105 protein-coding genes, 2 pseudogenes and 1 other annotated feature (1 of these 108 running past the window's edge) are annotated in these 115343 nt (G+C 50.0%); of the genes and pseudogenes, 73 read left to right on the top strand and 34 right to left on the bottom strand.

Annotated elements, in window-relative coordinates; genetic code table 11:
• From EKM97_RS00545 to EKM97_RS00520, 6 genes are all read left to right on the top strand, one after another.
• Window positions 1–751: the final stretch of a GH25 family lysozyme gene (locus tag EKM97_RS00545; protein WP_125570318.1), read on the top strand. The gene continues 926 nt to the left of window position 1, outside the view; only the last 751 of its 1677 coding nucleotides appear in the window; its start codon lies off the left edge, out of view; it ends in the stop codon at window positions 749–751.
• Window positions 752–1045: 294 nt separating this feature from the next.
• Entirely contained in the window at window positions 1046–2077 is a 1032-nt protein-coding gene (locus tag EKM97_RS00540) for an AI-2E family transporter (protein WP_125570317.1), read from the top strand.
• Window positions 2067–4691, top strand: coding sequence for a YfhO family protein (locus EKM97_RS00535; RefSeq protein WP_125570316.1), 2625 nt, complete (start codon window positions 2067–2069; stop codon window positions 4689–4691). The genes EKM97_RS00540 and EKM97_RS00535 overlap by 11 nt, the downstream gene beginning before the upstream one ends.
• A 145-nt stretch (window positions 4692–4836) precedes the next feature.
• On the top strand, window positions 4837–5643 hold the full coding sequence (gene msrA / locus EKM97_RS00530) for a peptide-methionine (S)-S-oxide reductase MsrA (protein ID WP_125570315.1): 807 nt from the start codon (window positions 4837–4839) through the stop codon (window positions 5641–5643).
• 40 nt (window positions 5644–5683) lie between these two features.
• Window positions 5684–6211: a GNAT family N-acetyltransferase gene (locus EKM97_RS00525; protein ID WP_125570314.1), complete on the top strand. Its 528-nt coding sequence runs from the start codon at window positions 5684–5686 to the stop codon at window positions 6209–6211.
• A gap of 97 nt (window positions 6212–6308) precedes the next feature.
• On the top strand, window positions 6309–7001 hold the full coding sequence (locus tag EKM97_RS00520) for a 2,3-diphosphoglycerate-dependent phosphoglycerate mutase (protein WP_125570313.1): 693 nt from the start codon (window positions 6309–6311) through the stop codon (window positions 6999–7001).
• A gap of 99 nt (window positions 7002–7100) precedes the next feature.
• Here EKM97_RS00520 and EKM97_RS00515 read toward each other — a convergent pair whose 3' ends face one another.
• Both EKM97_RS00515 and ndk read right to left on the bottom strand, forming a co-directional pair.
• Window positions 7101–7532 (bottom strand): nucleoside-diphosphate kinase, encoded by a 432-nt coding sequence (locus EKM97_RS00515; protein ID WP_125570312.1) that lies wholly within the window; start codon window positions 7530–7532, stop codon window positions 7101–7103.
• 133 nt (window positions 7533–7665) lie between these two features.
• Window positions 7666–8091, bottom strand: coding sequence for a nucleoside-diphosphate kinase (gene ndk / locus EKM97_RS00510; protein WP_125570311.1), 426 nt, complete (start codon window positions 8089–8091; stop codon window positions 7666–7668).
• Between the two features lie 176 nt (window positions 8092–8267).
• Here ndk and EKM97_RS00505 point away from each other — a divergent pair, with 176 nt between their 5' ends.
• The gene (locus EKM97_RS00505; RefSeq protein ID WP_125570310.1) at window positions 8268–8609 is read left to right on the top strand and encodes a thioredoxin family protein; all 342 of its coding nucleotides are present in this window, start codon (window positions 8268–8270) and stop codon (window positions 8607–8609) included.
• Between the two features lie 72 nt (window positions 8610–8681).
• On the opposite strand, the gene EKM97_RS00500 is transcribed toward EKM97_RS00505, so the two are convergent.
• Entirely contained in the window at window positions 8682–9179 is a 498-nt protein-coding gene (locus tag EKM97_RS00500) for a thiol peroxidase (protein WP_125570309.1), read from the bottom strand.
• Between the two features lie 166 nt (window positions 9180–9345).
• Window positions 9346–9981 carry a copper homeostasis protein CutC gene (locus EKM97_RS00495; protein ID WP_125570308.1) on the bottom strand — a complete coding sequence of 212 codons (636 nt, stop codon included), beginning with the start codon at window positions 9979–9981 and terminating at the stop codon, window positions 9346–9348.
• Window positions 9982–10229: 248 nt separating this feature from the next.
• Between EKM97_RS00495 and EKM97_RS00490 the strand changes: the two genes are divergently transcribed.
• The 4 genes from EKM97_RS00490 to EKM97_RS00475 all read left to right on the top strand — a co-directional run bounded on the left by EKM97_RS00490 (window position 10230) and on the right by EKM97_RS00475 (window position 17004).
• Complete coding sequence (locus EKM97_RS00490; RefSeq protein ID WP_125570307.1) at window positions 10230–12977, top strand: YhgE/Pip domain-containing protein; 2748 nt, start codon at window positions 10230–10232, stop codon at window positions 12975–12977.
• Between the two features lie 79 nt (window positions 12978–13056).
• Window positions 13057–14871 (top strand): GGDEF domain-containing protein, encoded by a 1815-nt coding sequence (locus EKM97_RS00485; RefSeq protein ID WP_125570306.1) that lies wholly within the window; start codon window positions 13057–13059, stop codon window positions 14869–14871.
• Between the two features lie 12 nt (window positions 14872–14883).
• On the top strand, window positions 14884–16686 hold the full coding sequence (locus tag EKM97_RS00480; protein ID WP_125570305.1) for a sensor domain-containing diguanylate cyclase: 1803 nt from the start codon (window positions 14884–14886) through the stop codon (window positions 16684–16686).
• A 60-nt stretch (window positions 16687–16746) separates the two neighbouring features.
• A complete protein-coding gene (locus EKM97_RS00475) occupies window positions 16747–17004 on the top strand; it encodes a Txe/YoeB family addiction module toxin (RefSeq protein WP_164507374.1) in 258 nt (85 codons plus the stop codon).
• Window positions 17005–17290: 286 nt separating this feature from the next.
• Here the strand turns inward: EKM97_RS00475 and EKM97_RS00470 are convergent, their stop codons facing one another.
• Complete coding sequence (locus tag EKM97_RS00470; protein ID WP_125570303.1) at window positions 17291–18001, bottom strand: MgtC/SapB family protein; 711 nt, start codon at window positions 17999–18001, stop codon at window positions 17291–17293.
• A gap of 133 nt (window positions 18002–18134) precedes the next feature.
• On the opposite strand from EKM97_RS00470, the gene EKM97_RS00465 reads away from it, so the two are divergent.
• The 3 genes from EKM97_RS00465 (at window position 18135) to EKM97_RS00455 (ending at window position 22017) form a co-directional block, all read left to right on the top strand.
• Window positions 18135–18380, top strand: a complete 246-nt coding sequence (locus tag EKM97_RS00465) for a hypothetical protein (protein WP_125570302.1) — start codon at window positions 18135–18137, stop codon at window positions 18378–18380.
• A 293-nt stretch (window positions 18381–18673) separates the two neighbouring features.
• A complete protein-coding gene (gene tyrS / locus EKM97_RS00460; RefSeq protein ID WP_125570301.1) occupies window positions 18674–19939 on the top strand; it encodes a tyrosine--tRNA ligase in 1266 nt (421 codons plus the stop codon).
• Window positions 19940–20793: 854 nt separating this feature from the next.
• Window positions 20794–22017, top strand: a complete 1224-nt coding sequence (locus tag EKM97_RS00455; protein WP_125570300.1) for a CHAP domain-containing protein — start codon at window positions 20794–20796, stop codon at window positions 22015–22017.
• Window positions 22018–22115: 98 nt separating this feature from the next.
• Here the strand turns inward: EKM97_RS00455 and EKM97_RS00450 are convergent, their stop codons facing one another.
• Window positions 22116–23138 carry an NAD-dependent epimerase/dehydratase family protein gene (locus EKM97_RS00450; protein ID WP_125570299.1) on the bottom strand — a complete coding sequence of 341 codons (1023 nt, stop codon included), beginning with the start codon at window positions 23136–23138 and terminating at the stop codon, window positions 22116–22118.
• Window positions 23139–23222: 84 nt separating this feature from the next.
• On the opposite strand from EKM97_RS00450, the gene EKM97_RS00445 reads away from it, so the two are divergent.
• The 24 genes from EKM97_RS00445 to EKM97_RS00330 all read left to right on the top strand — a co-directional run bounded on the left by EKM97_RS00445 (window position 23223) and on the right by EKM97_RS00330 (window position 46943).
• Window positions 23223–23666 carry a MerR family transcriptional regulator gene (locus tag EKM97_RS00445; RefSeq protein ID WP_125570298.1) on the top strand — a complete coding sequence of 148 codons (444 nt, stop codon included), beginning with the start codon at window positions 23223–23225 and terminating at the stop codon, window positions 23664–23666.
• Between the two features lie 92 nt (window positions 23667–23758).
• Window positions 23759–24346, top strand: a complete 588-nt coding sequence (locus EKM97_RS00440) for a nucleoside/nucleotide kinase family protein (protein ID WP_125570297.1) — start codon at window positions 23759–23761, stop codon at window positions 24344–24346.
• A 252-nt stretch (window positions 24347–24598) separates the two neighbouring features.
• Entirely contained in the window at window positions 24599–25303 is a 705-nt protein-coding gene (locus EKM97_RS12180) for a C40 family peptidase (RefSeq protein WP_404820192.1), read from the top strand.
• Window positions 25304–25897: 594 nt separating this feature from the next.
• Window positions 25898–27301, top strand: a complete 1404-nt coding sequence (cysS, locus tag EKM97_RS00430; protein WP_125570295.1) for a cysteine--tRNA ligase — start codon at window positions 25898–25900, stop codon at window positions 27299–27301.
• The gene (locus EKM97_RS00425) at window positions 27298–27714 is read left to right on the top strand and encodes a Mini-ribonuclease 3 (protein ID WP_125570294.1); all 417 of its coding nucleotides are present in this window, start codon (window positions 27298–27300) and stop codon (window positions 27712–27714) included. Before cysS ends, EKM97_RS00425 begins: the two co-directional genes overlap by 4 nt.
• Window positions 27695–28603, top strand: a complete 909-nt coding sequence (rlmB, locus tag EKM97_RS00420) for a 23S rRNA (guanosine(2251)-2'-O)-methyltransferase RlmB (RefSeq protein WP_125570293.1) — start codon at window positions 27695–27697, stop codon at window positions 28601–28603. Before EKM97_RS00425 ends, rlmB begins: the two co-directional genes overlap by 20 nt.
• Before the next feature lie 43 nt (window positions 28604–28646).
• A complete protein-coding gene (locus EKM97_RS00415) occupies window positions 28647–29189 on the top strand; it encodes a biotin transporter BioY (RefSeq protein ID WP_125570292.1) in 543 nt (180 codons plus the stop codon).
• Between the two features lie 245 nt (window positions 29190–29434).
• Window positions 29435–29986, top strand: a complete 552-nt coding sequence (locus EKM97_RS00410) for a sigma factor (RefSeq protein ID WP_125570291.1) — start codon at window positions 29435–29437, stop codon at window positions 29984–29986.
• Between the two features lie 138 nt (window positions 29987–30124).
• Window positions 30125–30274: a 50S ribosomal protein L33 gene (rpmG, locus tag EKM97_RS00405; RefSeq protein WP_125570290.1), complete on the top strand. Its 150-nt coding sequence runs from the start codon at window positions 30125–30127 to the stop codon at window positions 30272–30274.
• Window positions 30275–30290: 16 nt separating this feature from the next.
• Complete coding sequence (secE, locus tag EKM97_RS00400; RefSeq protein WP_125570289.1) at window positions 30291–30461, top strand: preprotein translocase subunit SecE; 171 nt, start codon at window positions 30291–30293, stop codon at window positions 30459–30461.
• 138 nt (window positions 30462–30599) lie between these two features.
• Window positions 30600–31142, top strand: a complete 543-nt coding sequence (gene nusG, locus EKM97_RS00395; protein WP_125570288.1) for a transcription termination/antitermination protein NusG — start codon at window positions 30600–30602, stop codon at window positions 31140–31142.
• Window positions 31143–31507: 365 nt separating this feature from the next.
• Complete coding sequence (gene rplK / locus EKM97_RS00390) at window positions 31508–31933, top strand: 50S ribosomal protein L11 (protein WP_125570287.1); 426 nt, start codon at window positions 31508–31510, stop codon at window positions 31931–31933.
• 93 nt (window positions 31934–32026) lie between these two features.
• Entirely contained in the window at window positions 32027–32716 is a 690-nt protein-coding gene (gene rplA / locus EKM97_RS00385) for a 50S ribosomal protein L1 (protein WP_125570286.1), read from the top strand.
• 144 nt (window positions 32717–32860) lie between these two features.
• A complete protein-coding gene (locus EKM97_RS00380) occupies window positions 32861–33349 on the top strand; it encodes a GNAT family N-acetyltransferase (RefSeq protein WP_225419176.1) in 489 nt (162 codons plus the stop codon).
• A gap of 59 nt (window positions 33350–33408) precedes the next feature.
• Window positions 33409–33532 (top strand) — a sequence feature (ribosomal protein L10 leader region).
• A gap of 38 nt (window positions 33533–33570) precedes the next feature.
• Window positions 33571–34074, top strand: coding sequence for a 50S ribosomal protein L10 (gene rplJ / locus EKM97_RS00375; protein WP_125570285.1), 504 nt, complete (start codon window positions 33571–33573; stop codon window positions 34072–34074).
• A gap of 59 nt (window positions 34075–34133) precedes the next feature.
• Window positions 34134–34502, top strand: coding sequence for a 50S ribosomal protein L7/L12 (gene rplL / locus EKM97_RS00370; protein WP_125570284.1), 369 nt, complete (start codon window positions 34134–34136; stop codon window positions 34500–34502).
• 615 nt (window positions 34503–35117) lie between these two features.
• Entirely contained in the window at window positions 35118–40982 is a 5865-nt protein-coding gene (locus EKM97_RS00365; protein ID WP_125570283.1) for a SpaA isopeptide-forming pilin-related protein, read from the top strand.
• A gap of 459 nt (window positions 40983–41441) precedes the next feature.
• Window positions 41442–41951: a hypothetical protein gene (locus tag EKM97_RS00360; protein WP_125570282.1), complete on the top strand. Its 510-nt coding sequence runs from the start codon at window positions 41442–41444 to the stop codon at window positions 41949–41951.
• A 12-nt stretch (window positions 41952–41963) separates the two neighbouring features.
• Entirely contained in the window at window positions 41964–42782 is an 819-nt protein-coding gene (locus EKM97_RS00355; protein WP_125570281.1) for a DUF6681 family protein, read from the top strand.
• 85 nt (window positions 42783–42867) lie between these two features.
• A complete protein-coding gene (locus tag EKM97_RS00350; RefSeq protein WP_125570280.1) occupies window positions 42868–43608 on the top strand; it encodes an amino acid ABC transporter ATP-binding protein in 741 nt (246 codons plus the stop codon).
• An 11-nt stretch (window positions 43609–43619) separates the two neighbouring features.
• Entirely contained in the window at window positions 43620–44444 is an 825-nt protein-coding gene (locus EKM97_RS00345; RefSeq protein ID WP_125570279.1) for a transporter substrate-binding domain-containing protein, read from the top strand.
• Window positions 44445–45089: an amino acid ABC transporter permease gene (locus EKM97_RS00340; RefSeq protein ID WP_125570278.1), complete on the top strand. Its 645-nt coding sequence runs from the start codon at window positions 44445–44447 to the stop codon at window positions 45087–45089.
• 13 nt (window positions 45090–45102) lie between these two features.
• Window positions 45103–45759, top strand: a complete 657-nt coding sequence (locus EKM97_RS00335) for an amino acid ABC transporter permease (RefSeq protein WP_125570277.1) — start codon at window positions 45103–45105, stop codon at window positions 45757–45759.
• Between the two features lie 521 nt (window positions 45760–46280).
• Window positions 46281–46943, top strand: coding sequence for an EAL domain-containing protein (locus tag EKM97_RS00330; RefSeq protein WP_164507373.1), 663 nt, complete (start codon window positions 46281–46283; stop codon window positions 46941–46943).
• A 70-nt stretch (window positions 46944–47013) separates the two neighbouring features.
• On the opposite strand, the gene hflX is transcribed toward EKM97_RS00330, so the two are convergent.
• Window positions 47014–48306 (bottom strand): GTPase HflX, encoded by a 1293-nt coding sequence (gene hflX / locus EKM97_RS00325; RefSeq protein ID WP_125570275.1) that lies wholly within the window; start codon window positions 48304–48306, stop codon window positions 47014–47016.
• Between the two features lie 586 nt (window positions 48307–48892).
• Entirely contained in the window at window positions 48893–49561 is a 669-nt protein-coding gene (locus EKM97_RS00320; protein ID WP_125570376.1) for a histidine phosphatase family protein, read from the bottom strand.
• A 175-nt stretch (window positions 49562–49736) separates the two neighbouring features.
• On the opposite strand from EKM97_RS00320, the gene EKM97_RS00315 reads away from it, so the two are divergent.
• A complete protein-coding gene (locus EKM97_RS00315; protein ID WP_125570274.1) occupies window positions 49737–50561 on the top strand; it encodes a Cof-type HAD-IIB family hydrolase in 825 nt (274 codons plus the stop codon).
• 379 nt (window positions 50562–50940) lie between these two features.
• On the opposite strand, the gene EKM97_RS00310 is transcribed toward EKM97_RS00315, so the two are convergent.
• Entirely contained in the window at window positions 50941–51846 is a 906-nt protein-coding gene (locus EKM97_RS00310) for a proline-specific peptidase family protein (protein WP_125570273.1), read from the bottom strand.
• 273 nt (window positions 51847–52119) lie between these two features.
• Here EKM97_RS00310 and EKM97_RS00305 point away from each other — a divergent pair, with 273 nt between their 5' ends.
• The 10 genes from EKM97_RS00305 (at window position 52120) to guaA (ending at window position 67532) form a co-directional block, all read left to right on the top strand.
• On the top strand, window positions 52120–52833 hold the full coding sequence (locus EKM97_RS00305) for a TVP38/TMEM64 family protein (protein WP_125570272.1): 714 nt from the start codon (window positions 52120–52122) through the stop codon (window positions 52831–52833).
• 331 nt (window positions 52834–53164) lie between these two features.
• Window positions 53165–54367 (top strand): cation:proton antiporter, encoded by a 1203-nt coding sequence (locus tag EKM97_RS00300; protein WP_125570271.1) that lies wholly within the window; start codon window positions 53165–53167, stop codon window positions 54365–54367.
• A gap of 187 nt (window positions 54368–54554) precedes the next feature.
• The gene (helD, locus tag EKM97_RS00295; RefSeq protein WP_125570270.1) at window positions 54555–56846 is read left to right on the top strand and encodes an RNA polymerase recycling motor HelD; all 2292 of its coding nucleotides are present in this window, start codon (window positions 54555–54557) and stop codon (window positions 56844–56846) included.
• Window positions 56847–56848: 2 nt separating this feature from the next.
• Window positions 56849–57769, top strand: a complete 921-nt coding sequence (gene coaA / locus EKM97_RS00290) for a type I pantothenate kinase (RefSeq protein WP_125570269.1) — start codon at window positions 56849–56851, stop codon at window positions 57767–57769.
• 543 nt (window positions 57770–58312) lie between these two features.
• Complete coding sequence (locus tag EKM97_RS00285) at window positions 58313–61753, top strand: sigma factor-like helix-turn-helix DNA-binding protein (RefSeq protein WP_125570268.1); 3441 nt, start codon at window positions 58313–58315, stop codon at window positions 61751–61753.
• The gene (locus EKM97_RS00280) at window positions 61750–63117 is read left to right on the top strand and encodes a DEAD/DEAH box helicase family protein (protein WP_125570267.1); all 1368 of its coding nucleotides are present in this window, start codon (window positions 61750–61752) and stop codon (window positions 63115–63117) included. The genes EKM97_RS00285 and EKM97_RS00280 overlap by 4 nt, the downstream gene beginning before the upstream one ends.
• A complete protein-coding gene (locus EKM97_RS00275) occupies window positions 63095–63286 on the top strand; it encodes a hypothetical protein (protein ID WP_125570266.1) in 192 nt (63 codons plus the stop codon). The genes EKM97_RS00280 and EKM97_RS00275 overlap by 23 nt, the downstream gene beginning before the upstream one ends.
• Window positions 63276–65318, top strand: coding sequence for an AAA family ATPase (locus EKM97_RS00270; RefSeq protein ID WP_125570265.1), 2043 nt, complete (start codon window positions 63276–63278; stop codon window positions 65316–65318). Before EKM97_RS00275 ends, EKM97_RS00270 begins: the two co-directional genes overlap by 11 nt.
• Entirely contained in the window at window positions 65311–65775 is a 465-nt protein-coding gene (locus tag EKM97_RS00265; protein ID WP_125570264.1) for a hypothetical protein, read from the top strand. Before EKM97_RS00270 ends, EKM97_RS00265 begins: the two co-directional genes overlap by 8 nt.
• Window positions 65776–65975: 200 nt before the next feature.
• Window positions 65976–67532: a glutamine-hydrolyzing GMP synthase gene (gene guaA, locus EKM97_RS00260; RefSeq protein WP_225419175.1), complete on the top strand. Its 1557-nt coding sequence runs from the start codon at window positions 65976–65978 to the stop codon at window positions 67530–67532.
• Window positions 67533–67596: 64 nt separating this feature from the next.
• Here guaA and EKM97_RS00255 read toward each other — a convergent pair whose 3' ends face one another.
• The 4 genes from EKM97_RS00255 to EKM97_RS00240 all read right to left on the bottom strand — a co-directional run bounded on the left by EKM97_RS00255 (window position 67597) and on the right by EKM97_RS00240 (window position 70070).
• Complete coding sequence (locus EKM97_RS00255; RefSeq protein WP_125570262.1) at window positions 67597–68790, bottom strand: site-specific integrase; 1194 nt, start codon at window positions 68788–68790, stop codon at window positions 67597–67599.
• 2 nt (window positions 68791–68792) lie between these two features.
• Window positions 68793–69041 carry a DUF3173 family protein gene (locus EKM97_RS00250; protein WP_125570261.1) on the bottom strand — a complete coding sequence of 83 codons (249 nt, stop codon included), beginning with the start codon at window positions 69039–69041 and terminating at the stop codon, window positions 68793–68795.
• Between the two features lie 358 nt (window positions 69042–69399).
• A complete protein-coding gene (locus EKM97_RS00245) occupies window positions 69400–69651 on the bottom strand; it encodes a helix-turn-helix domain-containing protein (protein ID WP_125570260.1) in 252 nt (83 codons plus the stop codon).
• Between the two features lie 20 nt (window positions 69652–69671).
• A complete protein-coding gene (locus tag EKM97_RS00240; protein ID WP_125570259.1) occupies window positions 69672–70070 on the bottom strand; it encodes a sigma factor-like helix-turn-helix DNA-binding protein in 399 nt (132 codons plus the stop codon).
• Window positions 70071–70338: 268 nt separating this feature from the next.
• Here EKM97_RS00240 and EKM97_RS12120 point away from each other — a divergent pair, with 268 nt between their 5' ends.
• The 11 genes and pseudogenes from EKM97_RS12120 to EKM97_RS00180 all read left to right on the top strand — a co-directional run bounded on the left by EKM97_RS12120 (window position 70339) and on the right by EKM97_RS00180 (window position 82467).
• The gene (locus EKM97_RS12120) at window positions 70339–70593 is read left to right on the top strand and encodes a transposase (protein WP_125570258.1); all 255 of its coding nucleotides are present in this window, start codon (window positions 70339–70341) and stop codon (window positions 70591–70593) included.
• A gap of 131 nt (window positions 70594–70724) precedes the next feature.
• A pseudogene (locus EKM97_RS12115) lies at window positions 70725–71402 on the top strand (IS3 family transposase); the annotation flags it as partial.
• A gap of 143 nt (window positions 71403–71545) precedes the next feature.
• Window positions 71546–71617, top strand: a complete 72-nt coding sequence (locus EKM97_RS12175; RefSeq protein ID WP_235809417.1) for a hypothetical protein — start codon at window positions 71546–71548, stop codon at window positions 71615–71617.
• Window positions 71618–71627: 10 nt separating this feature from the next.
• Window positions 71628–73532: a site-specific DNA-methyltransferase gene (locus EKM97_RS00220; protein WP_125570257.1), complete on the top strand. Its 1905-nt coding sequence runs from the start codon at window positions 71628–71630 to the stop codon at window positions 73530–73532.
• Between the two features lie 3 nt (window positions 73533–73535).
• The gene (locus EKM97_RS00215; protein ID WP_125570256.1) at window positions 73536–76511 is read left to right on the top strand and encodes a type III restriction-modification system endonuclease; all 2976 of its coding nucleotides are present in this window, start codon (window positions 73536–73538) and stop codon (window positions 76509–76511) included.
• Between the two features lies 1 nt (window position 76512).
• A complete protein-coding gene (locus EKM97_RS00210; RefSeq protein ID WP_125570255.1) occupies window positions 76513–77805 on the top strand; it encodes a ParB N-terminal domain-containing protein in 1293 nt (430 codons plus the stop codon).
• Window positions 77786–79678 carry an SNF2-related protein gene (locus EKM97_RS00205; protein WP_125570254.1) on the top strand — a complete coding sequence of 631 codons (1893 nt, stop codon included), beginning with the start codon at window positions 77786–77788 and terminating at the stop codon, window positions 79676–79678. Before EKM97_RS00210 ends, EKM97_RS00205 begins: the two co-directional genes overlap by 20 nt.
• Before the next feature lie 189 nt (window positions 79679–79867).
• Window positions 79868–81288 (top strand): annotated as a pseudogene (locus EKM97_RS00195) (IS5 family transposase).
• A gap of 56 nt (window positions 81289–81344) precedes the next feature.
• Window positions 81345–81533 carry a hypothetical protein gene (locus EKM97_RS00190; RefSeq protein ID WP_125570252.1) on the top strand — a complete coding sequence of 63 codons (189 nt, stop codon included), beginning with the start codon at window positions 81345–81347 and terminating at the stop codon, window positions 81531–81533.
• Between the two features lie 239 nt (window positions 81534–81772).
• A complete protein-coding gene (locus EKM97_RS00185; protein ID WP_125570251.1) occupies window positions 81773–82123 on the top strand; it encodes a hypothetical protein in 351 nt (116 codons plus the stop codon).
• A complete protein-coding gene (locus EKM97_RS00180) occupies window positions 82120–82467 on the top strand; it encodes a hypothetical protein (protein WP_125570250.1) in 348 nt (115 codons plus the stop codon). The genes EKM97_RS00185 and EKM97_RS00180 overlap by 4 nt, the downstream gene beginning before the upstream one ends.
• A gap of 260 nt (window positions 82468–82727) precedes the next feature.
• Here EKM97_RS00180 and EKM97_RS00170 read toward each other — a convergent pair whose 3' ends face one another.
• The 11 genes from EKM97_RS00170 to EKM97_RS00120 form a co-directional block, all read right to left on the bottom strand.
• Window positions 82728–83651, bottom strand: a complete 924-nt coding sequence (locus EKM97_RS00170; protein ID WP_125570249.1) for a conjugal transfer protein — start codon at window positions 83649–83651, stop codon at window positions 82728–82730.
• Window positions 83648–84181 carry a hypothetical protein gene (locus EKM97_RS00165; RefSeq protein ID WP_125570248.1) on the bottom strand — a complete coding sequence of 178 codons (534 nt, stop codon included), beginning with the start codon at window positions 84179–84181 and terminating at the stop codon, window positions 83648–83650. Before EKM97_RS00165 ends, EKM97_RS00170 begins: the two co-directional genes overlap by 4 nt.
• Before the next feature lie 9 nt (window positions 84182–84190).
• A complete protein-coding gene (locus tag EKM97_RS00160) occupies window positions 84191–85186 on the bottom strand; it encodes a bifunctional lytic transglycosylase/C40 family peptidase (RefSeq protein WP_125570247.1) in 996 nt (331 codons plus the stop codon).
• Window positions 85183–87276, bottom strand: coding sequence for a CD3337/EF1877 family mobilome membrane protein (locus tag EKM97_RS00155; protein WP_125570246.1), 2094 nt, complete (start codon window positions 87274–87276; stop codon window positions 85183–85185). Before EKM97_RS00155 ends, EKM97_RS00160 begins: the two co-directional genes overlap by 4 nt.
• Window positions 87263–89728 carry a conjugal transfer ATPase TcpF gene (tcpF, locus tag EKM97_RS00150; protein ID WP_125570245.1) on the bottom strand — a complete coding sequence of 822 codons (2466 nt, stop codon included), beginning with the start codon at window positions 89726–89728 and terminating at the stop codon, window positions 87263–87265. Before tcpF ends, EKM97_RS00155 begins: the two co-directional genes overlap by 14 nt.
• A complete protein-coding gene (locus EKM97_RS00145; protein ID WP_125570244.1) occupies window positions 89712–90104 on the bottom strand; it encodes a conjugal transfer protein in 393 nt (130 codons plus the stop codon). Before EKM97_RS00145 ends, tcpF begins: the two co-directional genes overlap by 17 nt.
• A gap of 61 nt (window positions 90105–90165) precedes the next feature.
• Window positions 90166–90663, bottom strand: coding sequence for an antirestriction protein ArdA (locus tag EKM97_RS00140; protein ID WP_057821181.1), 498 nt, complete (start codon window positions 90661–90663; stop codon window positions 90166–90168).
• A gap of 3 nt (window positions 90664–90666) precedes the next feature.
• Window positions 90667–90888, bottom strand: a complete 222-nt coding sequence (locus EKM97_RS00135; RefSeq protein ID WP_003606383.1) for a hypothetical protein — start codon at window positions 90886–90888, stop codon at window positions 90667–90669.
• Between the two features lie 99 nt (window positions 90889–90987).
• A complete protein-coding gene (locus tag EKM97_RS00130) occupies window positions 90988–91722 on the bottom strand; it encodes a DNA-methyltransferase (protein ID WP_125570243.1) in 735 nt (244 codons plus the stop codon).
• Window positions 91723–91852: 130 nt separating this feature from the next.
• Window positions 91853–92188, bottom strand: a complete 336-nt coding sequence (locus tag EKM97_RS00125; RefSeq protein ID WP_225419174.1) for a hypothetical protein — start codon at window positions 92186–92188, stop codon at window positions 91853–91855.
• Window positions 92169–93359 carry an XRE family transcriptional regulator gene (locus EKM97_RS00120; RefSeq protein WP_125570241.1) on the bottom strand — a complete coding sequence of 397 codons (1191 nt, stop codon included), beginning with the start codon at window positions 93357–93359 and terminating at the stop codon, window positions 92169–92171. The genes EKM97_RS00125 and EKM97_RS00120 overlap by 20 nt, the downstream gene beginning before the upstream one ends.
• A gap of 626 nt (window positions 93360–93985) precedes the next feature.
• Between EKM97_RS00120 and EKM97_RS00115 the strand changes: the two genes are divergently transcribed.
• From EKM97_RS00115 to EKM97_RS00085, 7 genes are all read left to right on the top strand, one after another.
• Window positions 93986–94576, top strand: a complete 591-nt coding sequence (locus EKM97_RS00115; RefSeq protein ID WP_125570240.1) for a type IV toxin-antitoxin system AbiEi family antitoxin domain-containing protein — start codon at window positions 93986–93988, stop codon at window positions 94574–94576.
• Window positions 94573–95082 carry a nucleotidyl transferase AbiEii/AbiGii toxin family protein gene (locus tag EKM97_RS00110; protein ID WP_125570239.1) on the top strand — a complete coding sequence of 170 codons (510 nt, stop codon included), beginning with the start codon at window positions 94573–94575 and terminating at the stop codon, window positions 95080–95082. The genes EKM97_RS00115 and EKM97_RS00110 overlap by 4 nt, the downstream gene beginning before the upstream one ends.
• Window positions 95083–95241: 159 nt before the next feature.
• On the top strand, window positions 95242–95748 hold the full coding sequence (locus EKM97_RS00105) for a hypothetical protein (RefSeq protein ID WP_125570238.1): 507 nt from the start codon (window positions 95242–95244) through the stop codon (window positions 95746–95748).
• Between the two features lie 185 nt (window positions 95749–95933).
• The gene (locus tag EKM97_RS00100; RefSeq protein ID WP_125570237.1) at window positions 95934–97226 is read left to right on the top strand and encodes an ammonium transporter; all 1293 of its coding nucleotides are present in this window, start codon (window positions 95934–95936) and stop codon (window positions 97224–97226) included.
• An 83-nt stretch (window positions 97227–97309) separates the two neighbouring features.
• The gene (locus EKM97_RS00095; RefSeq protein ID WP_125570236.1) at window positions 97310–98212 is read left to right on the top strand and encodes a zinc-binding dehydrogenase; all 903 of its coding nucleotides are present in this window, start codon (window positions 97310–97312) and stop codon (window positions 98210–98212) included.
• A 37-nt stretch (window positions 98213–98249) separates the two neighbouring features.
• Window positions 98250–98465, top strand: a complete 216-nt coding sequence (locus EKM97_RS00090; protein ID WP_125570235.1) for a hypothetical protein — start codon at window positions 98250–98252, stop codon at window positions 98463–98465.
• A gap of 112 nt (window positions 98466–98577) precedes the next feature.
• Window positions 98578–98937 carry a nucleotidyl transferase AbiEii/AbiGii toxin family protein gene (locus EKM97_RS00085; RefSeq protein ID WP_125570234.1) on the top strand — a complete coding sequence of 120 codons (360 nt, stop codon included), beginning with the start codon at window positions 98578–98580 and terminating at the stop codon, window positions 98935–98937.
• A gap of 2 nt (window positions 98938–98939) precedes the next feature.
• Here EKM97_RS00085 and EKM97_RS00080 read toward each other — a convergent pair whose 3' ends face one another.
• From EKM97_RS00080 to EKM97_RS00035, 10 genes are all read right to left on the bottom strand, one after another.
• Window positions 98940–99215 (bottom strand): hypothetical protein, encoded by a 276-nt coding sequence (locus EKM97_RS00080; protein WP_125570233.1) that lies wholly within the window; start codon window positions 99213–99215, stop codon window positions 98940–98942.
• Entirely contained in the window at window positions 99205–100593 is a 1389-nt protein-coding gene (locus tag EKM97_RS00075) for an FtsK/SpoIIIE domain-containing protein (protein ID WP_125570232.1), read from the bottom strand. The genes EKM97_RS00080 and EKM97_RS00075 overlap by 11 nt, the downstream gene beginning before the upstream one ends.
• A complete protein-coding gene (locus EKM97_RS00070) occupies window positions 100590–100877 on the bottom strand; it encodes a hypothetical protein (RefSeq protein ID WP_003606399.1) in 288 nt (95 codons plus the stop codon). Before EKM97_RS00070 ends, EKM97_RS00075 begins: the two co-directional genes overlap by 4 nt.
• An 18-nt stretch (window positions 100878–100895) precedes the next feature.
• The gene (locus EKM97_RS00065; RefSeq protein WP_125570231.1) at window positions 100896–101144 is read right to left on the bottom strand and encodes a hypothetical protein; all 249 of its coding nucleotides are present in this window, start codon (window positions 101142–101144) and stop codon (window positions 100896–100898) included.
• Window positions 101145–101176: 32 nt separating this feature from the next.
• Window positions 101177–101422, bottom strand: a complete 246-nt coding sequence (locus EKM97_RS00060) for a hypothetical protein (RefSeq protein WP_225419173.1) — start codon at window positions 101420–101422, stop codon at window positions 101177–101179.
• Window positions 101423–101426: 4 nt separating this feature from the next.
• Window positions 101427–101690, bottom strand: coding sequence for a hypothetical protein (locus tag EKM97_RS00055; RefSeq protein WP_125570229.1), 264 nt, complete (start codon window positions 101688–101690; stop codon window positions 101427–101429).
• Window positions 101691–101767: 77 nt separating this feature from the next.
• On the bottom strand, window positions 101768–102139 hold the full coding sequence (locus tag EKM97_RS00050; protein ID WP_010491213.1) for a YdcP family protein: 372 nt from the start codon (window positions 102137–102139) through the stop codon (window positions 101768–101770).
• A gap of 18 nt (window positions 102140–102157) precedes the next feature.
• The gene (locus EKM97_RS00045) at window positions 102158–102481 is read right to left on the bottom strand and encodes a DUF961 family protein (protein WP_003606404.1); all 324 of its coding nucleotides are present in this window, start codon (window positions 102479–102481) and stop codon (window positions 102158–102160) included.
• Between the two features lie 42 nt (window positions 102482–102523).
• Window positions 102524–102766: a hypothetical protein gene (locus EKM97_RS00040; RefSeq protein WP_003606405.1), complete on the bottom strand. Its 243-nt coding sequence runs from the start codon at window positions 102764–102766 to the stop codon at window positions 102524–102526.
• A 1-nt stretch (window position 102767) separates the two neighbouring features.
• Entirely contained in the window at window positions 102768–106577 is a 3810-nt protein-coding gene (locus EKM97_RS00035) for a SpaA isopeptide-forming pilin-related protein (RefSeq protein ID WP_191985973.1), read from the bottom strand.
• A gap of 501 nt (window positions 106578–107078) precedes the next feature.
• Here EKM97_RS00035 and EKM97_RS00030 point away from each other — a divergent pair.
• From EKM97_RS00030 to EKM97_RS00005, 6 genes are read left to right on the top strand one after another with little or no spacing between them, the layout of a single operon-like run.
• On the top strand, window positions 107079–108014 hold the full coding sequence (locus tag EKM97_RS00030; protein WP_125570227.1) for a ParA family protein: 936 nt from the start codon (window positions 107079–107081) through the stop codon (window positions 108012–108014).
• Between the two features lie 4 nt (window positions 108015–108018).
• Window positions 108019–108366 (top strand): hypothetical protein, encoded by a 348-nt coding sequence (locus tag EKM97_RS00025; RefSeq protein ID WP_125570226.1) that lies wholly within the window; start codon window positions 108019–108021, stop codon window positions 108364–108366.
• Window positions 108353–109003, top strand: a complete 651-nt coding sequence (locus tag EKM97_RS00020) for a hypothetical protein (protein WP_125570225.1) — start codon at window positions 108353–108355, stop codon at window positions 109001–109003. The genes EKM97_RS00025 and EKM97_RS00020 overlap by 14 nt, the downstream gene beginning before the upstream one ends.
• Window positions 109003–113400, top strand: a complete 4398-nt coding sequence (locus EKM97_RS00015) for an Eco57I restriction-modification methylase domain-containing protein (protein ID WP_125570224.1) — start codon at window positions 109003–109005, stop codon at window positions 113398–113400. The genes EKM97_RS00020 and EKM97_RS00015 overlap by 1 nt, the downstream gene beginning before the upstream one ends.
• Entirely contained in the window at window positions 113400–114116 is a 717-nt protein-coding gene (locus EKM97_RS00010; protein WP_125570223.1) for a DNA methyltransferase, read from the top strand. The genes EKM97_RS00015 and EKM97_RS00010 overlap by 1 nt, the downstream gene beginning before the upstream one ends.
• Window positions 114117–114151: 35 nt before the next feature.
• Complete coding sequence (locus tag EKM97_RS00005) at window positions 114152–115297, top strand: hypothetical protein (RefSeq protein ID WP_125570222.1); 1146 nt, start codon at window positions 114152–114154, stop codon at window positions 115295–115297.
• Window positions 115298–115343: the final 46 nt, after the last annotated feature.

The raw sequence follows: 115343 nt of genomic DNA, 5'->3' as shown, positions 1-115343 counted from the left end.
GACATACGCTTGGGTGCCAGCTGCGAACATTAAGTTTGGCGTGAAAGCGACACCAGCCAAGATGACGCAGAGCAGCTACAAGGCAGTGGGAACGGTCAGCTCGACCGCCAAAACCTACTACTACACGAGCAGCGGCATGACGACTGGTCCTAAGGTGGCAGCCGGCAACTGGAAGACACTTACCAAGGGTGTCTACAACGGCAACACCTACTACTTGGTTTCCAAGGACGGCAAGAACGGTTACGCTTGGGTTCTGGCCAGCGGCATCAAGTTTGGTGTGAAAGCAACACCAGCCAAAATGACGCAGACTAGCTACAAGGCAGTAGGGACGGTTAGCTCGACCGCCAAAACCTACTACTACACCACTAAGGGCATGATCACAGGTCCTAAGGTAGCAGCTGGCAACTGGAAGACACTCACTAAGGGTGTCTACAACGGCAACACTTACTACCTGGTTTCCAAGGATGGCAAGAACGGCTACGCCTGGGTCTTGGCTAGCGGCATCAAGTTCGGTGTTAAAGCGAGTATGAGCCAGAGCGCATATCCCGCAAAAGGCATCGTGAATGCTAACACTAAGTTCTACTACTACACGTCCAGCGGCATGATTGCTGGACCAAAGGTGACATCTGGGATCTGGAAGACGATGACTAAGGGTGTCTATAACGGTAACACTTACTACCTCCTGACCAAGGATGGCAAGAAGGGTTACGCTTGGGTACCTGCTAGTGGGATTACTTTCGGCTTGAAGTAAAACAGTAACGAATAAAGAGGACGCAGACGTGCGGCCTCTTTTTTGTACGGTGGATTTGTTCTATGCAGTGAATAATGGATTGGTTGCTGGCCTTGAATTGCATGACGAATCAACCGTGAATGATGAGATTAAGCTGTGGTGGTGTTTGGGCGGAGCGCGGGCTGAAGCGGTCCCCGCCGCGTAGTTCACCCGCGCGTAGCCCCAAGTACTGCCACCAGCCGGCGTCGCAATTAGCGAAAATTTTGGCCAACCGCTAGTTTGTAATACAATGAAAAGCATACGGAGGAGCAGTCTATGAATACATACCAAAAATTCCTGCACAACACCTGGCTTCGGCGCATGACCGTCCTGGTTGCGCTGTGTCTCGTTCTGTGGTTGGCGCGCAGTCTCATGAGCACTATCTTGCTGACGTTCATTTTCACTTTCCTCATTGTGCGCTTAGTACGCTGGGTTCAGCGTTGGGCGCACGTGCGGCCGGCACTGGTGGTGGCGCCGCTGTACATTATCATCATCGCGGCCTTGTATTACACCGTGACGCGCTACGTGCCCGAAGTTGCCAAGCAGAGCATTAAGCTGTTTACGCAGGTGCAGTCTTTCTACAATAGCGACAACTATGCGAACAACAAGCTGATTCAGTGGGCGATTGAACAGACCAACCAGTTGAACCTGGATGAACAGCTCAAGGTGGGGGTCACGACCATTGTGTCCTACGTTAGCAGCATTGGTGGCGCGCTCTTCACCACCTTTACCGCGCTGATTCTCAGCTTCTTCTACACGATTGAACTCGACAGCATGAACCGCTTCGGCCGCAACTTTCTCGACTCTGATTTCGGGTGGGTGTTCCGTGACATCAAGTACTTCGCCGACAAGTTCATTAATACCTTCGGGGTGGTCATGGAGGCGCAGATCTTCATCGCCCTGGTGAACACTGTCATCACGACTATCACGCTGATTGTGCTGCGGATGCCGAACGTACCAAGTTTAGCCATCATGGTGTTCCTGCTGTCGCTGGTACCCGTGGCGGGGGCCATTGTGTCGGTGGTGCCGCTGAGCATCATTGCCTACACCGTGGGCGGCTGGCAGGATGTGGTCACCATCATCATCATGATCATCGTGATTCACATTTTGGAGGCTTACGTGCTGAACCCGAAGTTCATGAGCAGTCGCACCAAGCTGCCGATTTTCTTCACCTTCGTGGTCCTGCTACTGGCGGAGCACCTGTGGGGCACATGGGGGCTGATTGTGGGCCTGCCGGTCTTCACCTTCCTGCTCGACGTATTCGGCGTTAAAAAAATTCAGCCCAAGGAGAAGCAAAATGCTAAGTAACACGCGCACGCAGCGCAATGGCTTCGAGCCGCTCGTTGCCGCTCTGATTGTGTTCGTCCTTTACCAACTCAGTAGTGCGGTAGCTGGGACCAACCCCTTCACCGGCGGTTCGCTGCTGGCGGGGGACTATAGTGATCAGTATCTCGGTATGTTCAATTACCTGCACCTAGTGGTCACTGGCCAGGCGCATGCCGGCTACAGCCTCGCTAATGGCCTTGGCGGTGGCATGATGGGCAACTGGGCATACTACTTGCTCAGTCCGTTTAACTTGCTGGCACTGCCATTTTCCAAAGCGCTGATGCCTTACGCCTTATTTGCCATTGGTAGCCTGAAGCTCGGCGCAATGGGGGCAACGTTCAACTTGCTGGCCCGCCGGCGTTGGGCGGATCTCAACCTCAACTTGCGCTTGGCACTCAGCGTGGCATACGGCCTAATGGGTTACGCGCTGACCTACCAGCGCGAATTCATGTGGCTGGACGCACTCGTCTTCTTGCCGCTGATTGTGCTGGGACTGGGCAAAATTTTGCGACGCGGCAGCATTGTGCCTTACACTTGCTGGCTGGCGATTACTCTGATTGCTAACTACTACACTGGTTTCATGGTCTGCATTTTCATCGCCCTGTTTACCATCTTCCTGATGGCAGGCGAGGGGCAGTGGCGTGATGCGCGCGAGTTCATCATGGCATTGCTGCGGGTAATCGGCGCCTCGCTACTGGCGATTGCCATGGCGGCCGTGGTGCTTGTGCCCACCTTCATGAACCTGCTGGGCGCCAAGCTCGGCGTGGATACCGGCACACCCATTCTGGCGCGCCAGCCACTCGTATTGGCCAGCCGCCTGCTCATTGGTGCGGTCGATGATCACATTGATTTGCACCCTGGGGTGCTCTCCGTCCCGACTTTGTATGTCGGCGGCATGGCCTTAATGTTTGCGGTCTTGTATTTTGCCGCGCGGGGCATCAGCCGCCGGGCACGTGTGAGTGCGCTGGTTTATTCGCTCGTCTGGGTGGTGCTTTCCTTCAGCACGCAGGGCTACCTGCTCCTGCATGGCGGCTCGAATCCGGTTGGGTATCCTTACCGCTACGCCTTTCTCTTGTCGTTCTGGTTGCTTTACCTCGCTGGCAGTGCGTTGCTAGCGCTCCAGCAAGATGAGCTCAATCCGCGTTTTGTTTGGGGGTTGGGCGCCCTGGCACTACTTGCCACCGCAGTTCTCATCTGGAAACGGGGGGCGCTGGACGCGACGCTTTGGCGCGTTGCCCTCAGTGGTTTGTTCTGGGTGCTGCCGCTGGCACTGCTCGCATTCGGCAAGCGGTATTGGCAAACGGCGACGGGCGTGGTGCTGGCGCTTGTGATTGTGGAGATGGGAGTGAACGCCGGCCTGACGAGCGCGCAAACTAAGGGTGCGCGGCCGGTTGCTTATTATCAGCGTTACAACCAGGAAATGACCGAATTTGCCAACGCGATGGCGCGTGACAGCGGCACGCAACCAGTGCGTGCGGACAAGAACTTCATGCGCCACATCGATCGCAGTGACGGCATGGTTTACGGCTACAACAGCGCCAGCATTTTCTCCTCCAACCTGACGCCGGGTACGCCGGAACTGATGCAGCTGCTCGGCCAGCGTACGGCCGGTTACTATGTGCAGTACAGTAACGGGACGGCGCTGACTGACGCACTGCTAGGCATGCGCTACCAGCTGACGTCGACGCGGTCGGCCCGCAGCAAGCATGACGCCATGCGCGTATACGGTTCGCGAGCGGATCTGCGCGGCACGGTCATTGCGCGGCAGGGTCAAGAGCGACTCTACCGACTGAATAACGCGGTAGCGCTGGCCTTCACGACCGCGAAGGCCGCAGAGCCGCAACTGCTCGGCGGTGCTAGTCTAGCGAACCAAGAACGGGTTTTGCAGAGCTGGTCCGGTAGTAAACGTGCATTGCTGGCAACGCAGCCTCTGACCATTACGGCGGGGCAAAATGCTCAGGCAGAGCCAGATGGTAAAATCAAGGTGCAAGGCAAGGCGGCGACCGTTACCTGGACGCTGCCCCAGACGAGCAAGCAGGTTTACTTGAGCGTGCCGCCGGCCTACTACACCAAGCCGAACAAAATTTACCTGAACGGCAAGAAGATTGCCATCTTCCCTGGGTACCCGGTAACCGTGCCTCTGGGCGTTGATGCCAGCAAGCACGCCGTCAAGCTGACGGTGAAACTGAAGCACACCAGTGGTACGTTGCCGGCCGTTACGGCCAGCAGTGTCCGGCATGGGAATCTGCGTAAGACCGTCCAGATTATCAATCGCGGCGCCTTGCACTTTACACGCAGCGATGCGGGCAACATGCGGGTGACTGTCACAACCACTGCTTCACGACAGGTGATGACCACGATTCCGGCCGAACGCGGTTGGCGCGTGCAGGTCGATGGTAAGACCGTGCAGACTGGTACGGCGCTCAAGGGCGTGTTCATGACTTTTGCCGTGCAGGGGAAGGGCAAGCATACAATCACGATGCGTTACCGGACACCCGGATTGTGGCTGGGCGCCTTGATAAGTGTTGTCGGGCTACTCATCTTGCTTCTTGTGGCGCGGCTGCAAGCGCGGCGGCGCCGAAACAGCTGGCTGTAATTGAATCGTCAACGAAAAGCTTCCCACTAGCGGGGAGCTTTTTTATTTTGCCAGGGCGGCATGTTGGTCAGCACACGCTTGTGTTTTGTAAAAGCATTTGCGATAATAAATAAAACGGTTACAAAAAGTAAGCGGAGGTGACAACATGTTAACGACTGAGCAAGCCTTACAACGACTGTACGATGTCGCACTCAACCCGGCGACACGCGACTTTGAGCGTCAGCAAGTGTTGACGGCTAAGCGCGGCTTGGAAAGTGCTGAGCGACCAGCGCCGGTGTTAGCGCGGCTGGAAGCAGCGTTGCGGCCACTGGCCACGCGCAATAATCTCACGCCCGCGGTGGCGGATTTATACGCCGAACTTGCCGGCGACCAGCAAGCTGCAGCGACCTTTGACCTCAGTTTGCACACCGCGCCGGATCCGCCAGGGCAAGCACGGGCCGTGTTTGCTGGCGGCTGTTTCTGGTGTATGGTTGAACCTTTTGAATTGCGCCCCGGCATCCGGGCAGTCATCAGTGGCTACATCGGTGGGGAGCTGGCCGCACCAACTTATGAACAGGTTAGTAGTGGCACCACCGGCCACGTTGAGGCGGTGGAAATCATCTATGACACAACGCTCGTCAGTTATCAGGATCTGCTCGACGTATACTGGCAGTTGGTGGACCCGCTCGATGGCGGTGGCCAGATTAACGACCGGGGCACGCAGTACCGACCGGTGATTTACACGGCAACGCCGGCAGAAACAGCGGCTGCTGAAGCGAGTAAGGTAGCCGTTGCGCAGCAGTACAAGCAGGACGTGGCGGTCGCGATTGAAGCGCGGACGCAATTTTGGCCGGCGGAAAATTATCACCAGGACTACTACCGCAAGCATCCCCGCGAGTTTAAGCAGTACGAGGCGGGCCGCAAACACTGGCTGGCGTGGCGGCATTTGCGCCGCCGCTTGACCTGGCATTAGCGTGGCGGTAGGATGAGGCCATTCAGAAAAGAGGTCGCCTATGTCGATTACAATTCGTCCCGTTACCACCGCCAACCAGGAGGCATTGCTGCTCCCCAATGAGCCCTTTGCTCGTTTTGGGCATTTTCACGTCACGCGCGATGCCCAAGGCTGGCACCACAACGAAACCTTGGATGACCAGCCGACAACGCAAACTTTCCCCGAGGAAGGCTACAAGCTTGCGGATATTGACGCCGCCGGTTTTGCCTTGGCCGCTTATGATGGCGACACTTGTGTTGGCCTGGCGACTTTTGAATGGCAGTACAACCGCTTCGTTTACCTTGATGATTTGAAGGTCAACAGCGACTACCGGCGCAATGGCATTGGCAGTCAATTGCTGGATGCGGTGCGGCCAATTGCGCGCGCCCATGGCTGCAAGGGGCTGTGCACCATCGCGCAGGGTAGCAATCTTGCGGCCAACCGTTTCTACTTGAAGTACGGTTTTCAGATCGGGGGTCTGGAGACCTTCCGTTATGAATTCACGAGTGCCAAGGGTGAAAGTGACATTCATTATTGGCTCGCCCTCTAACAAAAATCGGGGTGTCAAACGCCACTTCTTAGTGTAGAATATAAGGATGATGGCGCTGGGAAACCGGTGCACAAAATAAAGTGAGGTAATTAACACAATGGCTAAATTGGTTTTGATCCGTCATGGTCAGTCCGAATGGAACCTTTCCAACCAGTTCACTGGTTGGCACGACGTTAACCTGTCCGAACAGGGTGTCGAAGAAGCAAAGAACGCTGGTAAGAAGCTCAAGGAAGCAGGCATTCTCTTTGACCAGGCTTACACTTCCGTTCTGACTCGCGCTATCAAGACGCTCCACTACGCTCTTGAAGAAGCTGACCAGCTTTGGATTCCTGAAGAAAAGACCTGGCGTCTTAACGAACGTCACTACGGTGCACTTCAGGGTCTCAACAAGAAGGAAACCGCTGAAAAGTACGGTGACGAACAGGTTCACATCTGGCGTCGTTCTTACGACACTCTGCCACCACTTCTGGATGCTGATGACCCAGAATCTGCAGCACAGGACCGTCGTTACGCAAACCTTGACCCACGGATCATCCCTGGTGGTGAAAACCTCAAGGTTACGCTCGAACGCGTACTTCCTTTCTGGGAAGACAAGATTGCCCCAGACCTGCTTGCAGGCAAGAACGTCATCATCGCTGCGCACGGTAACTCCCTGCGTGCCCTGACCAAGTACATCGAAAACATCTCTGATGCTGACATCATGGATGTTGAAATGGCTACCGGTGAACCAGTTGTTTACACCTTCGACGACAAGCTGAAGGTTACCAACAAGGAAAAGCTTGGTAAGTAATTACCTGCTGACACCGGAAAACACGTCGCGATTGCGGCGTGTTTTTTTGTGCTCGTGGGTAAGAAAAAAGCCCGCGCAGTTTGCGCGAGCTCTGTTAATCTATTTTGTTAGTTCAGGGAACCAAATTGTGATTTCATTTTCAGCGCTTGCGGGACTGTCGGAGCTGTGGACGACGTTGCGGATGATGCCGTCGTCCCAATCGCGGCCGTAATCACCGCGGATGGTGCCGCAATCGGCTTCACCAGGATCGGTTTGACCCGCCATTTTGTGGAAGACATCGACAATCCCCGTGCCGCTGGCGATAATGGCGACAATTGGCCCTTCCAGCATGTAGTCTTCAATCTCATGGTAGAAAGGTTTGTCTAGTAGGTGAGCGTAGTGCCGACCAAGCTGCTGCTTGGTCGCGTTGACCACCTTGAGCGCATCGATGCTAAAACGCCGTCGCTCCAGACGCGTGATTATCTCCCCGATGTGACCGTTTGCCACACCGTCCGGCTTGACCAAAATTAGTGTCCGTTCCTCATGATCCATGTCGCAACCTCCGTTAAAGTCTGACATTTCCGAATTGATGCCCACATTATACTATGCGGGCATGGACTTGAACACAGACAAAGTCAAGGTTTCATCGCACAAAAAAAGCCACTACGCAGCGGCTTTTATCAATTTATTTCGCTTCTGGGAACCAGATTGGAATTTCCCGTTGTGCGCTCTCGATACTGTCGGAGCTGTGCACGACGTTCTGGATTGGGCCAGGGCCCCAGCTGCGACCGAAGTCACCGCGAATGGTGCCAATAGCGGCCTCAGAAGGCACGGTTGCACCGACCATTTTGTGGAAAACATTCACGATGTCGGTACCACTGGCAATCATTGCCACGATGGGACCGGACTGCATGAACTTCTGAATGCCGGGGAAGTAAGGCTTGTCCACCAGTGCGGAATAGTGGGCGCGGAGCTGCTCATCGGATGCGTTCAGCACCTTCAGCGCTTCAATCTTGTAACGCCGGCGTTCAAGACGCGTAATGACCTCACCAATGTGTCCACATGCGACCCCATCGGGTTTTACTAGAATTAGTGTTCGTTCTTCTGCCATGCTGCGCCTCCGTATTCTCTGTCTAAAACTACATGTTTCATTATATGGATAGTCGCAGGGGCTCGCAAGGACACATTTTGCTTACTTTTAGTTTGCAAAATTTGAAAAACGTGCGATAATAAATCTATTAAATCGGTGCGCCCAACGGGCCTACCCTAACTAGGAGGATTCTTACGATGCAACTTTACAAACCAGAAGTCGTTTCTGACGAAGCAGTAAACCAAGTAATTAACAAGCCGGGTAAGCAGATTATGTTCTTGACCGCAGACTGGTGTGGTGACTGCAAGGCCATCAAGCCTTTTGTACAGGGCATTAAGGATCTTGCCACCAGCAAGGGTGCCGGCTGGGTCGATGCTGACCGCGACGCCAACATCGATGTTGCCACGGCGCAGGGCCTGCGCGGAATTCCTGCCTTCGTGCTTTTCGAAGACGGCAAGCAGCTGGACCACATTGGTAACGGCGAACGCCTCAACCCTAAGGATGTTACCGCTTGGGTTGAAGACAAGGTATTGGCATAAACTGTCACTCGAAAAAGAGCCCGACCGGAATTCGTTTAACGAATTCCGGTCGGGCTCTTTTTTTGCTGTCGTTTAGTGCTGGTGAGCTTCAAGGTAAGCCAGTGCGGAGCTGTAGTCAGGTTCGTCGCTTTGTTCCTTGATAATTTCGCGGTAAACAATTTTGCCGTCTTGGTCGAGAATCCAGACACTACGGGCGTCGGTGTTGTTACCATCAACGTAAAGGCCCATGCTGCGGCCGAACTCGCCGTCTGCGTCGGAAACCAGCTCGATGGACTTAACACCCTCAGCAGCGCACCAATGTTGCTGCTGCTCCGTTGTGTTGGTCGAAACGGTTAAGAAACGAACATCCTTGAACTGATCGACGGACTTGTTGAATTCCTTGGTTGAAATGCTGCAGACTCGCGTCGTGATGTCGGGGACAACACTAATGAGCGTGTGCGCTGCGCTTAGGTCAGCATTCGTCAGCTTACTGCCGTCCGCCCGCTGCAGGCTAAAGGCGGGGATAACGTGCCCAATCTGTGGTGCCTGGCCGTTTGTCTGCTGCGCTTCGCCGTGTCGTGTAATTTCCATAACTTAATTCCTCCGTTTCTATACTTGCAATGCTAACTCTAGTTTAACACCTTGCTGCAATTATTGCCTGATGGTGGGTAGTCGCGTTGGTAACACAAAAAATGCCCGTACGCGGCAGATTCATTGAAGAACGGCCAGCGTCCAGGCAGCATGTTGCAAAATTATTTTAATATTTAACGATGCGGGTGCCATGAACCTCGTGCACACCCAGCGCCGCGGTCACCATGAGCGCGTTGTTGGGGTTAATTCCGCCACCAGGCAGAATTTCAATGCGCCCGTTTGCCCAGCGGCAAATCTCTTGCAACCGCAGGAGGGTGGCGTCAATCGGCTGACTGAGCATGCCCCCGTGGGTCAAGATGCGCTTGACGCCATGTTCGGCAAGCCAATCGACGGCCCCGCGCTGGTATTCATCGGCGATGGCGTCAAAAGCCATGTGGCAGACAGCATCCATTCCGGCACTGGCTTCCAGTAGCATTGACATTGCGCGCGTGTCCAGCTTGCCATCGGCGGTGGTTGCGCCGAACGCAACGGCAGGCACACGCAGTTCATTGGCGCTGCGAATGTCGCCAATCATCATGGCCAGTTCCATGTCGTCGTATACGAAATTTCCGCCCCGAGGACGAATCATTGCCACGAGCGGGATCCCATTTTCACGGGTATACTGCGCGCTGCAGGCCATGACGCCGCGGGAGACGGTTGTTCCCCCCACAGCTAAGTTGTCGTTCAGCTCAATGCGGTTCGCACCGGCGGCAATCGCCTTCGGAATGTTTGTAAAGTTCTCAACTGCAAGTTCTTTGAACACGTTTTCAACCCCTTTAGCGTTTAGTTTACCATGTTTTCCCCATTTGTGGCGTCATTTCCCGGGAAATACGATTTTAGGAGCTGAACAAGCAATCGACAAGCGGCTGAAGGTTGCTACCACTTGGTGGCTCAAAATTGGTGGTATGAAAGCCTTTGAAAATCCGCTAACGACCGGCTTCAACTAAGAAAAACGTGCAAATTATGCTAAAATATTTTTGAGTATATAAAAAGAAAAATGGAGTAGTTATTATGCGCAATGCTTGGACGCTCTTCCTGCTCGACTGGAAACGAATCTTTAAGAGCAAGGCCGCAACATTATTGATGCTGGCCTTATTAATCATCCCTTCCCTGTACTGCTGGTTCAACGTCTGGGCCTTGTGGGATCCCTATACGAATACTTCTGACCTCAAAGTGGCGGTGTATTCGGACGACAAGTCGACGAGTTTTGAAGGCAAGAAGATTGCCATTGGCGAGCAGCTAGTGAAACAGCTGAAAAAGAACGATAAGCTCGGCTGGACTTTTGTCTCCTCCAAGGCGCAGGTCGAAGACGGTGTGCGCAGTGGGGATTACTACGCAGGGATTTACGTTTCCAAGAAGTTCTCGAAGCAGCTGCTTAGTTTTGTCGACGGCAAAATGCAAAAGCCGCACTTGCAGTATTACGTGAACGAAAAAATCAACGCCATTGCCCCAAAGCTGACCACCACTGGGGCTAGCACTTTGCAAGCTACGATTTCGGGTCAGTTCCAGCAGACGGTTGCCAATACAATGATGACCGCCTTCAACGAAGCCGGTGTTGATCTGAACGACAACCTGCCGATGCTGCGTCGTTTTGCCAGCCTCATTCTCGATAGCAATCAGAAATTGCCCGAGATGGAGAAGTACATCAAGGCGGCGCAGGAATTGCAGACACAGATGCCAAGCATTAAGGCGAAGATTGCCAAGGCCAACGCGTTCATGCAGTACCTGCCGGAGGCCAACCAGCTGGCGCAGAAAGTGTTGAAGGTGAATGATTACCTGCCCGAAGTCGAAACGGCTGGCCAACTTGCGACAACCTTGCAAGGCAAAATTCCCGAAATCAAGCAGGCGGGGAGCCAAGTGAAAACGGTGGATGAAGACTTCGCTACCCTGGCTGCACAGCTGACGAAAGCAACGGCGGCTGCGCAGCAAGGTCTGACGCTCGTGAATAAGCTGGATCAGGCATTGCCTGCCGTTACCGCGACAGCCAAGAGTGCCCAGTCCGCGGTGGCAACGGCCAAGGATGACGTGATTCCGCGCATCGATAAGGCGCTGCCGGCTGTGCAGACGGCAGTCAGTGGCGGCCTAGCGACCATCACCAGCCTCAACACGAGTTTTGCGGCGGACATGACGAAGCTGAACAATTACCTCAATGAGCTGGAACAAGACCCGAACAACACTGCTGCCAAAGAAGCGGCGGTAACGCTGTTGGGGCAGCTGGCAAGTGACCTGAGCGAAGGACAGCAGACGGCGACGAGTCTCGCGCAGTCACTAAGCAGCATTGAAGCGGCGTACAACAAGGGAGCTGCTGCAATTGGTTGGCCAGAGCGTAGCCAGCTGACAGCCGCAGCGGCCCGCCTCACCAACTTGGCGACGATTTTGCAGGCAGCCGCGCCGCAAGCAACGGCCGCGCAGACTAGCCTGAAGAACGGCAACTTAACGGCGGCTAAACAGACAATTAGTCAGCTCGGTAGTACTGCCGGTAAGGTGGCGACTGCTAGCACGGCAATTACGAATGCCCACATTGACACGGCGGTCGGTAAGTTCAACACGCAGTTCAAGAAGCTGTTGAGTAACTCTGCACTCACACTTTCGCAATTGAACAGCCAGGTGCTGCCAATGTTGCCAAGTTTGCTTGGCAATACCAAGTCGCTGCTCAAAACGACAATTGGCTACATGCAAAAGTATGAAAAGCAGTTGCCGGCAGTGGGTCAAGAAATCCACGACGCCAACGTGCTCCTCAACGGCAACATGACCAAGATCACCAAAGGTCTGAACCTCGCGTCCAGCCTGTACCAGAACGATTACCCAACACTGAAAACCAAGTTGGGGCAAGCAAGTACCTTTATCCGTGATGACTTGCCCAACCTGGAAACCGAGCTGACGACAACTATGGCGACAATTAACGCTAAGTTGCCGGAGGCCGAAAGTGCCCTGACCGAAGCCAATCAGCTCATTGCTAAGGACTGGCCACTGCTGCGCACCGGCATTAAGAAGGGCGCGACGGCCATCAAAAAGGGTGAGAAGTCGGTTGATTTTGACAAGCTGATTGCGCTGCTCAAACGCGACGCCGGTAAGGAAGCCAATTTCTTAGCCGCACCAGTGACGCTCAAGACCAAGTCCTTCTACCCAATTCCAACGTACGGCTCCGCCTCCGCACCGTTCTACACGGCGCTGTGCATGTGGGTCGGCGGCCTGCTGCTGTCCAGCATTTTGGTGACGGACTACGCGCTGAGCGATGAACAGAAGAAGCGGTTTGGCACCAAGGCGCGCTTTGGCGGGCGTTTCATGACTTTTGCCGTGATGGGGCTGATTCAGGCGCTTATTGTCGCGCTCGGGAACATGTTCTTGCTCCACGCGTACGTGGCTAATCCGGTCAGCTTCGTGGCGGCCAGCTTGTTCCTGGACCTCATCTTCATGGCGATTCTCTACAGCCTGGTGGCGCTTTTCGGTAACGTCGGCAAAGGGCTGGGCATCATCATTCTGGTGCTGTCTATCTCCGGGGCCGGCGGGAATTTCCCGATTCAGTTATCCGGCGCGTTCTTCCAGATGATTAATCCGTGGCTGCCGTTCACCTACGCGGTTAACCTGCTGCGCGAAACGGTCGGCGGAATCTACTGGTCGAACATGCGCATCGATATTCTGGTGCTGACGGCGTTTGGTCTTGTGTTCTTCCTGCTGGGCTTGCTGCTGAAGAAGCCGATTGAACCGCTGATGAACAAGGTGCACGAGAACGCCAAGATTAGTAAGATTATTCACTAACAGCTTTGCAAAATGCTGAAGGCTGGGCTCACGGCGCTGCGCATCAGCACGGCTGCATTTCACCACGGGGGGTGAGTGGATGCAATATTTTAACTGGCAAGTGTGGCTCGTCCACTTGCTCTTAGAACTGTGTATGACCTTGGGCTACATGGCCATGCACAACACGTTGTGGGAACTGGGCTTTTCCAGTGAAAGCAGTTTGTCGCACTTCCAAAAGCGCTGGATGCGCGTCGGCATTACTTTGATTGACCTTGGCATCCTCATCTCGCTGGCTTACGGGAACTACATGGATCCCATGAACGACTTCATGTATCAAAACATGCAACTGGTCGTCATCAGCATCCAGATGCTGGACGACCGCCTCACGAACTGGGAATTCGTTGTTCGCGCCAGCCTGTATGCGGCCTTTGACGTCTGGAGCTACCTAGTGTATTACCACTCGCGTGCGCAACTGCTGATGAGCTTGGTTTTGCTCTGCGGCTTCGGCTTGGTGCTGCGGCGCATGCATGGCAAGTGGCACTACAACGCTTCGGTGGTGTTCACCCTAGTTACAATCAACGGCCTGCTGTACTGGCTGCTGCATCCGCAGATGCAGCTGAGCAACCGGGTGATGTCGGTCGTGATTTATGTGGTGGTGATGATGTTCGCCTTTATGCTCTGGACGAGCAGCCATAACGAACGGCTACATCGGGCTGAACTCAAAAAGCTGGCTGACTTTGACAGCCTGACGAACGCCAAAACCTACGCCCGCTTCCACCGCGATATTACGCAGTTGGTTGCCAGTGCGCAGGCTGATGGGCGGCCGCTGACGATGGTGATGCTCGACATTGACCACTTCAAGGTGATTAACGACCGCTACGGCCACCTCAGCGGTAACGACGTGCTTGTCGGTGTGTCCACGCTGCTGGACAAGGTGCTGACTGAAAGTCGCTTGCCTTACCAGATTTACCGAACCGGCGGCGAGGAATTTAACATTATCTTCCCCAGCAGCAACACAACTGCGGCAATCGCCGTCGTCCGTGATTGCTGGGCACGCGTGCGCACGACGCCTTTTGCCACGGACATGAGCACGGTCCACGTGTCCATCTCAGTGGGGATGACGGCGCTGCGTCCAGACGATGCGGCACAAGACCTGTTCCGGCGTGCGTATAACAGTTTGTACCTGTCCAAGCGGCACGGCCGCGACACGATTACAATTGAAGACAAAACGTTGCAGCTCAATGACCAACCAGTGGCGCTCTTCACCTACACGTATTTTGCCCAGCCGATTGTGGATATTCGCGATGGGCGAACTGTGCGGAGCGAACTGCTGCTGCGGATGTACGATGACATGGTGGACTGTTGGCGCTTGCCGCAGGACTTTAACATTCCGCCGGCAACGACGGTGCACTTGCTGCACAAGGTGCTGCGCCAACTGCAGCGCCGCGCGGTGAACCTGAACCTCCTGCCAGAGCAGTTTCTGGATCCGGAGGTAGCGACCGTGTTGGGGCAATTTGTTGCCGTCGCGTCCTTAGACGGGCCGCTGCAGGTCGAACTGGTGGACTTACCGGAGCTCGAGCGCTTTAAGCAGGTGGCGAAAACTTACCATGAAGCGGGCATCAAGATCATCATCGATGATGTTGGCTCGGATAACTCTTTTGCCGCGACGCGTGACTTTCTGCCCTATGTTGACGGGGTGAAGTTTGCGATGCAGAACCTGCGGGATGATCACGACGATGATGCTTTGCAGGCCAAAATTGAGTTTTGGCTGCGGCTGGCAGCGCAGTACCACCTGAGTTTCGTACTGGAGGGCATTGAAACTACCAATGACGTGGCACTGGGGCGCGGTCTAGGTGTGATTGAAGGTCAAGGCTATTACTATGCCAAGCCAGTGCTGCCGAACTTAGGTGCTTAGTGGGGAAATAACTTGATAGTTTGGGGATTATGGTTCGTTCATTTATTCATCTCAACTTTATTTGTCGCCGGCATGGTGGTCGCCTACAACCGCATCTGGCAGGTCGCCTTTCGGGGAACGCAGACTGACAGCCCGCGCCGCAAGCACATTGCGCGCGGCTTGCTGATGCTACTGCCGATATTCCTGGCCGCTTTGCTTGAATTTGCGGCCTATACTGACCCTATTAACTGGGCGATGTATGCCAATATTGAGTGGTTCATTTTGCTTTACCCCTTGCTGGATGAAGAAATCAACGGCTGGGAATACCTCTTTCGGGCGGTGGTCGCCGGTGCCTTCTGGTTGTGGCAACATGACCTAAGCAATCCCAATATTCGCTCACTGGGGCTGGCCACTATTTTGGTGTTTGCCCTAGTTTGGCCGTTTCGCGAAAAGGTGCACTACAGCTGGTGGCTGGATACGCCGGCTGCCTTGTTCATGGCCTTCTTCTTTTGGCATGCGCAGGCGCGGGTGAACGGGGTACTGGAGTTTGGCCCCATCATGACTTTCATGCTCGTGAACCAGTTCGCGTTTTCGTACTGGACGCGGGTCCACCGGCTGGATTTGCACAAGCGTGAACTGGAGCGCCGGGCGAATTTTGACGCACTGACGAATGCGCGCAGCTACTCGCTTTTTCAACGCGACGTGACGGCGGGGTTTGCAAAAGCACAAACGACTGATGTGCCGCTGACCATCGTGATGCTGGATATAGACCACTTCAAAGAGGTGAATGACCAATACGGGCACCTCGCGGGTAACAAGGTGCTGGTCGGTGTGGCGACGCTACTTGATGACATTTTGCAGGAGGCATTTGGGGATGCTCACCAGTTGTACCGCACCGGTGGTGAAGAATTTAACCTGATTTTTGTTGGTAAATCCGTTGCCACCATCATGCCCGTCATCAAGCGGGCCTGGCGGCAGGTGCGCGACCAGAGCTTCAACTATGATGGTCGGGAGATTCGGGTCACCATCTCGGTCGGAGTGACCGCGATGCGCGCCGATGATCAGAAGGTGGACGATGTTTACAAGCGCGCGGACGATAATTTATACCGTTCCAAGCGTGCTGGCCGGGACACGATTACCGTTGAAGGTGAAACGCTGAGTTTTTGCGAGGAACGGTTGGGTGGTGTGAGTTATACCTACTTTACCCAGCCAGTCGTGAGTGCTAGCAGTGGGGAGATCATCAGCCAGGAGTTGTTGTTGCGGGTGTTTGATCAGCAGCAAGGCCGCTGGCGTCTGCCGGACCATTTTGACATTAGCAGCAGCACACAGGTGAACCTGATGCGGCGAGTGTTAAGCCAACTGGACACGGACGCGCTGACGATTAACCTGACCGCTGCGCAATTTGCCAATGAGGAAGTGGCCTACGCACTACTGGAGTTCGCCATGCGTGAACCGCGCTTGCGCCAATTGACGGTCGACGTGACGCGGCTGCCAGCATCTGAAGTCACGCGCAACGTGTGCGCAATTTATCGCTCCGGCGGCATCGCGGTAGCCATTGATGACGTGGGGGATGCGAACAGTCTCAGTGAGGTCATGGCCGTCATTACAGAAGTCGACGAATTGAAATTGACCTTCCGTTTGGTTATGTCGACCTACTCCGTTGAGCAGCAACAAGCCAACGTGGAGTCGTGGCGCGACCTGGCTAATGAGTATGGCAAAATGTTCACCCTCGAAGGTATTGAATGCGATTGGCAAGAAAAGATGGCGCGCACCGTTGGCGTGCGCCGCTTGCATGGTTACCTGTTTGGTAAACCGGAACTGCCGGAAATTAATTAGTTAATGCGGGTAGAAGCGCCCCCTTTTTGCGGAATTAATCAGCAAAAGGGGGCGCTTTTCATGTATAGTCTGAGCATTACGAAATCCGCGAAACGGGACATGGCTAAGGAAAGTCAGCTGAGCGTGCGCAAAAAAATAGAACGAATTCTCAGCTTATTGCGCGAGAATCCGTTCCAATCACCGCCACGTTACGAGAAACTGGCTGAAGATGCCGATTTGTATTCCCGCAGAGTCAATGTCCAGCACCGCATCGTGTACAAGGTGGACAAACAGAAGCAGGTCGTCGCGGTGCTGGCGGTGCGGACCCATTATGAATAGGCCGTTTGTGTGGTTTGGTGGAGTGGCTCCGGATTTACACTGCAGTCGCGCATCAAAGGGCAGGCTCCTCAAGCACAAGGGGGTCAGACCTAAAATCCTAAGTGCGGGATTTCAGGCCTGACCCCCTTGTGCACCGGAGCCTAACCGCCCTTTGATGCAGCCTCACATAGTCGCGCGCCAAGCGGCAGGTTCCTAACATACAAAACCACTCTGGCAGAAATCCTAAGTACGGGATTTTTGCCAGAGTGGTCTTGTATATCGGAGCCTAAGGGCCGCTTGGCGTAGCCTACAACGTAATCATCCGCGCCGTCCGAATATTATCGTTCTGCGACAGATCATCAATCAACTGTGCGTAGTCCAACTTGCGCGGCAATTCAATGCGGTAGATGTGCTTGTAAAGATGCTCGTGGGAACCGACAACGACGTGTTCGGTGGAGAAGGCCGCGCCGTGCACGATGATATGTTGCTTGGCAAAATAGGCCTTGATGAACTTTTGTGCATCTTCACGGTCGACGTACTTCACTTCCAGACGGCGAATCGGCTTAATCTTGATGGCACGCTTGAGCACCGTGAGGACGATGAAGACGGAAATTGCACCGCCGACCGCAATGCTGTAGTAGCCCATCCCGACGGCCAGACCGATACCGGCGGTTGCCCAGAGGGAAGCCGCGGTGGTCAGACCGGAGATGTTGTGGCGGGTCGTGATAATCGTCCCGGCACCCAGGAACCCAATCCCGCTGACAACTTGGGCAATTAAACGTGCAGGGTCAGCACGAATGACTGAGTAAATATCTTTGTGCGTCATGGCAAAAGCGATGGTTTGTGCACCAATTTGCTGCTGAATCATCGCGATGACACAGGCACCCAGGCAAACCAGAATGTGGGTACGCATGCCGGCAGGGTGGCTATTTTGTTCACGGTTAAACCCAATGACGCCGGCGAGTACGGTGGCGAGCAGGAGCCGGGTTACCAGCTCAACTAAACTAACTGAAAACATCAAATCATCCTTTCGTTCGTAATAAATGGTAACGTCTTTGCAGTCAAGATGAAACCTAATCTGGCACTTTAGTCTGATTCTTTTGCCAGTCGGCCGGCCTACAATTGGTCTAACAAATGCGGGAGGTTGACTAATGAACGACGTAAATTATGAGTATCTAGATATTACCCTCAGTGGTAACGACGCGACCAGCCGATTGAACGCGTACAAACAGTTCGGCTGGGAAGTCGTCGACATTCGCGAGAGCGCGCAGGCCAGTGTGCGCTTGCGGCGCGCCCTCGATAGTGAGCGCTATGATGAGTGGGTGCGGGCGGAGGAGCAATTTGACCGCCGCAAAGAACCGCAGAATTGGGTAGCGCGACTTTTGGCCAGGGTCTAAGCAAAAGCTTTTGACCGGCGCAAAGGGGCGTGCTACACTTAGCTCAAGATTAATGGCCAACGGATAGTAGGGAGCCTGCTTCAGTGCAGAAAGTCGGTGGGTGCTGTGAACCGATCGCGGCAGGCTCGTGAATTACAACGTGTACAACTGGTCCTGGGCACAGTCCCTTATCCTGCTTAAGAGACGGCTTCGGCCGTAATTGTGGGTGGTACCGCGGATTACACGTTCGTCCCCAATCGCTAGTATAGCGGTTGGGGGCGTTTTTTGTTGGCTAAAATATGGAGGATTTATTAATGGCAGACGCAACAAACATTATTGATGAGCTGGACTGGCGCGGCGCGCTCAACCAGATGACCGATGAAGAAGGCCTGCGCAAGCTGACTTCCGAAAAGAAGATTAGCCTCTACGCCGGGACCGACCCAACGGGCGATTCTCTGCACGTTGGCCACCTGATTCCGTTCATGATTCTCAAGCGGTTCCAGCTGATGGGCCACCATCCCGTGATTGTTATCGGAGGCGGTACCGGTGCCATCGGGGACCCATCCGGCCGCAACAGCGAACGGGTGCTGCAGACGATGGACGTGATTCACGAAAACGAAAAGAAGCTCACCGCCCAGATGGTGAAGCTGTTCGGCACCGAGAACTTCACGATTGTGAACAACTACGACTGGCTCAGCAAGATCAGCCTGCTCGACTTCCTGCGCGATTACGGCAAAATTTTCTCCGTTAACTCGATGCTAGCGAAGGAAGTTGTGGCCAGCCGTCTGGAAAGCGGGATTTCTTACACCGAATTCACCTACCAGATTCTGCAGTCCGTTGACTTCTTGCAGCTCTACCGCCAGAACCACGTCCAGCTGCAAATCGGTGGTGCCGACCAGTGGGGGAACATCACGGCCGGAATTGACCTGATCCACCGCATTGAAGGCAGCGACGCTGAAGCGTACGGTCTGACTAACCCACTGATGCTCAAGAGCGACGGCACCAAGTTTGGCAAGTCCGCTGGTGGTGCGGTTTGGCTTGACCCTGAGAAGACAACGCCGTACGAATTCTACCAGTTCTGGTTCAACCAGGATGACGCCGACGTTGAGAAGTTCCTCAAGTTCTTCACCTTCCTGTCCAAGGATGAAATCGCCGACCTCGTGCAGCAGACTAAGGACGACCCGAAGAAGCGCGCCGCCCAGCGTCGCCTGGCCGAAGAAGTCACCGAATTTGTGCACGGCAAGAAGGCGGTTGAAGAAGCCGAAGCCATCTCCGCTGCGCTGTTCTCTGGTGATGTGAGTGAACTGTCTGCCAGCGAAATCGAGCAGGGCTTTGCCTCCGTGCCAACGGTTGAAGCAACGAGTGAAGCACATGACTTGGTTGAGTTCCTGGTTGATGTAACCGGCATTGAAAAGTCCCGGCGTCAGGCGCGCGAAGATGTCACGAACGGGGCAATCTCTGTCAACGGCGAGCGTGTCCGCGAGGTCGACTTCGTGGTTGATCCCACCAAGCATTTTGACGGCAAGTTCGTCATTGTGCGTCGCGGGAAGAAGAAGTACTTCTTGGTCAAAATTAAGTAACGGTTGATGCCGGCGTGGCGGCTAGTTGGTCGTGCTGCGTGCGAACTGCGCGGCGGGGACCGTTCGAACCCCTACGGGTTTCTCACTGGCGATTTTGCCGCAAAACCCGCGTCAAAATACGCGCTCCCGAGAAAATGAGCGGTGCACACCTGGAAAATCGCCAGGCATGCACTGCTCATTTTCTTTGCGCCGCTCCGTTCTCACTCCGCACCACCAACTAGCCGCCACGCCTAAGATGCGGTTAGTTTCCGCGTAGTACTTCTAATGACTTCAGCGCGAAAACGTTGGGGGTATGCAAATTCAAGATGACACTAATGCAATGTTGCATTGCTGACCACTAGCCAGGAGAAGTGATAACGCCCTATGTAGGAACCAGACCGGATTGATGTAGTGGACGGAAATCAAGCCGGGCTGGTTCCGGCCTCTAAACCGTCACATTAAGTCGCACTTTCGCACCTTCGAGATAGATTGTTCGCATTTTACCATCAGTAATTGACAACGCCCGCCGAAATTAATCGGCGGGCGTTTTATTCAATATTCGCTTTTGAGGTTGCCGGTTCGCGACGGCGACTGCGATGATCTTCAACCCACCGCAATGCTCTAATGACTTGCCGGATGACTATGGTTACTAGATTAGCGGGCAGTTGTGAAGATTCGGTGGTCAAGATTTAAAGCTAAGATGCACAATCTACTAAGCTTAATTAAACAGTTTTACCAATCCTGAAATAAGGCATTTGTGATGAAACGTTGCCAAGCTGGTAAGAGAAGGTAACTTGGCCGTAATTTGACTGTAACGTTCGGGTGCTATTCTAAGTCACAGTGATTAAGACAGTAAACAGGAGTGAACCGTGAAGATGAAGACAAGTAAGTTACTTATGAGTGCTATCGCCGCAATGACGGTGGCAAGTAATATGGCGTTTACCGTCAGCACCGTGTCCGCTGATTCCGTCAGCGACGCCAAGTCGGCGATTTCCGCAAACAAGAGCAAGTCCGCCAAAATTTTGGCTGAAATCGAAGCTGCCAATGCTAAGACCATCGCCATTGACGCGAAGGTTACGGCTAAGTCCAACGAAATCAAGGCAGCAGATGCCAAGATTGCTGCTGGTAAGAAGACGGTGGCTAAGCTCACTGATCAGATTAGTACCCAGAAGAAGGAAATCATTGCCCGTAAGGACGTGATGGCCAAGCAGCTCGTTTCGCTGCAGAAGCAGACAGGCGATTCCGTTACTGGTAACGTCTACGCTGATTTCGTTCTGAACTCCAAGAACCTCTCCGACTTGATTTCCCGCGGTGTGACCGTCAACAAGTTGAACCAGGCCAACAAGGATGCCATGGATTCCGTTAAGGATGCCAAGGCTAAGCTTGTGACCCTGAAGAGTAGCCAGGAAGACGAACTCAAGACCATCGAAAGCACCAAGGCACAGCTTGTCAGCGACAAGGCCAAGCTTGTTAGCTTGAAGTCCGATGCTAAGGCCCAGGAAAAGGCACTGAACAAGACGCTCAGTGACAACAAGTCCACGCTGGCTAGCCTGCAGACCCAGTTCGACGACGCAACTGCCGCCGCCGCAGCTGCTAAGAAGGCTGCCGCTAAGGAAGCAGCAGCTAAGGCAAGCGCCGCTAAGAAGACGGCCGTTAACCTGAGTGCCAAGAGCTCTTCAAGCTCTAGCAGCAGTGTTAACCTGTCCACTGGCTCAACTACCTCTGCTGCCAGTGGTAGCTACAGTTCTAGCGGTAACACTTACCCATGGGGTCAGTGCACATGGTACGCTAAGCAGCGTTCCGGCTGGGCTGGTAACGGCTGGGGTAACGGTGGCCAATGGGGCGCCAGCGCCGCAGCGCAGGGCTTCACTGTGAACCACACACCAGCAGCTGGTGCACTCGTCAGCTTCGCACCTGGCCAGATGGTCGGCAACTGGCAGGCAGACGGCACGTACGGTCACGTAGCTTACGTTGAATCTGTCTCCGGTAACACCATCACCATCTCCCAAGGTGGGATGGGCTTCAGCAACCCTGCAGGTCCTAACACACAGACCGTCAGCGGTGCCAGTGCCTTCACGTACATCCACCCAAAGGGCTAAATCAATAATGCCGCCGCGCGCCTAACTCCTGGACGCGGACGGATGCAAAAAGGAAGCTCTACCAATCGTCGGTAGAGCTTCCTTTTTGCGTTGCGTGCTTAAATTTGCTTGCTGGTAATCAGACTCGCGATGGCCCCCTGCACTGCCTGGGTGGCACTGCTTTGCGGTTGCCAGTTCAGCAAGTCCTTGGCGTGCTGGTTGCTGACGCGGTGCGACATCCGCAGCATCAAATCAGCTTCCCGTGCGCGGGCATTGAAGTGGCCAGCGAGGTGCACGAGCCAGCTCGGCAAAATTTTGGTGGACAATTGCCGCTGTGGCAGTGCGGCCTGCAGCAAGCGGCGAATGTCTGGATAGCTAATGGCGTCGTCGGCTACCGCCAAGAAGCGCTGACCGGCAGCTGCGGGCGTGTTCAGCGCCGCCACGTGCATGCTGGCGACGTCGCGCACGTCGACCACGTTGAAGTTGAGGCGGGGCACGCGTTCTAGTGAGCCATCGACGAGGCTGCACAGAATACCGAAACTGCCGGAAACGTGGTCACCAAGGGCCGAACCGAGCATTGCCCCGGCGTTAATGGTGGTGAGCCGCACGCTAACGTCCGGCTGCTGGACGTACTCCCAGGCCGCACGCTCCGCCAGCAGTTTGGAGCGCTCGTACAAAGAGAGCCCCCGTTGGTCCGGATTGGTCCAATCGGCTTCGGTCGTAACCCGTTGTGGATCCAGGTTGCTGAAGCCGACCGCACCGAAATTACCAGTCATGATGACGCGCTGCACGCCGGCCGCCTCTGCCGCGTGCAGAATGCGCAGGGTGCCGTCTGTAGCAATCTTGGCAAGCGCGTTCGTGTTGCTTTCGCTGTTTACGAAAACGGGCGCGGCTACACTCATGACGACATCAATGCCGGCCATTGCGTCTTGCCAGCCGGCGTCTTGAGTGAGATCCAAGTTGACGAAAGTCAGATTCGCCATGTTCAGGGTATGCGCGGCAGTCAATGTGGCTTGGGTTTCCGCGGCACGCGCGTCATTGCGCACTGTTGCCCGGACGTGGTCGCCCTGAGCGAGTAGCTGCTGGATAATGTGCAGGGCCAGAAAACCATTGCCCCCAGTAATGAGAATATTGTTTGTCATAATGACTCCTTTACTTGATCCATGTTTTTGTCTATGCTGATGAGGTTAAACCCTAGACAACACTCTAGGGCAAGGAGAAAATATATGACCTACACAATTAAAGAAGTGGCCGGCATGGTCGACCTGTCAATTTACACCCTGCGTTTCTACGATAAAGCGGGATTATTACCTTTTGTGGCACGGGATGCGTCCGGTTACCGGGCATTTACCGATGCTGACGTGGCCATTCTCAAGACAATCTGTTGCTTAAAACGTACTGGCATGAAACTTGAAGACATTCGGCTGTATATTGCGGACGTTATGGCGGGACCGGATTCGATTGCGGACCGCCAGCGACTACTCGCGGCGCATCGCCAAGAAGTTCTTGCTGAGCAAGAGCGTATTATGCAGAATCTGGCAGAGATTGACCGCAAACTGGCCATTTATGACTCGCCAATGGCGAAAACCGTGGTTGCTGCGGAACTGCAGATTGCCCAGCAACAGAAGGCGGCTAATCACCTGCCGGACCCGTTTGTCGCGGCGCAGTAGTGTCTTTTGAATGTTGTCAGATTGTCATCACTATGGTCAATCACGTGGCAATCTCTTATCATAGAATCATAACGAAGGAGACTATGGCCAAAATGACGAACAAAAAAATCATCGTAATCACGGGTGCCACTGGGACGGGGAAGACCACCGTTCAGAACTACTTGCAGGAACATTTTCACATTCCGCGGGTGATTACCCACACGACCCGTCCGCCGCGTAAAGGCGAACGTAACGGGGTCGACTATTATTTTGAAAGTGACAAGAGCTTTCCTAACAACCACTACCTGGAGCACGTGCAATACTCTGGTTACCAGTATGGCTCGTCCCACGAGGGGATTGAGCGGGCGTGGACGACGGCGAACATCGTCTCCATCGTGCTCGATACTGCTGGTGCCGTAACTTATGCGCGCGAGCTGGGGGATGCCGCGGCCATCATGTTCCTGACCATTGATGACCCCGTCATTTTGCGCAAGCGACTGCTGGATCGGGGCGATTTGGAGTCGATGGTCACGCAGCGTTTGGCCAGCAAGGAGTATGCGCGCGACCTCGTTTTGCCGGTGGAATTACGAACAATTGCCCAGGTGATTGTGAATGACGACTGGCAATTGGCCCAAAATGCCGTGGATATTTTTGTCAGCAAGCTGCAGGAGGCAACGGATTCAGCAACAATTGAATTATAAGGTTACGTAATTGGTTTAACTCGTATCTGCCGGTAAAGCGGCAATCTAATCCCTTGATAATGAATTGGTACACGTCCAATACGACTTAAGTCCTAGATTTTGTGGTGATAGTGTAACGGTTCCTTGGGGCTCTTGTAACAGTCCTGTAATTAGGCGGGGGTATAGTAGTTCTCGTAAGTTAATTAAGAAATCGCTAAGGTCATTAAGGACCAACCAAGAAATCAATCAGAATTCAATCAGGGGGATACAACCGTGAATACAGTTTCCAACACACTCAAAAAGAACTTTGCCACTCTTGCTACAGCAGGTGCCATCGGCTTGGCAGCTATCGCGGCCGGCTCCGTTGCTGGCAATACTCACACTGCATCCGCTGCGACCAACCCGGTCGTAACGGTTAAGTACCAGAGCATTGTTGTTTACGATTCCCCAAACGGTAACCGGACCAGCAAGTGGCTTAGCTACAACACTTCCTGGAAGACATTCGGTTCCGCTAAGGGTTCTGATGGCCAGACTTGGTACAACCTTGGTGGTTCCCAGTGGGTTCCAGCTTCCTACATCAGCCTGCCAAGCACTTCCACCGCAAGCAGCTCAACTGCCAAGATTAACGCAGTAATCGCACTTGCTAAGAAGCAGATTGGTAAGCCATACGTATGGGGCGGCAAGGGCCCTAGCTCCTTCGATTGCTCCGGTCTGATGCACTACGTCTTCCTCAACGCAGCCAAGAAGGAAATTGGCGGCTGGACCGTTCCTCAGGAAAGCGCCGGTACTAAGGTTTCCATCAGCAGCCTCAAGGCTGGGGATCTGATCTTCTGGGGTAGCCGTGGTGCTACTTACCACGTTGCCCTTTACATCGGTGGCGGCAAGTACATCGAAGCACCTAAGCCAGGCCAGAACGTTCGCACTTCTACCCTGAGCTCTTACTACATGCCTAGCTTCGGCGTTCGCGTGTTCAAGTAATACTTTAAATAGACATTTGATGAGTCCGCTTCGGCGGGCTTTTTTGTTGGCAAAATTAGTGATCATGGCAACGCCGCGTTTGAAGCGGGCTGGCTCCGTACTCGGGGACTCCGTTAGCGGGGACCGCTCGAACCCCTAACGGGTTTCTCACTGGCGATTTTGCCGCAAAATCGGCGGCAAAATTCGCGCTCCCGAGGAAAGTGGCAGTGTATACCCGGCTCAATTCATGTCGGGTATACACTGCCACTTTCCTTTTCGCTAACTCCGTCCCCGAGTACTCCGCCAACCCACTTCAAACGCTAGTGTATTCACGACCTGAGAATGTCGTTTTATAATCGAAACAAGAGCGCCAAAACTCGAAGCGATTGAGGATTGATGTGCGTGCAGCGAGCAATTGTTTTCTCAACGTGGTCGTCCTACCTAAAAAATTTTTGCATTCGCTAAAATGCATAACTGGTATTGGCTATGGTGGGCGTTCGCAAAATGCAATTGAGTAGTATCGCGATTCAACTATACCTTTTCCCCCGCTTACCTTTTGGTTTCCCGAAAAGTCTTGTATGATAAGGAACGTAATATAGGAAAGGAGGCCCCGTCATGGTCAAGATTTACAATACCCTAACCCGGGCCAAAGAAGAGTTTGTTCCCATCGTCGCAGGTGAGGTGCACATGTATGTCTGTGGACCGACCGTCTACAACTACATTCACATCGGGAATGCGCGTTCAGCTATCGCTTTTGATACGATTCGCCGCTACCTCGAGTACTGTGGTTACAAAGTGACCTATGTGTCTAACTTCACGGATGTGGACGACAAGATTATTAACGGGGCCAAGAAGACTGGCGAGGCGCCACTCGAGCTCGCTCAGCGCTTCATTGACGCCTTCATGGAAGATACCGCCGCTTTGGGCATTGAGCCCGCTACGGCGCACCCGCGCGCAAGTGAGATGATTCCGGACATTATTACCTTTGTTCAGGATCTCATTGCCAAGGGTTATGCTTACGAAAGTGATGGCGACGTGTACTTCCGGGCGCGCAAGGCGAAGAACTACGGCGCGCTGGCTAACAAGAACATCGACGATTTGCGTCAGGGGGCCAGTGAGCACGTGAATGACGCGGAGACCGCCCGCAAGGAAGATCCCGTTGACTTTGCGCTCTGGAAGAAAGCAAAACCCGGCGAAATTTACTGGGACGCACCTTTTGGCCCCGGCCGTCCGGGGTGGCACATTGAGTGCTCCGTCATGAGCACCAAGCTGCTGGGCGACACGATTGACATTCATGGCGGTGGCCAGGACCTCGAGTTCCCGCACCACACTAACGAAATCGCGCAGAGTGAAGCCCACACCGGTAAAAAGTTCGTGAACTACTGGATGCACAACGGCTTCGTCACGGTGGGCGAGGACGACGAGAAGATGAGCAAGAGCCTTGGCAACTTCGTGACGGTGCACGACATCATCAAGACAGTTGACCCGCAGGTGCTACGCTTCTTCATGGCAACCACGCAGTACCGCAAGCCGATTCGTTACACCCAGGCTAACTTGGACGAGGCAGAAACCAACCTTAAGAAGCTCAAGATTGCGTTTGACGCCCTGAACTTCCGGATGAAGGATGCTCAGGCAGGCAGTGACGCGGATGTTGACGCTCAGCTCAAGCAGCTGGACAGCGATTTCAGCACGGCGATGGATGATGACTTCAACGTCCAGAACGGGCTGACGGCATTGTTCGACTTGGCCAAGCTGATGAACGATTACGCCACGAACACGACCATTCACGCAGCAACAGCCGAAGCACTGCTGGCTAAGTTCAGCGCGTGGATGCAGATTTTTGGCATCACGCTCAGCACAGGTCTGCTCGACGATGAAGTGGAAAGCAAAATTGCGGCGCGTAACGCAGCCCGCAAGGCAAAGGACTTCGCAACGAGCGACCGTATCCGCGACGAATTGAGCGCGGACGGGATTATTTTGGAAGATACAGCACAAGGGACAAGGTGGCGCCGCGAATGATGAACCCGGAACAACTGAATGGGATTGCACTGGCTTACTTGGGCGATGCAGTCTACGAACCATATATCCGCCGGCACCTGCTCAGCTTAGGCCTGACCAAGCCGGCGCAGCTGCAGCGTAAGGCCAAAAGTTACGTGTCGGCCAAAGCACAGGCGGCGCTGATTGCCGGTATGCAGGAACAAGGCGTCCTCAGCGATGAGGAACTTGAAATGTTCAAGCACGGGCGTAACGCGAAGAGCTATACGCATGCCAAGAACACTGACGTCGTGACCTACCGGATTTCAACTGGGTTTGAGGCGCTGTTTGGTTCCTTGGATTTGCTTGAACGGCACGACCGGGTAACGGAATTGGCACACTGGTGCATTGATTACGTGGAAAATGGGGGAACAGGACATGGCGAAATTCACAGGTAAGCCGCAACGCCGCCGCGATGGCGACCGGCAGGGGCGGCCAGGCGCCGGGAACAACAAGCAGCGTAATTTTGGTGGCCGCAAGCCGCGGACCGAGCGCGATGAAGTACGGTCGCCGCGCGAGGAACGTACGGATGGCGATGAGCAGAACGAATTCGTTTACGGTCGCCACGCCGTTAGTGAAGCGCTGAAGGTTGAGGGCGCGACCCGCATCAACAAGTTGTTCGTGCAAAGTGACCTGAACTCCGATCAGATTCACGACATCGTGAAAGCTGCGCAGAACAAGAAGATTCTGATTAGCCAGGTCCCGAAGAACAAGTTGGACCTGCTCAGCGATCGCGGCAATCACCAGGGCGTGATGCTGGCAATGGCACCATACGCCTACGCCAGCATTGATGACCTTTTTGATGCTGCTGCTAAGAAGAACGAACAGCCTTTCTTCCTGATTCTGGATAACTTGGAAGATCCCCACAACCTGGGCTCCATCATGCGGACGGCCGATGCGGTCGGTGTGCACGGGATTATCATTCCGAAGCACCGTGCCGTCGGCCTGACCAGCACGGTGGCAAAAGTTAGCACGGGGGCCATTGAACACGTGCCTGTTGCGCGGGTGACCAATCTGGCCAGCACCATCAAGCAGCTCAAGGAACGCGGTGTCTGGATCTTCGGGACCGCTATGGAAGGTCAGGACTTCCGGAAATGGGATGCCCGCGGGGCCATCGGTCTGGTCATCGGTAATGAAGGCAAGGGGATTTCTCCAGGCCTGCAGAAGCTCATGGACGCGACCATTTCGATTCCAATGATTGGCCACGTGCAGAGTTTGAACGCCAGTGTTGCCACTGGGGTATTGTTGTACCAGGCATTCACCAGTCGCCAGCAGGTACAAGACTAAGGCATAGCTTTATCTTTATATAGTAAGAACACGGAGGCGGACAATGACGAGAATTCCACTACGACGCTTAAACTTAACCGCGATGATGACGGCCGTGATTTGTGCCGTTGCGCCGTTGGCCATTCCCTTGGGCGCCGTGCCGTTTAGCTTGCAGACGTTCATCATTCCGCTGGTGGCCACGGTGTGCGTCCCCAGTGTCGCTTTGACCGCAACAGCGCTGTACCTACTGATTGGGGGCCTCGGCCTGCCGGTGTTTGTCGGGTACACGGCGGGTTTTGGCCACTTCTTTACACCGACGGGTGGCTACTTACTGGCAATGTTGCTGTTCCCGCTGATCATCAGTGTGGCCCTGAAGTGGCACCGTAGCCTTGCCGTTGTGGTTGGCAGCAACTTGCTGGCGGGCCTGCTGCAACTGGTCGCGGGTTCTTTATGGCTCGCAGTGGCCACGGGGATGGCGTTGCCAACCGCATTTGTGACCGGAACGTTGGCTTTTGTACCAGCAATGCTGGTGAAAGTGGCTTTGATCCTCGTTTGTGAACGTGCCGCTGAACGTAGTGGCGCGCTGAGCTTGACCAAAATGATGTAACTATCAAAAGCGTGGTGTTGAAATCTAGCTGGTTTCAACGCCGCGCTTTTTGCTTGGGTTAAGGGGAGTTTTGGACCACGATTAGCGAATTCAAAAAACAACTTTAGTTTTTAATTACAGCATCTCCTCGCAGTGTCGTTTTCAGGTTCCTTCCATACTTTTGGGACGTCAGTTCTGTAGGTGCGTGTCCGCAAGCGGTTGTATATTACGAGCGTAAATACAGACTTGTGATAGGGGGAACGGAAATGCGCAAGGATGAATTGGCATTGATTCAGCGCGCGCCGGACGATTCGGACGCGTTCGTGGAGGTGTTCAGATTGTACAAGCCGATCGCATTGGGGCTTATGCGGCAGTACAATCTGCGGGGGATGGCACGTGAGGACTGGCTACAAGAAGCCCAGCTGGCTTTGTGGCGGGCAGTCCGCATGTACGATGCGAGTAGCGGCTCGCAGTTTGGTTCCTATTACAAAATGATTCTGCGCTCGCACTTCAGTTCAGTGGTGCGCCACGGACTGGCCAAAAAGCGGCTACTTCTGAACTCCAGCCTGGCGCTGACGGAAGCGGACGTGGATCTGGATGCCATTAAGAGTGGTCAGCGTGATGCGCGCAACGCTACGGAGCGGTCGATGGTGGTGCGCCTGGATTGGCAAGAATTTCTGGACATGTTATCGCCGCTGGAGCTACGGGTATTTGAGCACCTACTCCAATGTGAGGTGCCCGCCTCTAACTCCGGCCGGCGGGCGAGTGAGCGGGTGCGGCGGAAACTGCGCATGTTTCTGGCGGATAACATGCAGTAAGCTTGTTGTTAGAAGGATTGATGTTAGCAAGACCGCTGCTAGAAGACCCGCTGTCAGGAGGCCCACTGTTAGAAGGCCCACTTGCTACTGACGGGGCAAAAAGGTATAATTTTGGGGATATAATCTAGGAGGACCGCCATGACAGTGAAAAAAGTGGCGTTAGCCTGCAGCGTGTGCGGTCGGCGGAACTACTTCGTTCCTGAAAACAAGAAGCGCACGGAACGGTTAACCCTGAATAAATATTGTAAATACTGCGGTAAAGTAACGCCGCACAGTGAAACCCGCTAAGGAGGAGGAGTAGAGCATGAAGTTTTTGAAGAGCGTTGTTAACGAAATGAAGTTGGTCACTTGGCCAACCGCCAAGGAAACTCGCCGCGATACCACCACGGTTATTGTGACCTCAATCCTCTTTGCGATTTACTTCGCACTGGCCGACTGGGCAATCACGGCATTGCTGACGAAGTTCATTTTCTAGTTTCAACTTGGAAGAGTCGCTGTGTGCGACTCTTTTTTTGATTTATCCAATTGTGCCTGTTATAATGAAGTCACTGTGAAACCAACACCCACCGGTGGCGGTTTTTTTATTTTGTCCAAAAACGAAAGGAAGTACATCATGGAATCTGCAGAAAAGCAGTGGTACGTACTGCACACCTACTCTGGTTACGAAAACAAGGTTCGGACCAACCTCGAATCACGCGCAAGCTCAATGGGCATGGATGACTACATCTTCCGTGTGATTGTTCCCGAAGAAGAGGAACACACCATGAAGAATGGTAAGGAGAAGGTCGAAACCGAGAAGACCTTCCCTGGTTACGTGCTGGTCGAGATGGTTATGACCGACGAATCATGGTTCGTTGTGCGGAACACCCCTGGTGTTACTGGCTTCGTTGGTAGTCACGGTGCAGGGAGCAAGCCTGCGCCACTGCTGCCAGAAGAAATCGACAAAATTCTGCGCGAAATCGGCATGGAGACCCACAAGACGGACGTTGACTTTGAAGTCGGCGAAACCGTTAAGATTGTGGATGGTGCCTTCTCTGGTACCACCGGTAAGATTACCGAAGTGGACCACGAACACTACAAGCTCAAGGCCAGCATCGAAATGTTCGGCCGTGAGACGGCGGCTGAACTGGACTTCGATCAGGCAGCAAAACTGTAGGCTGCGAAAAAGGGCGCTTAGGGGCGGATATACAAGGTGGGGACGATAGAAATCCCGCACTTAGGATTTCTGTCGTCCCCGCCTTGTATATATAGCCCCTGCCCTTTTTCGCGCGACTGCGCCGTAAGGTCGCTGAGCCCAACGCTCACCACCTGCGCGTATTCACACAACAATTTCTAAAGCATACCCAGTACCTTAGCACCTAAATTTTGCGATTTTCCGCTGCGCGAGCGTTTGCATTCATAACACGCACTTGCGCCGGAGGCAAAATGATGCTATGTTATACAAGTATGTTTTCGCATACATGTGGGAGACCAAAACTAATGGTCATCTAACCACATCACGGACTAAGGAGGTAATGTCTCGTGGCTAAAAAAGTAGCAAACATCGTTAAGCTTCAGATCCCTGCTGGGAAAGCAACTCCTGCTCCTCCAGTTGGTCCTGCTCTTGGGCAGGCCGGGATTAACATCATGGGCTTCACCAAGGATTTCAACGCTCGGACTGCAGATCAGGCCGGCATGATTATCCCTGTTGTTATCACCGTGTTTGAAGATCGTTCATTCGAATTCATCACAAAGACTCCTCCAGCTGCTGTTCTTCTGAAGAAGGCTGCTGGCGTGGAACACGGTTCTGGCGAACCTAACACCAAGAAGGTTGCTACGGTAACCAGTGCTCAGGTTCAGCAGATCGCTGAAACGAAGATGCAAGACCTTAACGCTGGTAGCGTCGAAGCTGCTATGCGCATGGTTGAAGGGACTGCTCGGTCCATGGGCTTCGTTGTCGAAGGCTAATACCCAGCATCCGGATAGACGGCGAAAACCGTCATTATCAGAGTGGAAGGGATAACATCCCGTTGACCACATTTGCAAGGAGGAAAACCCAGAATGGCTAAAAAAGGTAAAAATTACATTGAGGCTGCTAAGGCAGTCGATGCTAACCAGACTTACGCCCCAGAGGCAGCTCTGGAACTCGTCAAGAAGGTTAGCTTTGCTAAGTTCGACGAAACCGTCGAAGTAGCATACCGTCTCGCACTCGACCCTAAGAAGGCTGACCAGCAGCTTCGTGGTGCCGTTGTCCTTCCTAATGGGACCGGTAAGACGCAGCGTGTGATCGTCTTCGCCCAGGGCGAACAGGCTAAGCAGGCTGAAGCAGCTGGCGCTGACGTTGTTGGTGCTGATGATCTTGTTGACAAGATCTCTGATGGCTGGCTTGACTTTGACGTTGCTGTTGCAACGCCACCAATGATGGCTAAGGTTGGTCGTCTCGGCCGTGTCCTTGGTCCTAAGGGCCTTATGCCTAACCCTAAGACTGGTACTGTTACGATGGACGTGACCAAAGCGGTTAACGACATCAAGGCAGGTCAGGTTGCCTACCGTGTTGATAAGGCTGGTATCATCCACGCCCCTATCGGTAAGGTAAGCTTCGACACTGCTAAGCTTCTCGAAAACTTCGAAATGCTTAACACAACCCTGACAAAGGCTCGTCCTGCATCCGTTAAGGGTGTATACATCAAGTCTTTGACCGTTACATCAACCTTCGGCCCTGGTGTCGCTGTTGATGCAGCCAAGTTCTAATTCCATTGAACTTGACCAAGAAGGCGTCCATTGCGGACGCCTTTTTGCTTGGGCAAAATTTTTGCCGATTAGTTACCATAGTTGACTAACATCGGCGTGCGGCTCATAATTGCGGCAAGTGAAAATGTCGAGGGGGAATTGCACGTGACAGTAAACCAATTTAAGCTGCGGCCCATCACGGCTGCAGACGATGCGCAGATGGCTGCGATTTTGCGGGCGGATTTGGAAGAGGGCGGCTATAACTTACCGGGGACCGCGTACTTTGATCCGCAGGTGGATCACCTGAGCACCTTTTATGCCAAGCAGACACAGCCGGCCGCTTACTGGGTGCTGAGCGATGACGCGGGCACCGTTTACGGCGGCGCCGGTGTGGGCCCGTATGCGACTGACACTGCGGAGCTGCAAAAACTCTACATTCGGGCTGATGCGCGCGGCCTGGGCGGCGGCAAGCAGCTGATCATGCAGTGTATTGCGTTTGCACGGGAACACTATGAGCAGCTGTACTTGGAAACGTTCAAGACCATGACTGCGGCGAACCATTTGTATGATGCCTTTGGCTTTAAGCAGCTGGATGCACCACTACCCGGTAGTGAGCATAGCGCTTGTGACGCCTGGCGACTCATGAATCTGTGAGTTTGCGCCTGCATTTTTGAAAATCAGTTGACACACACGCTGATAAATGGTTTAATATTCTTTGTGTTAAAACTCTGCCTAAGACTCAGGGGGCGCAAGCCTTAATCATCCTGCCGAGGTGGTATCAACGTGTTATCTGATACCTCTATGTCTTGGTGGACATGGAGTTTTTTTATATAAAAAAAGAAATCCATGAACAAACATCAGGAGGTGAAAAACACATGAGTGAAGCAATTATTGCTGAGAAGGCTAAAATCGTTGCTGGTATCACGGAACAGTTCAACAACGCGGAATCCGCTGTTGTCGTTAACTACCGTGGTCTCACAGTTGACGAAGTAACCGCACTGCGTAAGGAATTGCGCGAATCAGGCGTTAAGATGGAAGTCATCAAGAACACCTACCTTCGTCGCGCTGCCGACGCTGCCGGCTACGAAGGCCTCGACGAGGTCTTCAGCGGTCCTACTGCTATTGCTTTTGGTTCTGAAGATGTTACGGCACCTGCCCGCATCATGAAGAAGTTTGCTAAGCAGTACGATGCTCTTGAAATCAAGGGTGGCTTTATCCAGGGGAAGCTCGCATCCCTGGAACAGATCGACGAACTCGCTGGTCTGCCAGACAAGGAAGGTATGCTCTCAATGCTCCTTTCCGTTCTGCAGGCACCAGTTCGCAACGTGGCATACGCCGTCAAGGCCGTTGCCGAAAAGGGCGAAGAACCAGCTGCTTAATGGCTGCTTAGTTCTCACCACAACTATTCTATTTAATCGAAAATTGGAGGAAACCAATCATGGCATTGGACACACAAGCAATTGTCGACCAGCTTAAGGATGCTACCATCCTTGAACTGAACGACCTCGTTAAGGCTATCGAAGAAGAATTCAACGTTACCGCAGCTGCTCCTGTAGCAGCCGCAGGTGCTGGCGCCGGCGCTGCTGAAGCAACGAAGGACAGCTTCAACGTTGAACTGACCGAAGTAGGTCAGGAAAAGGTTAAGGTTATCAAGGAAGTTCGTGCAATCACAGGTCTTGGCCTGAAGGATGCTAAGGGCGTCGTTGATGGTGCTCCTGCAAACGTCAAGGAAGAGGTTGCTGAAGACGAAGCTAACAAGATCAAGGAACAGCTCGAAGCTGTTGGCGCAACCGTTACCCTCAAGTAATTCTTGCGTTTATCTTGGAAAGGTCCAGTCCCCGTATGGGGGCTGGGCCTTTTTTTCATAGGCGAGGTAGACCAATTGAATTGGAAGAGGGAAAGAAGAGAGGGATTTGGCCCAAAAGCCCTGTGCAATTAACACGGAAATAAATTGGTTCGTATTACTTTCATAATATAAAACTAACAAATTATCTAAAAAGCAAAACGATAACTTATGTAATTTGATTTCGCACTGATATATGCAAGAAACTTTTCAACAAACTCATAGATTATGTTAATTTTCATAAATGCTTTACAGATTGAGTAATCTGCGATGAACAAGTGACCGTTCCGGCGTATATAAGTATAAAGTTGAGAAAAGAATACCAATATAAATAGTTAATTTGTTCAATGATACTTCTCAACTGCAGTTTTCGATAATTAACAATTCAACAAGTCAAAACTCTAAAATTGTTCCATAAGAAACGTGCACGATTAAATATAATTTAATTCGCTACTGATTTTTCACAAACGTTTTTCGTCCCGTAAAATGATTGCTTTTCCGCAAAAATGCCGGCCAATAGTAATTAATGGTGGTATTATGCCCTCCAGAAGTTGTTACTAGCCTTGGGGGGTTAATTCAATGAATAAGTGGATACAGAAGGCCTATGCCATTCTGATGACATGCCTGTGTCTATTCCAATACGTGGGATCGTTGACACAGGTTGTAAGCGCGGATACGACATCTGCAGACGGGAATGTAGGTGTTACTTTGCGTGGCGCCGATTTGAACGCGGATGGCACTCAGCTGACGCTGAAGTATTCGGCGCAGACAGCTAAAGATAGCTTGCATTTTTGTGCTGTCGTGACTGGTGGTTCGCTGACGGATGGCGATCAAGGAACGTTGAAGGATAGTCAGGGCCAAGAAATTGGCGACTACTATACGAACGTGGATAGTGACAAGGGCACCAGCAAGGTCAACCTCAACATCGAGGGCGGCAAGAAGATTGATGATGCAACCTTGACTCTGCCACTGAGCAACGCGCCAGATAAAGTAACCGTTACCGACGACAGTGATGCCAGCAACACGGTAACGGCAACGAAGCCGCAAGCAGCCGCTGCACCGGTGAATTTAAATGACTACGTGCCAGACGGCCAGCCGATTGCCAAAATTACTGCCTTCTCGTTTAAGGACAAAGATGGCAAGGATATCGAGCCAGTTAATGGCACCTATGAACTGCCACCTGACGCTCAGGCGCGCTACGAATATCAATTCGCAGTTCCGGACCAGTTGAAGGATAACCATCAGGTGCAGAATGGGGACTACTTCACTTTTGACTTGCCCGCCGGTGTTAAGGCGGATGATGGCCAAGGTCCTCTAGACGGTGACCCGAGTCTTGGTTCCTTTACGGTACGCAATGGTAATCAGGTGACCATTACCCTGAACCAAAATGCTGTGGGCAACACTGACATCAAGGGAACTTTTGTGCATACCGAAAGTGCCAAGAACGTCACGGAGACCGGCTTGCAGTCATTTACGACCCCGGTTAAAGACAGCAGGAACGTGACGGCGGTTGATCTGGAACAACAAACAGATAAAGATGTCACGAAGACTGGTACGCCAGTCAATTCGAAGACGGGCGGTGCGGAAAACGCCAAGCAGATTAGTTGGGACGTTACCTTTAACAAGTCCCAGAAACTGCTGACGAATGCGAGCATCACCGACCCACTGCAAGACGGTTTGAGTTTGAATGCGGACGCACCGGTAGTGGTGCGGGATATCACCACAAAGGAAACACTCAGCGCTGGCAGTGACTATACTTTCGACCGTGACGCTGATAACAAGGTGACGTTGAAAGGGAATTATGCCAAGACGGGTGACGTCTTCACAGTCACTTACTTGACGGATATTGATGAAGATAAAATTCCGGATGATGGTGGTTCGCTATCTTTTACAAATACTGCCACCTTGCATGATGGTGACCAAAACCCGTCTGCTTCGAGTGCCGTTACCGTAAACTACGGCAGGTTGCTCGATAAAAGTGGGCAAAAGGCGATCAGGGACGGTCAAAGATTCACCTGGTTTGTGAATTTTAACTATGGTGAAAAAACAGTTAAAGCTGGCACCAAGGTGACTGACAAAGTGGCAGTGACACCGCAGAAGTACTTACCTGGTACTCTCCGAGTTTACTACGTTGATTTTGATGCTAACGGCCAACCAATCACTACCTCCGATCAAGTTGATCCAAGTCTGTACACCGTCAACTTTGAGCAAAACGGTGACTTTCCGAAATTCACCTTAACTTGGAATCAATCCATTAAGCGTGCTGTGCAGATTAGTTATGACACTCAGGCCACTGTGCCACTGGCCGACCAGAATGACAACCAGATTCTGGCTGATCCTAAAAATCCCATCGTGGGCCTGAACATCGGCAACGAAGCTGGTACTGGTGATACGAATGTGCCGGTCACGGTGACGGGCTCTCAGCAGGAACTGCAAAAGAGTCTGACTGGGACTAACTATTACACGAAGACAAACGACTGGAAAATTACCGTAAATGCGGGTGAACAGTTGTTTAACTTCTTTGAAGTGAGTGATAAACTGCCAGATGCTCTTTCCTTGAAGGGTACACCGGAAGTGTTTGACGAAAGCACACAGCAGCAGTTGATCCTGGGGAAGGACTTTCTGGTTACAGGAACAAATCAGCAGAACGATGGATTCCGTCTGATTTTCATTGGTGCTTATCAGAAAACCAGCGATAAGTTCACGATTAGCTACCACACCACCTTCGACTCCGAGAAGATTACGACTGGTGTGCAGGTAGAAAATCACGCGGACAGCTTCTGGGTTGACGGTACTGGTGATAAGCACCACAACCATCAAGTCGTTCCCTTTGGGCCGGGGGATAAGTTTCTCCACGATGCTTCCAAGAGTGGTCAGTACGATCCACAAACAAAACAGATTAAGTGGACAGTTGGGGTTAACTACAATCAGCGCCAGCTGCAAGATGCGCGGGTAACCGACACAATTCCTGAGGGCCAGACCTACGTCCCAGGGTCAGTGCACGTATTCCGTGGCAGTATTGACGGTACAATCCGTAGTGATTCGGGTGATAATGCCATTCAATCCAAGGAAGACGACTGGGTAAATCCGACAGATTACACGGTTCATTACGATGAGAAGACCAGAACACTCAACGTGGATTTACCGCATGATAATGGGGTTTACTTCGTCGAGTTTGATACTAGCCTCGCGGGTCAGCTCGTCGACACGACGTCGTACACTAATACGGCTGCGTTTGTAAATGGCGGTGAGCACCATGACGTGACTGGCACCGTCACGGTGGATCATGGTGGCGACTACATCGACAAATCCGGTCAAAAAGATGGCAGCGTCGTGGATTGGTCAGTGGACGTTAACCCATCGCAGTCAACGCTAAGCGATGTCAAAGTTGTTGACATTCCATCACGTAATCAGTTTGTTGATGTCAATTCTGTTGCAGTTTACGAAATGATGCCGAACTCAGAGGGCAAAAACACAGTTTACCGCAAGGCTGTTGCGGGGGCAGACTACACGGTCAGCGTCGTAACGGATTATCAAAATACCGGTGCACAAGTACTGATTGTCAAATTCAACAAGACAATTAATCGAGCGTACCGAGTGGATTACGAAGCGAAGATTAATTCGTCAGCTGACCAGGCTACTTTGTCTAATCAGGTGTCAATCATTGCGGATCACGTCACTAAGACCTACCAGCAGAAAACAGCGACCGTCATTATCGATCACGATGGTGGGAGTGCATCTGGCGAGGTTGGGCCGAACTTAAGGTTCAAGCTTACTAAGGTCGATGGCGATAATCCATCGGTACCGCTGGCAGGTGTTGGTTTTGAACTCTTTATGGCCAAGAAGTCAGGTCAAAATAATCCAGATGGTAGTCCAGTTTACGTCAAAGATGGTGAGGTGATTCGTAAAGGCACAACTGGTGATGATGGTACGTTAAGTTGGTCGAACCTGAAGCCGGGCGAATACATTTTGCAAGAAGACCTCAGCACCACACCTGAAGGCTACATTGCAGGCGCTTATGCCAAGGGCAAGCACATTACCATTAAGGCAAATGGTGAGAAAGACGCTGATGGTAATTTAGTTGATAACCAGACGATTGCTAACAACGAATATCATGGTGAAGTTACGCTAAAGAAGACCGCCCTTCATACTGGAGAACGGGTAAAAGGAGCAACTTACGAACTGTATCGTGTGAGTGCTGACGGGCAAGCTACAGATACGAATAGATCTGGTACAACTACAGACGACGGCGAATTCAGTCTCTGGAACTTAGCGCCGGGTGATTATTATCTGGTGGAAACTAAGGCACCAGCTGGTTACCTGCTAAATAAGGAGAAATATTCATTTACAATTGCTCGGGACAAAATGGCAAATCTGTTCCAGACGGTTAATGCCACCGATGCCAAGTGGCGCGGCAGTGTTGAAGTCACCAAACGGGACTTTGATCAGATGGACATCGCACTGCCAGGAGCCGAATTTAAGCTTTATAATGACGCGGATGAGATTCAAGCGATTGTCATGACCGGTGGCAATGGCGTGGCCCGTGTGAATGGGTTACTGCCAGGTAAATACTACTTTAAAGAAGTTGAAGCCCCTACTGGTTATAAACTGAATTCTGACAAAAAATACTACGTTAATGTGGTGCAGACTGGTTCCAGCGAACCAAGTCGCCAAGGTGATACTGTACTTCCAGCTGGTGCAAAGGCAACAGTCTATGATGAAGAAAAACCCGGTAGTGCAATTCTGCTTAAGCTAGACGGTTTCACCAAAGAAGGCTTGGCTGGTGCAGAATTCAATCTTTATTCCACACAAACAGGAACGTTGCTGCGTCATGGGCTTACCACAGACTCTAATGGCAAGTTGCAGATACCGAACCTAGTTCCTGGTGGCTACTACCTTGTTGAAACAAAAACACCAGCAGGCTACATTTTGCCTGCAATTCAGCAGCAGTTCCACTTCACGGTTGTCTTCAATCAGCAGGAAGGCCAAGCAGTAGAGGTTAAAGCGCTGAACACACCATACCTTGGTCGCTTGCAGCTGACCAAAGAAAACAAGCAGAATGGCGCTGCGGTGGCGAATGCGGTCTATGGATTGTTCAATACAAAAGGTGTACAGACACGTACCTTAACCACAGACGCACAGGGTAATGCGGTGGCAGAATACCTCGAACCAGGTGCATACACACTGCGCGAATTGAAGGCACCAGCGGGATTCAGTTTGAATGCTACCACTTACCATGTTACTATCGGCAAGAAAACAAACGGCGATATGGTGCACATGCTTGTCTTCGACGACATCCAGGGCAATGTGCAACTGACTAAGCGCGATGCGCAGAATCAGCAGCCAGTTGTGGGTGCAGTTTACAACCTGTACGCTGCTGATGGTAAACTGGTTAAGCAGCATTTAGCCACGTCACAAAGCGGAAACATCAAAGTAACTGACTTAGTTCCTGGGGACTACTACTTCCGTGAGATTCAGGCTCCAACTGGTTATGACCTTAATACTGCTCAAGTGCCAGTCGTAGTGGCCCTTAACCAGCCAAACAAGACAGCTCTGGTCACAACAGATGATCAGGAAACTAAGGGGGGCGTTGTCCTCAGCAAGACAGATGCTACGAGCGGGCAAGTTTTACCGGGTGCGCATTTTGCCCTCTACGAGACAGACGGAACGCTCGTCCGCAGTGGTTTGACTACCTCAGCAAATGGTCAATTGGTAGTCAACGACCTCACGCCTGGGGATTACTATTTCCGTGAGACGCAGGCTCCTAACGGGTATACTTTGAACGCAAACAATCACTACGCGTTCACTGTTGATTTCAATCAGCAGCAGGTTGCCCGAGTTCATGTCACCAACAAACAAAGTGTTGGTGGTGTGCGGCTTGTTAAGAGTGATGCAGCAACAGGTGAATTACTTGCTGGTGCTCAGTTTAGTCTGTATCGGGAAGATGGCACACTGGTTCGAAGCAATCTCAATACTGATGTGAATGGTGAAGTAGTCGTCCTTGGTCTGCTACCAGGACAATACTACTTTGTCGAAACAAAGGCGCCTGCTGGTTACATGCTGAATGAACAGAACAGCACGCCGTTTACAATTGGGCTTGGACAGCAGAGTTTGGTGCAAGTTGACGTTACAAACGCGCCACAACCACCGTTGCCTGACACCTTTGGGCCGGAACCACCGGCACCAGGTAATCGCACACCGGGTAACCCGCCACTGCCGGATACCTTCGGCAACAACGACAACCCGCCACTGCCCGACACCTATGGCAGCAATCAGCGGCCAGCTACCCACCGCAAGGCACGGGCTGGCAAGCACCAGCGTTTGCTGCAAAAGGTCTTCCCGCAAACCGGGGACAGCGTCAGCTACGGTTTAATCGTGGCCGGCTTAATTCTCCTGGCACTGGAAACAACGCTGCTGTACTTGCGGCGCAAGCACCGTGCTTAAATTAGCAGCATGAAGTAAAAGGTCCCAGCATCTTCCGCACAGGAGGATGCCGGGACCTTTTGCGTTGCTCACGCCGAAAAAGTCAATATTATTGACAAATAGTTTTTTATTTATGATGATGAAACAAATGCGACAAACACAATTGCCTTTGTCACAGTAATGAACTCGATTTTAGTACCAAATTGCAGTCGAAAAAATGTTTTTTTATGGTAATGGCTGAATTTTATAAATTACGCCATGTTAGATTATCTGCCAAGAATTTTGTGCCGATTTAGTGAACGTTCGCTTACGATTTCACGAAATTCAGCCTTAGGCAATTCCGCTTTGAGACAAAAGGTGGGACAATAGTTACTTAGAAGCGGCGAACGGGCTTGCACGCTACCTGCAAAGCGGATTGCGCGCAGGCTTGACGCCCAAAAGTACGTCCGGTTTTTCCGGAATTATGAAGGAGATTTATAAATGGCATACCGTACGCAACCATTGCTTTCACCAACCGCAATTGTTTCATTGATTTTGTTCGTTAGCGCGTTTAACGTCATCAACAACACCGCTAACCCAAGCAGTACGCCAAAGAGTGAGGCGTCGCAGAGCAGTCTGGTTTCCAGCCTCAAGGCCAAGAAAACCGGCGAGACGTCTTCTTCTAGCAGCAGTGACAAGAGTTCCAGCAAGCCGTCTAAGCCGAGTGAATCTAGCACTGTGGAAAGTTCATCCAGTTCCGCTGACGAGAGTAGTCAGCCGCAGAACCAGACCGACAACAGTTCGGCTTCTAGCAGCACGTCCTCCAGTTCGAGTTCGCACACCACAACGACAGACAACAAGGACACGACGGGCGACACGACTACGGATAAAACCACGACCGGCAGTGGCAATACTGACAACACGGATAATGGCGATAGTGGCAACACCGGTGATACCGGGACTACAACCAACAGTAGTTCGTCGCAGAAGACCACGACAACCCAACAGTAAGGAGGGACAAGCATGTTAACCGCACTTGATTTGATCAACCGGCTGCTGAATTATTTCAACATTCAGGACAAGCCGAAGGGCCGTGCCTTCACGGTTGTGGCCTTCATCGCTAACTTTTACCTCCTGTACGTGGCGATTCAGGGGCTGCGTTACAAGAACTACCGTCTGCAGGGCTCACTGTTCTTGCTCCTGTTCCTCATCTTCCTATATTTCATCGTGCTGAACTTCATCTACTACTACACCGACAAGAAGGTGAAGTGGGACATTTCGCCGCGCATCGAGAAGGCACTGGGCGGGAGCGCCAAGCAGCGCCAAGCCGCAGTGGCTGCCTACACGCAAGTGGCCGAACAGCCCGCTAATGGCGTGTTTAAGAGCCAGCAGGTGCTGCGCAGCACCCTGGACGTGACGCCGCAGCAGCAGGCCGCGATTAACGAACTAGCGGCCCAAATGGAAAAACAGGGGATACTGACATTAAAGTATCATGGCCTCGATGACAATACACTGGCCCGAATCGCCCAGAAAACCGCGGCGCCAGTGCTCGCAATGGGTGCGCCGGTGCCATTACCTTATTATGATTTGACGCACACCGCTGATAACAGGTGGGTCATCGTCGGTGGCCTGAACAGCCTGGATTACCATGAACTGGCCACTGTACGCAGTATTGGTCTGACGCCAATTGATAAGGCCGCATCTATGTATCGATTAGCGGCAGCGCAAGTTGTCCTCAGTGGCGGCCCGCAAAAGACGCCGAGCCGAACGGGGATGAATTCAATAACGGAACCATTTACGATTGAAGCAGACCTCGCTTACCTAGACACGAACAAACAGTAATAGAATAAGGCCTTCATTTGCATTTTTTAGATTTTCACAGTAAAATTTAAAAAATGCTTTTTTTATGAAAACGGAGGTAAGTTCAATGTCCATGATCGAGTTTCACGATGTCGAAAAGTACTACGGCAACAAATTCCACGCATTGAAGAACATCAACCTGACCATCGATAAGGGTGAAGTTGTCACCATTATCGGCCCTTCAGGTTCAGGTAAATCAACCCTGCTGCGCACCATTAACGGCTTGGAAGAAATCACCAGTGGCCAGCTGATCGTTAACGATATGGATTTAGCGGACAAGAAAACGGACATGAACCGGACCCGCCGCGACGTGGGGATGGTGTTCCAGCATTTTAACCTATATGCGAACAAGACCGTTCTCGATAATATTACCCTCGGCCCGCGCCTTGTGCAGAAGATGGACAAGGATAAGGCCGAAAAGGAAGCCATGGACCTGCTGAAGATGGTTGGCCTGGCTGACAAGTCTGCCAGCTTCCCCAGCATGCTCTCTGGTGGTCAGAAGCAGCGTGTCGCCATCGCCCGCAGCTTAGCGATGCACCCGAAGGCCATTCTGTTTGACGAACCAACTAGTGCGCTGGACCCTGAAATGATCGGTGACGTGCTGGACGTTATGAAGAAGATTGCCCAGCAAGGCATGACCATGGTTGTGGTGACCCACGAAATGGGCTTTGCCAAGCAGGTGGGGAACCGGATTATCTTCATGGCTGATGGCACCATTTTGGAAGACAGCACGGACGTGGCTGGCTTCTTCGATCACCCTAAGGAAGCGCGGGCGCAGGAGTTCATTAGTAAGATTATCAACCACTAGGAGGCGGGAGCATGAAGAAGCGATTGTGGAAACTGATTGCGCCGCTGATGTTGGTTCTCGGACTCGTGACCCTCGCCGGTTGCGGCAATAGTGTCGCTAAACGCGATACGCTGTCCAACGCCTCCGAAACCAACACGATTATCTGGGGCGTGAAGGCCGACACCAATCTGTTCGGCCTGATGAACATCAAGACGGGCAAAATTCAGGGCTTTGACGTCGACGTTGCTAAAGCGCTGACCAAGGAAATCCTCGGGCCGTCTGGCCGCGCGAAGTTCGTGCAGGTGACATCCGACACGCGGATGCCGCTGCTGAAGGCGGGGAACATCGATGCGATTATCGCGACGATGACCATCACGCCAGAACGGCAGAAGCAGGCTGACTTTTCCGATGTGTACTTCAAGGCTGGGGGTTCCATCCTGGTCAAGAAGGGCAGCAAGATTAAGAGCGTCAAGGACCTGAAGAAGGGCACCAAGACGATTGTGGTTCAGGGGAGTACTTACGGTGACAGTATCAAGAAGGCCGCGCCGAACACGCAGCTGCTGCAGCTGTCCGATTACGCCTCCGCCTTCACGGCGCTCAAGGCGGGTCAGGCTGATGCACTGTCAACCGACAACGGGATTCTCTACGGGATGTCGCTCCAGGATAAGGGTTACGTCGTTGTCGGCGGGACCTACACCAACGAACCGTACGGGATTGCCGTTAACAAGGGCCAAAAGCCTTTCCTGCGTTCCATTAACAAGGCGCTTGCCAAGATTAAGGAAAACGGGACTTACGATAAGATTGCGAACAAGTGGTTCGGGGATGTTCCGGGCTTCCACGTAAAGGAGGTCAAGTAGATGCTATCAATTGTTAGTTCAAACTGGGGAACCCTCGTTTCAGCGTTCCTCGTGACACTCGAATGTAGTATTTTGGGCCTGATTGGGTCTTGCGTGTTGGGGACGGCGTTTGCCCTCATGGAAATCAGTCCGATTAAGTGGGTTAACGCCATCGGCCGGATTTACGTTGAAGTGGTGCGGAACATTCCGCTGCTGGTCATCACGATGATTTTCTATGTGGTCATTCCGAAGTACGTGCTGCCGATCAGCGGGTTCGCTGCCGGGACGATTGGGCTGACCATCTACACCAGCGCGTTCATCGCCGAAACGGTGCGTGCCGGGATTGAGGCCATCTCCACCGGCCAAATGGAAGGTGCGCGCAGTGTGGGCTTGACCTACTTCCAGGCCATGACGCACATCATCTTCCCGCAGGCCATTAAGGTGACGATTCCCCCACTGGGCAACCAGTTCATTAACTTGGTCAAGAACTCCTCCGTGCTGGCCTTCGTGTCCGGCTTTGACCTGATGTACCAAGGTAAGTTAATCGCGGCGGCTACGCTGGATACCTTCCAGACCTACTTTATCGTCGGGATTTTCTACCTGATTATTACGATGCCGCTGTCATACCTGATGCGCTATCTTGAAAAGCGCTGGCAGACGGCCTAAGGAGGTGGCATAGATGAATACTTTTGCACAAGCACTATCATGGATTAACGTCCGCTACCTGCTCGAAGGCTTCATGGTCACCCTCGAGGTGTCTGCCGCCTCCATCGTCATCAGTTTCATTCTGGGGACGATTCTGGGGATTATCCGCTATGTCAAAATTAAGTGGGTGTCAGCCATCGTTGGTTTCATCATCGACATCATCCGGAACCTGCCACTGCTGCTGCTACTGTTCTTCGTCTACTTCGGTTTGCCGGAGATGGGGGTTCGCCTGAATGCCGTTTCGGCCACCATCATTGCGCTGAGTATCTTTGAAGCCGCGATGATTGCCGAAATCGTGCGTTCCGGCATCAACGCCGTCAGCAAGGGCCAGATGGAAGCCGCCCGTGCCAACGGGATGACCTACACTCAGGCGATGGTGCACATCATTTTGCCGCAAGCACTGCGCAAAATGATTCCACCAATCGTGAGCCAGTTCATTAGTCTGATTAAGGACACCAGCTTGGCTACGATTATCCTGCTGCCAGAAGTAACCTTCAACGCGCAGCTGATCTATGGCCAGAACGTCAACTACATGATTCCAATGTACGTGGCATTGGCAGTACTGTACTTCGTTGTGAACTACCTGCTGTCGCTCGCATCCCGGATGCTGGCGAAGAGGTTGGCGATTTAAGGGCTGTGCCAAAAGGCGGTTAGCTCCCGGTATACAAGCGGGCACCGGCCGGAATCCCGAACTTAGGATTCTGGCCGGTGCCTGCTTGTATGTTAGGGAGCTGCCTTTTGGCGCGCGACCGCGGAGTAATGGTGATGCTCTTAGCTCGTGAGCATTAGCGTAAATAAGGACTTATTCCCGAACTGAGGAATAAGTCCTTATTTGTGTCCAGTACCTGCCCAAATTTCAGCCTAGACCAAAACAAACTTCTTCAACAATGAAGCGTTCCCATTTATCGAACCCTTAAATTATTAAGGATACGCTTATACGCTGTCCATAATCATACCCAAAAAGTAGCGATTATCCGCAAATTTTGCACGGATATGCAAAAAAATCCGGTTTCAAAGCTGTTAATTCGCGACATGAAACTGTATAGTTTTGGTGTATGATGTTAATAACTTCATGAAATGTACGTACAACTGCGTTTGCGGACTAGCGGCCGTAAACGCGACTTAATGATGAAGAAGAAAGGGGGAGTCGTGATGACCTACACGTATTTCGCACAGGCAATTGTGCAAATTGAAACGCAAGCTATTATTCGCTACGAGTTATTACTGCGGATGTGGGACGAAGCACATCAGCAGTGGCGACTTCCAGATACTTTTGAAATCAGCGTGCAGGAACAGACACGGCTGATTGTTGAGGCGCTTAAGGCGCTCAAAATTAAGCGGGTGGGCATTAACCTGACGCCCAAGCAGTTCCATGATCCGGCGGTTGCCGCCGGACTAGTGGCGTTTGTCCAGCAGACGCCCGAATTACAGACGCTGACGGTGGAGCTGACCGATGCACCGACAATGGAAGAAATGCTGTCAGTTGGCGCGCAGCTGCACGCCGCGGGTATTCGCATCGCCATCGATGACGTCGGCTCCGACGTGACGGATTACGATTTGGTGGAGCAACTGTTGCCGCACCTGGACATCATGAAGTTTGCGCTTCAGAACATGCGCGCACTCGGTCAGATGGACAACGTTGAGGCGGTCATCGCCAAGTGGCGAGATTTGGCCGCACGTTACCATGTCGAGTTCACTTTTGAAGGCGTGGAGACGCCAGAAGACTTGCAGCTTGCCGGCCGTAGTGGCGTGAGCGAGGTGCAGGGTTATTACTTCAACAAGCCGGCATTACCGGCTACGTTTTGCAAAGAATAGATGAGCACGCAAAAGGCGCCGACGACCATCTCCTTGAGGGAGTAGTCGCCGGCGCCTATTTAAATGCCGTTTAGTCCTGAGCGTACTTGGCGACGCGCCCGGCGTTGGCCGCGCTCATCGTGGCGGTAATCAGGGTGCCGTCTGCGGTGTAGTCGGTCTTGTCGACCTTGGCCACACTGTTGATGAAGTTGACCGCCCCACCGTCCGTGAACGGAATCAGGTAGGTCGCGCTCACCGCGTCGGCGAAGATGCGCTGCTCAATCATGTCGGCGAGCTTGCGCAGGGACTTCTCGTCGCGTGCGGAGTAGATCAGGTGGTCGCCGTTCTCGTCTGGGAAGGCGGGCTGGTCGTCGCGGCGGTCAGCCTTGTTGTAGCCGACAATCATTGGTGTGCCTTCAATGCCGATGTCGCGCAAGGTGTCCTCGGTGACCTTCATCATTTCTGGATAGTGGGGGTCAGAGTAGTCGACCACCTGGACGAGCAGGTCGGCGTTCTTAGCTTCAGCCAGGGTTGCCTTGAAGGAGTCAACCAGCTTGGTTGGCAGCTTGCCGACGAACCCAACCGTGTCGCTGAGCAGGAACTTGCGGTTGCCCGGCAGTTCGATGCTGCGCACGGAGGTGTCGAGGGTGGCGAACAGCATGTCCTTTTCAAAGACTTGCTTGTCGTCTGGCCGGTCGGTGAAAAGTTGGAGCAGGCCGTTCATGGTCGTGGACTTACCCGCGTTGGTGTAACCCACCAGGGCAACCGTTGGAATGTCGCTTTCGTTGCGCTGGGCGGCGCGGACTTCTTCATCGCGGCTTTCATCGATCAGTTCCTGCTTGAGGTGGCCAATCCGCTTGTTTAGTACCCGACGGTCCTGTTCCAGCTGGGTTTCACCGGAACCACGGTTGGCCAGGGCACCACCGGCACCGGTACTCCCGCCACCCTGTTGGTCAAAGCCAGCGTTCTTCTGGCGCAGGCGTGGCAATTCGTAGCGCAAGCGGGCAATTTCCACCTGCGTTTTGGCCTGCTTGCTGCGGGCGCGGCTACCGAAGATGTCCAGAATCAGTTGCGTGCGGTCGACTAGGTGCAGCTGCATCTGCTTTTCCAGGTTGCGCAACTGGCTGGGGCTGAGTTCGTCATTGACAATCACGACGGCAGCTTCCTTCATGTTGGCGGCCATGCGCAGTTCTTCGACCTTCCCGCTACCGAAGTAGGTGGCGCCGGCTGGGTAGTCGAGCTTCTGGGTAACTTCGCCGACCACGTTGTAGTTTGCGGCCTTGGCGAGTTCGCCGAGTTCGGTCATGGTGTATTCAAAATTCTCTTGCCGTTTGGTAATCCCGGCAATAATTACTTTAGTTGGTGCTGCTTGGGTTTCAGGCATCGCATTATCCTCCGTATGTCTAGTGGTTGTGAGTTGCGGTGCGCCGATTTTTGGGCAAACAAAAAGGGGCTACGCTAGCCCCCAAAACAGTCCTCAAGAACCGTCACGAATGCTTACAGCGCACAGACTCTTTAGTTACGTGCAGCTTCGCGTAAGCGCATGACAATCCCTCCGTTCGAATAGGTACTTCGCTGACGAAGCTACCCTTGATTGCCATTATTGTAACACATGTGATGGCAAAGCGTATCAAAAGTTGTGATTTGACGCTTTGGTCGAAGGCCGGGGCTGGGACGAATTAGCTCCGCGAGCGCGGGTGAATGGCGCGGGGTCGCTTTCGCCTGGCAAGCCAGGCTACCGCTAAAGTTTTTGCCGAAACCCACGTCAAAAACTTTACCCCGAGCAGGCAGAACCAGAATAAAACGGCTAACGCCGGTTATTCTGGCTCTGCCTGCTCTTTTCGCGCCACTAACCCGCGCTCGTTCCGCTAACTCGCCCCAGCCCCTCAGTGCGTGCGCGTCACTTTGGCGGAGCGGCCAGCCATCGTTCAGAGTTGATCGTTCAATAAAAAGTGGACACAGGGATTCTGCTACTCCTCCACGTCCGGCACGTTATTGTAGCTCAGCACGTGCACGCCGTCTTCGTCTAGGCGCAGGCGGGAGATGCTACCGTTGCGTGGGGCTTCTAGACCGCTGAAGCCGTCTTGCTTACCGAATTTGTCAATGATGCTGCGGATGGTCGTGCCGTGGGTTACCAGCAAAATCGTACCGCCGTTCGGGTTGTCCTCGCGCAACTCCTTGAAGCCGCCCATGATCCGGCTCCAGAAAGTGTGCGCGTCCTCGGCGTCGTGGAAGGGGTCGGCGGCGTGCATCATGTCCTTGGTGGCGTCAAAGCCCTTGCGGCGGGCGATGTCGGTGTAGGATGAGAATCCGTGCGGCTTGCCGATGACAAACCAGGTGCGGCTCGGGTTGTCGCCTTCGAAGTAGCCGTAGAACTCCTCGCGAAAAGCCGGGATGAGGTTGAGCTTCTCCGGTGCGTGCGGGTTCTCGTCCATAATGATGCGGGCGGTCTTTTGTGCGCGCATCGTGTCGCTGCTGTAGGCGGCCGTAAAGTGGACGTCGCTGAGCGCGCGGCCGGCGCGGTGGGCGTCCGCAATTCCCTTGTCGGTGAGCGGCGTGTCGCTCCACCCCTGCATCCGGTCGTAGCGGTTGATAAAAGTCTGACCATGACGAATCAGGTAAATCGTAATCGGCTCCATCATTTCTCCTCCATAATTCTGCGTGACGATCTACGCTCATTCTACCATTTTTTGGCAACCGCTTACGTTGTGGCTGCGGGATCTTCGGTCGGGGTGCACAAGTTTGAAAGCGGAAGCAGGCATTTTGTGGTAATCTAGCCTATGTTGCATACATATGAGTGGAGGAAATTGCAAAATGTACAAACTGATGGTTAGTGATTTGGATGAAACGCTGGTGCGCGCTGACGGGTCAATCTCGCCGGAAAATGCCGCCGCCATCAAGGCCGCTGCCGCTCACGGCGTTAAGTTCGTGCCCAACACCGGCCGCGGCTTCGCCTCTGTGCAAAAGCTGCTGAAGGACATTGGCACTTACGATGAGGCCGGCCAGTTCGTGATTTCTTACAACGGTGGGGCCGTCATCGAGAACAAGGACAACAAGGTGCTGATGACCGGCCAGATGCCGTTTGAACACGCCAAGGAAATCTTCGACCTGCTCAGCCCGCACAAGGAAATCGCAATTCACGTTTACACGCTCAACCACCTGTACATGTACAACCCGCGCCAAGACGACCTCGATTACGTCGTGAGCCGCGGTGTGCAGTACCGAACCATGGAAGACACGGACTTCTCCCGTTTTGCGGACAAGCACATCATGAAGGTCATCTTCATGAACCCAGACATCGACGTGCGCCACGCCATCGCCGACAAGGTTTATGCACAGGTGGGCGATTGGGCCGACCTCACGTATTCCTCCGGCCGTTACGCCGAGTTCAACCCCAAGGGCGTGAACAAGGGGACTGCCACGCTCAAGTTGGGTGAGTACCTCGGCATCAAGCCGGATGAAATCATCGCCTTTGGGGATAACTCCAACGACCTACCAATGTTGCGGGCAGTGGGGATGCCGGTTTCCGTTGCCAACGGGATCAACGAGGTCAAGGACGTCGCCAAGTACGTCACCAAGGCTGATTACAACACCGGCGTGGCCGAAGCCATTAACAAGTTTGTGCTGTCGCAGTACTAAACTTATCCACTAGGCAAAATGCAAAAGGCACTTGCCAAGACTTATCCACTGTTGATAAGTCCTGGTAGGTGCCTTTTTGCTTAAAAGTTATGCACTTTTACCCAGAAATGCAGGCGATTATCCCCACTTTGTGCACGGCTGGGGATGGTTACGCACAGTTATGCACTTTGAATGCCTTGAATGTACGGCGGAGATACAGTCCGTGGCTTCGGATTTAGGGATGAATTACGATGCCGGTCGAACTTCCGGTGTCCGACACTCTAAATGCTAAAGCATTAAGAGTCTCTGGCTCCGCTTAACCCAAAAACACACCTATTCCCAAGGAATAGGTGTGTTTTTACGTTAATGCTCGGGAGCTAACCGCATTGTGATCCGCTCTCTAGTCGTTAAAGTTCCCAGTTTCAACGTCGCTGATGAACTGCTTCAGGTGCTTGAAGTAGACAGGGGCGTTGTCGATCATGTGGTGGTGACCACCGTCTGGGGTTGTGACCAGACGAGCGTGAGGGATGTCTTCTGCCATGCGCTGGGCGGAACGAACAGGCATGGTTTCGTGTTCGCCAAAGGTGAGCAGGGTCGGCACCGTGATGTTGTGAATCTGGTCGCGCAGGTCGAAATCCTTGAGCTTCCCAGTGACAACGAATTCGTTGTCGCCCTGGAAGGCGTTGTAGACAGGGGTCCCCATCGTGGAAATCAGGTGACTGATTGCAGGTGGCTGCTTGCGGTCAACGAAGCCGGCGTTGAGAACGTCCACGTACTTCTGGTACTGTGGATCGCTCCAGTTGCCTTCTGCTTCAATCTTCTGCATGTACTTCACAGCTGAAGGTGGCAAAGCTTCCTCACGGCACAAGTTGACGTGTTCAACGTATTCGTCGATGTTGTCAATCATGGAGGAGATGATGGCACCCTTGAGGTGCTGACCGTACTTCAGGGCGTAGAGCTGCACGAGCGCGCCACCCCATGACTGGCCGATCAGGTAGAAGTTGTCGAGGCCAAGCTTCTGGCGTACTTCTTCAACTTCGTCCAGGAAGTAGTCAGTTGTGAGGTACTTCTTGGCGATTTCAGGGTCACTGTAGTCAGGCTGGTCGGAGTAGAAGGAGCCGAGCTGGTCGTACATATGTACCTGCACGCCAAGGTCTGCGAGTTCTTCGCCGAAGTTTTCCCAGTATTCATGCGTGCCACCAGGGCCACCGTGCAAGCAAAGAAGGTGGATGTCGCCTTCGCCTTGTGTGTTGGTCCAAAGGTGGTAGCCGTTATCAAGCGTAATAATCGTGGTGCCTTGCTTCATAATTCTCACCCTTTTTCATTAGAATACTATCATTTTAGCAGAGTTCAGGGGCTTTGGCTGACGGAAGTGGGGCGGAATGGCAAAATTTTTGCAGAGTGGACGTGCTGTGTTGCGGCCGTTCAAAATGCGCCTGTGAAATTCACCCTACCTGCATTTTGCGCTACACATGCCTGCTCGACGCACAGTTTCGGCTAAGTGTCGACTGTGCTTGCGCCGTTTTTGCTAGTCGGGGCCGACGTCTTAAGTGTAAAATGAACGCGAGGAGGTGGTGACATGACGAAGCTGGATGCACAGACGCACGATTTGAAGTTAACCAAGCGGGTGCGGATGATTATCGCCCTGATTGTGCTGGTGATTGCGGGCACCTTGCTGTTCTTTGGTTTGCGGCACAATGATCAGGTGCGCGCCTTGCTGGAGCTGGTTGGCGATTACCGCCACTACCTGCTCGGCATCCGCCACCTCGGCGCATTTGCCTTCATCGCGTTCGGCCTCGTGCTGATTGTCGTCACCTTGATTCCGGGCGCGCCGAGTTCGGTCGTCGCCATCCTGATTGGGGTCTGTCTGGGCCACTGGTTGGGATTTGCCGTCGATGCGGTTGGACTAACGGTCGGCAACCTGATTCAGAGCCACATGTTCCACCGTATCGAGAGCAAGCACCAAAATGAGCTGCAGTCGCGGATTTACGCCTACCTGATCAAAATGCGCCGGCCGGAACTGGGGATGGTGGTCGGTTACGCACTGCCGATGATTCCGACCGCCTTCATCAACATGGCGGCGAGCACCCTGCGCATGGACCCCAAGATGCACATCGCGTCCTGTGCGGTCGGCTCGTCCATTGCCGGCTTTCTGTATGCGTTCGGCGGTGACCTCGTGGTGACGACGACGGCGTGGAAGAGCTTGCTGACACTGCTGACGGTAGCGGCCATCTTCGGCCTAGCGGAACTCGGCGTGCGGATTCGGCGGCGCCGCTTGCAGGCGGAATCGTAAGGCACACTGCCTGTTTGCACGCGACTTGCAGAACACGTCGGTAGTTCGGTATACTAGTTGCAAGATAAATACACATGGTTGAAGCGCAAGCGTTCAAGAATTCACCCCGGATTTGGGTTAACCGGGGTGGAGGACTGAACGCTTTTTTTGTAGGCTGCGCCAGAGAGCGGGAGGTTACGGAATACAAGCCGGAATCGGTTAAAATCCCGGGCTTAGGATTTTTGCCGAGGCCGGTTTGTATGCAAGTAACCTGCTCCCTGGCGCGCGACTGCGCAGTCACGTCAGGCGCGCCAACACAATGTGCCAACTACCCACACAAAGGAGTTTTTCTATGAATTTTGCACTCACCCTCGCACTCATTATCATCGGCACGACCCTTGGCGGGCACCTGTTCGCACGCCTAGGGATGCCTGTCGTTATCGGCCAGATGCTCGTTGGCGTCGTGCTCGGCCCCAGCCTGCTGAACTGGGTGCCGCTCACGCACACACTCAGCGAAATGAGTAGCATCGGCGTGGTCATCCTCATGTTCGCAGCGGGGATGGAGACCGACCTCAAGCAGCTGCGTCGGCACCTGCTGCCAAGCGTGGTGGTCGCGACGTTCGGCGTCGTGCTGCCGCTGGGCGTGATGTACCTCTTCGGCCGCGGCATCGGCACGAGCCGCATCGAGAGCCTGTTCATCGGCATTATCTTCGCGGCGACCAGTGTGTCGATCTCCGTCGCCGTGCTGCGCGAGGCGGGCGTGCTGGCTAGTCGCGCCGGTAACATCATCCTCGGCGCCGCGGTGCTAGACGACATCATCGCGGTCATTCTGCTCGGCGTGTTCACCCAGCAGACCAGTGGTGGGGGCAAAATGCTCCCGAAAATTGGCCTCCAGTTGCTCTTCTTCGTTCTCGTCTGGTTGGGTGGTCGTTACCTCGTGCCTGCCACGATGCACCTGAGTAAGAAGCTCCTCATTCCGCTAGCAACGCCGCTCACTGCGCTCGCCTTTTGCCTGGCACTTGCCGGACTAGCGGAACTGGTCGGCCTGAGTGATGCGCTCGGCGCTTTCTTTGCCGGCATCGTGGTGGCGCAGACCAAGGTACGCGCGGAAGTGGACGCCGCGGTCAACGTGGTCGGCAACGCCGTGTTCATTCCCGTCTTCTTCGCCAGCATCGGTCTGCAGCTGAACCTCGGTGCGGGCATTAACTGGGGACTGACGGTTCTGCTGACAGTGCTGGCCGTGCTCACCAAGCTCGTTGGTGCCGGCGCCGGCACGCGCCTGTGCGGCGGTAGTTGGCGTGACGCCTACATCGTTGGGGCGGGGATGGTCAGTCGCGGCGAGATGGCGCTGATTATTGCGCAGCTCGGGCGCAGCGCGGGACTGCTATCGGGCCGCTACTACGCGATGATCATCACCGCCATTGTGGCCGCGACCTTGATTGCGCCATTGTTGCTGCGGCGAGCGTTGCATGGCGTGAACACCACGCACGCAGAGCAGCCAGTGACCGTCAGTGAGCCAGCCCCAGACGCACCCACAGCGTCCAGCACGCACTGAAGCGCAAAGCGCTAAACCCCGTCAGCCTAATTGCACATTTTGCGGACAGTTGTACAGGTGCACGCGGAAACTTGCCGGCTGGCGCCTATTATAGGTAGAAACGCTAGGCAATCGCTCCCAAAAGTGGTACCATATTATAACGATTTTATAATGTGCAACTGCTTTAACTGGATGAGGAGGATTAGCCTTGACAGACGATAACCAGATTAAGGAACAACAACATCTCGACGGCATTATGGAGAAGCTCGGGAGCGCTGAAAAGCGCCTCGGCTCCGACATCGCCAAGACCAAGGCGGAAGCTAAGAACATTAACGAGAACTTCTTTAGCGACTTCTCACTGAACTTCAGCAACGACGCAGAAGCCCTTGAAACTGCTGCGTCCATTCAGCAACAGCAACAGATGCTCGACGAACGGCGCATGGTTGAACGCGAATCCAAGAACCGCCTCGCCACCGTTAAGCGGCTGCGAGTGAACCCGTATTTTGCCCGCATTGACTTCCAGGAACGCGGCGAAAAGCCTGAAACCATCTACATTGGCCTGGGCAGTTTCACCGACCAGAACGGTCGCTTTTTGATTTATGACTGGCGTGCGCCGATTAGCTCCATCTACTACGATGGCGGCCTCGGTAAGGTCAGCTACCAGACGCCGGACGGCTCTCAGGAAGCTGAAGTGTCCCTCAAGCGCCAGTTCGTGATTAAGAACGGCGAGATTGAGACGATGTTCGACACCACCGAGACCATCGGGGACCAGATGCTGCTGGAAGTGCTGGGCGAGAAGTCCGATACCCAGATGAAGAGCATCGTGACGACCATCCAGCGTGAGCAGAACCAGATTATCCGTGACACCAAGGCTGAGCTCCTGTTCGTGCAGGGGGCGGCCGGTTCCGGGAAGACCTCCGCTGTGCTCCAGCGTGTCGCCTACCTGCTCTACCGTTACCGCGGTAACCTGACAGCCAGCCAGGTCATCATGTTCAGCCCCAACCAGCTGTTCGCCGACTACATCGGCAACGTGCTGCCGGAACTAGGTGAACAGAACATGGTCCAGTTCACCTACTACCAGTACGTGACGCGGCGGATGCCGGGGATGAAGGTCCAGAACCTCTTCGAGCAGTTCGAACAGAAGCAGACCGACCTCCAGAAACAGGTGGAAAACGTCAAGGAAAGCCGCGAGTTCTTCGCCGCTGCCCAGAAGTACGCCACCAGCCTGGAGAGCCATGGCGTGCGTTTCCGTGACATCAAGTTCCAGGGCGAGAAGTTCTTTGCCAAGGAGCGGATTGCGGACATCTTCTACAGCTACAACGAGAACTACCACATGGGCAACCGCCTGCAGGCCACCAAGGAACGCCTCATCAACATGCTCAACCGCCGCGTTGAGCGCGAAATGAAGTCCGACTGGGTCCAAAATGCGGTCCAGGACCTCTCTCCAGAGCGCATCCGCGAACTGCAGAGCGACGGCCCGAAGGAATTCGCCGACAGTAACGCCGAATACCGTTTCTTCGCCCGCAAGATTGTGATGAAGGCCTTCAAGGAAATCGAAACCGCCATCAGCCACAACCACTTCCTGAACGTGCGCGGCCAGTACGTCTCCTTCCTGCGCGCCATTCCAGATCTGATCAAGCTTGACAAGTTCGGCCTGAGCGCCGCGCAGTGGCAGGCGGCTACCGATGAGTTCGTCGAAGGTTTCCGCCAGCGCAAGCTGAGTATGGCCGACGCAACGCCGTACATGCACCTCTACGACCTGATGATTGGCCGCCACGGTGATCGCAAGATGCGCTTTGTCTTCATCGACGAAATCCAGGACTACACGCCGTACCAGCTGGCCTACCTCAAGGCTAGTTTTCCGAAGGCTAAGTTCACACTGCTTGGCGACCTTAACCAGGCCATCTTCACCGGCGCTAGTGCCCGCGGCCTGATGACCGAGACCAGCAAAATGTTCCCGGCCGACAAGACCCGCGTCATTCAGTTGACCCAGTCTTACCGCTCGACCGCGCAGGTGACCGACTTCACGAAGGCCATTCTCAAGAGTGGCCAGAAGATTGTCGCCTTCAACCGCCAGGGGCCAAAGCCAACGATTGCCCAGCGCAGCGATGCCGCCAGCCTTTTGCGAGAAGTGACCAAGCAGCTGGCCACTAACGAAGCGGCCGGCCAGACCACGGCCATCATCGCCAAAACGCTGGAGGACGCCACCGCGATCTGGGAACAGTTGCGCGCGACCGGTCAGGCGGCAACGCTGATTAAGTCCGAGAACCAGCGCCTGGTTGACGGGGTCATCGTGGTGCCATCCTTCCTGGCCAAGGGGCTCGAATTCGACGCCATCATCGTGTGGGAGGCCAACGCCACGAACTTCGGCGGGGATGACGAGCGCGAACTGCTCTACACCATCTGCTCTCGGGCAATGCACCGTCTGAGCATCATGAGCAGCGGCGAACTGTCACCACTGCTCAAGCAGATTCCGGCAGACTTGTACGAAGAGGTTTAAGCATGGAACTAGGGGAACAGTACCGGATTTACCCGCGCGCAGAGTGGGCGCGGCTGCGCGACGGCGCGACCAAGCAGGTCACGCAAGCAGAGATTAACCAGCTGCGCTCCGTGAACGACACGCTGAACATGGCCGACGTCGACGAGATCTACCTGCCGCTGGTCGAGTACATTCGTATGCGCATGGACGGCTTCAACGACCGCCTCGACCGGCAGGCACGCTTTTTGAACACCGCGCGGCGGCACACACCCTTTATCGTGGGAATCAGCGGTTCGGTCGCGGTCGGCAAAAGTACGACTGCGCGCCTGCTACAGTTGCTCTTGTCCCGGCAGATGCCCGCCAAGAAGGTGCAGATGCTGACGACGGACGGGTTCTTGTACCCGAATGCGGTGCTCAAAAGTCGCGGCATCTTGGCACGCAAGGGATTCCCCGAAAGTTACGACATGCAGCAACTCACCAAATTCCTGGTTGACGTTAAAGCCGACCTAACGGTGCAGGCGCCGCTGTACTCGCACCAACTCTATGATGTCGTGCCGGGCGAGACCGAGGAGGTTGGACAACCGGATCTCCTGATTGTCGAGGGGATTAACGTCCTCCAGACTGGCAGCGCTAGTCCGATTTACTACAGTGACCTTTACGACTTAACGCTGTACGTGGACGCTGAAGAGGACAACATTGAGCGCTGGTACCTGGAACGCTTCAACACGTTGCTGGACCGGGCGCGCAAGCATCCGGATGACTATTACCACGCCACCGCCATGGGCGACCGCAACGCGGCGCTGGACATGGCGCACGGCGTCTGGGAGACGGTCAACCTGCCGAACTTACGCGAGTACATCCTGCCAACGCGTGAGCGCGCGAGCGTGATTCTGCACAAGGTCGCTGATCACGGGATTGACCAGGTGGCACTGCGGGCGTTCTAATGGATTGTTATAAAGACGGTACCACCCAGAAAATTCCGATCTTCGAATTTCCTGGGTGGTCCGTTTCTTTTACTTATGCATCAATGGACGTTTGTGACAACTTAACGTATTTGTTCGTGTGACAATTGCATATCAAATAGGAATAACAGAATATTCTGCGATTCAATGCATTTGTTGAGATATTGAATCGAAGTTCATTGTTGTTATTTTGATGGTAAAGTTCTTGACAAATCTACATGAATGCCCTTAAATGTATTTTAAATAAGATCGTATGTATCGAGAGTGTTGGTAGTGGCTATGCACAGAAACCAACCAGCAGCGTACCCTTTTTGGGCAACGTGCTTCACCATAGACGGATGCAGGTCAAACTTCGGTTAGGTCGCGCATTTGGTGCGACCTTTTTTATTTGAAACAATGTGATGATGTGTAGCATTGTGAATAGGTACGGGTAATGGACAATAATCCACTTTTACCGTGTTAAAATGTTTTATTAGTTGACATGGTGCTAATCTGTGGAAATACTAAACGTTTGGGGACGTCAAAATGAACGATGTAATTATCTTTCCAAAATACTGGTCAGATGCTTTGGTGGCGAGTTGGAAACAACAATTTTTTGACCCACAAGTCAATTCCGATGTGCCGTTGTCACGTTTGGATGACGGACGCTGGTCACTACCAGTCGCGCCTTTACGAGTCCTTTACACTACAAAACATGACGAATTTCTGAAATTAACGCAGTTATTCCGTCTATTTGGTATTGTGGTCCACGTGGCAAAAGGGCAAGGACTCTTTGGCAGTCGGCAGTTGCAACAGGACGGATGGCAAGTAGTCATCTCAACTGATGATGTAAAAAGCTGGAGAACAGTAGCCAGCACGGTGTCTCAAAGCCTTGTATTACGGACAATTCCACATCTTGGTGAGCTGGTAGCCAACCGGCAATTCGAGGGGTTGGTGATTAACCAATTAAAAACGTTCAATGTGCTATTGGATGTCAGTCAGGTTAGGGAAAATTTGATTGCATTAGGTATGCAAATTGAGCCAGTAGTGTCTCTTACCTACGACGAAATCGGGGTGTCACAGCCTGTAACTAAGTTTGCAGCCGATGGACCAAGTATTGAGAGTGTCTTAAACTCGAGTCCTTATCTGATCAAAAAATTTCATCAGGCGGGTATGTTTACGTTGAACGATGTGAATCCTGAACGACTGCAGGCCGTATATCAGATGCGCGGTGTGGGCGCTGGTAAGGTAAAAATTATTCAAGATAGTTTGCTGCAAGCAAACTATTCAGGGGTAAATGAAGCATGTAAGACGTCTGATCAACAGCAAGAGACAGTGATTTCATCCTTTGGGAGGTCGTTGCCACATTTGGCGAGTCAAAATCATTACCAGCCGAAACGACCTGAAGATGCCTTTTTAAGGGGACTACGAACGATAGGTGTTGAAAGATTAACTGACGTGTTGCCGTCAACCTTACAGCATTTACGTAGTGTTAATATTCGTGGGGGTATTCCGTTTGAGTTTCTGATTCAAGAGGCGAACGGGATGGCAAGTTTAGTTCCGGATGTTACGGTTTACACTGCAATCTTGCCAGCAGCCGAAATTTTATTCGAGTCACTTGTCAATCGACCGGCGCCAGCTACCATCTCATTGCGACTTTATTCTCTGTTAATAGGTTGTATTTGGACTCTGCCTAAAAAGATGCAAGAACGACTAATAGAAGTATCTGCTTTTGTACCAATTTTGGAATCACTAGCGGCAAATAATATTACAGCTACTTCTTTTAACGCGGAAAAAGCTGAATCGTTGCTTCATGACTCCGGCGTCACATTGGGGGAAACAGCGTTACAAGAATCTGTATGGGTATCGTCACTTTACGTCTATCGACAATTATTACCAGGATCAATAGACGATTTGCTTTTGCAATATTGGAAGAAATTACCGAATAAAGTACGTGATGTGGTTTACAACCGTGTGGTTAAGCTGCCAGCAGAAACATTACAAGAGATTGCCGCGCGGCGTGGCATAACGCGTGAGCGAGTACGTCAATTGGAGAAAAAAGCAGGTGCGGACTTTGTAACGTGGTGGCAGACGTTGAATTTATCGCTTAAGTTAGCGGCGTTGAACCCTGGTGATCAAATCCTAGTTGAAGATCACTTTTCCAAGATTTCAGCTGCATTGCTCATACATTATGTGAAACCGATCACCGATGGCGCAATGGCGCATATTTTGTTGAGTAAAGCAGATCGAGAGCAGGCTGCAATGGATACTCTACGAGAATTGCTGGGACAGACAGTTTATGCTGACTTCAACGAACTGAAATCGCAATTTGCTGATCGGCATCAGGAAATTGATACAGCCACGTTAAAGACGGCGTTAACGGCGTGTGGCTTTAAGCAAGTTGTCAATACCATGACTTGGACATTGCGTGAACATGTTGCCACCATTGCAATTGTGCGGACCTATATCGAAATGAATCACTTAAGCGTCATTAGGACAGATAAAACCCATCTGGGTGCGATGAATGAGTGGGCACAACACTACTTTGGCCGTATTGTTACCGACTCGCCGCACACTTTTAATGCGGCACTGAGTCGAATGAACACATTGATTCCTACTGATAGAAATGTGATGCGCGTTATCGATGATCGTCGCTTCGCTGATGATGTCCTGGCAGCCGCCAAGGATCGTCTTGATCAACGTTTTGCTGCGGGCTACAAATTTGCTCGAGATAATTGGTTGCTGGATCAGATGCACGCACAATTTGCTAGTCAAATTCCTGCAGATGCAACCAGTGACGAGTTTTATCAGGTGTTTAAACGTCGGTACCCGGAAACATTCAAATATTCAGAGGGCCGGAGTAATGATATTTTTCCAAAAGGTCAAGAGCTCTTAAGTGTTAATGACCAAATTGAATATGTTGCTCGTACACATACAGATGGTGTTGACATGAATCAATTGCGTAGCGAGTATGGCTGGGAACTGTACACGATTCAACAAGCAGCAAGCATAACACCAAGTATTTACGTAAAAGAAAACCGATTGTTCTGGGTGAATGTGTCAGCGGCAGATAGTTTGATTAAACCAGAGCTGACGAAGTATCTAGCACGGGTTGCCAAAGAACAAAGTTTGATTTCCGTACACCAAGTGTATGAATTTTTCAATGAATTCATGATGGATCAAGATGGCGATCTTTTTGACGAGCTACAAATATTTAATCGGGCCGCGTTGGCTTCTTATTTGGCGGTTATTCCTGGGTTTACACTTGTTTCGAGTTTTTTCTTGATCCCTAATGATGATTTACCCGAATTACCACGTCAGATTAATAAGGTGTGGATAGAATATTTAGATCAAGCCGCGGCCCAACCTGTTACTGAACATCAATTGACTGTTGCTGTTAAAAAAGCAGGAATGAGTGAAAATACATGGGCGCAGCAGCGTGAGTCCAAGAAGAATGCTGCAGACATTGTTCCAGTTTCTAATGACCACTACATTGCTGGCCGTAATCTGTTGCATACTCCAGAGTTGGATAAAATGATTATGGAACGCGTTAATATTCTGCTACAATCACATAATTTCGTCGCGTTACGCGCTCTTACGCTGTCTGATTTTGAATCGTTACCTTCGTTGCATAATCGTCAATATCCAGAACAAGTGCTGGCCTGGACACCAGAAGCATTCATTAGTTATGCAGGACAACTTTGCTATCGACGTTTAACTTGGCCAAAAAACATGCATCAATCACGTTGTGACGTGCTTATTACAAATACGTCGCCCCATCAATCGATGCAGGAGTTAATGGCATCACTTCTAATGAAATGGCTGCGGACTGAAACTAGTGAACTTACGCTTTATCAGCGCGCGGTTGAGCTAGGCCTAGTGCCAGCACGTAGTTCAAATGATGAGCGACACTTCTCGGGGGTGTTTTTATCTGAGCAAGGATTCGTTGTAGACGGATTAGGAAATATGAGGAGGCAGCTCAAGTGAGTCTGAGACCCTATCAAAAAGATGCAATTGCGGCATTTGTCGATAATGGTAGCGTTGGGGTGCTAAACATGGCAACAGGCACAGGGAAAACACTTACAAGCATTGCGGCGGTTAACCAGGCCTTTGCCGTGCATCAGCGGCAGTGTTTAGTGGTTATTGTGCCGTTCACACATTTGGTGCCGCAATGGGAGCAGTCTTTGCAAAGCAACGGTATTTATCCTGACGAGCATATAATGGGTGACAGCGTACGGTGGCGGGGAGAAGTTCCTAACTTGGTGTGGCAGTACCAGCATCATCTCATCGATCGTTTAGTGTTGATTGGCACTTACAAAAGCATTTGTTCAGAGTATTTCGAAGAAGCAACGTCCGGGTTGAATGATCCAGATACTTTTTTGCTGGCGGATGAATGTCATTATATTGGTTCTCCGCGCTCACAGCGTGAAAATCTGTTTCAATTTCGACAGCGCTTGGGACTATCTGCGACGCCGAATCGGTGGTGGGATGAATCCGGAACGGATTTTGTCAGGAAGTTGTTCGGTCCGGATGTGTTTGTTTACAGTATGCAAAAAGCAATCGATGCCGGATATTTAACGCCCTACACTTATCAGCCAACGATTATTAGGCTGGATAGCGAAGAGATGAAAGAATTCGAAAAATTGACCAAGCGTATCAATCTGTTAACAACCCAAGAAGACAAAAATCCAGATATTGCAGATGCCGTCAAAAGGATGTTGTTGCACCGTACGCGAATTATTAAATCGGCCGCAGGCAAGATGATCGCTTTAGAGGCGCAAATTGTCAAACAGGCAGACCCTCATTTTACCCTGGTTTATTGTGCCAACATGAAAGAAACCGAGGCTGTGCTGCACATGCTTGACGAACATGGTATTAATGCTGCCCGATTTGATTCAACGTTGTCATTAAAGCAGCGTAGTCAAGTGTTAGAACGGTTTGCGAGTGGTGAGGTTTGTGTGCTAGTTGCTGTTAAGTGTTTAGATGAAGGCGTGGATATTCCGGATACGCGGGTGGCTTATTTTCTTGCCAGCACTTCTAATCCGCGCGAATTTGTTCAACGACGCGGCCGAATTTTACGGCGTGCGGTAGGTAAGCAAAAAGCTGAAGTACACGATTACATCGTGATGCCTCCAGTCGACTACAAAGAAAATCATGCGGAAGCTGTGGTGCGGCACGAATTACCACGTGTGTTTGAACTTAATAGCAGCGCCATGAACAAATACGCTGCACGGGGATTGCTCACACCAGTGTTACGTCAACTACAGTTAGAACGGTATCTAGATTTATCCCCGCAAGATATTTACCTTGAATCCAAAAGAAAGCGAGATGGCTATGATGTTACAGCGTGATATTGCAAATCGAATTGAAAGCTTACCAGTGGACCAGCGTGAACCGTTAAAGGTCTTACTCGAGGCTATTGCTAACCAAGCCCAGGAGCGTTACTCAAATCAAGAAATTCAGCAACGGGTGGAATTAGCAATTCGCAAACAGTTAGCGGGGCAAGATCATGAAGATTAAACAGTTAAGCATGAGAAATTTTCGTCAGTTCAGCGGTGAACAGACATTAAAATTTGCGTCAGACGATCACCAGAATGTGACAATCATAATGGGACAAAATGGTGCTGGTAAAACTGGTATTTTTCGAGCGGTGCTGTTCGCATTGTTTGGAGACATACATCTAAGTCAGGATGCTCCGGATGCCGCGATCCATTTGATTAATGAAGATGCCATGCGTCAAGCTAATGGTCGACCCACGAGTGCTAGAGTCCGCTTGAGTTTCACGCATGGCGGTGGTGAGTATACCATTACGCGTGAAGTGCGCGGGCGTTTTGACGGGCGGAATTATTATCAAGAACCCGCAAATAAGCAGCGGTGTGAATTGAATGTCACGCTAGCCGGTCAGGAGCCACAGCTGATCACGGATGTCTTAGTTGTTAATCAAAAAATTGAGGCAATTATTCGTAAAGATATTCGCGAGTTCTTTTTCTTTGATGCTGAAAGCTTGCAGATTTTAGCCGATTTGGGAAACAGCAATGTTCGAGATAGCGTCAAAACTGGGATCTATCAACTACTGCAAGTGCAGGATCTCGAGTCTGGACGCGACATGCTTAAGAAGATGCACAATCGGTTGCAGCGTGAAGTTCAAAAGGCTGCTCAAGATAGTCAAACAAAGGATTTGCAACAAAAAATTGAGAAGATAGCATCTCGATTACAGAGTAACAAAGATCAGTTGCATAGTATTAATGATGAAATTGCTAATGCGGAAGCAGAACTGAATGAAAAGCAAGCTGCTTTCAAGGACAGCACTGCAACGCGTGAGCTCGTGGAAAAAATTGAGCACATGCAAACAAATCTGCAGCAACAGGAAAAAATTTTAACGCAACGCCAAGAAAATATGACGCACATGATTAAACCGGGTGCAGCACAACTTTTTGAAGCTGTAATTCCTGATATTAGTCAGCAGGTTGAAGCCTTACGCAGCAGCAGTAATGACAACATTCCCAAGTACATCTTGGAACAGAGTTTGCAAGACGGCGTTTGCGCCTTGTGCGGGCATGCGCTGGTAGATGATGATCAAGCACAGAATCATGTGCAAGAGTTATTGCGTCTGTTTAAATACTCACAGTCCACGGGATTTTTAACTAGCATCGAACAGGGTATCGCCGAAGTAACGCAGCACCGTGATACCTTTATTGCCGATCAAGACAAAGCGATGCGGGATTACGCCGAAGACTCACAGAATTACCGTAAGCAGCGTGGTGATTTAGACAGCATGAGAAATCAGCTTCATGCTGATACCAATGAAATTGAAGAGTTTCAGGGCTTGGCAACTGCGGTCAACCGTATTTCGCAAGATTTGGGCGAATTTAAGAACCGTAGACATAATCTTGAAGTGCAGCAGCCCGAACTGGAAAAAGAAGAGAAAGAACTGAACGATCAACTTACGCGTCGCGCTGCAACGAATAATGAGCTTCAGCAACAGTTTCAGTCAACTGAATTGATGGGCAAGATGGAATCAGCACTCACAACAATTCTTCAAGATTATAGTGATGCTTCTCGAGTAGAGCTGCAAACGCGTACATTGAACTTGTTCAAACAATTGATTGCAGCTAAGGATCAGCAGCTGATTGATAGCGTGGAGATTACGACTGATTACCAAATTAAAGTCTACAATCAGAACCATCGCGAATTGGCTAATGACTTGTCCCAAGGTGAGAAACAGATACTTTCCTTGGCTTTCATTATGGCACTTGCGCAAATTGCAGCTAACGGTCGCAGTGAGATGGCCTTTCCATTATTTATGGACACGCCTTTTGCACGAATTGACGGAGATAATCGTGACCGATTGATTGATGTGATCCCGACACTGACACAGCAGTGGGTCTTGCTGTTAACCGATACAGAGTTTACCAGTGCTGAGCGCGATCAATTTTTGCAGAAGGGTTGTGTTGGTACTACTTATCAACTTCTTAATGTAAACGGGAGTACAACAATTAATCCAGTAGCTGACTTAACACTGCTAGAGTTACGAGGTGAAAATAATGGCTAGTTTGTTTGATGGGAAAGTTGATGTCAAAACTGATAGTCGCTATGCTGCTGATTACAGCGCATTAACACAAAATGAAATTGGCATGACCACCGGAGATGCGTATTTCTTGTTCTTGATTCTGGGATATCGTAACGGCATGAGTATTCCTTCGCAGGACACCAAGGGGAAAGAATTCCGCCCTAGTTATTTTTCTTCTCTGCAGCAAAATCTCCTGTATGGGTTTGCTTTAAATCTACCTGATGTAACGGTTGAGGATATGACGGATGGCAAGGAGACGATGCGTATTTATAGCGAATTCTCCGCGTTTGCAAACGGCGGTGTGAAGTGGCTGCGCGCAAACGTCTTCGCTGATCAATTATCTGCAGAAGGTGCAATCAATGCTGATGCCGGTGTTGTGATTGAACGCCTGAACCAAATGATTCACGATCAATTGAGTCCAGATATCGCACCTTTTTAAGCGTACTGTTTTTGAGCGACTGTGGGTAACGTTTAATGTTGTTCACGGCATACAATATGGCCCAATAATTAGCAAATATGCCTCTCAAATGACGTTCGGCCCAGCGGATTCTAATTGGTCCCGTTTCCATTTTGCCGGCGTGTTGACCATGCCCGTGAAGACCGTTAAACTTAATGCAAAAGTATAAGGAGTGTGAAACGTTGGCAACTGCGAACAAGGATTACGACAAGATTATCGTCCTCGACTACGGTAGTCAGTACAACCAGCTCATCACCCGCCGGATTCGTGAATTCGGTATCTACTCGGAACTGAAGCCCCACACAATTAGTGCCGCTGAAGTTCGGGAGATCGCACCTAAGGGGATTATCTTCTCCGGCGGTCCGAACTCCGTTTACGACGAGGGTGCACTTGGCGTTGACCCAGAACTTTTTGAACTCGGCATTCCAATCCTCGGTGTGTGCTACGGCATGCAGCTGATGGCTAAGGAACTCGCCGGTGGCCGCGTTGAAGCTGCCGACAACCGTGAATACGGCCACGTCGACATCAACATCAACGAGGATACCAACCCAATCCTGTTCAAGGACTTGCCAGCTACCCAGCCCGTTTGGATGAGCCATGGTGACCTTGTTCGCCAGGCACCTGACGGCTTCGTGGTGACGGCTACTTCCAAGAACTGCCCAATCGCCGGCATGGCTGACGACAAGCGCAAGTTCTACGGTATCCAGTTCCACGCCGAAGTGCAGAACACCAAGTACGGTCACGAAATCCTCAAGCATTTTGCCTTCGATGTCTGCGGCGCCGAAGCTAACTGGACCATGGCCGACTTCATTGACGACCAGATCAAGGCCATCCGCGCCGAAGTTGGCGACAAGCAAGTGCTCCTCGGCCTCTCCGGTGGTGTTGACTCCTCCGTTGTTGCCGCACTGCTCAACAAGGCAATCGGCGACCAGCTGACCTGTATCTTCGTTGACCACGGTCTGCTGCGCAAGGACGAAGCTAAGCAGGTGATGGACAGCCTTGGCAAAGGCCTGGGTGTGAAGATCATCAAGGTCGACGCATCCGACCGCTTCCTCGGCGACTTGGCTGGCGTGACCGACCCCGAGAAGAAGCGCAAAATTATTGGCCGCGACTTCATCGAAGTCTTCAACGCCGAAGCGGCCAAGCTCAAGGGCATCGAATACCTCGCCCAGGGCACACTGTACACTGACGTTGTTGAGTCTGGGACCGATACTGCCCAGACCATCAAGAGCCACCACAACGTTGGTGGCCTCCCAGAAGACCTGAAGTTCAAGCTCATCGAACCGCTGAACAAGCTGTTCAAGGATGAAGCCCGTGAACTCGGTGAAAAGCTGGGTATTCCGCACGAACTCGTTTGGCGCCAGCCATTCCCTGGTCCTGGCCTGGGTATCCGTGTGATTGGTGAAGTTACCAAGGATAAGCTCGAAATCGTGCGCGAATCCGACGCCATCCTCCGTGACGAAATCAAGAAGAACGGCCTCGACAGCTCCATCTGGCAGTACTTCACCGTTCTGCCTGGCTTCAAGTCCGTTGGGGTCATGGGTGACGGTCGTACTTACGAGTACACCATCGCCATCCGTGCCATCACTTCCATCGACGGTATGACCGCCGACTTCGCCCGCATCGATTGGGATGTGCTGCAGAAGATCTCTGCCCGCATCGTTAATGAATGTGGCCACATCAACCGCGTAGTTTACGATATTACGAGTAAGCCACCGGCAACTGTGGAATGGGAATAGACAGAATCGGCTTATAAATGCCGTTATATCAACGTTTTGATGACTGTCTAACCCGTTCGTGCAACTATCGTGCAACTTCTGGTGCAAGTCCAGCGGTAACTCCGTTGTTTTGAACCTGCGCCACGTCTGATTTAGCGGTCGAAATTTCGACTAGACCATTCAGCCGGTTGGCGGCCTCAAAGTTCATATTCGGATATAAATGCCCGTAAGTTCCGAGCGTCGTCTGAATATCTTCGTGGCCGAGGCGTTCTTTAATCACCAGTGGGTTCTCACCCAGACTGATCAATAGCGAAGCATGTGAATGCCGTAAAGCATGAACGCGGATGCGATGTACTCCTGCCAGAGCTGCATGCCGGTTGATGATTCGCATGACCAGATCCCGGCGAGTAGGAACGCCGTTGAACGATAGAACAAAATCAGTTTTACACTCAAGTGCTTGTGCTTCCTTCCAATCGGAGAGAAGCTCAAGCGTTTTTGCGTCCAGTGGAATCGTACGGTTGCTGGCCTTGGTCTTCGGTGTGGAGAAGGAGTAGTTCGTGTAGCTGCGTAACCACAGCGTCTTGTTAATCCGAACCGTACCTTCCTCAAAGTCGATGTCGTCCCATTGCAGGGCTGTCGCTTCACCGATACGCATACCAGTCATAAATAGGAACCACAAGGTGAAGAAGCAGAAGTGCTGGTAGAAGTCTTTGATATAGAAGGTTTTGATAACCGCCTCGAATTCTTCCTTCGTCCAGAAGTCCACTTGGTTCTTCACTTTCTTAACGTTGCCGACGGTCTTGGTGGGGTTCTCGTTCATGAAACCGAGTACAATGGCTCGTTGAAAGACGCGCGATAGCATGCATTGGACTAAGCGGGTGTAACTTTTACTTACTTGACAGGTCATTTGGTTCTGCCATTTCTGTATGTCCACCGGCTTAATCTTGTCCATGTACATGTGCTCAAACATCTTGAAGTGCTTCAAACTGGAACGCCGACTGTCGAAGGTTTGCGGCTTGACTTGGTTCTTGTACCACGGAAGAAAGAATTCTTCCCAGAATTGTTTGAATTGAATGTGTTGTTGGTCACGTTCCTTGACAACTTCCTCTACACCGCCACCAACCATTTCCTTGTAGGCTTTGCGTGCATCACGACGGGTCGTGAATCCACCAACCTGCTTCTGGATTTTCTCGCCTGTCTTTGGATCAACACCGAGGTAGGCTCGGAAGTAGAAAGTACCATTCTTGCGTGTTTTGATTGGGTCTTTAGTTGTAGCCATGTTTATTTCTCCTTTGATGCTTCGGAGTGCATGGTTTTGGCGAGTTCCGCCAACGTGCGCGTGCTAATTTGGAGACCCAGTATTTCTTCAACAGCAGTTACCGGTACGCGTCCGAGCTTTGGGCTTTTGTAGTAGGGAACACCTTTGCGCACCATCAGGAGCTTGGCACGTCTGATAATGTCCTGTGCGCGTGAGGCACCATACCCAAGAGCAATCAGTTCGTGTTTCGTCATCGTGATCACGTGAACCATATTCTTCTCCTTTCTGGGGAGCACGGATCGTACCGATGCTCCAGTCTACCATCCAAAAGTTACGTGCAACAATACCTAGTGCAAAAAATAATAAAGTGATTCGTCATCATTCAGCCCGGTTCCAACCGGCTATCGAGGATCTCAAGTAGAGCCTTTCTCCCTTGTTTCGTCAGGGTGACGTGCAAGTGTCCGGCTCACTGGGTTAATCGCTCGCTCGTGAGAGGTCATGGCGTTGTGGAGCCTTCGTTGCTGAATGATGCTATTCAGTTTTCAAAGAGCGTCGGCGGCAATTAAAAACCCGCTTCGTTATATACAGACAACGAAAGCGGGTGGAAATGAAAGAGATTGGCGAAAAAAGTCATGTTTTTTTCTGACCGTTTCTTTGTGAAGGCATTGCAAGGTGCTTTTCAACATCGAAACACTTTGCAATGTAGATCAGTTTGATTTGAAGCTCCTGTCTTAAATCCGGATCAATATGCCGTTGCCCGTATCTAGCCTCATAGTCAATATCACGACCAAATAATTCAAGCAATAGGGTAATAGCGTCGTTATCGTCCTCCTGAACTGCTAAAATAACCGGTACTAGGTTATCGATCTTTGAGTAATGCATCGAATATACCTCCACATCCATTACAGGTTTGTGTATGCTACCCGAATTCGTTCTAGCGCACGCTGACGCCGATAATTTACTCCTTGACTTGTTTTGCCACTACGGTTGCCAATTTCGACATCGCTGAGTTCGTCATAATAATATTGATACAAGACCGTTTTATCCGTTGAGGAAAGGGTGGAAACTGCGCTTGATAATTGCTCACTCTCGATGAAGTCTTCGAGATGTTTGATTTCCTCATCGGTCAACCTGAATTCATCTAGATGATACGGATTTTCGATTTCTTCCATCAGCCAAGCCTCTAGTGGCGTTTCTTTAATACGCCGAAGGGAGGCCTTGTACCGATTGATTCGTTCGTTTTTGAGGGCTTGTTGTACATAGCGAATAAACATCCGCGTCACTTCTTTCTCACTACTCATTGGGTTATCCTCCTGATGATTTATCGGACTACACACTTCCAGACAATTTTTTTGAGCGCTGATGAAAGCAATTTCGAAATATTTATTTGGTAGGCAAATTACAAGTTTAATCCGAACAAGCCCGGAAACTTTCAATGGCAGTCTGTTGATGATGGATTTTTAATGGTCGTTGATTAATAAGCTCAAGTGGATGTAAACTGATTCCTGAGACAACTTTTAAGAGAGCGTATAATGAATAAATCGTCTCTCAAAAGGAAGAAATTTTTACATGCCAACTCGTTACCACAAAGAATTCAAACAAAACATCATCAACCTATATAAACAAGGCGAATCAGCCGCCCAACTGGCCAGAGAATATGGCATTGGCTATTCAACCGTTCATAAGTGGATCCAGGGCCAAGCCAAAACTCAATCCGGTAAATCGCCAGACGAAATTAAAGCGATGGAAAAGCGGCTGGCTTCCCTGTCTGAGGAGAACGAAATCCTAAAAAAAGCCCTGGGCTTCTTCCTTGCGCAGAAGTAACCAATATTTTTGATTACATTCACCAAGAAAGCCATAACCACCAGGTAACTAAGATGTGCCGAATCCTCGGTGTTTCCAGAGCTCACTATTATCGTTATCGATCCCCAAAGCCTTAAAAACGCCGGGCCGAAGATGAGGACTTAAAACAACGGATTCTGCGGATCTTTGCGGAATTCAAGCAGCGATACGGCGTTATGAAGATCCACCATGAATTGAATCTGGAACTTCAACCACTGCAGCGTCGGTGCAGCCCAAGACGGATTTCCCGGCTCATGAAGGAACTGGATATCCACTCCGTTACCGTCAATAAATGGAAAGCGGCTTCGGCTTCCAAAACCAAGGTTGAACAGCGTCCCAACTTGCTTAAGCAGGATTTCTCGACCACTGGTTTAAATCAAAAATGGACCGCTGATATGACCTATATTCAAACGAAGCGTAATGGCTGGTGTTACTTATCAACCATCATGGACCTGCACTCACGACGGATTATCGGCTATTCGTTCTCAAAAAAGGGGTATACTGATTTAGTCTTAAAGAACCTGGAAAGCGCGGTTAAAAATCGAACCATTACTGGGGACCTGATTATCCATACGGATTTAGGATCACAGTATACCAGCGATGATTACAATCAACGTTTAACTGAACTACATATCCGCCACTCATACAGCCGTAAGGGTTGTCCGTATGATAATGCGCCAATGGAATCCTTTCACGCTTTCTACAATAGGAAGAGAATTCATAGTTCACTGGGCTACCAGATCCCCTTACAAGTTGAAATTGCAACACTTACGAGCCAAATGGCCGCCTGATTTAATGCTTTCCAGGGTTCAAATAAGTTATTAATCGCGATTAATGATTTATTTGAGCTGTGGAAGGTAAACGCGGTTCTGAATGTCTCTTAAAATCTGTCTCAAATATTGACTTCAATCCAAATGTTACTACAGATCTTTTGATGAAAATATGCACTGGCTTAGATTGCAACCTTAATGACATTTGCGAAACTGTACCAATTAACGAAGAATAGGAGAAATTTCATGCAAACGGATAATGAAAAATACAATGAAACTGTACAGCCGAACACTGCTTTCTTAAATGAACTTAAAGAAAAGCTGCCTGAATTCTTTACCAGGGAAGGATCTTTTAATTTAAATAAGTTTAGGAACCAACTAAAAGATAAGAATATTAATGAGCTGAGTGAGGGTTATCAGCTAGATTTCATTGGTAAGGATTATGCACGTCGACAAGCTGGCGAAATGCCAACAACGGTAATTGTACCTGATGAGAAGCAAAATCAGGGTGAAGGAAAGAATAGTAATAACTTGTTCTTTACTGGTGATAACTTGGAAGTCTTGCGTCATCTTCAGAATAATTACCAAAATAAGATTGATGTTATCTACATTGATCCCCCTTACAACACAGGCAGCGACGGATTCGTATATCCGGATTCTTTTGAATACAGCGATGATCAACTGAAAGATATGTTCGAATTAGATGATGATCAAGTTGAACGATTGAAGAGTATTCAAGGGAAGTCTAGTCATTCTGCTTGGTTGACGTTTATGTATCCAAGATTGGCATTGGCAAAGCGTTTATTAAGTCAAAAAGGGCTAATTTTTATATCTATTGATGATAATGAATCTGATAATCTCCATGTGTTGATGAATGAAATATTCGGTGAATCTAATTTTCTAATGCAGATTGCTTGGAGACGAACGGATAATCAACCAAATCTAGGCGAACTAGCGAAGGTTAAAGAATATGTTTTAGCATTTTCGGTGAATCCTAATGATCGAGAACTGGGTCGTGTACCTTTATCCGGGAAAGCTCTTAATGAATACAGATATGAAGATCAAAATGGAAGGTTCAGGCGAGGTATTCTATTAGATAAAACACGTGGAAGGTTTAACTATCCTATTGAAACAGTAAGCGGCAATGAAGTTGATGGACCATGGATGGTAACAGAAGATCAGTTTAAAAAATTAGATGAGGAAGGCCTAATTTATTGGACAAATAGCGGAAAAGAGTTGCCATATAAGAAAACATATCTTAAGGACAACAAAGGTGCCATTGTTAATGACTTTTGGGGAATTGAGGCAGGGACTAATCAAAGGGCAAGTTCTGAATTTCTTAACTTGATGGGAAAGAGATATTTTGATTTCCCAAAACCGACTAATTTAATAAAGCAAATTTTACATTTAAGTGATTCTGATGCATTAATTTTAGATTTCTTTGCTGGATCATCAACAACAGCAGATGCAGTTATGCAACTTAATGCTGAAGATGGAGGGCATCGTAAATTTATTATGGTACAGTTGCCAGAAAAAACCTATCACACCAATAAAAATGGTAAAGAGGTACCAACCAATGGGGGCAAAATAGCCTATGAAGACGGATTTAGGTCCATCGATGAAATTTCCCGTGAGCGTATCCGAAGGGCAGCAAAGAAGATCAAGAAAGACAACGAATTAACTCTTCCCGAGGATTTTGACGGTAGTTTCAAGCATTATCGATTTGTCAAACCAGTTAAGCAAACCTTGGAAGATATTGAAGACTTTAATCCAAACAACACTGACTTGTTTACCAATATGGTCGATGGCTTTTCTAGTGAAAGCCTAAAAATAGATGGGGATGCCACAGGTGAAGAAACTATTCTGACTACATGGTTAGCGAAGGATGGTTATCCATTTGATGCTGATGTTGAAGAAGTTAAGTTTGATAACTACACCGCGCATAAAGTTGAAGATAATCGACTTTACTTGGTTAATGAAGGTTTGGGAGCAAGCCAAACTAAAGAATTACTCAACCAACTTGGTACTCACCAATTAGAAATCCAGAGTGTAGTTATCTTCGGCTACTCCTTTAACGTGGCCGAACTACGCGAATTGGAAAATGGCTTAAAGCAGTTGGATAGTAAAGTTACTTTAATTAAGAGGTACTAATCCATGAAGATTAAACTAGAAACTTTACAACACCAAACAGATGCCCTGGCTGCCATTGATAAAGCCTTCCCAGGTATGGATACCATGAGTAAGGATCCCAATGCCAACTATATCTATGCTAATCCACTAATTAGGTACCGTTATAATGACAAAGCTAACATTGATATCAAAATGGAGACGGGTACTGGGAAAACCTATGTCTACACCCGGATGATGTATGAAATGCATCAAAAGTATGGCCTTTTTAAATTTGTCATTGCGGTACCAAGCCCCAGCATTAAGGAAGGAACTCGCAGTTTCATCAGTAGTGACTATGCCAAGCAGCACTTTAGTGAATTTTATGAAAACACCCGTATTCAATTAAACGTGATTAACGCAGGTGATTTTAGTGCTCGTTCAGGACGGCGCAATTTTCCAGCGCAACTGTCTGAATTTGTTGAAGCAACGCGGCAGAATGCAAATCAAATTGAAGTATTGTTAGTTAACCAAGGGATGCTCCACTCTAAATCCATGTATCGTGATGACTACGATCAAACTTTACTCGGTGGTGAAACTTCACCCATTAAAGCTATTGCCGCCACTCGGCCAGTAGTAATTATTGATGAGCCACAACGCTTTCCACGAGGAAAAAAATACTACGAAGATATCGAAGAGATGAACCCTCAATTAATTGTCCGCTTTGGTGCTACTTTTCCAGAAACGACTACTGGTCGGGGTAATAACAAAGTCACTAAGGTTGATTACTATCGTGGTGAACCTCAATTTAACTTGGACGCCGTGGACAGTTTTAACCAAGGCCTGGTTAAGGGTATCGATATTGATTATCCTGATATGCCAGAAGAACAGGCAAATAACTGGTATAAAGTTAAGCAAGTCAAAGCTAAAGAATTAGTTTTGACCAAGGGTGGCAAAGACTATCCATTAAACGTAGGTGAAAATCTGGCTGATGTGGATGCTGGCTTTGAAGGCAATATTACTTACGCTGGTGGGACTGACCGGGAACTTTCTAATGGTTTGGCTTTATCCAAAGATATGAAATTGATCCCTGGTACCTTTGCGGAAAACTATCAGGATGAAATTATCTCACAGGCATTAGATTGCCACTTTAAGGCTGAGGAAGAAAACTTCCTACGTTTAAATTCAGGGGAGAATGCTCCAAAGATTAAGACTCTATCCTTATTCTTTATTGATAGTATTTCCAGCTTCCGTGGCGAAAACAGTGGTAAGGGTTGGCTTGCTCAGCACTTTGAGGATATTTTAACCAAGAAACTCAAAAAATTAATTGATCGTTTTGAATTGGCGATTGATAATCGGGAAAAAGAGTACCGCTCCTTCTTACAGGCTACCTTGAAGAGTTTGCAGTCAGAACATCAGGATGTTTATGCCGGTTACTTCAGTGAAGATCGAGGCAGTTCTGATGCCGACATTCAGGCTGAAGTTGAAGATATCCTAAGTAATAAGGAAAAACTGCTCAGCTTTAAGGATAAAGATGGTAACTGGTTAACCCGCCGTTTTCTGTTTTCTAAATGGACGCTGCGTGAAGGTTGGGACAATCCGAATGTCTTTACTATCGCTAAGCTACGAACTTCTGGATCTGAAATTAGCAAAATTCAAGAAGTTGGTCGTGGTTTGCGGTTGCCAGTTGATGAAACAGGTCACCGCCTGAATCAGGATGAGTGGCAGAGTCGATTGTCTTTCTTAATTGGTTATGATGAACGAGATTTTGCTCAAAAGTTAGTGGGTGAAATTAATGATGATTCACCAATTAAGCTAAACCAAGAAGAGCTGACTGATGACATGATCAAGTTGATTGTGGAAGCCAAACAAAAAACTGACCCTAAATTTGATGAGGATCAGTTGCTTGATGATTTGGATGATCATAATGTGATTAACCGTTCTAATAAGTTTAAGGACGAAGTTAAACTTGATGGTCAAAACATGTCTGGCTATGATGCCTTATGTCAACTTTATCCTGAACTTGAACAACAGACGAGAGTTGCTCAGGGTAAAGTTCGTGACAAGAATTCTAAGGATAATACTGTGGTTAAGCTGCGCAAGCAGAACTGGCAGCAACTGAAGAATTTGTGGTTGCAGTTAGCTAAACGTCAAATGATTAGGTTTGATCCGTCAGTGAACAAGGATGCTGAAACGGTGGCTTGGAACGTATTTAACGATAGCGATAATAAGATTTTTGTTTTGCAACGTCCGCAAATGGTTCATCAAGAGGTTGATACTACTAGCGGTAATGCTATTGTCAAAGAGACACAAGCGGACTATAGTACTGAATATTTAACTATGAAATATGGTAAGTTTCTCAAAATTTTGGCTATGCAAACTGACTTGTCAGTTAACTTGTTGAATAGCCTAATGATTAAAGCAATTAAGAGGTTAAGGAACAATACCAACTATATCAATGAAAAGACACTGGGGAACTTAATACGAACATTTAACAATCAATTTAACGAACGAATCAAAACTTCTTATAGTTATGAACCTTTGAAGTTTTCAGCCTCTACCTCGATTTATAATGCCGAGAAACATGAATTTGTAGATTCAATTCCTGCTAGTGTTCTGGGCGTATATCAGTCAAATTCGAATTCTGATGAAAAATACTTATATGATCGACCACCACTGCGTTATGACAGTGCGGATCCAGAATTGAAAATTTTGCAGCGCTCATATGGACCTAAGATCAGTGTCTTTGGCAAGCTACCAAAGAAAGCAATCAAAATTCCACGTTTCGATAACGGGACGACGACACCGGACTTTATTTTTAAGATTGAGCATGGTAGTAAGCCGATCTATTTGGTGATTGAAACTAAAGCTGAAAACATGCGTTTAGGTGATGAAGAAATCCGGATTATTCAACAAAAGTACTTTGATCATTTAAAGGAATCTGGGGTTTACTATCAGATGGCTACTAGTGAGCAAGAAGTGCATGATTTGATCAATAAATTGGAGAATGGGGAGTTGAACTAAAATGTTGTCGCTAATCGAATTAGCTAAAGAAGGAAAGTTAGAGAAAACTGGTGCCAAGCCCAAGTTACCGATTAAGGTTGATGGGGTTAGCTCTGAAACGCTGGATGTTTACAAGATTCCACTAGAATATGTCTATTACAATGACAAAAATGGTCGGATTGCAACCGGTATTTCACAGTATCAGGATGAATTGCATCCAGCCAATGATCAAGAAGATCCGCAATATAACAATTTTGTTGCTAAATTAATCGAACAAGACAATTCATCAGCCTTGAAGCAGACAGAAAAATCGATACAAGAGTCTGGTCAGCAAGTTTATGGGTACGTACTGGATGACGGACGGATTGTAGATGGCAATCGTCGCTATACGGCATTACGTAATATTCGTCAATCTACTGGCAGGACAGTATATTTTGAAGCTGTTGTTTTGCCGTTTTCATATGGTAACACTACTGAGCGTGCTAAGATCAAAAAGCTAGAGTTAGCCATTCAGATGGGTGTTGAAGAGCGCCAAGATTATGATCCAGTTGATCTGGCTGTGGATATTTACCAAACCACTAGCGGTGATGACCCAATTATGACTCAGGCCGATTACGCAGCTGATTCTCATAAGCGACCAACAGAAGTTAAAAAATATTATGATGGTGCGGTCTATATGAAGAAGTTTCTGGAATTTATTGGTGCTTCAGAGAATAATTTCAACATTATCAAGGAAAGTAAAGTGTGGTCACTTTTCTATGAAATGGGTAAATCGTTATCTAAGAATTTTGGCGACGATCCTGAATCTCAAATTCGCAAGAATGAAACGATGAATTCATATTTTGGCGTGATTCTTTATCAAATTCATGTTGGCGTTAGTGGTAATACAGCCAGGACTCATATTCGTGAATACGGTAAAAATATCGTTAATAGTGTTGACAATGAAGATTTCAATGGTGATGTAGCTGACATGGTTGATGATCTTTCAGAATCACTTCAGGACGAGGAAATTCACACTACCTCTGATCTGATGCAGAGTTTGACGGATGAAAACGAAACCGTTGAAGAGCTTGGTGATACCTTTGACACCTATATGCGAAATGCCAGTAATAGTGAGTCTGTAGATAAGTTCATTCGCAATATAAAGCAGAATGTGAAGTACTACCACGACTTAAATGAAGATGGTGGCCTGATTGGGAGTCTTCGTTACAACGAGGTTAGTGAAGATCAACTAAAGGAACTGCAGAAATATATGCGTGACCTAAACCAATTGAGTAAGGAGTTGTTCAGCAAGTATGGGGATGAAATCAGATAATCCAATCATTATCAAGAATGATGACGGCTTGTTTCAACTGGTAGATGATGATCACCATACACTGGAAACCAAGGTTGCCCAACGCGGATTAGCTATTTTCGCTCCATATTTTAAGGATCCTGAGCAACGTAATTTTAAGGAAGATTTGACTTATATTCAGCTGCTGGAATTAGTTAAAAAGCTTAATCGGCGACTAAAACGAAAAGGATTACCAGAAGTCAAAACAAGTAGCAAATTCAATCAGTTTGTGCAGCAACGTCAATACTACATTAAAGAGCAAAGCCAAGCGGGGTTAACAATTAAAGAGGGCGATCCTCGTTGGCAGCAAGAGTTTGACAATTTTAGGGCGATTGTCAGTCAAGAAATTACCCGGCCATTAAAGCCTGAACAAGAAAAGGCCAGCTTCTTCATGACTATCATGAAGCGAGCTGCTAACTTTTCGGTGCCAGGTGCTGGCAAAACTGCTATGATGTATGGCACTTTTGCTTACTTATCTAGTCCTAGAGTTAATGAAGTTGATAAGCTGTTAGTCGTTTCTCCATTGAATGCTTTTGCTGCGTGGCGGACAGAATTTCAAGAGGTCTTTGGGCCGAAGCGAGAACTTCATTATCTCAATATGCGGGACAAAAAGTACAACAATAATGTCGGAGCCATTAAGCATGATTGGATTAAGGCAGATGTGATCACGATCAACTACGAAGCCTTGCAGAGCAAATTAAATATCATCAATGACTTGTTGGACTCGAAAACGATGCTGGTCTTTGATGAGGTTCACCGGGTTAAAGGCGTCGGTGGCCAGCGAGCTAAAGCTGCTCTCAGTCTCAGTAGGGCACCACATTATCGATATGTGTTAACTGGAACACCGATTCCAAATGGTTTTAGAGATATTTATAATTTCTTGCATTTAATGTATCCTGATGAATACTCTTCATTCTTTGCCTGGGATCTGACTACTCTTAATAATATTGATCCAGAAGATGTTAATAAGAAGTTATCACCATTTTTCTGGCGGACCAACAAGCAGGATCTTCAGGTTCCTAAACCGGATCCAGATATTATTAAAGAAGTAGCTCCATCAAAAAATCAGGAGCTGCTGGCACAGGCAATTTATGAAAATGAAAACGGAACATTGGCAACCTTTATCAGGTTACTTCAGGCTTCGACAAACCCGGTGTTGCTGAGCACTAACATCAACTACAAAGAACTAGGACTGGTAGATGCTGATTCTGGAGTGTGGGATAAACAGACGGCCACGGTTGAAAAAGAGAATTCCAGTAGCGGAGAAGCTTATAAGAAATATGATTTAACTAAGATAGAGGCGCCTAAGTTTGAAATGGGCATTGATCTGATTGATAAGCTGGTCAGTCAAGGCAAAAAGGTCCTGGTGTGGGGGATGTTTGTCGGTACCATGCAAAAGATTACTGATACTCTTAATGGCATGGGCATTAAAACTACCTTGGTTTATGGAGCGACACCAAAACAGGATCGAGAAGGAATGATTAATAATTTCCGGACCGGTAATGCACAAGTACTGGTATCGAATCCTAACACTTTAGGAGAATCCATTTCGTTGCATCAAACTGTACACGACGCGGTTTACTTCGAATACAACTTTAATTTGACCTTCATGTTGCAGTCCCGAGATCGGATTAACCGTCTGGGACTACCAGCTAATCAATACACAAGGTACTACTATTTGATGACCAAGGGCGATGTTGCACATATGGGCTTTATCGACAGGATAGTTTACAAGAAACTAAAAGATAAAGAAAAAGTGATGCTGGATGCAATAGATGGTCAGCTGCTTGTTCCTGAATATACTGACGATTACTTGCAGGAAGTTAAGGACATTGTGATGGGGAGGTATAAGTGATGGAAACTATACAATTAATAAAAGATATAACACTCAACCTTTTAATTATATACTTAGTGGCTGTTCAAAAACGTGTAGCATTTGATACTAGTGATTTTAGGTCATTACTGTCATATAATAAATGCATACGAAATTCCGGTTTTCAGACATTTCCCGTGCATTTACGAAATTCACTCGGAGGTTTTATCCATGGTTTATCGTCAAAGTCCCCACCAACTCTCTTTTGAATCCTTTGGTTGCGGCCTGAACACACCGCTCAGTCCAGATAACGAGTGGGTGCGCTTGGCCGATATTTTCCCGTGGAAAGAACTGGATGAGGCATACCAATTGGAGTTTTCCAAGAAAAGTACTAGGCGAGCGGCCAAGCCATTTCGGATGCTTTATGGCGCTGGACTGATTCAGAATCGAATGAAACTAACCGATCGCGGTGTCGTTGACGCCATTCGAGACACGCCGGCTTATCAGTACTTCATCGGACTTTCAGAATACCGAGCAGAGAAACCCTTCGCCTACACCAGCCTGTGTACCTTCCGCAAGCGGATCGCGGATATCTCTGAACTGGTCAGAAACATTATCAATGATTGGCTTCGTGCCAAGATCGAAGCGGTGGTGCCGTTCAAAGTTGACGTCATGATCACGGATGCCACAGCGATCCCGGTAAAAATCCGTTATCCTCAAGACACTTCGCTGCTCAATCAAGCCCGCCAGAATCTTGAAGACATGGCCATTGACATGGCGCATCAACTGAATGTTCCAAATCCACGCATGTACAAGCGTGAGGCCAAACAAGTTTGGACGGCTTTCTCACGCCATCCAAAGAGCCAAAAACAATCCGTTCACAAGCAAGTCAAAGCCCAACTTCAATATGTCCGCCGTGATTTGCGCTACATCAACGAATTCATCGATGCCGGAGCGATCTTAACCGCCAAGCAAGCAGTACGATTGGGTGTCATCCGAATCTTGTTTGACCAACAGTGGCACATGTTTACACACAAGATTCACCATGTCGCAGACCGCATTATTAGTCTCCAACAGCCTTATATTCGACCGATCCAGCGCGGTAAGGCGAAAGCTAAAGTTGAGTTTGGTGCCAAAATCGACGCTTCATTAAGCGAAGGTATCGTTGATATTGAGCGCTTTGAATTCAGTGCTTTCAATGAAAGTAAGGACTTTGAAGCGACCTTGGATCATTACTTTGATTTGCATGGCCATTACTCAGATGAGGTATTGGCGGATACACTTTACCGCAACCGCGACAATCGCAAGTTGTGTAAAGATCTAGGTATCACCCTTTGCGGACCTAAACTGGGCGCAAAGCCAAAGCATGTCGATGCCAAGAAACGCCGACAGGATACGGATGCAGAGAACCGTCGTGGTGCCATTGAACGCCGATTTGCCTTTCTCAAAGGGTCAGTAGGCCTGGACACTTAGTGAATACCCGAACGGCTGAGTCATTGGCCGTCAAGATCGATCAGGCAATGGTATTAAGCAATGCCCTGACGTTCTTGCGGGTGTTTGCTATACCAATTTTGATTTCAACCACGAACGAAGGGCAAACCTATCGTTTCTGGTACAAATTTACTACTAGCATCAAGAATATGGCAGCCTAGTTGAACAGCCACTATTCTTAAAGAACACAGACACGCTGACCTTCAAGGGCGGCGAGGTGACCGAGCACGCAGACGGGTCGAAGACGACCAAAGGTACTTACAAGATCAAGGCACAGAAGCTGGAGATGAAGCTCGGCGACGAGACGATGACCGCAACGCTGACCAGCGATAAGAAGGCGTTCACCATCGATGCCGCAAGCGGTGATTACGCAATGGCTAAGGGTGTCACCTACACCAAAAAATAGTGGGCACCCAGCAGTGAAAAGGCGTCAGCTGACATTGACAGGCCCAGCTGATTGAACTACAATGAACACATAAAAATATCGTACATGTATCAAGAGTGTTGGTAGTGGCTATGCACAGTGACCAACCGGCAACGTACCGAAAGGCAACGTGCCCCACCATAGACGGATGCAGACTAGCTTCTTTTAAGTCGTGCATTTCGGTGTACGACTTTTTAAATACAATGATTGGAAGCGGTTATATGTTGCTATTTTTAGATGGTCACCTCACGCAGGTGGCGGATACGGATGAGGAAAATATCAGGCAGTGGCTCGAGCACACACGGGCGAGCGTTGCGGTCAACGCGGTGGGGCTTAACCAGTACCTGCTCGCTCGGACAGGTGCAACCGGTGGGCTGCGCGATGCAGTCGATGCGGTCGTGATGGCCAAGCTAAGTGCGGTGCGCCCGCAGAACAGCATTCCGAGGACGGCTAATGCTAGGCGTGCGGCGCGAATCACGCAGCAGTGGGTGCGACAATTTGCGGATGATGCGCGGGTCCCCGAGCCGGTGCGCAGCCGGGCGGCACAATTATTGGAGGCGTGGGTAGGATGAGTAAACCTAGAAGCAAGCGCAAGCATCGCGGGCAGCAGCGGACTGAGGCGCTGACGAAAGCCATCAGTGACGAACTGAATTTGGCGGCGACGCAGGCCATTCAGCGCGGGATCGAGAAGGGGATGAGCGAGGTTTTCGCCGAGCTGGTGCAGCAGGAAGTGCGCCGGCAGATTGCGGGAGAGGATGACAGTGAGCCTGAGGACTTAATGCCGGGGGACGAAGCGGCTGAGGCGAATGACGTTTTTGATCTGGCTAACGCCGAGGAGCGGGATAAATCGGAAGACAACGACGAGTGGATTGAGGACGAACAGTATGCCTATGGCGATGATTGGGATGGGGTCTGACCTGGACGGGATGACGACGACTTGACGACCCGCATATTCTTCACTTTGTAGATGAAACGTTAGCACATGCAGATCACGTTTTACGCGGTCAACGTTATGGTCGTTGATTCCTAGAAATCGCAATACACCAAGATTATCTTTGAACAAGGTAGAAATTGGTTTATCACTGACGGGATCTAAGCTAATTCTAGAGTGCATAAAGATACCCGGCACACCCCACCACGTTGGTTTAAGCGAAGGGGGCGTGCCGGGCATTATTTTTAGATACCGTTGGTGATAATCCAGTTATTGTTTGGCTTGGATAGGATCAAGGTGTATTGCGATATTTGGCTCATGTCATTGTCAGTGTCGAGATACTTCACAGATAACGTGACAGTCAAACCGAGCTTAGTCTGCTTAAAGACTGGATCTAGAAGTTCCACGAACTTAAGGTTGCGTTCGATTGGCTGCGTGCCGTCCTTGACGTAATACTTGAGTTCGTTGCGATCACTTTGCGGGTACAAAGCGAAGAACGTTTTGAGGAACTTGTTTACGTCGTCTACGGTGCTGCTGGCTACCGTGTTATCAGACTGGGTATCTGGGAGCTTGATCCGGGCCGTCGATGGTTCAGCCGCGATGGTTGGGTTCTTAGTGACCACCATATCGCCGTTGTCATTTTGCATGACGTTGATGGTGTAGGTGCTAGTCACGGTTTTCTTGTCTTTACCCTTGGTGAGGTCTTGCTTCACCGTAAATAGTACGCGGAACGTATCTTTGGCTGCCTTGCTCACGTCCCAGACCTTAACTTCACTAACCGTGGCCGTGGTGGGAATATCGCTCCGCACCGTATCTGCGTTAAGCGATTGCAGTTGCTCCACGAGATACGGCTGTAAGGATTTCTGCCGCTGGTCGAGGGTTTCGTGGCTTGGCTGCCACGAGTAGTAGAGCTTAGCGAAGTCGGTAGTGAAGGTCGCCAAGGCGTGCGTGTCGATCACCTTGGTCTTGATCACCTGAACTTCATGCACCGTGTGGGTGTCGATGGCAGTCATGTTCTTGTAGACACCGAAGCTGGTGCTACTGATCAACACCGCCCAACAAAGTAGCGTAACCGGACGGCGCAAGCCGCGGTGCTTAATTTTAGGTGGCTTTGGGGCGGCTGGCTTCTTCTTGAACCAGCCGTTCTTTTGGGTTTTGTCTTTACTCAAGGTTCGTTCACCTTGTCCTTTCTAGTTTCATAGCAGCGGTAAAAGTCATTGTAAATATCGAGAAACCGTACGAACAGGCGTTGCAGCGAGATTCGTTTGTAGCCTTCATAGTCGGTTTCGATATACTGACAGAGTTCACGGTCATTGTTGAAGTATTCTTCGGCCAAGTAGCGTTCGCGGTTGAGGATATACTTGCGGTCTTCTGGTGCAAACACTTTGCCTTTGAGCCATCGATCAACGGCTACTTCATGCGCGACAGCGAGGCGATACTCGCGTCGGTGGCCGTATTCCATTTCCGGCATTCGATCAACGAAGCGATCAAGAACGTGGCACAAGTCGTCGGTATTGGGCAGGCGTTGTTTGAAGAACTTGATGCGTTCCCACTCGCCTGACGCAAAGTCGAGTTCCTTGTTGCGTAGTGCGCGGTTGTCACCGAATTTGAGATCGACGTGTGCCTTTTGCAGTGCATCGTCATAGGTGTTGGTGATGAGATCCATCCAGTCAAAGTAACCGATACCGTTTTGATCCATTGGCTTCACCTACTTCTTCACACGCCCAGCGCCGATCAGATGGGCTTGCCAATAGCTTGAGTTCAAGTCAGCGTAGCCGAGCGGATCACCTGCGTTGTACATCTTCATGCCGCCGACATAGATTCCAACGTGGGTCACATAGTCGGCAGTGTCATAGGTTGAGTGGAAGAACACTAAGTCACCGGGTTTGGCGTCTTTGATGTTCAGGTGTGCCGTGGCGTCGTATTGTGCTTGAGCGGTGCGGGGGAGTTTGATCCCAGCTTTGCCGTAGCACCAACTGGTCAGCCCGGAACAATCAAACCCTGTTGTCGGTGTTGAGCCGCCGAACACATACCGAGTGCCTTGATATTTGAGCGCTTCGTCCATGATGGCTTGCACCGTTTTGTCATCGAATTTCGCACCACCTGTGACAAGGTATTGCGAGATGACCGACACGTAGTACATGTTCCCATAGGCATAGCGCCAACCATCCTTAGCAACCGCGTTGGTGTAGGTGACTTTCTTACCACCAGACTTTTCTTTAGCAAAAGATGTTGCCAGCTCAAGCGTGTACTTTTTGCCGTGCTTAGCAACGTAGTCAATAAAGCTGCCACCATAGTTGTAGCTTTGAATCGCAGTGTTGAGATCCACGCCCGCAGCTTTCATGCTTTTTAACAGCGACGCGAAATATTTCACGCCTTGCTTGATGGATGCTTCGGTATCTAGCGTGTTGACCGGCAGTCCCAGCGATTCACTAGCTTGCATCACGTCGCCACCCTTGCCGCCAGATTCGACCTGCATGATGGCGAGTATCACCATCACCTGGTCTGAAATGCCGAACTCTTTACAATACTTTTCGACCGTCAGCTTATGCTTGTAAACTTCAGCGGATAAGTTCATCGCGTCGGCTGTGATTGCAGAGGCAGGCTGGTCTTCGTCGTCATCAGAGGCAACGACCGCAAAAAACAGACCGCCAATCAACAGTATCGGGAGTGCGGCAAGCGCTAACCAGCGCCATAGTTTCATCGCTTCTTATGCCCCTTAGCCTTTTTGATCCGCTGTGGCTTTGGGTTGCGTGGCTTGGCTGGCTTTTCGGAAACGAGGGTCAGTGGTTTCTTGGTTTTATCCGTTGGCGGAGTGGGTTCTTGGTGTGGTGTGATGGTGGGTTCTGCTTGCGGCTTCGTGGCTGGACGTGGAGGCCGAGTTGATGTTGGCTTCTTGGCAGCACGCTTAGGTTGCCCACTGGTATCAGTTTGTTCCGGCTTTGGCTTGGGAGGGGTGGCAGTTGTTGGCTTACGAGTTGGTTCAACCGGCGGCTTGGTAGCCGTTGGTTTTGGCTTTTCAGGATCAGCTTTAGGCTTGATCGCGAGCTTGCGTTCTTGCATTTGCTTGCGCCGCTGCTCAAGCTGTTTGTCGCGTTCCTGCTGATTGGCCTCACGCCGCCCCTTGAAGCTGTCCTTCGCAGTTTCGGCGGCCTCCTTAGTCAGTTGCTTACCACGATGCAGACCATATAAAACGTTGGTTGGTGCGTCCTTCACCTGATCAAGGCCGCGTTTAGTCTTGTCCTTGAGCTTGTTGCCGACATCAGATACATCGGCAAGTTTCTCACCCAGTCGTTGGCTGCGTGGCTTCTTGGGTTGTTGCGGTTTCGTGGCGTCCGCAGTCTGTTCGCGTTGCGTTCCTGTCGGGAGCTGCGGTGTTCCGCGCCCCTTGCCATAGCCCCGCGACAAGAAGCGTCCGGCCATTGCGCCACCCATGGCACTACCGACGAACTGTCGTAGCATGCGGTTCCCACGACGCGAGAAGCGTTGTGCGCCTTGCTGGGCGTCAGAGCTGTGTAGCTGCATCATGCCCATCAGGTCGCCGAGCTTCATCCAGATACCGGCGAAGATGGTAACTTGCAGGAAGGCCACGAGGAAGAACGGTGAGGTGGCCGATAATCCGTAGACCATTGCCGATAGCGAGAACGCCATCGTGATCACCAGCGTCACGCCAACTCGTGTCATGATGGTGTTAAAAAGCTTCATAATGTTCTGCTTCATCAATCCGTTAAAGGACGGCAGCATAGCGAGTAAGAACGACACCGGTAAGAACGTCGCGTAGATGATAAAGAGTATCTGGCTGAACAGCATCATTGCCGTCAGGAAGAAGACAAACAAGGTGATCGCAATGTTGAACAGGACAACAAAGGTCGTGGTACCAAGGCGATTGATCGTCATAGTTGGCGAGAGATTCTCGTTATCGTTGTCTTCAATTTCAGCCTTGACCACGTCGGTACGGGTTTTGCCTTTGTCGCCAAACGGGTCGGTTTTCATTAACGTGTTTACGCGATCCTTGCCAACGGTATCAGCGTCGCTGTCGCCAAACTGCAAAAGTGTCCACGGCTGCTTCACCTGAATTTCAAACAGAGTGTCACGGATCGCGTCGACGCCTGATTTATCGGTGGCTGTATCAGTGCCCATAATCATCTTGGAGCCAGTGTTGAGCGCGTTGGTGCTGATGTCTGAACTAAACTCATTGATTTTGCTGACGTAATCTGGTGCGTAGGCGATAAAGCTGGCTGACGTGATGAAAATCACTACGAAGTTGACGATCGCCGAAATGGCTTTAGAGGTTTCACGCTTGATGATGCCCGTGTAGGCCACATAGATACCGACGACGAGTGTGATCATCAGGAGCAAGCCCGGGTAAAAGCCGTCAGTGGTGAAGCCATCTTTTGACACCCCGGCCAAGAGCTGCATATTCTTTCCAATCGCGTCTGACGTATCTTTGATGAAGTCCAGCGAATAGGCTTGCTGGATCAAGTAACCCGCTGCGTTTGAGAGGTAGACAGAAAGTGTCCACAAAAAGTTGGTGATGGCATACAGGCCATAAGAAACGCTTTTGCCGATACCATCGCCCCAGTTCCACGGGAGCCAGTCCCAACTCGTATCAACGAAATAGTCGAGTTGATAGTGTGACAACGGGTACTTTGAATACTCATTGGCGCCGCCAGACCGATCGTCTACCAGTCCCGCTGCGTGTACCGATTGTCCGCCAGCGAGCACTAGCACCAACATGAATGCCGCGACAATACCGAGGAACAGCAGAAGCCGCCGACGGTTAGCTTTCGTCATCAGCAATCACCTCCACGGGTTTCGGTGGCCGAGTGTCAAAGGCGTGGTGTAGGTGTTCAAAGATATAGTCAAAGTGCAGCACGCCGACGTGCCCCCAGATGTCTTGGAATAAACATTCCCCATTATCTAGTGACCGGAGCCGGTTTTGATTGCCTTCGTCTTCGGCGTCGAGGCCAAAGAAGTTCAGCGTATTCTTGATTTCCGTGATGTCGGTACTACGGAAGGCAAATTTTTGCGCAATGTTGTTCTTCATCTTTTCGTCGAGTAAGTCGTCCGCATTTTGAGTGACGAGGTAGACCCCGGCATTCATGGAGCGGCCTTCACGAATTAGCTTCATGGACAATGCCTTACCCTGTGCCACGTTCAAGAAAGCCCAAGCTTCGTCCAAGTCCACAATCTTGAACTGGGCGCGGTCTTGGTGAATGAAGTCGATCGCAAACGTGCTGATTATCATGAGCATGGCGACGGATAACATTTCCGCAGTGATATATTCTTCCTGCGTCTTGTCGGCATCCGGCAGCACTAAGTCTGCGATTTGTACGATGTTGATTTTGCGGTCAAGCGCGATTGTCCGCCGCGCCGTTCCGTCAGAGAACAACAATGCCGCAAAATCGTAGTCCGTGAAGGATTCGATATGATCGGCAATGTTGCGCGCAATAGGCGTGTCTTCGCGGCGGAGTTCATCAATGACTTTCAACAACCCCGGTTCGGGTGCTTGCGTCACCGCCCGAATCGCCTTGCGCAGCGTCGGGAAGCGGTCGGCGTCGCGGCTTGAGATCCCCGTGAGGAAGGTTAGGGTGTCAACGGCCAACGATTCTGAATCTTTTAAATTAGACAAGATGATATAAGGGTCAAGCAGCCCACGGTTTTGTTCCTCACTGGTCAGGTTGACGATATTGATCTCGTTTTCCATAAAGTCTAAGTTCTCCGCCCAGCCGGTACGTTCCGACTTTGGATCAAGAATCAATGCTTGCGCGCCGTAAAGGACGGCGTAGTAGACAAGCAAGTTATTGGAGAAGGACTTCCCACCACCTAGTGAGCCGAGGAAGGCGGCGGATAAGGCGTTGGTGACAGTGCCCTTGATGCCTTGCGCCGCAATATCTGGTTGGAGATACACGTTGCGCCCGGTGTCTACGTTGTAGCCGATGTAGATACCTTCCTTTTCACCGAGCGATTGTGTCGCGCCAAAGCCCAGTGATGCGATGAAGTCGCTGGTGACGTACTGGATATAGTCGTTGATATAGCGTTTTGAGGCAGGGATAAACTCACTGTGTAGCCCCAACATGTCGCCAAACGGTCGCACGAGCTTGATGTTGAGGCTGTCGTAGAAGTCGAGTAGCTGATCGGCACGGCGCTTCATTTCGTCTTCACTCCGCCCAGCTACGCGAATGACGTAGCTGATTTTGTACATGGCATCTTTAGTCTGATCAAGGTTGCTTTCAAGTTCATCGACTGAATCCAAAGCGTCGCTGACGCCACGTGTCGTCTCGTTGCCAGACTGATAAGCGTGTTCGTCGAGGTCTTTCAATTCTTTCTTCTTGTTGCGTACCTTGGTCAGCGCCTTTTTGTTCGTCACGATCTCAACGTTCAAGCTGGTGTCGATTGGAAAATTGAACTGACTTTGCTGGAAATAGAAGATCTCACTGCCGGGAAATTCGAGCTCACCCACGATGTCGGAAAGTGTCAGGTACGTCACGTAACTGCTATCCAGCCCGTGGGTGATCTTGATCGAGCGTTGGTGCTGCTCAATTAGTGACCGAGTTGGTTTGATCAAGTCATAGCGCTTGATAATCGTGTCGCGCTTAGACTTCTTGCGGGGCAAGTGGTACTCATAATCGTCGTAATCTTTCCCAGTCATGCCGTAGAGGTGTTCCAGCAGATAGCCGAAGTCGTTTTTGTCGAGTGGTCGCACTTTGAACCGGCGACCAATCTTCTCGGCGAGAAACTTTGCAGACTTGGCGTAGCGTTCTACCTCCGCGTTGTTCATGGTGAAGAAATCACCAGCGAACGTTGTGTTGAACTCGGCGAAGAAGTTCCGAATGCCCAAGGACATATCCTTGAAGATAGACTTGGCGGTAACCTCTGCGTCGTTCAGCAACAGCTTAAAGCCGATGAAGAAGCGGTAGTCCACTTGGTTGTCACCGAGGTTTTCGGTCAGTGCTTCGGCTTGGCCGTCAATATGCTGGAAGGCGATGTCTTTAAGCGTTCCTTTGACCAACTTCTTTGAGCGATCGAGGGTGTCCCGGACACTGGCTTCGGTGGCGAGCTGCAATAAATGGAGCTTGCCATCACGATTCTGGGAGATCAGTTGGCGGAAGTTCTCATGGACTTGTTGTTTCTGTTCGGGACTTAGAAACGAGTAGTTGTACGGGATCAGTTCAAAATAGGCAAAGCACTCGCTGTCTGTGTTCCAGACCAAATTGTCCTCAATATATTTAATTGGAAATTTCATTGTGGTACCTCCAAACGTAGGTCACCGATGTGTCTTGTTTCTCTTTTTGCGACTTCACGGGTTTGCCAGCATAGGTGAGCTTCGGGGCAATGGCATAGTTGATCACCGACCGCAAGAATCCCATTGGTTTCTTGTTGTCGAAGGTCTTCTGGCTCATGAACCACGTTAGCCCAGCCGGAATGCCGACGTACTTGAGAAACGCGCCGTCAATGAATGATAGTGGCGGCAAGTCGCCCAGCAAAATGACCGCAAACAGACTGACGATGAACCACGTCATTTGCGTAAAAGTAATTGGGAACGGTAGTTGCAAGTCATTGATGGCATACAGCACCTTTTCCACCGACCAGATGCTGGTGTAGGATCTGACTTTCTTCATGTGATCTCCTTTCGTAGTGAGATAAAAAGGCTGACGCCTTTTACAGCGCCAGCCCAGAGATTTAGTCTAATAATTGGTAGATGCCGTAAGGTGTTTCAACGAAACCTCCTTCAATTTCGAGGTCACGTCCGACCTTGGCATAGTCGATGTAGTTTTCGACTTGTGGCGGAATGTCACCGAACCAACCTTCATCAGCTAGTTCTTCGGCCAACTCCGCCATGTTCGCGACGTGATAACAGGCGATGTCGTCCTTGTGTGCGGCGAGTTCGATCACGTTGTCGTACCATTCGCCAATAAGCTCTTTGATGGCCGGGTAAATCTCGGTGCCTTTCAATGCTTCAACGGCTGCGGCAGCTTCGTTGATTTCACCAATCGTTGAATACTCACTAAAGACAACGGGGCCTTCGTAGTCCTGAACCATGTATTCTTCGTACTGGTCGTTCAGACCTAGCTTTTCAGCGAGTTCTTCGTTGTTGATTGGCGGCGTGAACCATGCGCCGACAATCTCGCCCTCGTTATACTTGCCAAGATTGGCAATAAAGACTTTGATGTCGTCCATAGGCTAAGCCCCCATGACGCGGTTGAACAAGTTCAGCAGTACGTCTTTGACCCCGGCGGTGTTGAACACCAACCCGACGGCAATGATCGCAATGACTAAGAAGCCGATCAGCTTGGAAAACTCGCGCTTGAAGCCGAGGTAGACCCCGATAATGGCAATCGCCATCAGCACCAAGCTCTGGGCGTTGGAGGTGAACCAGTTAAACAAGTTTTGTCCGAAATTCATAATAATCATCCTTTGATTTTTAGTTTTGTGACCAGGGCTCCTTTCAAAATTGCCGCTGTTTGGGCGCGGTCAGCAGCGACCGGATCACGGGAGAACGAATCAGAAAAGCTCGGTTTGAGTTGCGTGGTGGTGCCTGATGCGATCAAGGGCACGCCGCGAGTATTCTTCACTAATTTCATAACCGATGAAATGACGGTCAGTGTCCATTGCGGCAATCGCGGTGGTGCCAGACCCCATGCAGTTATCCAGCACAATCTCGCCGGGTTGGGTGTAAGTCTTGATGAGGTAGGCAAAAAGATCGACAGGCTTTTGCGTCGGGTGCCAGCCGGTGCGATCAGCCTTGTAGTTGAGTACGTCAGACGGATAGTTCGTCCACTCTTGCGTGTAACTGTCAGGTGCGTTCCACGGGTGCAACTGATTGGAATTTTCATACTTACGCGAGTTGACGGCTTTGTTATAGGGGAGCAGTCCTTGGGGGAAGTAATTCATGCCTTTGGTATCAGGGGAGTTACCAAAGTTGGCCGTACCCGATTTTGAGAAGACGAGAATCTCCTCGAAACGGGATAACGGGCGGTTCTTGGCATTGACGAAGTTGGTGACTGTATTCTTGATCCAAACCCACTTGTAGCGATACAAGGCTGGGTTTGATTGCACTAAGTCCGCAGAGAAGCGTTCGGTTGCGGTAAGCACGATCGCGCCTTGAGGTTTGATGAGCCGTTCGTATTGACCCCATAGGTATTCAAACGGGATCACCTTGTCCCAAGCGTTGGCTGTGGTGCCATACGGCAAGTCGCATAGGATCATGTCGATGGAGGCTGTCGGTAAGTCCGCCATACCTTCCAGACAATCGCGATTGTAGATGACGTCTAGTTCGATTGCGTTGATACTCCTTTAGTTGAATTTGTGACCATCACTCCTTTTTGAATTGCGATTGTTTTGGCGCGGTCAATCGCGACCAAGTTTGTTAATCGAAAAACAGGTCTTCCACTGGTGCAGCGAAGACCGGCCAGCCTGATTCTTCGGCGGTTTGATAAAGCATTCTGCGCAGCTCGCCGTAGTTCAAGGCGCGACCATCGCGGCCAATCAATGCCGCCGGGTGTTCTTGTTGCTGGTGACGCCAAGCGATGTAGTCTTGTGCCGTGAAGCCAAAGCTGTTCATGTCGCAAATGCGCCGGTACCTCTTGTGTTCGACCACACCGACTAGCGCGGCCTTGTAGACGTAGACGTTCAGCACGCAATCTTTGAATACCTTGCCTCGCAGCGGGTGGGAAGCAAGGACGTCATTGACCAAACATGTCACCTCCTAGTTCCTCGCTACCGACAGTCTGTTGCTCAATCAGCTTGAGGTGTTTGTCGGTTAGTTCGGCGTCTTTGATCATGAGCTGCAAGTCAGTGGTGCCGAAGTAGTTGTCAATTTCCTTGATGACCTTGAGCGTGGGCATGACTTGTTTTTGGAGCCACGCTTTGGTCTTATTCAGGTCAAAGGGCTTTGGGTCAGTAGTCAGGCGAATTGGCTGACGGCCTTTGCCGATGAAATATGCCCACCGTTCGTTGAGCGGCCACTTCAAGCGGCTTTTGTCCGGGACTTCATCCACGAAGCGCATGTAGCGGGTGATGATACCGAACGCGACCTTTTCAGCGTCGCGGGTAATCAGCATATTCTCAATCGCTTTGATGGCCCGCTCGTTTTTTAAGCGAATTTCAAACCGGTTGATAATCGGCGTGTCAGCAATCGAGATACCACGCTTAGCAGCTTGTTCGGCAGCCTTTTCGTAGATGCAGAAGTACACGTCGCTTTTCATCGTGCCGACATAAAGCGTATTGCCCCGGCCAGCCTCGTCGAGATCCACGAGCTTACCTGATTGCAGCCCTTGGAACGATCGCATGACGGAGATGCACTCGTTGTTCAGACACTTGTCGACCAGTTCAGGGATATTCAGCAGACCAACCATGTCGTTAATCGCAATATCGACCCGCTTGAAGATGCCGCCAGCTTCATCGACCCGTAGGAAGTAGTCGTACCAGTTCTCACCGTGGCTAAGCAGAATACCTTCAAACTCGCGACAGCCTTGGCCTTTCATCTCAACCAACGTGCCGAGATTTGAACCGATCGGCGCAACCATGACCTGAATGTTTGAGAAGATATACATGGCCGAATAGCCGTAGAAGCCATGATCCTCAAATATCAGGTGTTCTGGGGTCAGACCGAGAATCTTGGTGATCACGGCCTTGGCGTCAGTTGTCGGGAATCGTACGCGCATGTAGTCAAACATCAACGTCAATTCCGGTTCATCGTTCCAGTTCTTGAGCAGCCGGTCGATTTCCATTTGTAGCGACGCACTAGGGTTAGTCCTGCCACTTTCAATTTGGCTGAAATGATGCGAGGTCACGCCTAACCGGCGAGCAACCTGTACTTGGGTCAGTCCCAGTCTTTTTCGGCGTGACCTGACCGTATCTGTCCATTCTTCCATGTACGAATGGGTCACTCCTTTCTTGATAAATAAAAATTGTGGATTGGAGGTGCCATCCACAATTTGCTAATTTTCGTATGAACGCCGTCATAGCAACCTTTCTACCCCGTGTTTAGGCACAGACGTTGTATTTAATACCCCCCTGTTAGAGTACTGGGGGTAAGCGGTCGGCTGGCGCCGACCGCTGCCACTCACGCTTGCGGCTTTCGCGTTGCACGCCGCGCGTGGCGGCAGGGTGCAGCCTTGCTGAATAGATTGGGTAGTCATCGTCTTGCTCCTTTAAAAGGCTTTGTCTTGATGTCGGCATGTAGACGATTAGTAATGGTGCGCCTAGTCATGGTAGGTGAGAATCATGCCGTCGCCGGAAATATCAGCTTTGAACCAGAGGTACACGGGTTTTCCTAATATGGTGCGATCAGCGGTCAGTTCCAGCCAGTGATCGCCATCTTATTACAGTTCGATGCAGTCGCAAAGGCGTCTTCGGCGTCGCCAGTGGTGGTACTCTTGATCTAGTTCGAGTAGTCATTCTTGGAATAATCAAGTTCTGTACCTCTCTCCTTAGATCAAAGTTCCACATTCAAACATAGCATTGTGGCAATATTGTGTTTAAACGTGGAGGTGATAAAGTGCAAGGTGACACTTTAAACAAATTGCTACGAATGAACAACGGGCAGGTCACGCGACAACAGATTGAACGGGCAGGTCTTGATCCACACCTGTTGGTTGACTTGACGCGCGCAGGAAAGTTAGAACGAGTGGATCGTGGCGTGTATATTAATCCAGCGATATTTGAGGACGACATGTATATATTGCAGTACCGATTCAGCAAAGGTGTTTATTTCAAAGACACAGCGTTGTTCTTACATGGCATTATTGATCGAACGCCGGGAACGTATGAGATGAATTTTCCACAGAATTATCATCCAACCACAATCGACCGGTACCCAGTCAAGGTGTATCGGCAGAAACTAGAGTGGCAGGAACTTGGTGTAGAAGAAGTAAGAAGTCCTGGACAGCATTTAGTTCGTGTTTACAATGTGGAACGGACGCTGTGTGATATTTTACGAACCCGTGATGCTTCGGATGCAGAAACGATCAAACAAGCAATGGTGGTCTTCTCACAGATGAAGCAGAAAGACTTGCATCGCTTGAGTGAGTATGCAGATATTTTCAAGGTGAAAGACAAGATTAGAGCGTATATGGAGGTATTACTATGAAACTCGGTTTTACCAACGGACAACAATTCAAGGCGAAAATACGCAATTTAGCAAAGGAGAAACATCTCGATCCTCAACTGCTGATGCAAGAGGTTGTATTAGATGAAATTGTAGATCGAATCTCTCAATCACAATATCGTGACAACTTAATTTTGAAAGGCGGCTTCTTGATTGCATCGATGCTCGGCGTTGATACGCGTTCGACGCGGGATATAGATACGTCAATCAAAGGGCTTCCAGTTAATCAAGACGAGGTGCTCAAGGTCTTCACTGAAATTGCTGACATGAACGAACCAGATGGTGAAATCACTATTCAGATTACCAAAATCGCTGACATTCGCGTGGCCGCTGACTATGCGGGATTTCGCATTCATCTGCGGGCGAAAATCTATGCAAGTGAGGTTGATACCAAGATTGATGTCTCTACGGGCGATACAATCACGCCGCGCGAAATATCTTGGCATCATCATACTATTTTTAATACCCCCATATATTTTCTGCATTAGTTTGACTAACTTCTGGATTCACAACATCTATGTTACGACCTCATATTTCCAGTTAAATATCACATCGATATTGGCGTCGCGAAATTTCGTCTGAAGGCCGACGCACACCAGCATCGAACTGGGTATGATAAAGTTGAATCTTCATTTGGAGGAGTTTCTATGACGAAACAAACCACTACCAAAGGCATCGACAGCCAAACGGCCATCAGCTTTTGGCATCAGAATGAATATCGCGCCCGCCTCACCGCATTGGGCATTGCCGCGTTGATTGCGGCACTGGCTTTGCCGATTTATTTATCTGACCATGGCAATGACGACTTAGGCGCCGGGCTTTACTTATTAGGGACCGCAATTGGCGTGATGCTGATCATCGCCCCACGCTTAGGTCATTCTGGCCACAAACATCGCCGGGTATTGATTGCCAAAGCCACCCGTCAACTGGCCCAACAAGAGTTACACGCTTATCAACACGCGCGCACCATCGGCATGGTGTTTGGCATCGGCATGTGTATCGCGTCGATTGCGCCAGCGATGATGTTTAATGATGATATCGGTGCGGCTTGCTTTATGCTTTTCTTGGCGATCGGCGTGTTCTTCTTAGTTTACGTGAATTTGGTCAATGGCGCTTATCGGCGCTTGACCAAAGAACGGGCCCGTTTGAAATAGCGTCAATCGATTCTGTCAGGATTGCTCACATTGAATTTAAATTTTTAAACGCCGCTGGGTCGGCGTTTTCTTGTGCTGTCAGTCAGGTGGTTAACGCCCGCAATCGGTTTCAAAATCGCCTAGACCAAAAAGTGGGTTTACAATAACAAAAACTGTTAACCCGCATTATTCAGGAGGTAACCAATTTGAGTATTGCCAATACCGCATTTGTCATTCTTGCTAGTGTCTTAGTTTGGTTCATGACGCCAGGCCTGGCTTTTTTCTATGGCGGCCTCGTGTCCAAACGCAATGTCGTCAATACGATGCTTTCCGTGTTTTACATCACCGGCATCGCCATTTTACTGTGGGCGCTCATCGGCTATGAACTCGCCTTTGGGCCTGATATCGGTGGCATCATCGGTAAGGTCCAAGGCTTATTTATGAATGGCGTCAATTTAAACAGTTTGCGCCCCGATCACCTCACCGTCGGCACCTTCGCCTTATTTCAAATGATGTTTGCCATCATCACGCCAGCTTTATTTATCGGCGCGGTGGTCGGGCGGATGCGCTTTTCATTTCTGACCTGGTTTATCGTGTTGTGGAGTATCTTGATTTATTATCCACTGGTCCACTTGATTTGGAGCCCGCACGGCTTGATGGCGAACTGGGGGGTGCTAGATTTTGCTGGCGGCACAGTAATTCACATCAATGCTGGGATCACGGCTTTGGTACTGTCTTATTTTCTTGGCGCCCGCCGCTCGAAGCAAACCGCGCCTAACAATCGGCCTTGGGTGTTGTTAGGCACCGCGATTTTGTGGATCGGCTGGTATGGCTTTAACGCCGGGTCGGCTTTGGCGGCCAACACCACTGCCGTGAATGCCGCACTCAATACCAGTTTAGCCGCTGCCAGTGCTTTGGTAATGTGGATGTGTTTAGATGTTTACAAACATGGCAAGCCGACGTTGATCGGGGTTTGTACCGGCGCGTTATGCGGCTTAGTCGGGGTCACGCCAGCTTGCGGGTATGTCACCTTGTTTGGCAGCTTTATGATTGGCATTTGTTCGACCGCGACCAGTTACTTTTTCATTGAATACCTCAAGCCGCGGTTAAACATCGACGATGCGCTGGATGCGTTCGGCTGTCACGGGGTGTCCGGCATCGTCGGGTCGATCCTCACTGGTGTCTTTGCAACCAAAGCCGCGAATCCCACCATTGCGGAAAATGGTCTAGCTTATGGCGGCGGCTGGCATTTATTCGGCATTCAACTGGCTGGGACCTTGGTCACCATTTTACTCGTCGCGGTGATGGCCATCGTCATTACCCTCGTCTTGAAACATTTCATCCCGATGCGCGTCACCCAACGCGATGAAGCGCTTGGATTAGACTTGGCCGAACATGGTGAAGTCGCCGAATCTGACAATCGCGATTCCGATGTGTTGCGCTATCCTGACGAATTCTTAGGCCAGATGCGCGGCTTTGATCCGCGTTCACCAAAATAAAAATGCTTCAAAATTGCCAAATGCGGCGATCCATTGCAAAATAATGGTGTTGTCATCGTTAGTTTGTGAAGGAGGCTTTGTTTATGCAAGCATTTGGACTCAATCATCCCAATGGCCAATTTATGCAAATGACTGTTCCTGACCCGATCCCGCGCCACGGTCAACTGGTGATTCAACCGGCGGCGATCGGCTTAAACAATCGCGACCGCGCCGAACGCTTCAACGCCCCAGATGGTCGCTTCACGATTATCGGCCATGATGTTGCCGGCACCGTCGTCGATGCTGGGACCACCGATTTTAAAGTGGGCCAGCGCGTTTTGGCCCATACCGATCATGCGTATGCCGAATTGGTGTTAGCGACGCCCGATACGGCCGTTTTAATGCCGCAAAGTTTAACTATGGCCCAAGCCGCGGCGTTGATCACACCTGGCATCACCGCTTGGCGCATCGTGCATCGTTTTGCCACGATTGAACCTGAGCAAACCGTCATCGTCAAAGGCGCTAATGGTGGCGTCGGCGCCTTAGTCGTGCAATTAGCCACGGCGATGGGAGCTGATGTGATCGGCATTGCGTCGGCGCGCCATCAAGAAGCGGTGATCAAAGGTGGCGCCTTGCGCGCGGTGCCTTATGACAATACCGATTTGGTTTCGGTGTTAGCCAACGCTGGCGATATTGTAATCAATGTCGCGATGGATGGCGTCGGGTTTGCCGAAGACGTGGCGATGACCCGCATAGGCGGCCAGTTAGTGACGGTCGCGCATGTGGATAGTCGCGCAACCGATAAAGCCATCGACATCGTGCATGTCCATCCCGTATCCGAACCTAGTGACGCCATCGCCTTAGCTGCCCTGGCGCCAGCCGTGGCTGTGGGACAATTAAAACTTCAATTAGCCGACGCATTACCCTTTAGTTTAGCCGGCGTGACCCAAGGCCATGACCTGCTCGGCCAGCCACATGATGGGCGCTTGGTCTTGGTCAAAGCCTAAAAACAGGTTATAATGAGGGTATTGAGGAGGCGCATTCATGGCATTCAAAAAATTGCGCAACACCGCCACTAAAATCAAAGCCGACACCCCCAAGCCCACCATTGAAGGCACCGTTTACTCGATCGTGTTTGGGGCCACTGCGATTGCCGGCTTGTTAAGCTTTGGCGTTTACAAGTTATTGACCCCAGAGCGCGTTTTAGCCAAAAAGGCCAAAGCCACTGTCGCCAAACATCGCGAATCAGAAGATAAATAGTTTTTCCAGCCACCGTTTCACGACGGTGGTTATTTATTTGCGCTAAGGCACTTTAAGGTGCGTTCTTGCACGCTTAAATTTTTAAGTACCCCAGTTTAATAATCAAGACATTATGGTGATGGCGTACAACGTAGAGACAATTCTGGCAGAAAAGTTGGAATCCATGGTCGCGAGAAAAGACCTGAATACACGATTGAAGGACTACTACGATTTGTATCTGTTTGACAAGGTACAGATTCAAAATATTAACTTTAAAACGTTGAAAGCCGCGCTGTTGGCAACTGCGAAACTACGGGGAACGGAAGGATTGTTGTCGAGCTACACAGCGACTATTGAGACGTTGCGCACTGATACAACGCTACGGAGTTTGTGGCTGAAATACCAAGAACGCAACGAGTACGCGCGCGGTATTGAATACGCCGCAACTTGTGATGCGGCGTTGGACTTGGTGAACGCGATCGGATTACCATAGAACTACTCCTCGTCGCCTTCATCTACGACGTTGGTGTAAGTCATGATCAGTTCGCCCTCGTCGCCAGTGGTAACATTGAACCAAAAGCGTTTCGGAAAGCGATCAGCGGTCAGTCCGCCGGGAGCGCCCATCCAGATCCGTGAATCTGGGTACTCGCGGGCGGGCATTGCCATCCATTCAAGTTGGTCTTCCGCGTCTTCGTCAGACCGGAAGGACACGTTTTCGTGAAAGTCGTTGAGGAATTGCGATCTGTTTTCGATTTTGACATCAGTGCTCATTTGGCACCTCCTTTTCTGTTGGGGTTGCAGGAACGGTATTAGCGGCGGCACCGATTTCGGTGAGAAAATCATAGCCGCGTGGCACCAGTGGTGTGTAAAATTCCGAGATCACGCTACCGCCAGTGTCCACATAGCCGCGTCCCTTAATTGGTTTCTGGAAGAAGCCTTTGTTGGTTTCGCCGAACATCATGGAATAGCCCAGCTCACTCATGCGCCCTAGCGCAACGCGGAACATAAACTGGTCTCTGATCCCGTCGCCCAGATATTTTGCGTCGGGCCGTTGGCAAGCCAACACGAGAAAGAAACCAGCTTGACGACCAAGCATGACGATCTGTTTGAGTTTGGACATGACTTGCATGGCATCGCGGCCAAGCATATCCATAAAGGCAACGTATTCATCAAAAATCAGGAAGTGGGCGGGTAGTCCAAGATAGGCGTAGTTCTCGCCGGTCTTGTACCCGTCCATTTGTTTCATCTTGTCGTTACGTGCCATCATATCCTGATAGAAGGTTTCCACTGCACCCAGCATGGCTTCCTTCTTGGAATAAACTCCTGGCATCACATCAGCTAAATCAGCGAGGTCAGCATTTTTCGGGTCAAGAACGGTGAGCTGAGCACCGTCTTTCAGTAGTGCTTCAATCAACGTCAAAATAAAGTAGGTCTTACCACCGCCCGTACCACCAGCGATTAACATGTGGGGCAGCGTGTCATAATGCCAAGCCACAGTTTCCATGAGCTGCATGGAGCCATGTTCACAGGTCACGTCAGCGATGGTGATACGCTTGCCGATAGTGTCGTAAAGCAAGGTGTACTCGACATAAGAATCATGCAGGATCTTGTCGACCAGCTCACAGTAAAGACCGGCTTCGAGCTTTTTCTCCAAGTGTAGGAGCTGGTCTTGATAGGAAGACATGACGATTTCAACGGAAACGTGGATCAGTCCGTCCTTGAGCCGGTAGTATATCTTTGGGAAGTGAGAAATCTTCTCTTTGGTACGTGTTGAGCCTAAGTCTTTGAAGAAACTCTCGCTGTTGGACTGGTCGGTTTGGTACCACTTGTTCTCCATGATCATGCGGGCGAGCTTTTGGCGGTGTTCCATCTGCTTGTAGGAATCCGCAAACCAAGTTCGATAAGCCCACAGACCAACGCCAAAGAGTGGTGCCGTGCATAAACTGTTAATAACCAGCGGCAGCCATGACCAAGGCAAGGTCACCAGGTCCGGCCAACTAAAGAATTTCCAGTTGATCTGTCTTAGCAGCGGCCAATAGGCAATCACAGCCCCAATTACCCACAAGCTAACCACAATGGTCATCGCAGTGTTGTAAAGCAGGTTGCGTTGACGCGGATAGACCCGTGTACCGCGATACGTGAATTTCATTCGTCAATATTTACGCCGTCGTAGCCAATTACAAGACCAAGTGGGCTACTTGAAACGTTGAAACTAAAGCGCGCGCCTTGGAGATAGGCTTCGGGTTTCGCACATTGCTCGCTGGCTAAAATTAAATCACAAGCATTCATACCAGCTTGAACCGCGTGATTAGCCGCGTCGATTAAGTTGATGATGACGTCACCAGTGGGTGATGCACCGTTGTCAAAGTCAGCAATGCGTTCGTAGTGAAGTTGAAAGTCGTCCAAGTTGACGAGAGTTACTTGATCGTTCATAGTGTTCTCCTTTGGGCGTTACTTGACGCCAATATATTTGATAGCGGGTTGTCGGTCTTCGGTGTCGATATTGAAGCTGAATTCTTTGGATTCGTGATCGCGGGTGCATTCGCCGTCTACCCAAATGGAAAACGGTTCGCCAGCAGTTGCCTGTTCGGCAGCCATCAGCACCATGTCAATCAAAGCATCCGGGCTAGGATCATGGAAATCAGGATCAACTAACGCGGGGTAGTCTTCCAAGAATCCGTCGATATTCATTGCGGACATTTTCAAGCTCCTTTCATGTAGCAATACGAAATTCAATCAACACCCATATAAATCACGGCGTCTTCAAGCAAGTTGAAAACGAATTCCTTTGGTTCGTCATCAATCGTGTCGTCATCAACCCAGATAATGAACTGACCATCAATTGCCTGTGCTGCGGCATCAGCGACCAATTCTTGTAAAAAGTCGGCGCTTGGGGGAACACCATCTGTTCTGACCAGTCTGGTGTAGTCTTCGATGAATTCGGTGATTTCAAAATTTTGTGGTTGAATCAATCTCACATCCTCATTCATCGCTGACGCCCAGATACGAGAGCCGTAAGCTATCTTCACCCTCGTATGAAGTGAACGAGAACAGCTTATTCATGCCGTCGTTGGTCTGTTCGCTGTCGATATGCAGGTGTTGGTAGGATTCAGGGCTTTCTTCCATGAGTTCCACCATGTCTTGCAGGATCTCGTCTGGGTCAAGGCGGTAGTCGTTATCGATTTCTTCGTTATAGTCGTCGATGAACACTTCACGACCAACTACGGTCAATGTGGAAGTTATCATCTGTGATCAACTCCTTTCGTTAGTGGTAAGCAACCGCCGCAGTGGGTGGCGCGCGCGAGGAGTGGAGAAATGAGCAGCTATTTCTTGTCATTGGTGTTTGGCTTCTCCTGCGGCTTGACCGGTGCGGTGGCAATCACGAGATCCTTGGCTTTCATGTACCATGAAGTTTCAACTCGGTTGAAGTTCGCGTTTGCCACGGTGTCGATCACTGGGTCAACCAAAGTAACAATCTGGTTGTACTTGAAGTCTTTGATTCCAGCTTCGGCCGGAATGGAAACCTGAATCATCATTCCCTGTTTCATGGACTTCAAGTCATAGGTGCGTTCCTTCACGTCGTCGGTACGGTTGCCGTCTTCGTCTTGCACGAAGCGTTCACGGCGCTGGCCGGAGAATTTCAAGACGCCAAAGGTTTCTTCTAAGTCGATAACGATGCCTTCTGCTAATCGCATGTGAGTTCCTCTTTTCTTTTATTTGACTGGGACAATATCGTCGGCATTGCAGATGTAGCGCACAAAAGCTTGTTCACCGATCCGGTAGCCAACGGTCGCAATTCGGGGCTTGATGATGGTGACTGGCGCATCAACTTCAATGCTTTCGGCCTTGTCACCTTTCTTCGCTGGAATGGTGATCTCGATGTTGTCGGTACGCTGCAAGTCGGAGAACAACTCGTAAGTGCGGGAGACAACCTTGCGATTGTCGCGATCACCTTCTGACAGTTCGCGCTTGAGCGAACCAAAGTACAGGTGGCCGAACGTCTTTTCAATATTTGGTGCAACAAATTTGAGTTCCATGTTGTAGCCTTCCTTTCGTATTCAAAAAGCCGGGTAGGTGGGCTACTCGGCTGTGGCTTGGTGATAGTATTCGGTTAGTTGTTGAAGTAGGTAGTCGTAAAATGATTTGGAGATTGGGTGAACCGTACGACCATCAGCGTATCGTGGGAACTGGATATACCAGCGATACTGACCTTCTATGAGCTTCACGTTTTTCAAGATGAGTACATGATCCAGTACGATGTCGCCTTGGAGCAGTACGTCGCCACCGGGATTGGGGTACATATTGATAGAAGAAATGCGCATGTTACTTGCCGTCTTTCTTCTTGGCACCACCGATCACAACCATTGCAGCGAGGACGCCGAGCAGCAGTATTACACCGATGACGATGAGCCAGCCAGACGTCACGTTGCCGGTTTGTGGGAGACCAGGTTTAGGCGTCTGCTTGTCGGTCATGATGGCCTTCACGATTTCACCATCTGTAGTGATCTCGAATGGTACGAGAGCTTCGTTAATTTCGTAGCCCTTTGGTGCATCGTATTCTTGGAAGCTGTACTTGCCAGCAGGCAGATTACCAAAGGAGAAGACCCCGTTCTTGTCAGTGCGACCAGATACAACCGTCTTGCCGTTTTCGTCCAGAATGCGGATACCGGTATTGGGCAGGCGCTTCCCAGTGGAAACATCGGTCTTGGTCAGTTCGCCAGTGCCTTTGATTAGGTCGTTGGTCAGTTCAAAGGCGATAGTTGGTTCCTTGGTGTCAACTTTGGTTTCACCAATCTGCTTGTCCTTGCTATCAAATACTGTCACACCGCCTTTGGTAGACACGAGCTTGAGAGTTTCCTTCGATAAGACAAGGTTGGTGGCAGAAGGCTTGGATTCTCGGAGATAGAAGGAGCCGACTGGTAGGTGCTTGATGGAACCGATGGAATCTTTACCGACCGTGATGGTCTGAATAACCTTTTTATCAGCGTCGAGCAGTTCAAAAATCGCACCAGCAGCGTTACCGGTCATCGCGTAGGAGTAGCCTTTACCCAAAACCAGCGTGGCAACTTCATTGATCTTCTTGAATGACAGTTCGTTTTCATGGAGCTTGTTGTTGATCACTTTGCCGTCATTGAGGTCGATGTGTTTGGTCTTCTCGTTGTCGGTGGTGTGGAAGTGGAAGCCATACATACCTGTGTTCAAGTCGTGCTTCTCACCAGCATCAAGTTCCTTGACGTAATAGTAGCCTTCTGGCAACTGGATCGCGCCAAATTCAGCCTTACCGTCTTTGACCGTCGCGGTGGCGACGAGTGATTCAGATGGGATCACATTTTCGCCGATCTTGATTTCACCTTGCGTGAACAGACCAAAGACCTGACCATTAGCCGCAATGTTCTTGATAACTGGGAGGTTGTCCTTCCAGCCAAAGATACTTTCTTCTTGCTTGTTAAGCGTGATGTCGAGTTGTTGGAAGTCGTTCTTCGCTTTGAGTGAGGTGGAGGTCACCGTCACTTCTTGCCCGGCATACTTGAGTTCAAAAGCAATTGGATCAGAGTTCATGATAAAACCATTTGGCGCAGAAATTTCAGTTGCCGTGTACTTGCCAAGATACAACTCTGGGGTTTGAATTTGCCCTTGAAGGTCAGTGGTACCAGTGGCAACCACGTCACCCTTGTGGGCACGAACGGTACCGTCAGCAGTCGTAATGTCTTCGGCTGCCTTGAACTCGAACTTCGCACCAGCTAAGGCGGTATAGTCGTACTTGAACTTGTACTGATCGCCGTATTCAGTTTCAACCTTTTCGACGGCGACTGGGGTAGCCCCGGTCTTGGTCAAGGTGGCGACGCCCTTTTGGGAGAGGTCAGCGAACTTAATGACCACGATGCCGTCCTTATGGCTACCATCGATGGTGAACTTGGCTGGTTCCTTAGCCAGTACATAGCCTTCTGGCGCTTGAACTTCTTCGAGCTGGTATTTGCCGTAGCCAAGTGCTTCGGCCGTAATTAGCTCGCCAGAGTTGTCAGTAGCGAACTTGTCAGTCGTACCGGACTTATCATCAGTTGGTTGAACTTCGTATCTGTTGGTTTGCAAGCTCCTGATACGGAAGATCGCACCAGCGCGCAGCACGGTCTTACCAGTTTCGGTATCGACTTTGACCACCCGCAGCTTTTCTTCGATAACCTTGTTTTCAATAGTGTAATGCTGGGACTTTTGGGTGCCGTCAACAACGACTGTGAACGGCTTGATCCCGTTGTAGCCTGTTGGAGTCTTGGTTTCAGTGACGGTGTAGGTGTCGTAAGGCAGATCCGTGAACTTCACGTAGCCTTGGGCATCGGTGAGGCCGGTACGAACAACCTCACCGTTAGTCTTGCTGGTTACAGTAAACTGGGTGTCCTTGAGCATGACCGGCTTAGTGCCCTTGCCTTGGGTTGTCCAGTCGTAGTTTCCGTACTTGAGCAAGTCGAGATCACCAGTGATGACTTGTTCCTTGACCGTCGTAGTAGCAGTTGCAGTGGTGACGGTTTGTCCAGCGTAGGCTAGTTTGAAGGCATGTTTTTGTGGGTCAAGCACGTAGCCAGTCGGTGCCTTCACTTCTTGCCAGTAGTAATCGTCTAGTTCCAAACCGGAAACGGACGCTGAATTATTGGCAATCGTCACTGACTTCACGAGCTTGTCATCGGCTGCGCGGTGGAGTTCGTAGACAGCGCCGTTAAGGCCGGCAGCGCCTTGTGGCTGCTTACCCGTAACAGCATCAACTTTTTCGATGGTGGCAGTGCCGCGTTGTTCTTGATCGGTCGTATCGACGTGCGCAGTAGTGACCGCGACAGTTTGACCAGCATACTTCAATTCGAATGGCAGCTTAGCTGTGTTCAGAACATAGCCAGCAGGGGCTTTTTCTTCCAGCGCGTAGTAGCTACCTAGCTTGAGGTTCTGCAAGGTGCCTTTACCGTTGCCGTCAGTGGTGATTGTGCCAACCCGTGTACCGGTGCTGGTGTAAATTCCGTAGACCGCGCCGTTCAGTGAGTAGTAGGCATTGAACATGTCGCTGCCAAACTCTTTACCGATCTTGGCTAGGGTGACATTACCAAGTTGTTCCTTGTTGCCAAGAACAACTTCAACGGTCTTGCCGGGTTCGATGGTGACTTCTTTGAGTTCACCTTGATTGACGTAGCCGTTAGGAGCGGTAACTTCGCTGATTTTGATCTTAGTGCCAGCCTTGATTCCGTTCAGAGCGGCATAACCGTCAGTGCCAGTAGTGACTTCTTTGGAAGTGCCGTTGTATTCAAACTTGAGCTTAGCACCCGGCAGCGCCTTGTTGGTATCGGCGTCAACCTTCTTGGCTTTCACATTACCATTCAAGTTGACCTTGACTGGCAGGCTAAATTCGCCATTGCTGGACAGCTTGAAGTTGACCAGCTTTTGCTGTGAGTCTTTCGTGTAGACAAAAGAGGTGCCCACGTCAGCAGCTTTGGCAATCGCATAAGCCACCTTACCAGATTCCTTTGACTGGGCAATGGCCGTTAATGTGAGCTTGTTGCCAGACTTGGTAATCTTGAGGTTCGCGGTGTTCGCTGTTTGCTGGGCAAAAGCCGCGAGCCGCCCGTTAGTATCAGTCAAGGTGATTGAATCGCCAACGGCAAGCGTGATCTGTTTGCCGTTGAACGAAGGCTTGCGATCGTGTGCGGCGACCTTATCGAGAATTGCTTTCTTTTCAGATTGATAGGTCTTGTTCGGTGTGGTGAGCAACGAATCGCCAAGCGTTTCCCAAATAATCATCTGGGTCACGGCGTAGTTGCGGTTGGTTGGGTTTTGGTAGTAGCCGTAGTAAGCAATCTTGGCTAGTTGATCCTTCTTAGCATCGGAGTAGGTGCTGGGGTTGTAACCGGAGCCACTCATATCGAGATCGACGCCGTGCTCCACACAGAAGGCAACCTTGCCGTCCACCTTTTTCATCCACATACCTGTGTCCGTCCAATGTAAGCCATTGAACAAGTGCAAGTGCCAAGTGTTGCGCCAGTCAGCAACCTTGATGTTGGTCATGCTGGCGGCGATTGCCATTGAGGCTGGGATAAGGAGCTGGACGAAGATCGCAATTAAAGCGGCGAATACGGAGGTTCGCCGAACTGCTGTCATCAATGTAATTCCTCCATTCCTGTTATTGAAATTTTGTAGAGAAGTTCTGGGAACGCGTGTATACTTAGAAATAGTTTTGGAGCGAAAAAATAGACCACTCGGACATAGAGAGGTCTAACTAACTGCTGATCCGAAAATATCTCCAAGTTGCACCGTGCAACTTTCATGCAGCTTCCAAAGCTATTTAACTTAAACTAACGATGATTGACTAAATTCAAAAGCTTTTAACAACGCTCATGCGCGTTCATTCGGCTTAGAGGGAACATAGAATGGGAATAAAAGGTATATGTAAATTGAACCCGGAATGTTGATTTAACGGCGTTTTCGGAAGATACAAAGGATACGATTGGCGGGGAAATTGTTACGTTCCCCGCCAGAATCCCCGCCAAGTTTGGGCCGAATGAGGGCTGAGTTGGCGGGGATTTTTAAATAGTGAGCAGACAAGAGATCGATTACAGAGTAGAATTTAAGGAAACGGTGTCTAGTTCTGGGGGAATATAAATGAAACCAAAAGTTATTAGCTTCATTAATATGAAGGGTGGAGTTGGCAAGACCACGCTTAGCATTGGAATTGCTGATTACCTTAGTAATGATTTAGGCAAAAAGACTCTCTTCATTGATATGGATCCGCAATTTAACGGTACACAAGCAATGTTTGATTTTTTTAAGCAAGATGAAACCGCTAAGATTATACAAAGCTATACAACGAATAACCAAGGGCAGAAGATCACACTTGCGGAGGCTAAGAAGTCAATATTTGACTCTGAACATAACTTTTACAATGACAAAGTTAAGGCTGAACGTAAAACCATATATCGCCTGTTTACTCCCCAAGTAGAATTAGGACAGTCGTATACGAGCCCTGATAATGAAGGTCTGATCACAAAACTTACAGATAATCTGGATATCATAGCAGGCGATTTGAATCTTGTTCTTGTTAACAGAAGCAGTGATTATACCCTAGTTAAAAGACTAAGTAATTTTTTGCTTGATAATGAGCAATCACTCGATTACGAATATATAATTATAGACTGTCCTCCTACCTTGACAACATATACTGATGGAGCTTTATTGGCATCTGACTTTTATGTTATTCCCAACAGAATTGATAGATATTCGATTAACGGAATTGATTCTCTACAGGACGCAATTGGAAATCTGGTGAGACAAGAAAGGGTTAACCTTAAAAACTTGGGGATTATTTATACCATGGTTCAAACAGATCTCCCAAAAAGATATGAAGCAATCAAGCGAAATTTCGAGTCTAAAAAGGTTGTTAATAGCATGGATATTTTCGATGCAGTGATGCATTACTATAGTGACATTCAAGTTGGAAAGACAGGGGGAACCTTGCCAACACGGTATCAGCGTTCTAAGGAAGATATTGAGGCAATTACAGTCGAACTGTTGGAGCGAATTGCCACATCAGAGGTGTAAAATAATGAACGATAAAATTGTAATAATTAGAAATGATCTGAAGAATAAAATAATATCCGATTATAAAATATCTGGAATCATTGTTGTGATTCTTTTGTCTAAGGAGATTTTTCCTCATAATGCTGATTTGGTTCCAGCACTGTATTCTATTTTCTCTTTGGAGTTCAAAGATTATGTGTTGAAATCCCGGACATTAACTATGGCACGAACGCTTCGCTTCTTCGAAGTGATGAGCACCGAACAAAAGTTTACACTTAAAAATAATTTGTATCTATTTTGTTCGGATGTAATTGATAGTCACTTTCAAAATAGTGAATCATACTGGAAACAAGCTAAGTATGTTCGAATTTGAGGGGGTTAGTTTGCTGAGACGCGAGCTCACAGGTTTTCGTGACTTTTTTTGCGATGTCTGTTCTTTCTCGTATACCCAGTACGATGTTGAATTTATCTCGTTTTTAGGGAAAAGGATATTGTTTTTTAAAATCCTATCATCCAGAAACTTTGCAAGACACGAGGCAACTAATGCATTTTCAGAGTTACTGGCTTGTTCAAAGTATATTGCGCTCCAAGATTACCGAGGACTTTTACTAAATGAAAGATCGTTTCTAGAATCGTGTTTACAAATCATCAACTTGCCTGAGCGTGGATTGACAACAGCGAAAATGTTTGAGCACGCTAGCTTAGAAAGTGTAAATTCTGCAAGACTCAAACAACTCTATCATGGAACAAGTGAACTTGTACATCATGACAGAACGGAGATATCAACAACTTTACAAGTATTATTTTCCCCTAGTCCAGAGTTGAATGAAGAAAAACGAAAAACAACTGAATCTGATTTGATGTGGCTGATTGAAATCTTAGTTGACATTATTCTCGGTCAGTATACGGATGACATTTCCAGCGCCTTTTTTGTGAGAAAACCAGAACTTGAGTTTGTGATTGGAAAAAAGCGCTATAAAACCTTTTTGAGTAAGTTGGAGGGTAACTAATGAGTAGCAACTTTGATTTCTTGCAAGGCAACGAGGACAGTATGGGCTACTTCCGCGCTGCGGACTTCCTTGAACAGGAATACGCAATGGGAAACTATGCGTCCGAGCTGACCTCTGCGCGCAAGATTGCAGAGAATGTCGTCAAATTTGTCCTAGATCAGAACTACATCGACAATGATGCGACGTTCGCGCAGAATCTCAAGACAGTGAAGTATCACCATCTGTTGAATCAGCAGCTGGTAGATTTGCTGTACGCAATCAAGCAGCCGGGCAATGAAGCGTCACACACACTTGAACAATATAACAAGCAAGACGGTGTCGCAGCACTGCAACAGGTGATTCAGCTAATGTACTGGTTCGCCAAAACATATTGTGACTATGAAGGTGAGGTCCAGCCATTTGTTGAACCGGCCCAGCGTAGTTTATATTCAACTTCTGAACGTCATATGATCTACTCACTTTCAGGGGATAATTCAGACGGTAACTGGCCACGTTATACCGGCCTTGAGAAGGTAGGCGAAACCACAGCCAGCCAGGATCTGGAGAAAGATTGGTCACCGAACAGCGATTACCTTCGCAGTGAAGCACATCATCGAATTAGCCAATACATGAAGACTTCTGGTGTACCATACAATCTTGATTGGGTCGAACTAGCGCACCGCAAAGTATCGGATACCTGGTTTGATGATCATGATGTTCACCGGGTCCTGTTAAAGTCGGGCTTTAAGCGTGACGCGGCGTTTGAGAAGCAAGGGGCAAAAGAGTGGTTTCAGGTTAGTGCCGATCAAGTGAAGCAGGCGATTGCCGCCGTCAAGAATGGTCGCGAGTCAATTGATGGGCCGGTTCAGGCAACGGGTAAGATTGAGCTACGTCCAGAACAGCAGGATGCAGTTGATAAAACGGCGAATACCTTCAAGACCAAGTATAAGATGCTTTGGAACGCGAAGATGCGGTTTGGCAAGACCCTGTCTGCACTGAAACTGATCAAAAAGGAGAACTATGCCAAAGTCCTGATTATGACGCACCGCCCTGTGGTAGCAGAGGGCTGGTTTGACGACTTCGAAAAAATCGGCATGCCTGAATCAGGATACAAGTATGGTTCTAAACGTGACCAAGATTTATCTCTGGAGGCACTACAACGTGAAGCGGAGAAATACGTCTACTTCGCAAGTATCCAGGATCTTCGTGGCTCCAAGGCTTTTGGCGGCACGGTTGCAGACAAGAACCAACTAGTGAAAGATACTCAATGGGACCTTGTCATCATCGACGAAGCCCATGAAGGAACACAGACAGATCTTGCCCAACAGGTAATCGATGGTGTTGTCACGCCGAAGTATACGCGGGTGCTGGAACTATCCGGGACACCGTTCAACTTACTCGATCAGTATGATGCGGATGAAGTCTATACATGGGACTATGTAATGGAGCAGCAGGCCAAGTATTCCTGGGACAGTGAGCATCCTAATGGTGAGCGCAATCCTTATGTCGGGTTACCGTCTGTTTCGATGTACACTTTCGAAATCAAGAATCGGTTCAAGAGTCCGGAATTTCTTGATGACGATAAGTCCTTCAACTTCCGTGAGTTCTTTAAGGTTGACGATGAGACCGGTAAGTTTGTCTATGCTGATAAGGTGAACAGATTTCTAGATAATATCTCAAGCCGTGATGAACGTTCCAACTATCCGTTCTCAACTTTGGAGTTCCGGAATAATTTACGCCACACCCTGTGGCTGATGCCGTCTGTGAAGTCGGCCAAGGCGATGAAGACGGCGCTAGAAAACCATCCAGTGTTTGGTTTCTATAAAATCGTGAATATCGTTGACAAGGATACAAGCGACAACGTGGTTACGGCTACCGATTCGGATTTGAAGCGGGTAAATGATGCCATTACGGATCACCCGGCCCGTACGCACACCATTACGTTGACTGTGCGCAAGATGACCACTGGTGTCACGATTAAGCCGTGGACAGGGGTACTATTCCTTTCGAATACCAATAGTGCCATGCAGTACTTGCAGGCTGCCTTTCGTGCGCAGACACCTTATGAAGATGAAGAGTTCGGTCGTAAGACGAACTGCTATATTTTTGACTTTGCACCGGACCGTGCTTTGAAAGTGATGGCAGCGTCTCGGCAGATGAGTACCGGTGTCGGGAAACTGCAAACCTCTGATCAGCGGGCAAAACTCGGTGAGCTGCTGAACTTCCTCCCAATTATCGGTGAAGAAGGTCAGGGTATGCAGGCGTATCAAGTTGATACGCTGTTGACGCAATTGAAGAAGGTCTATGCTGAAAAAGCGGTTCAGTCCGGCTTTGATGACGATTCTCTGTACAATGATGAGCTGTTGAAGCTAACCAATTCTGACCTGGAAATGTTCAACGATATCAAGGCGATTGTCGGCCAGAGTAAGGCTGAAAAGAAGCCGGATACGATTGACGTGAATCATCAGGGCTTAGATGATGAACAGTACGAAAAGGCTATTCGGGCAGAAAAAAAGCCGAAGAAGGAGCGTTCTGAAGAGGAACAGGCGGATATTGACCGTAAGAATGCGCTCAAGAAACAACGTAAATCGATGATTTCAGTCCTGCGTGGTATCTCAATTCGTATTCCGATGATGATTTACGGGATGGATATTGATATCGACCAGAACGTTGACATCAATAAGTTTGTGGATTTGGTTGATGCTCAATCTTGGTCGGAATTCATGCCGCAAGGGATTACCAAAGACAAGTTCCGTCAGATTTCCAAGTACTATGACCCCGAAGTGTTCATTGAAGCAGGACGCATAATTCGCCATCGCGTAAAGGAACTAGATCAGCTGGACCCGATTGAGCGAACTTTGCAGATTGCCGATGTTTTCAGTACCTTCAAGAACCCAGACAAGGAAACTGTGCTCACGCCGTGGCGAGTGGTTAATATGCAACTCGGTAAGACGATTGGTGGCTACTCCTTCTTTGATGATGCCTATCAGAACTCAACTAAGGATGGCAAACAGATTGCCGAATGGCGCACAACGGATCTCACTAATCAGATCTTCAGTAATGATGCTCATATTCTCGAAATAAACTCAAAGACTGGGCTGTACCCACTGTATGTGGCGACTTCACTGTATTACCAGGAATTTCAGAAGCTGAATGAAGTTACCGCGGGTAAGTTCTCTGCGCAAGACTTGGAAGATTTATGGGCCGATATTCTTGATCGGAATGTCTTTGCGGTAGCTAAAACGCCAATGGCAAAGACGATTGCTGAGCGCACGTTAACCGGTTATAAACACTACCAAACGCACATTGTGTATGTAGATGAAATTGTTGAAACAGCACGGCAAAGTATCGATGCTGGCGTGAAGAAGATTAAGGAGGCGTTCAAGTATATGAAGTTTGATGTAGTGATTGGGAACCCTCCATATCAAGAGCAGGCTGGAGGGACAAGCTCAAGTGACAAGCCGATTTACCACTTGTTCATGGATATGTCATATGAGCTTGCACCGAAGACAGTTCTTATCACACCAGCCAGATTCTTGTTTGGTGCAGGTGCCACGCCTAAAGATTGGAATGAGAAGATGCTTAGTGATAAGCATCTGAAAGTGATTTTGTACGAGCAAGACAGTAGCGCTGTTTTTCCGAGGACTGATATCAAAGGTGGAGTGGTGATTACTCTTCGAGATGAATCTCAGGATTTTGGAGCAATTGAAACGTTCACTGCTTATCCGGAGTTGCAGTCGATTCTTAAAAAAGTTAGTGGAAACGTTGATGTCACTGGCGATATTCGACAGATTATATACTCTCAAAACAAGCTTAATTTGGATGTGTTGTACAAAGAGTATCCTGATTCGAAGCAAGAAATTAGTAGCGGCGGGAGAGATCGGCGCTTGGAAAGTAATATCTTCTCAAAACTTCCGATTTTTCATGATTCCAAAAAAACGGATACCGATCTGAGCATTTTAGGCTTAATCTCAAATAAACGGTTATACAAGTACGTAGATCGAAAATACATTGATCAGGATAGTGAAAATCTATACAAATTTAAGGTGATGTTGCCTAAATCAAATGGGAGTGGATTCTTGGGAGAAGCCCTAAGCAGCCCGCTAATTGGAGGCCCAAATGTCGGTTATACTCGATCCTTCATTGGTATCGGCGCATTTGATAGCTTAGAAGAGGCGAAGAACGCACTTAAGTATGTGAAGACAAAATTTGTTCGAATCTTACTGGGAGTTCTTAAGATCACCCAGGATAATAATCCTGATAAGTGGGCAAAAGTCCCAATTCAAGATTTTTCAAATAACTCCGATATCGATTGGTCTGTTTCTGTGTCAAGTATCGACGAACAATTATTTAACAAGTATCAGTTTGAAGCTAATGAAATAGACTTTATTCAAAAAAGAGCTCAGGAGATGGACTAATGGTGCACGAACGACTAATTAAGTCTAGCCAGCGGGTAAAAGCTCATGGAGAAGTTTTCACGCCACATCGTATTGTAAATGAAATGTTAAATCAGCCGGAAATACAACCAGCTTTGCATTCACTCTCAGCCACATTTCTTGAACCTGCGGCAGGGGAAGGAGCGTTCTTAACCGAGATTCTCTCACGGAAACTGGAACTGGCAAGCCAGATGAGTAGCCATATAAAAGAGTTTGAGCAGAATGCATTGATAGCTTTGACTTCGCTGTATGGTATCGAATTGTTGGTGGATAATACTGAGCTCTTGGTTACGCATATGTATCGAGTGTTTTACCAAGAATACTTGCGGCAACTGAGAAAGTATAATGCGCCTGAGAATAAGAAGGCTGTAAAAAGTGCCTTGACGATTGTTAAGGCAAACATGGCCCAGGGAAACGCCCTGACTGGTAAGAACAAGAATGGTGATGATATTATCTTTAGCGAGTGGAATATGCTCCCTATGAAGCGAGGTATTCAAAAGGTTGAACGAATCGAGTATACGCTTGATGCAATAAAGACGGATGGGCCATCACTAGATGGACAGTATCAGAATCATGGCTCTGAGGAAATCTCTTTGTTTGAAATAGATGAAGACAAAGGTGTAAGTGTTAGCTACAGTTATTCGGTGGTGTCAATATTTGATGTATATCAAGAGTCAAAGATAATGATAGCGGATTGATTGGAGGGCAAATGAAAATAGTGGAGGATTGAAGTGTGAAAGATCTTCGAGAAATAGACAATCTATTGGGAGTTATCTTTGATTCGTCATCACTGGGGACGGTAGCAGGAATTTTTGTAGCTGTATTATTGCCAACAGTGATTCTACTACTTGAGACGGTACAATCGGATAGTTGGGATCGCGCAGTACTGATAAATAAGGTGATCAACTTGCGCCAAGTATTTATTAGCGTGTGTCTAATGGCTGTTCCAACCTTACTTTGGTCTGTGCCGTATCTAAAGTTGCTGCTACTGATATGCTATTTGTCCGGATTGGGAACAATGACGCGATTACTATGGATTTCCATAAGATGGCTGATGGACTGGACAGAGTCATCGCAGAATGGAATAAAGTATCGTCTTCGGCGACAAATGCTGACGGATAACAAGACTGACTCGCGAGAACGGATTAGAGTGTGGCAAAGATTCTTAGCTTCCATGAGTTTGCCTGCTGACAAACAAGTTAAAGGCTTTTCTGATGGGGCGCTCTTTTACGAAGTGTTTTTGAAAAACTACTTTGACATGCCATCTTACCGTGAGGAAATCCTCCAAATTACAACACGTTATCTTGAGACTGTTTTTTGCATGCCGAGAAGTAATGAACAGGAATTTGTAAATTTTGCATTTACAGAGTTCTTTCGTTGTGTTGATTCTGAATCAGAAGCGGCACTCTATTTTTACTGGATGGCCATCTTGGATAGCGAATTTATCCATGCACAGGAAGATGAGAGACGAGTGTCCTTTTTATTTCATGCCATTCGGAAGCAGACACCAAGAATCATTGATTCAAAATCTGAATTTAAACTTGAGCTTCTTTCATCCCGACTGTTTAATCTTCTGTTGAAACGAAATCGTGGAATTTTGGATGATCATTGGTTAAAGAAAACACCTTGGAAGATAGATTCTCGTCAGGTTTTGGAAAAGAATGTCGCGGGGCGCGCACAATCGCATTTGTTGAAACAGTTTTGGGAATACGTGACAAAAATAGACGAGTCTGATAGCTCTGGATCAGAGCTGAGAAATAATGGCATGAGACTAGATAATCTTATCGAAGTTATTTTTCGGCATGCTAATCCAATCGTAATCCGCCAGATTTATAGTTTATTTCGAATCCCTGGTTTAAAATCGAAGTGCAACACCTGATAAAGCAGACCAATTTGCACAAAAAGGTCATGAAGACCTATTCTTG

The organism is Lacticaseibacillus songhuajiangensis (genome assembly GCF_003946025.1).
GTDB lineage: Bacteria > Bacillota > Bacilli > Lactobacillales > Lactobacillaceae > Lacticaseibacillus > Lacticaseibacillus songhuajiangensis.
The sequence above is the reverse complement of the archived record's forward strand: the minus strand, read 5'-3'. Positions and strand labels throughout refer to the sequence as shown.

Bases quoted from the DNA above. Each gene is read 5' to 3' on its own strand.
- EKM97_RS00540 (WP_125570317.1), top strand. From the start codon at position 1,046: ATGAATACATACCAAAAATTCCTGCACAACACCTGGCTTCGGCGCATG.
- EKM97_RS00535 (WP_125570316.1), top strand. From the start codon at position 2,067: ATGCTAAGTAACACGCGCACGCAGCGCAATGGCTTCGAGCCGCTCGTT.
- msrA (WP_125570315.1), top strand. From the start codon at position 4,837: ATGTTAACGACTGAGCAAGCCTTACAACGACTGTACGATGTCGCACTC.
- EKM97_RS00525 (WP_125570314.1), top strand. From the start codon at position 5,684: ATGTCGATTACAATTCGTCCCGTTACCACCGCCAACCAGGAGGCATTG.
- EKM97_RS00520 (WP_125570313.1), top strand. From the start codon at position 6,309: ATGGCTAAATTGGTTTTGATCCGTCATGGTCAGTCCGAATGGAACCTT.
- EKM97_RS00515 (WP_125570312.1), bottom strand. From the start codon at position 7,532: ATGGATCATGAGGAACGGACACTAATTTTGGTCAAGCCGGACGGTGTG.
- ndk (WP_125570311.1), bottom strand. From the start codon at position 8,091: ATGGCAGAAGAACGAACACTAATTCTAGTAAAACCCGATGGGGTCGCA.
- EKM97_RS00505 (WP_125570310.1), top strand. From the start codon at position 8,268: ATGCAACTTTACAAACCAGAAGTCGTTTCTGACGAAGCAGTAAACCAA.
- EKM97_RS00500 (WP_125570309.1), bottom strand. From the start codon at position 9,179: ATGGAAATTACACGACACGGCGAAGCGCAGCAGACAAACGGCCAGGCA.
- EKM97_RS00490 (WP_125570307.1), top strand. From the start codon at position 10,230: ATGCGCAATGCTTGGACGCTCTTCCTGCTCGACTGGAAACGAATCTTT.
- EKM97_RS00485 (WP_125570306.1), top strand. From the start codon at position 13,057: ATGCAATATTTTAACTGGCAAGTGTGGCTCGTCCACTTGCTCTTAGAA.
- EKM97_RS00475 (WP_164507374.1), top strand. From the start codon at position 16,747: ATGTATAGTCTGAGCATTACGAAATCCGCGAAACGGGACATGGCTAAG.
- EKM97_RS00470 (WP_125570303.1), bottom strand. From the start codon at position 18,001: ATGTTTTCAGTTAGTTTAGTTGAGCTGGTAACCCGGCTCCTGCTCGCC.
- EKM97_RS00465 (WP_125570302.1), top strand. From the start codon at position 18,135: ATGAACGACGTAAATTATGAGTATCTAGATATTACCCTCAGTGGTAAC.
- tyrS (WP_125570301.1), top strand. From the start codon at position 18,674: ATGGCAGACGCAACAAACATTATTGATGAGCTGGACTGGCGCGGCGCG.
- EKM97_RS00455 (WP_125570300.1), top strand. From the start codon at position 20,794: ATGAAGACAAGTAAGTTACTTATGAGTGCTATCGCCGCAATGACGGTG.
- EKM97_RS00450 (WP_125570299.1), bottom strand. From the start codon at position 23,138: ATGACAAACAATATTCTCATTACTGGGGGCAATGGTTTTCTGGCCCTG.
- EKM97_RS00445 (WP_125570298.1), top strand. From the start codon at position 23,223: ATGACCTACACAATTAAAGAAGTGGCCGGCATGGTCGACCTGTCAATT.
- EKM97_RS00440 (WP_125570297.1), top strand. From the start codon at position 23,759: ATGACGAACAAAAAAATCATCGTAATCACGGGTGCCACTGGGACGGGG.
- cysS (WP_125570295.1), top strand. From the start codon at position 25,898: ATGGTCAAGATTTACAATACCCTAACCCGGGCCAAAGAAGAGTTTGTT.
- EKM97_RS00425 (WP_125570294.1), top strand. From the start codon at position 27,298: ATGATGAACCCGGAACAACTGAATGGGATTGCACTGGCTTACTTGGGC.
- rlmB (WP_125570293.1), top strand. From the start codon at position 27,695: ATGGCGAAATTCACAGGTAAGCCGCAACGCCGCCGCGATGGCGACCGG.
- EKM97_RS00415 (WP_125570292.1), top strand. From the start codon at position 28,647: ATGACGAGAATTCCACTACGACGCTTAAACTTAACCGCGATGATGACG.
- EKM97_RS00410 (WP_125570291.1), top strand. From the start codon at position 29,435: ATGCGCAAGGATGAATTGGCATTGATTCAGCGCGCGCCGGACGATTCG.
- rpmG (WP_125570290.1), top strand. From the start codon at position 30,125: ATGACAGTGAAAAAAGTGGCGTTAGCCTGCAGCGTGTGCGGTCGGCGG.
- secE (WP_125570289.1), top strand. From the start codon at position 30,291: ATGAAGTTTTTGAAGAGCGTTGTTAACGAAATGAAGTTGGTCACTTGG.
- nusG (WP_125570288.1), top strand. From the start codon at position 30,600: ATGGAATCTGCAGAAAAGCAGTGGTACGTACTGCACACCTACTCTGGT.
- rplA (WP_125570286.1), top strand. From the start codon at position 32,027: ATGGCTAAAAAAGGTAAAAATTACATTGAGGCTGCTAAGGCAGTCGAT.
- rplJ (WP_125570285.1), top strand. From the start codon at position 33,571: ATGAGTGAAGCAATTATTGCTGAGAAGGCTAAAATCGTTGCTGGTATC.
- rplL (WP_125570284.1), top strand. From the start codon at position 34,134: ATGGCATTGGACACACAAGCAATTGTCGACCAGCTTAAGGATGCTACC.
- EKM97_RS00365 (WP_125570283.1), top strand. From the start codon at position 35,118: ATGAATAAGTGGATACAGAAGGCCTATGCCATTCTGATGACATGCCTG.
- EKM97_RS00360 (WP_125570282.1), top strand. From the start codon at position 41,442: ATGGCATACCGTACGCAACCATTGCTTTCACCAACCGCAATTGTTTCA.
- EKM97_RS00355 (WP_125570281.1), top strand. From the start codon at position 41,964: ATGTTAACCGCACTTGATTTGATCAACCGGCTGCTGAATTATTTCAAC.
- EKM97_RS00350 (WP_125570280.1), top strand. From the start codon at position 42,868: ATGTCCATGATCGAGTTTCACGATGTCGAAAAGTACTACGGCAACAAA.
- EKM97_RS00345 (WP_125570279.1), top strand. From the start codon at position 43,620: ATGAAGAAGCGATTGTGGAAACTGATTGCGCCGCTGATGTTGGTTCTC.
- EKM97_RS00340 (WP_125570278.1), top strand. From the start codon at position 44,445: ATGCTATCAATTGTTAGTTCAAACTGGGGAACCCTCGTTTCAGCGTTC.
- EKM97_RS00335 (WP_125570277.1), top strand. From the start codon at position 45,103: ATGAATACTTTTGCACAAGCACTATCATGGATTAACGTCCGCTACCTG.
- EKM97_RS00330 (WP_164507373.1), top strand. From the start codon at position 46,281: ATGACCTACACGTATTTCGCACAGGCAATTGTGCAAATTGAAACGCAA.
- hflX (WP_125570275.1), bottom strand. From the start codon at position 48,306: ATGCCTGAAACCCAAGCAGCACCAACTAAAGTAATTATTGCCGGGATT.
- EKM97_RS00320 (WP_125570376.1), bottom strand. From the start codon at position 49,561: ATGGAGCCGATTACGATTTACCTGATTCGTCATGGTCAGACTTTTATC.
- EKM97_RS00315 (WP_125570274.1), top strand. From the start codon at position 49,737: ATGTACAAACTGATGGTTAGTGATTTGGATGAAACGCTGGTGCGCGCT.
- EKM97_RS00310 (WP_125570273.1), bottom strand. From the start codon at position 51,846: ATGAAGCAAGGCACCACGATTATTACGCTTGATAACGGCTACCACCTT.
- EKM97_RS00305 (WP_125570272.1), top strand. From the start codon at position 52,120: ATGACGAAGCTGGATGCACAGACGCACGATTTGAAGTTAACCAAGCGG.
- EKM97_RS00300 (WP_125570271.1), top strand. From the start codon at position 53,165: ATGAATTTTGCACTCACCCTCGCACTCATTATCATCGGCACGACCCTT.
- coaA (WP_125570269.1), top strand. From the start codon at position 56,849: ATGGAACTAGGGGAACAGTACCGGATTTACCCGCGCGCAGAGTGGGCG.
- EKM97_RS00285 (WP_125570268.1), top strand. From the start codon at position 58,313: ATGAACGATGTAATTATCTTTCCAAAATACTGGTCAGATGCTTTGGTG.
- EKM97_RS00275 (WP_125570266.1), top strand. From the start codon at position 63,095: ATGGCTATGATGTTACAGCGTGATATTGCAAATCGAATTGAAAGCTTA.
- EKM97_RS00270 (WP_125570265.1), top strand. From the start codon at position 63,276: ATGAAGATTAAACAGTTAAGCATGAGAAATTTTCGTCAGTTCAGCGGT.
- EKM97_RS00265 (WP_125570264.1), top strand. From the start codon at position 65,311: ATGGCTAGTTTGTTTGATGGGAAAGTTGATGTCAAAACTGATAGTCGC.
- EKM97_RS00255 (WP_125570262.1), bottom strand. From the start codon at position 68,790: ATGGCTACAACTAAAGACCCAATCAAAACACGCAAGAATGGTACTTTC.
- EKM97_RS00250 (WP_125570261.1), bottom strand. From the start codon at position 69,041: ATGGTTCACGTGATCACGATGACGAAACACGAACTGATTGCTCTTGGG.
- EKM97_RS00245 (WP_125570260.1), bottom strand. From the start codon at position 69,651: ATGCATTACTCAAAGATCGATAACCTAGTACCGGTTATTTTAGCAGTT.
- EKM97_RS00240 (WP_125570259.1), bottom strand. From the start codon at position 70,070: ATGAGTAGTGAGAAAGAAGTGACGCGGATGTTTATTCGCTATGTACAA.
- EKM97_RS12120 (WP_125570258.1), top strand. From the start codon at position 70,339: ATGCCAACTCGTTACCACAAAGAATTCAAACAAAACATCATCAACCTA.
- EKM97_RS00220 (WP_125570257.1), top strand. From the start codon at position 71,628: ATGCAAACGGATAATGAAAAATACAATGAAACTGTACAGCCGAACACT.
- EKM97_RS00215 (WP_125570256.1), top strand. From the start codon at position 73,536: ATGAAGATTAAACTAGAAACTTTACAACACCAAACAGATGCCCTGGCT.
- EKM97_RS00210 (WP_125570255.1), top strand. From the start codon at position 76,513: ATGTTGTCGCTAATCGAATTAGCTAAAGAAGGAAAGTTAGAGAAAACT.
- EKM97_RS00205 (WP_125570254.1), top strand. From the start codon at position 77,786: ATGGGGATGAAATCAGATAATCCAATCATTATCAAGAATGATGACGGC.
- EKM97_RS00185 (WP_125570251.1), top strand. From the start codon at position 81,773: ATGTTGCTATTTTTAGATGGTCACCTCACGCAGGTGGCGGATACGGAT.
- EKM97_RS00180 (WP_125570250.1), top strand. From the start codon at position 82,120: ATGAGTAAACCTAGAAGCAAGCGCAAGCATCGCGGGCAGCAGCGGACT.
- EKM97_RS00165 (WP_125570248.1), bottom strand. From the start codon at position 84,181: ATGGATCAAAACGGTATCGGTTACTTTGACTGGATGGATCTCATCACC.
- EKM97_RS00160 (WP_125570247.1), bottom strand. From the start codon at position 85,186: ATGAAACTATGGCGCTGGTTAGCGCTTGCCGCACTCCCGATACTGTTG.
- EKM97_RS00155 (WP_125570246.1), bottom strand. From the start codon at position 87,276: ATGACGAAAGCTAACCGTCGGCGGCTTCTGCTGTTCCTCGGTATTGTC.
- tcpF (WP_125570245.1), bottom strand. From the start codon at position 89,728: ATGAAATTTCCAATTAAATATATTGAGGACAATTTGGTCTGGAACACA.
- EKM97_RS00145 (WP_125570244.1), bottom strand. From the start codon at position 90,104: ATGAAGAAAGTCAGATCCTACACCAGCATCTGGTCGGTGGAAAAGGTG.
- EKM97_RS00140 (WP_057821181.1), bottom strand. From the start codon at position 90,663: ATGGACGACATCAAAGTCTTTATTGCCAATCTTGGCAAGTATAACGAG.
- EKM97_RS00135 (WP_003606383.1), bottom strand. From the start codon at position 90,888: ATGAATTTCGGACAAAACTTGTTTAACTGGTTCACCTCCAACGCCCAG.
- EKM97_RS00130 (WP_125570243.1), bottom strand. From the start codon at position 91,722: ATGGCGGACTTACCGACAGCCTCCATCGACATGATCCTATGCGACTTG.
- EKM97_RS00120 (WP_125570241.1), bottom strand. From the start codon at position 93,359: ATGGAAGAATGGACAGATACGGTCAGGTCACGCCGAAAAAGACTGGGA.
- EKM97_RS00110 (WP_125570239.1), top strand. From the start codon at position 94,573: ATGAAACTCGGTTTTACCAACGGACAACAATTCAAGGCGAAAATACGC.
- EKM97_RS00105 (WP_125570238.1), top strand. From the start codon at position 95,242: ATGACGAAACAAACCACTACCAAAGGCATCGACAGCCAAACGGCCATC.
- EKM97_RS00095 (WP_125570236.1), top strand. From the start codon at position 97,310: ATGCAAGCATTTGGACTCAATCATCCCAATGGCCAATTTATGCAAATG.
- EKM97_RS00090 (WP_125570235.1), top strand. From the start codon at position 98,250: ATGGCATTCAAAAAATTGCGCAACACCGCCACTAAAATCAAAGCCGAC.
- EKM97_RS00085 (WP_125570234.1), top strand. From the start codon at position 98,578: ATGGTGATGGCGTACAACGTAGAGACAATTCTGGCAGAAAAGTTGGAA.
- EKM97_RS00080 (WP_125570233.1), bottom strand. From the start codon at position 99,215: ATGAGCACTGATGTCAAAATCGAAAACAGATCGCAATTCCTCAACGAC.
- EKM97_RS00075 (WP_125570232.1), bottom strand. From the start codon at position 100,593: ATGAAATTCACGTATCGCGGTACACGGGTCTATCCGCGTCAACGCAAC.
- EKM97_RS00070 (WP_003606399.1), bottom strand. From the start codon at position 100,877: ATGAACGATCAAGTAACTCTCGTCAACTTGGACGACTTTCAACTTCAC.
- EKM97_RS00065 (WP_125570231.1), bottom strand. From the start codon at position 101,144: ATGTCCGCAATGAATATCGACGGATTCTTGGAAGACTACCCCGCGTTA.
- EKM97_RS00055 (WP_125570229.1), bottom strand. From the start codon at position 101,690: ATGATAACTTCCACATTGACCGTAGTTGGTCGTGAAGTGTTCATCGAC.
- EKM97_RS00050 (WP_010491213.1), bottom strand. From the start codon at position 102,139: ATGCGATTAGCAGAAGGCATCGTTATCGACTTAGAAGAAACCTTTGGC.
- EKM97_RS00045 (WP_003606404.1), bottom strand. From the start codon at position 102,481: ATGGAACTCAAATTTGTTGCACCAAATATTGAAAAGACGTTCGGCCAC.
- EKM97_RS00040 (WP_003606405.1), bottom strand. From the start codon at position 102,766: ATGCGCATTTCTTCTATCAATATGTACCCCAATCCCGGTGGCGACGTA.
- EKM97_RS00035 (WP_191985973.1), bottom strand. From the start codon at position 106,577: ATGACAGCAGTTCGGCGAACCTCCGTATTCGCCGCTTTAATTGCGATC.
- EKM97_RS00030 (WP_125570227.1), top strand. From the start codon at position 107,079: ATGAAACCAAAAGTTATTAGCTTCATTAATATGAAGGGTGGAGTTGGC.
- EKM97_RS00025 (WP_125570226.1), top strand. From the start codon at position 108,019: ATGAACGATAAAATTGTAATAATTAGAAATGATCTGAAGAATAAAATA.
- EKM97_RS00020 (WP_125570225.1), top strand. From the start codon at position 108,353: ATGTTCGAATTTGAGGGGGTTAGTTTGCTGAGACGCGAGCTCACAGGT.
- EKM97_RS00015 (WP_125570224.1), top strand. From the start codon at position 109,003: ATGAGTAGCAACTTTGATTTCTTGCAAGGCAACGAGGACAGTATGGGC.
- EKM97_RS00010 (WP_125570223.1), top strand. From the start codon at position 113,400: ATGGTGCACGAACGACTAATTAAGTCTAGCCAGCGGGTAAAAGCTCAT.